At 38.6% G+C, this 115,343-nt stretch carries 113 protein-coding genes, 9 tRNA genes, 2 other RNA genes, 3 pseudogenes and 1 riboswitch (1 of these 128 cut by a window edge); of the genes and pseudogenes, 70 read left to right on the top strand and 57 right to left on the bottom strand.

Annotated features, from left to right (window positions below):
• The 5 genes from ACN19N_RS03550 to ACN19N_RS03570 form a co-directional block, all read left to right on the top strand.
• Positions 1 to 105: the end of an ABC transporter substrate-binding protein gene (locus ACN19N_RS03550; protein WP_420002353.1), read on the top strand. It extends 1,710 nt beyond the left edge of the window; 105 of the gene's 1,815 nt are visible here — the last part of the coding sequence; the start codon falls outside the window, past its left edge; the stop codon is at positions 103 to 105.
• A 67-nt stretch (positions 106 to 172) separates the two neighbouring features.
• Complete coding sequence (locus ACN19N_RS03555; protein ID WP_420001985.1) at positions 173 to 2,191, top strand: M3 family metallopeptidase; 2,019 nt, start codon at positions 173 to 175, stop codon at positions 2,189 to 2,191.
• Positions 2,192 to 2,203: 12 nt separating this feature from the next.
• Positions 2,204 to 3,142, top strand: a complete 939-nt coding sequence (locus ACN19N_RS03560) for an ABC transporter permease (protein WP_293735153.1) — start codon at positions 2,204 to 2,206, stop codon at positions 3,140 to 3,142.
• A gap of 10 nt (positions 3,143 to 3,152) precedes the next feature.
• Entirely contained in the window at positions 3,153 to 4,295 is a 1,143-nt protein-coding gene (locus ACN19N_RS03565; RefSeq protein WP_420001986.1) for an ABC transporter permease, read from the top strand.
• A gap of 13 nt (positions 4,296 to 4,308) precedes the next feature.
• On the top strand, positions 4,309 to 6,042 hold the full coding sequence (locus ACN19N_RS03570) for an ABC transporter ATP-binding protein (protein ID WP_269229735.1): 1,734 nt from the start codon (positions 4,309 to 4,311) through the stop codon (positions 6,040 to 6,042).
• Between the two features lie 57 nt (positions 6,043 to 6,099).
• On the opposite strand, the gene rluB is transcribed toward ACN19N_RS03570, so the two are convergent.
• The 3 genes from rluB to ACN19N_RS03585 are packed head-to-tail and all read right to left on the bottom strand — an operon-like array spanning position 6,100 to position 8,481.
• On the bottom strand, positions 6,100 to 7,050 hold the full coding sequence (gene rluB / locus ACN19N_RS03575; RefSeq protein ID WP_269229736.1) for a 23S rRNA pseudouridine(2605) synthase RluB: 951 nt from the start codon (positions 7,048 to 7,050) through the stop codon (positions 6,100 to 6,102).
• A 40-nt stretch (positions 7,051 to 7,090) separates the two neighbouring features.
• Positions 7,091 to 7,690 (bottom strand): SMC-Scp complex subunit ScpB, encoded by a 600-nt coding sequence (gene scpB, locus ACN19N_RS03580; protein WP_420001987.1) that lies wholly within the window; start codon positions 7,688 to 7,690, stop codon positions 7,091 to 7,093.
• Positions 7,687 to 8,481, bottom strand: coding sequence for a segregation and condensation protein A (locus ACN19N_RS03585; RefSeq protein ID WP_269229737.1), 795 nt, complete (start codon positions 8,479 to 8,481; stop codon positions 7,687 to 7,689). Before ACN19N_RS03585 ends, scpB begins: the two co-directional genes overlap by 4 nt.
• Positions 8,482 to 8,726: 245 nt before the next feature.
• On the opposite strand from ACN19N_RS03585, the gene ACN19N_RS03590 reads away from it, so the two are divergent.
• Positions 8,727 to 9,446 carry a GNAT family N-acetyltransferase gene (locus ACN19N_RS03590; protein ID WP_420001988.1) on the top strand — a complete coding sequence of 240 codons (720 nt, stop codon included), beginning with the start codon at positions 8,727 to 8,729 and terminating at the stop codon, positions 9,444 to 9,446.
• A 10-nt stretch (positions 9,447 to 9,456) separates the two neighbouring features.
• Here ACN19N_RS03590 and ACN19N_RS03595 read toward each other — a convergent pair whose 3' ends face one another.
• Positions 9,457 to 10,074: an L-threonylcarbamoyladenylate synthase gene (locus ACN19N_RS03595; protein ID WP_420001989.1), complete on the bottom strand. Its 618-nt coding sequence runs from the start codon at positions 10,072 to 10,074 to the stop codon at positions 9,457 to 9,459.
• A gap of 91 nt (positions 10,075 to 10,165) precedes the next feature.
• The gene (locus ACN19N_RS03600; RefSeq protein ID WP_269229740.1) at positions 10,166 to 10,828 is read right to left on the bottom strand and encodes an elongation factor P hydroxylase; all 663 of its coding nucleotides are present in this window, start codon (positions 10,826 to 10,828) and stop codon (positions 10,166 to 10,168) included.
• 95 nt (positions 10,829 to 10,923) lie between these two features.
• Here ACN19N_RS03600 and ACN19N_RS03605 point away from each other — a divergent pair, with 95 nt between their 5' ends.
• The 7 genes and pseudogenes from ACN19N_RS03605 to ACN19N_RS03635 all read left to right on the top strand — a co-directional run bounded on the left by ACN19N_RS03605 (position 10,924) and on the right by ACN19N_RS03635 (position 14,932).
• Positions 10,924 to 11,484 (top strand): YceD family protein, encoded by a 561-nt coding sequence (locus ACN19N_RS03605; protein ID WP_269239161.1) that lies wholly within the window; start codon positions 10,924 to 10,926, stop codon positions 11,482 to 11,484.
• A 79-nt stretch (positions 11,485 to 11,563) separates the two neighbouring features.
• Positions 11,564 to 11,749, top strand: coding sequence for a 50S ribosomal protein L32 (gene rpmF / locus ACN19N_RS03610; RefSeq protein WP_004638135.1), 186 nt, complete (start codon positions 11,564 to 11,566; stop codon positions 11,747 to 11,749).
• 197 nt (positions 11,750 to 11,946) lie between these two features.
• Entirely contained in the window at positions 11,947 to 12,939 is a 993-nt protein-coding gene (gene fabD, locus ACN19N_RS03615) for an ACP S-malonyltransferase (RefSeq protein WP_420001990.1), read from the top strand.
• Positions 12,936 to 13,670 (top strand): 3-oxoacyl-ACP reductase FabG, encoded by a 735-nt coding sequence (fabG, locus tag ACN19N_RS03620; RefSeq protein ID WP_269229742.1) that lies wholly within the window; start codon positions 12,936 to 12,938, stop codon positions 13,668 to 13,670. Before fabD ends, fabG begins: the two co-directional genes overlap by 4 nt.
• An 86-nt stretch (positions 13,671 to 13,756) precedes the next feature.
• Positions 13,757 to 13,993, top strand: coding sequence for an acyl carrier protein (gene acpP, locus ACN19N_RS03625; protein WP_004655272.1), 237 nt, complete (start codon positions 13,757 to 13,759; stop codon positions 13,991 to 13,993).
• A 185-nt stretch (positions 13,994 to 14,178) separates the two neighbouring features.
• Positions 14,179 to 14,322 (top strand): annotated as a pseudogene (locus ACN19N_RS03630) (acyl carrier protein); the annotation flags it as partial.
• A 367-nt stretch (positions 14,323 to 14,689) separates the two neighbouring features.
• The gene (locus ACN19N_RS03635; RefSeq protein WP_269229744.1) at positions 14,690 to 14,932 is read left to right on the top strand and encodes an acyl carrier protein; all 243 of its coding nucleotides are present in this window, start codon (positions 14,690 to 14,692) and stop codon (positions 14,930 to 14,932) included.
• 158 nt (positions 14,933 to 15,090) lie between these two features.
• Here ACN19N_RS03635 and ACN19N_RS03640 read toward each other — a convergent pair whose 3' ends face one another.
• Positions 15,091 to 15,639, bottom strand: a complete 549-nt coding sequence (locus ACN19N_RS03640; RefSeq protein ID WP_420001991.1) for a TetR/AcrR family transcriptional regulator — start codon at positions 15,637 to 15,639, stop codon at positions 15,091 to 15,093.
• A 76-nt stretch (positions 15,640 to 15,715) separates the two neighbouring features.
• Here ACN19N_RS03640 and ACN19N_RS03645 point away from each other — a divergent pair, with 76 nt between their 5' ends.
• Together ACN19N_RS03645 and ACN19N_RS03650 are read left to right on the top strand one after the other, a co-directional pair.
• A complete protein-coding gene (locus ACN19N_RS03645) occupies positions 15,716 to 16,312 on the top strand; it encodes a glutathione S-transferase family protein (RefSeq protein ID WP_420002354.1) in 597 nt (198 codons plus the stop codon).
• Positions 16,313 to 16,322: 10 nt separating this feature from the next.
• Positions 16,323 to 17,014: pseudogene (locus ACN19N_RS03650) on the top strand (SDR family oxidoreductase).
• Positions 17,015 to 17,071: 57 nt separating this feature from the next.
• Here ACN19N_RS03650 and ACN19N_RS03655 read toward each other — a convergent pair.
• A complete protein-coding gene (locus ACN19N_RS03655; protein WP_293745533.1) occupies positions 17,072 to 17,839 on the bottom strand; it encodes a hydroxymethylpyrimidine/phosphomethylpyrimidine kinase in 768 nt (255 codons plus the stop codon).
• A 93-nt stretch (positions 17,840 to 17,932) separates the two neighbouring features.
• On the opposite strand from ACN19N_RS03655, the gene ACN19N_RS03660 reads away from it, so the two are divergent.
• Positions 17,933 to 18,607 (top strand): HAD-IA family hydrolase, encoded by a 675-nt coding sequence (locus ACN19N_RS03660; RefSeq protein ID WP_269229747.1) that lies wholly within the window; start codon positions 17,933 to 17,935, stop codon positions 18,605 to 18,607.
• 50 nt (positions 18,608 to 18,657) lie between these two features.
• Here ACN19N_RS03660 and ribB read toward each other — a convergent pair whose 3' ends face one another.
• The 12 genes from ribB to ACN19N_RS03720 form a co-directional block, all read right to left on the bottom strand.
• A complete protein-coding gene (gene ribB, locus ACN19N_RS03665; RefSeq protein ID WP_420001992.1) occupies positions 18,658 to 19,317 on the bottom strand; it encodes a 3,4-dihydroxy-2-butanone-4-phosphate synthase in 660 nt (219 codons plus the stop codon).
• Between the two features lie 94 nt (positions 19,318 to 19,411).
• Positions 19,412 to 19,567: riboswitch (FMN riboswitch) on the bottom strand.
• A gap of 218 nt (positions 19,568 to 19,785) precedes the next feature.
• Entirely contained in the window at positions 19,786 to 20,166 is a 381-nt protein-coding gene (panD, locus tag ACN19N_RS03670; RefSeq protein WP_269229749.1) for an aspartate 1-decarboxylase, read from the bottom strand.
• A gap of 146 nt (positions 20,167 to 20,312) precedes the next feature.
• Positions 20,313 to 20,894 (bottom strand): aminoacyl-tRNA hydrolase, encoded by a 582-nt coding sequence (gene pth / locus ACN19N_RS03675; RefSeq protein WP_420001993.1) that lies wholly within the window; start codon positions 20,892 to 20,894, stop codon positions 20,313 to 20,315.
• Between the two features lie 19 nt (positions 20,895 to 20,913).
• The gene (gene rplY, locus ACN19N_RS03680; RefSeq protein WP_004663523.1) at positions 20,914 to 21,210 is read right to left on the bottom strand and encodes a 50S ribosomal protein L25; all 297 of its coding nucleotides are present in this window, start codon (positions 21,208 to 21,210) and stop codon (positions 20,914 to 20,916) included.
• A 97-nt stretch (positions 21,211 to 21,307) separates the two neighbouring features.
• Positions 21,308 to 22,261 (bottom strand): ribose-phosphate pyrophosphokinase, encoded by a 954-nt coding sequence (locus ACN19N_RS03685; RefSeq protein ID WP_004663520.1) that lies wholly within the window; start codon positions 22,259 to 22,261, stop codon positions 21,308 to 21,310.
• Between the two features lie 37 nt (positions 22,262 to 22,298).
• A tRNA-Gln gene (locus tag ACN19N_RS03690) sits at positions 22,299 to 22,373 on the bottom strand.
• 85 nt (positions 22,374 to 22,458) lie between these two features.
• A tRNA-Gln gene (locus ACN19N_RS03695) sits at positions 22,459 to 22,533 on the bottom strand.
• A gap of 17 nt (positions 22,534 to 22,550) precedes the next feature.
• Positions 22,551 to 22,625 (bottom strand) — tRNA-Gln (locus ACN19N_RS03700).
• Positions 22,626 to 22,654: 29 nt separating this feature from the next.
• Positions 22,655 to 22,729: transfer RNA gene (locus ACN19N_RS03705), tRNA-Gln, on the bottom strand.
• Positions 22,728 to 23,561, bottom strand: a complete 834-nt coding sequence (ispE, locus tag ACN19N_RS03710) for a 4-(cytidine 5'-diphospho)-2-C-methyl-D-erythritol kinase (RefSeq protein WP_269239166.1) — start codon at positions 23,559 to 23,561, stop codon at positions 22,728 to 22,730. Before ispE ends, ACN19N_RS03705 begins: the two co-directional genes overlap by 2 nt.
• 13 nt (positions 23,562 to 23,574) lie before the next feature.
• Positions 23,575 to 24,156, bottom strand: a complete 582-nt coding sequence (gene lolB / locus ACN19N_RS03715) for a lipoprotein insertase outer membrane protein LolB (RefSeq protein ID WP_269229751.1) — start codon at positions 24,154 to 24,156, stop codon at positions 23,575 to 23,577.
• Between the two features lie 4 nt (positions 24,157 to 24,160).
• Positions 24,161 to 25,879, bottom strand: a complete 1,719-nt coding sequence (locus ACN19N_RS03720; protein WP_269229752.1) for a tetratricopeptide repeat protein — start codon at positions 25,877 to 25,879, stop codon at positions 24,161 to 24,163.
• Between the two features lie 79 nt (positions 25,880 to 25,958).
• Between ACN19N_RS03720 and hemA the strand changes: the two genes are divergently transcribed.
• On the top strand, positions 25,959 to 27,242 hold the full coding sequence (gene hemA / locus ACN19N_RS03725; RefSeq protein ID WP_269229753.1) for a glutamyl-tRNA reductase: 1,284 nt from the start codon (positions 25,959 to 25,961) through the stop codon (positions 27,240 to 27,242).
• Between the two features lie 6 nt (positions 27,243 to 27,248).
• Here hemA and ACN19N_RS03730 read toward each other — a convergent pair whose 3' ends face one another.
• Positions 27,249 to 29,135 (bottom strand): DNA primase, encoded by a 1,887-nt coding sequence (locus tag ACN19N_RS03730; protein WP_420001994.1) that lies wholly within the window; start codon positions 29,133 to 29,135, stop codon positions 27,249 to 27,251.
• 129 nt (positions 29,136 to 29,264) lie between these two features.
• Complete coding sequence (locus tag ACN19N_RS03735; RefSeq protein WP_420001995.1) at positions 29,265 to 30,344, bottom strand: outer membrane protein assembly factor BamD; 1,080 nt, start codon at positions 30,342 to 30,344, stop codon at positions 29,265 to 29,267.
• Positions 30,345 to 30,415: 71 nt separating this feature from the next.
• Between ACN19N_RS03735 and rluD the strand changes: the two genes are divergently transcribed.
• From rluD to ACN19N_RS03750, 3 genes are all read left to right on the top strand, one after another.
• Complete coding sequence (rluD, locus tag ACN19N_RS03740; protein ID WP_004663505.1) at positions 30,416 to 31,465, top strand: 23S rRNA pseudouridine(1911/1915/1917) synthase RluD; 1,050 nt, start codon at positions 30,416 to 30,418, stop codon at positions 31,463 to 31,465.
• An 87-nt stretch (positions 31,466 to 31,552) separates the two neighbouring features.
• Complete coding sequence (pgeF, locus tag ACN19N_RS03745) at positions 31,553 to 32,293, top strand: peptidoglycan editing factor PgeF (protein WP_269239170.1); 741 nt, start codon at positions 31,553 to 31,555, stop codon at positions 32,291 to 32,293.
• A gap of 83 nt (positions 32,294 to 32,376) precedes the next feature.
• Positions 32,377 to 32,949, top strand: a complete 573-nt coding sequence (locus tag ACN19N_RS03750) for a flavodoxin family protein (protein ID WP_269239171.1) — start codon at positions 32,377 to 32,379, stop codon at positions 32,947 to 32,949.
• Positions 32,950 to 32,988: 39 nt separating this feature from the next.
• Here the strand turns inward: ACN19N_RS03750 and smpB are convergent, their stop codons facing one another.
• Positions 32,989 to 33,465 carry an SsrA-binding protein SmpB gene (smpB, locus tag ACN19N_RS03755; protein ID WP_269229759.1) on the bottom strand — a complete coding sequence of 159 codons (477 nt, stop codon included), beginning with the start codon at positions 33,463 to 33,465 and terminating at the stop codon, positions 32,989 to 32,991.
• A 128-nt stretch (positions 33,466 to 33,593) separates the two neighbouring features.
• Here smpB and coaD point away from each other — a divergent pair, with 128 nt between their 5' ends.
• The 5 genes from coaD (at position 33,594) to ACN19N_RS03780 (ending at position 35,141) form a co-directional block, all read left to right on the top strand.
• On the top strand, positions 33,594 to 34,085 hold the full coding sequence (coaD, locus tag ACN19N_RS03760; protein ID WP_004663488.1) for a pantetheine-phosphate adenylyltransferase: 492 nt from the start codon (positions 33,594 to 33,596) through the stop codon (positions 34,083 to 34,085).
• Positions 34,086 to 34,349, top strand: a complete 264-nt coding sequence (locus tag ACN19N_RS03765) for a YfhL family 4Fe-4S dicluster ferredoxin (protein WP_004663486.1) — start codon at positions 34,086 to 34,088, stop codon at positions 34,347 to 34,349.
• 26 nt (positions 34,350 to 34,375) lie between these two features.
• Positions 34,376 to 34,731, top strand: an RNA gene (gene rnpB / locus ACN19N_RS03770) — RNase P RNA component class A.
• 61 nt (positions 34,732 to 34,792) lie between these two features.
• Positions 34,793 to 34,869 (top strand) — tRNA-Met (locus ACN19N_RS03775).
• A 195-nt stretch (positions 34,870 to 35,064) separates the two neighbouring features.
• Positions 35,065 to 35,141, top strand: a tRNA-Met gene (locus tag ACN19N_RS03780).
• A 218-nt stretch (positions 35,142 to 35,359) separates the two neighbouring features.
• On the opposite strand, the gene ACN19N_RS03785 is transcribed toward ACN19N_RS03780, so the two are convergent.
• Both ACN19N_RS03785 and ACN19N_RS03790 read right to left on the bottom strand, forming a co-directional pair.
• Complete coding sequence (locus tag ACN19N_RS03785) at positions 35,360 to 36,391, bottom strand: hypothetical protein (RefSeq protein ID WP_420001996.1); 1,032 nt, start codon at positions 36,389 to 36,391, stop codon at positions 35,360 to 35,362.
• Positions 36,384 to 38,009 (bottom strand): NAD+ synthase, encoded by a 1,626-nt coding sequence (locus ACN19N_RS03790; protein WP_004663482.1) that lies wholly within the window; start codon positions 38,007 to 38,009, stop codon positions 36,384 to 36,386. Before ACN19N_RS03790 ends, ACN19N_RS03785 begins: the two co-directional genes overlap by 8 nt.
• A gap of 736 nt (positions 38,010 to 38,745) precedes the next feature.
• On the opposite strand from ACN19N_RS03790, the gene ACN19N_RS03795 reads away from it, so the two are divergent.
• A complete protein-coding gene (locus ACN19N_RS03795; protein WP_269229762.1) occupies positions 38,746 to 38,916 on the top strand; it encodes a hypothetical protein in 171 nt (56 codons plus the stop codon).
• A gap of 55 nt (positions 38,917 to 38,971) precedes the next feature.
• Here ACN19N_RS03795 and ACN19N_RS03800 read toward each other — a convergent pair whose 3' ends face one another.
• The 3 genes from ACN19N_RS03800 to ACN19N_RS03810 form a co-directional block, all read right to left on the bottom strand.
• Positions 38,972 to 39,490, bottom strand: coding sequence for a hypothetical protein (locus tag ACN19N_RS03800; protein WP_420001997.1), 519 nt, complete (start codon positions 39,488 to 39,490; stop codon positions 38,972 to 38,974).
• Between the two features lie 218 nt (positions 39,491 to 39,708).
• Entirely contained in the window at positions 39,709 to 40,161 is a 453-nt protein-coding gene (hemJ, locus tag ACN19N_RS03805) for a protoporphyrinogen oxidase HemJ (protein WP_269229764.1), read from the bottom strand.
• Positions 40,162 to 40,179: 18 nt separating this feature from the next.
• The gene (locus ACN19N_RS03810; RefSeq protein WP_269239187.1) at positions 40,180 to 41,409 is read right to left on the bottom strand and encodes a beta-ketoacyl synthase N-terminal-like domain-containing protein; all 1,230 of its coding nucleotides are present in this window, start codon (positions 41,407 to 41,409) and stop codon (positions 40,180 to 40,182) included.
• Positions 41,410 to 41,698: 289 nt separating this feature from the next.
• Here ACN19N_RS03810 and ACN19N_RS03815 point away from each other — a divergent pair, with 289 nt between their 5' ends.
• The 8 genes from ACN19N_RS03815 to rimI all read left to right on the top strand — a co-directional run bounded on the left by ACN19N_RS03815 (position 41,699) and on the right by rimI (position 50,571).
• Positions 41,699 to 43,048, top strand: coding sequence for an EcsC family protein (locus tag ACN19N_RS03815; RefSeq protein ID WP_269239188.1), 1,350 nt, complete (start codon positions 41,699 to 41,701; stop codon positions 43,046 to 43,048).
• 171 nt (positions 43,049 to 43,219) lie between these two features.
• Positions 43,220 to 43,594: a 30S ribosomal protein S12 gene (gene rpsL / locus ACN19N_RS03820; RefSeq protein ID WP_004638184.1), complete on the top strand. Its 375-nt coding sequence runs from the start codon at positions 43,220 to 43,222 to the stop codon at positions 43,592 to 43,594.
• A 160-nt stretch (positions 43,595 to 43,754) separates the two neighbouring features.
• Entirely contained in the window at positions 43,755 to 44,225 is a 471-nt protein-coding gene (rpsG, locus tag ACN19N_RS03825) for a 30S ribosomal protein S7 (RefSeq protein ID WP_005190966.1), read from the top strand.
• A gap of 177 nt (positions 44,226 to 44,402) precedes the next feature.
• Positions 44,403 to 46,541: an elongation factor G gene (gene fusA / locus ACN19N_RS03830; protein ID WP_050041360.1), complete on the top strand. Its 2,139-nt coding sequence runs from the start codon at positions 44,403 to 44,405 to the stop codon at positions 46,539 to 46,541.
• 93 nt (positions 46,542 to 46,634) lie between these two features.
• Positions 46,635 to 47,825, top strand: a complete 1,191-nt coding sequence (gene tuf, locus ACN19N_RS03835; protein ID WP_269229021.1) for an elongation factor Tu — start codon at positions 46,635 to 46,637, stop codon at positions 47,823 to 47,825.
• Positions 47,826 to 48,027: 202 nt separating this feature from the next.
• On the top strand, positions 48,028 to 48,909 hold the full coding sequence (locus tag ACN19N_RS03840; RefSeq protein ID WP_269239189.1) for a metal-dependent hydrolase: 882 nt from the start codon (positions 48,028 to 48,030) through the stop codon (positions 48,907 to 48,909).
• 222 nt (positions 48,910 to 49,131) lie between these two features.
• Positions 49,132 to 50,016: a metal-dependent hydrolase gene (locus ACN19N_RS03845; RefSeq protein WP_269239190.1), complete on the top strand. Its 885-nt coding sequence runs from the start codon at positions 49,132 to 49,134 to the stop codon at positions 50,014 to 50,016.
• A gap of 93 nt (positions 50,017 to 50,109) precedes the next feature.
• Positions 50,110 to 50,571 carry a ribosomal protein S18-alanine N-acetyltransferase gene (gene rimI, locus ACN19N_RS03850; protein ID WP_269239191.1) on the top strand — a complete coding sequence of 154 codons (462 nt, stop codon included), beginning with the start codon at positions 50,110 to 50,112 and terminating at the stop codon, positions 50,569 to 50,571.
• Here rimI and ACN19N_RS03855 read toward each other — a convergent pair.
• The 3 genes from ACN19N_RS03855 to trxB all read right to left on the bottom strand — a co-directional run bounded on the left by ACN19N_RS03855 (position 50,557) and on the right by trxB (position 53,174).
• Positions 50,557 to 51,372 (bottom strand): arginyltransferase, encoded by an 816-nt coding sequence (locus tag ACN19N_RS03855; RefSeq protein ID WP_269239192.1) that lies wholly within the window; start codon positions 51,370 to 51,372, stop codon positions 50,557 to 50,559. The genes rimI and ACN19N_RS03855 overlap by 15 nt on opposite strands.
• 26 nt (positions 51,373 to 51,398) lie before the next feature.
• Positions 51,399 to 52,130 carry a leucyl/phenylalanyl-tRNA--protein transferase gene (gene aat, locus ACN19N_RS03860; protein ID WP_269239665.1) on the bottom strand — a complete coding sequence of 244 codons (732 nt, stop codon included), beginning with the start codon at positions 52,128 to 52,130 and terminating at the stop codon, positions 51,399 to 51,401.
• Positions 52,131 to 52,223: 93 nt separating this feature from the next.
• The gene (gene trxB, locus ACN19N_RS03865) at positions 52,224 to 53,174 is read right to left on the bottom strand and encodes a thioredoxin-disulfide reductase (RefSeq protein WP_018679648.1); all 951 of its coding nucleotides are present in this window, start codon (positions 53,172 to 53,174) and stop codon (positions 52,224 to 52,226) included.
• 281 nt (positions 53,175 to 53,455) lie between these two features.
• On the opposite strand from trxB, the gene ACN19N_RS03870 reads away from it, so the two are divergent.
• Complete coding sequence (locus ACN19N_RS03870; RefSeq protein ID WP_269239193.1) at positions 53,456 to 56,542, top strand: DNA translocase FtsK 4TM domain-containing protein; 3,087 nt, start codon at positions 53,456 to 53,458, stop codon at positions 56,540 to 56,542.
• A gap of 128 nt (positions 56,543 to 56,670) precedes the next feature.
• On the top strand, positions 56,671 to 57,288 hold the full coding sequence (gene rhtC / locus ACN19N_RS03875; RefSeq protein ID WP_004663452.1) for a threonine export protein RhtC: 618 nt from the start codon (positions 56,671 to 56,673) through the stop codon (positions 57,286 to 57,288).
• Between the two features lie 43 nt (positions 57,289 to 57,331).
• On the opposite strand, the gene ACN19N_RS03880 is transcribed toward rhtC, so the two are convergent.
• From ACN19N_RS03880 to ACN19N_RS03905, 6 genes are all read right to left on the bottom strand, one after another.
• Entirely contained in the window at positions 57,332 to 57,619 is a 288-nt protein-coding gene (locus ACN19N_RS03880; RefSeq protein WP_005158274.1) for a PA4642 family protein, read from the bottom strand.
• A 125-nt stretch (positions 57,620 to 57,744) separates the two neighbouring features.
• Positions 57,745 to 58,017: a cell division topological specificity factor MinE gene (gene minE, locus ACN19N_RS03885; RefSeq protein ID WP_004663449.1), complete on the bottom strand. Its 273-nt coding sequence runs from the start codon at positions 58,015 to 58,017 to the stop codon at positions 57,745 to 57,747.
• A 2-nt stretch (positions 58,018 to 58,019) separates the two neighbouring features.
• Positions 58,020 to 58,832, bottom strand: coding sequence for a septum site-determining protein MinD (minD, locus tag ACN19N_RS03890; RefSeq protein WP_018679653.1), 813 nt, complete (start codon positions 58,830 to 58,832; stop codon positions 58,020 to 58,022).
• Between the two features lie 65 nt (positions 58,833 to 58,897).
• Positions 58,898 to 59,617 carry a septum site-determining protein MinC gene (gene minC, locus ACN19N_RS03895; protein ID WP_420001998.1) on the bottom strand — a complete coding sequence of 240 codons (720 nt, stop codon included), beginning with the start codon at positions 59,615 to 59,617 and terminating at the stop codon, positions 58,898 to 58,900.
• Between the two features lie 118 nt (positions 59,618 to 59,735).
• Positions 59,736 to 60,794 carry a preprotein translocase subunit SecA gene (locus ACN19N_RS03900; RefSeq protein WP_420001999.1) on the bottom strand — a complete coding sequence of 353 codons (1,059 nt, stop codon included), beginning with the start codon at positions 60,792 to 60,794 and terminating at the stop codon, positions 59,736 to 59,738.
• A gap of 24 nt (positions 60,795 to 60,818) precedes the next feature.
• Entirely contained in the window at positions 60,819 to 61,736 is a 918-nt protein-coding gene (locus ACN19N_RS03905; RefSeq protein ID WP_269229774.1) for an acyltransferase, read from the bottom strand.
• Between the two features lie 389 nt (positions 61,737 to 62,125).
• On the opposite strand from ACN19N_RS03905, the gene ACN19N_RS03910 reads away from it, so the two are divergent.
• The 10 genes from ACN19N_RS03910 (at position 62,126) to ACN19N_RS03955 (ending at position 72,396) form a co-directional block, all read left to right on the top strand.
• The gene (locus ACN19N_RS03910) at positions 62,126 to 62,788 is read left to right on the top strand and encodes an OmpA family protein (protein WP_269229775.1); all 663 of its coding nucleotides are present in this window, start codon (positions 62,126 to 62,128) and stop codon (positions 62,786 to 62,788) included.
• Positions 62,789 to 62,971: 183 nt separating this feature from the next.
• A complete protein-coding gene (gene rep, locus ACN19N_RS03915; protein ID WP_269239195.1) occupies positions 62,972 to 65,011 on the top strand; it encodes a DNA helicase Rep in 2,040 nt (679 codons plus the stop codon).
• A 23-nt stretch (positions 65,012 to 65,034) separates the two neighbouring features.
• On the top strand, positions 65,035 to 65,487 hold the full coding sequence (gene dut, locus ACN19N_RS03920) for a dUTP diphosphatase (RefSeq protein WP_269239196.1): 453 nt from the start codon (positions 65,035 to 65,037) through the stop codon (positions 65,485 to 65,487).
• A 193-nt stretch (positions 65,488 to 65,680) separates the two neighbouring features.
• On the top strand, positions 65,681 to 67,102 hold the full coding sequence (locus tag ACN19N_RS03925; RefSeq protein ID WP_269239197.1) for a phosphomannomutase/phosphoglucomutase: 1,422 nt from the start codon (positions 65,681 to 65,683) through the stop codon (positions 67,100 to 67,102).
• A 13-nt stretch (positions 67,103 to 67,115) separates the two neighbouring features.
• Positions 67,116 to 68,015 carry an acetylglutamate kinase gene (argB, locus tag ACN19N_RS03930; RefSeq protein ID WP_269229778.1) on the top strand — a complete coding sequence of 300 codons (900 nt, stop codon included), beginning with the start codon at positions 67,116 to 67,118 and terminating at the stop codon, positions 68,013 to 68,015.
• A 275-nt stretch (positions 68,016 to 68,290) separates the two neighbouring features.
• A complete protein-coding gene (locus ACN19N_RS03935) occupies positions 68,291 to 69,067 on the top strand; it encodes a GNAT family N-acetyltransferase (RefSeq protein ID WP_269229779.1) in 777 nt (258 codons plus the stop codon).
• Between the two features lie 97 nt (positions 69,068 to 69,164).
• Positions 69,165 to 70,013, top strand: a complete 849-nt coding sequence (locus ACN19N_RS03940) for a class II glutamine amidotransferase (protein ID WP_269229780.1) — start codon at positions 69,165 to 69,167, stop codon at positions 70,011 to 70,013.
• Positions 70,014 to 70,289: 276 nt separating this feature from the next.
• A complete protein-coding gene (locus ACN19N_RS03945) occupies positions 70,290 to 70,745 on the top strand; it encodes a bacteriohemerythrin (protein ID WP_269229781.1) in 456 nt (151 codons plus the stop codon).
• Between the two features lie 248 nt (positions 70,746 to 70,993).
• On the top strand, positions 70,994 to 72,076 hold the full coding sequence (locus tag ACN19N_RS03950; RefSeq protein WP_269239198.1) for a hypothetical protein: 1,083 nt from the start codon (positions 70,994 to 70,996) through the stop codon (positions 72,074 to 72,076).
• Complete coding sequence (locus ACN19N_RS03955; protein ID WP_269239199.1) at positions 72,076 to 72,396, top strand: RnfH family protein; 321 nt, start codon at positions 72,076 to 72,078, stop codon at positions 72,394 to 72,396. The genes ACN19N_RS03950 and ACN19N_RS03955 overlap by 1 nt, the downstream gene beginning before the upstream one ends.
• Before the next feature lie 58 nt (positions 72,397 to 72,454).
• Here ACN19N_RS03955 and ACN19N_RS03960 read toward each other — a convergent pair whose 3' ends face one another.
• Positions 72,455 to 72,853 carry an outer membrane protein assembly factor BamE gene (locus ACN19N_RS03960; RefSeq protein ID WP_269229784.1) on the bottom strand — a complete coding sequence of 133 codons (399 nt, stop codon included), beginning with the start codon at positions 72,851 to 72,853 and terminating at the stop codon, positions 72,455 to 72,457.
• A 111-nt stretch (positions 72,854 to 72,964) separates the two neighbouring features.
• On the opposite strand from ACN19N_RS03960, the gene fur reads away from it, so the two are divergent.
• Entirely contained in the window at positions 72,965 to 73,402 is a 438-nt protein-coding gene (fur, locus tag ACN19N_RS03965; RefSeq protein WP_004663428.1) for a ferric iron uptake transcriptional regulator, read from the top strand.
• Positions 73,403 to 73,496: 94 nt separating this feature from the next.
• Here the strand turns inward: fur and ACN19N_RS03970 are convergent, their stop codons facing one another.
• Both ACN19N_RS03970 and ACN19N_RS03975 read right to left on the bottom strand, forming a co-directional pair.
• Complete coding sequence (locus ACN19N_RS03970; RefSeq protein WP_004663427.1) at positions 73,497 to 74,615, bottom strand: PilT/PilU family type 4a pilus ATPase; 1,119 nt, start codon at positions 74,613 to 74,615, stop codon at positions 73,497 to 73,499.
• Between the two features lie 24 nt (positions 74,616 to 74,639).
• Positions 74,640 to 75,677 (bottom strand): type IV pilus twitching motility protein PilT, encoded by a 1,038-nt coding sequence (locus ACN19N_RS03975; protein ID WP_269229785.1) that lies wholly within the window; start codon positions 75,675 to 75,677, stop codon positions 74,640 to 74,642.
• A 124-nt stretch (positions 75,678 to 75,801) separates the two neighbouring features.
• Between ACN19N_RS03975 and ACN19N_RS03980 the strand changes: the two genes are divergently transcribed.
• Positions 75,802 to 76,494 (top strand): YggS family pyridoxal phosphate-dependent enzyme, encoded by a 693-nt coding sequence (locus ACN19N_RS03980; RefSeq protein WP_420002000.1) that lies wholly within the window; start codon positions 75,802 to 75,804, stop codon positions 76,492 to 76,494.
• A gap of 183 nt (positions 76,495 to 76,677) precedes the next feature.
• Positions 76,678 to 77,400 (top strand): hypothetical protein, encoded by a 723-nt coding sequence (locus tag ACN19N_RS03985; protein WP_420002001.1) that lies wholly within the window; start codon positions 76,678 to 76,680, stop codon positions 77,398 to 77,400.
• Between the two features lie 24 nt (positions 77,401 to 77,424).
• Here ACN19N_RS03985 and ACN19N_RS03990 read toward each other — a convergent pair whose 3' ends face one another.
• From ACN19N_RS03990 to ACN19N_RS04005, 4 genes are all read right to left on the bottom strand, one after another.
• Complete coding sequence (locus ACN19N_RS03990) at positions 77,425 to 77,997, bottom strand: hypothetical protein (protein WP_420002002.1); 573 nt, start codon at positions 77,995 to 77,997, stop codon at positions 77,425 to 77,427.
• Positions 77,998 to 78,235: 238 nt separating this feature from the next.
• A complete protein-coding gene (locus tag ACN19N_RS03995) occupies positions 78,236 to 78,445 on the bottom strand; it encodes a hypothetical protein (protein WP_420002003.1) in 210 nt (69 codons plus the stop codon).
• A 90-nt stretch (positions 78,446 to 78,535) separates the two neighbouring features.
• The gene (locus tag ACN19N_RS04000; protein WP_420002004.1) at positions 78,536 to 82,129 is read right to left on the bottom strand and encodes an AAA family ATPase; all 3,594 of its coding nucleotides are present in this window, start codon (positions 82,127 to 82,129) and stop codon (positions 78,536 to 78,538) included.
• Positions 82,130 to 82,138: 9 nt separating this feature from the next.
• Entirely contained in the window at positions 82,139 to 83,389 is a 1,251-nt protein-coding gene (locus ACN19N_RS04005; protein WP_420002005.1) for an exonuclease SbcCD subunit D, read from the bottom strand.
• Positions 83,390 to 83,552: 163 nt separating this feature from the next.
• Here ACN19N_RS04005 and ACN19N_RS04010 point away from each other — a divergent pair, with 163 nt between their 5' ends.
• A complete protein-coding gene (locus ACN19N_RS04010; RefSeq protein ID WP_420002006.1) occupies positions 83,553 to 84,335 on the top strand; it encodes a crotonase/enoyl-CoA hydratase family protein in 783 nt (260 codons plus the stop codon).
• A gap of 53 nt (positions 84,336 to 84,388) precedes the next feature.
• Here ACN19N_RS04010 and ACN19N_RS04015 read toward each other — a convergent pair whose 3' ends face one another.
• Complete coding sequence (locus ACN19N_RS04015; protein WP_420002007.1) at positions 84,389 to 84,775, bottom strand: SMI1/KNR4 family protein; 387 nt, start codon at positions 84,773 to 84,775, stop codon at positions 84,389 to 84,391.
• A gap of 6 nt (positions 84,776 to 84,781) precedes the next feature.
• Positions 84,782 to 85,435, bottom strand: coding sequence for a hypothetical protein (locus ACN19N_RS04020; protein WP_269239666.1), 654 nt, complete (start codon positions 85,433 to 85,435; stop codon positions 84,782 to 84,784).
• 613 nt (positions 85,436 to 86,048) lie between these two features.
• Between ACN19N_RS04020 and ACN19N_RS04025 the strand changes: the two genes are divergently transcribed.
• Complete coding sequence (locus ACN19N_RS04025) at positions 86,049 to 86,498, top strand: ABZJ_00895 family protein (RefSeq protein ID WP_269239205.1); 450 nt, start codon at positions 86,049 to 86,051, stop codon at positions 86,496 to 86,498.
• 72 nt (positions 86,499 to 86,570) lie between these two features.
• A complete protein-coding gene (locus ACN19N_RS04030) occupies positions 86,571 to 87,476 on the top strand; it encodes a TIGR01777 family oxidoreductase (protein WP_420002008.1) in 906 nt (301 codons plus the stop codon).
• Here the strand turns inward: ACN19N_RS04030 and thiO are convergent.
• Positions 87,462 to 88,583, bottom strand: a complete 1,122-nt coding sequence (gene thiO / locus ACN19N_RS04035; RefSeq protein WP_420002009.1) for a glycine oxidase ThiO — start codon at positions 88,581 to 88,583, stop codon at positions 87,462 to 87,464. The genes ACN19N_RS04030 and thiO overlap by 15 nt on opposite strands.
• A gap of 79 nt (positions 88,584 to 88,662) precedes the next feature.
• Positions 88,663 to 89,676 carry a porphobilinogen synthase gene (gene hemB / locus ACN19N_RS04040; protein WP_269229796.1) on the bottom strand — a complete coding sequence of 338 codons (1,014 nt, stop codon included), beginning with the start codon at positions 89,674 to 89,676 and terminating at the stop codon, positions 88,663 to 88,665.
• A 171-nt stretch (positions 89,677 to 89,847) separates the two neighbouring features.
• Here hemB and ACN19N_RS04045 point away from each other — a divergent pair, with 171 nt between their 5' ends.
• The 3 genes from ACN19N_RS04045 to ACN19N_RS04055 all read left to right on the top strand — a co-directional run bounded on the left by ACN19N_RS04045 (position 89,848) and on the right by ACN19N_RS04055 (position 93,294).
• Complete coding sequence (locus tag ACN19N_RS04045; RefSeq protein ID WP_004663409.1) at positions 89,848 to 90,345, top strand: thioesterase family protein; 498 nt, start codon at positions 89,848 to 89,850, stop codon at positions 90,343 to 90,345.
• A gap of 267 nt (positions 90,346 to 90,612) precedes the next feature.
• Entirely contained in the window at positions 90,613 to 91,761 is a 1,149-nt protein-coding gene (locus tag ACN19N_RS04050; RefSeq protein ID WP_420002010.1) for an HlyD family efflux transporter periplasmic adaptor subunit, read from the top strand.
• 6 nt (positions 91,762 to 91,767) lie between these two features.
• Positions 91,768 to 93,294 carry a DHA2 family efflux MFS transporter permease subunit gene (locus ACN19N_RS04055; protein ID WP_269229798.1) on the top strand — a complete coding sequence of 509 codons (1,527 nt, stop codon included), beginning with the start codon at positions 91,768 to 91,770 and terminating at the stop codon, positions 93,292 to 93,294.
• 374 nt (positions 93,295 to 93,668) lie between these two features.
• On the opposite strand, the gene ssrA is transcribed toward ACN19N_RS04055, so the two are convergent.
• Positions 93,669 to 94,028, bottom strand: a transfer-messenger RNA (tmRNA) gene (gene ssrA, locus ACN19N_RS04060).
• Between the two features lie 219 nt (positions 94,029 to 94,247).
• Positions 94,248 to 94,506, bottom strand: a pseudogene (locus ACN19N_RS04065) (RND transporter); the annotation flags it as partial.
• 528 nt (positions 94,507 to 95,034) lie between these two features.
• Between ACN19N_RS04065 and ACN19N_RS04070 the strand changes: the two are divergent.
• Together ACN19N_RS04070 and ACN19N_RS04075 are read left to right on the top strand one after the other, a co-directional pair.
• Entirely contained in the window at positions 95,035 to 95,658 is a 624-nt protein-coding gene (locus ACN19N_RS04070) for a MarC family protein (RefSeq protein WP_269229805.1), read from the top strand.
• Positions 95,659 to 95,878: 220 nt separating this feature from the next.
• Entirely contained in the window at positions 95,879 to 96,400 is a 522-nt protein-coding gene (locus ACN19N_RS04075; RefSeq protein ID WP_269230412.1) for an acyl-CoA thioesterase, read from the top strand.
• Positions 96,401 to 96,533: 133 nt separating this feature from the next.
• Here the strand turns inward: ACN19N_RS04075 and ACN19N_RS04080 are convergent, their stop codons facing one another.
• Positions 96,534 to 96,749 (bottom strand): hypothetical protein, encoded by a 216-nt coding sequence (locus ACN19N_RS04080; protein WP_004663393.1) that lies wholly within the window; start codon positions 96,747 to 96,749, stop codon positions 96,534 to 96,536.
• A gap of 477 nt (positions 96,750 to 97,226) precedes the next feature.
• Here ACN19N_RS04080 and ACN19N_RS04085 point away from each other — a divergent pair, with 477 nt between their 5' ends.
• The 7 genes from ACN19N_RS04085 (at position 97,227) to pgaD (ending at position 103,959) form a co-directional block, all read left to right on the top strand.
• Positions 97,227 to 98,240 (top strand): CobW family GTP-binding protein, encoded by a 1,014-nt coding sequence (locus ACN19N_RS04085; protein WP_269229807.1) that lies wholly within the window; start codon positions 97,227 to 97,229, stop codon positions 98,238 to 98,240.
• A 75-nt stretch (positions 98,241 to 98,315) separates the two neighbouring features.
• The gene (locus ACN19N_RS04090) at positions 98,316 to 98,846 is read left to right on the top strand and encodes a YaeQ family protein (RefSeq protein WP_004663390.1); all 531 of its coding nucleotides are present in this window, start codon (positions 98,316 to 98,318) and stop codon (positions 98,844 to 98,846) included.
• Positions 98,847 to 98,865: 19 nt separating this feature from the next.
• A complete protein-coding gene (locus ACN19N_RS04095; protein ID WP_005217778.1) occupies positions 98,866 to 99,207 on the top strand; it encodes an FKBP-type peptidyl-prolyl cis-trans isomerase in 342 nt (113 codons plus the stop codon).
• Between the two features lie 387 nt (positions 99,208 to 99,594).
• Positions 99,595 to 99,990, top strand: coding sequence for a hypothetical protein (locus ACN19N_RS04100; protein WP_269229808.1), 396 nt, complete (start codon positions 99,595 to 99,597; stop codon positions 99,988 to 99,990).
• 252 nt (positions 99,991 to 100,242) lie between these two features.
• On the top strand, positions 100,243 to 102,240 hold the full coding sequence (gene pgaB / locus ACN19N_RS04105) for a poly-beta-1,6-N-acetyl-D-glucosamine N-deacetylase PgaB (RefSeq protein ID WP_420002011.1): 1,998 nt from the start codon (positions 100,243 to 100,245) through the stop codon (positions 102,238 to 102,240).
• A 15-nt stretch (positions 102,241 to 102,255) separates the two neighbouring features.
• On the top strand, positions 102,256 to 103,512 hold the full coding sequence (gene pgaC, locus ACN19N_RS04110; protein WP_269239213.1) for a poly-beta-1,6-N-acetyl-D-glucosamine synthase: 1,257 nt from the start codon (positions 102,256 to 102,258) through the stop codon (positions 103,510 to 103,512).
• 30 nt (positions 103,513 to 103,542) lie between these two features.
• Complete coding sequence (gene pgaD / locus ACN19N_RS04115; protein WP_005158127.1) at positions 103,543 to 103,959, top strand: poly-beta-1,6-N-acetyl-D-glucosamine biosynthesis protein PgaD; 417 nt, start codon at positions 103,543 to 103,545, stop codon at positions 103,957 to 103,959.
• A gap of 133 nt (positions 103,960 to 104,092) precedes the next feature.
• Here pgaD and ACN19N_RS04120 read toward each other — a convergent pair.
• Positions 104,093 to 104,178, bottom strand: a tRNA-Leu gene (locus ACN19N_RS04120).
• 208 nt (positions 104,179 to 104,386) lie between these two features.
• Between ACN19N_RS04120 and ACN19N_RS04125 the strand changes: the two genes are divergently transcribed.
• Positions 104,387 to 106,168 (top strand): alkaline phosphatase D family protein, encoded by a 1,782-nt coding sequence (locus ACN19N_RS04125; RefSeq protein WP_420002012.1) that lies wholly within the window; start codon positions 104,387 to 104,389, stop codon positions 106,166 to 106,168.
• A gap of 118 nt (positions 106,169 to 106,286) precedes the next feature.
• On the opposite strand, the gene ACN19N_RS04130 is transcribed toward ACN19N_RS04125, so the two are convergent.
• Positions 106,287 to 106,372 (bottom strand) — tRNA-Leu (locus ACN19N_RS04130).
• Between the two features lie 14 nt (positions 106,373 to 106,386).
• Positions 106,387 to 106,460 (bottom strand) — tRNA-Cys (locus ACN19N_RS04135).
• A 152-nt stretch (positions 106,461 to 106,612) separates the two neighbouring features.
• On the opposite strand from ACN19N_RS04135, the gene folD reads away from it, so the two are divergent.
• Together folD and ACN19N_RS04145 are read left to right on the top strand one after the other, a co-directional pair.
• A complete protein-coding gene (folD, locus tag ACN19N_RS04140) occupies positions 106,613 to 107,461 on the top strand; it encodes a bifunctional methylenetetrahydrofolate dehydrogenase/methenyltetrahydrofolate cyclohydrolase FolD (protein WP_420002013.1) in 849 nt (282 codons plus the stop codon).
• Positions 107,462 to 107,514: 53 nt separating this feature from the next.
• The gene (locus ACN19N_RS04145) at positions 107,515 to 108,183 is read left to right on the top strand and encodes a class I SAM-dependent methyltransferase (protein WP_420002014.1); all 669 of its coding nucleotides are present in this window, start codon (positions 107,515 to 107,517) and stop codon (positions 108,181 to 108,183) included.
• A gap of 359 nt (positions 108,184 to 108,542) precedes the next feature.
• On the opposite strand, the gene ACN19N_RS04150 is transcribed toward ACN19N_RS04145, so the two are convergent.
• Complete coding sequence (locus ACN19N_RS04150; protein WP_293746227.1) at positions 108,543 to 108,965, bottom strand: hypothetical protein; 423 nt, start codon at positions 108,963 to 108,965, stop codon at positions 108,543 to 108,545.
• Positions 108,966 to 109,223: 258 nt separating this feature from the next.
• On the opposite strand from ACN19N_RS04150, the gene glpK reads away from it, so the two are divergent.
• From glpK to glpD, 3 genes are all read left to right on the top strand, one after another.
• The gene (gene glpK / locus ACN19N_RS04155; protein WP_420002015.1) at positions 109,224 to 110,738 is read left to right on the top strand and encodes a glycerol kinase GlpK; all 1,515 of its coding nucleotides are present in this window, start codon (positions 109,224 to 109,226) and stop codon (positions 110,736 to 110,738) included.
• Between the two features lie 50 nt (positions 110,739 to 110,788).
• Positions 110,789 to 111,547 carry a DeoR/GlpR family DNA-binding transcription regulator gene (locus ACN19N_RS04160; RefSeq protein WP_293746229.1) on the top strand — a complete coding sequence of 253 codons (759 nt, stop codon included), beginning with the start codon at positions 110,789 to 110,791 and terminating at the stop codon, positions 111,545 to 111,547.
• Positions 111,548 to 111,802: 255 nt separating this feature from the next.
• The gene (gene glpD, locus ACN19N_RS04165; RefSeq protein ID WP_420002016.1) at positions 111,803 to 113,323 is read left to right on the top strand and encodes a glycerol-3-phosphate dehydrogenase; all 1,521 of its coding nucleotides are present in this window, start codon (positions 111,803 to 111,805) and stop codon (positions 113,321 to 113,323) included.
• Between the two features lie 175 nt (positions 113,324 to 113,498).
• Here the strand turns inward: glpD and ACN19N_RS04170 are convergent, their stop codons facing one another.
• The 3 genes from ACN19N_RS04170 to ACN19N_RS04180 form a co-directional block, all read right to left on the bottom strand.
• A complete protein-coding gene (locus ACN19N_RS04170; protein WP_269229818.1) occupies positions 113,499 to 113,987 on the bottom strand; it encodes a DUF6985 domain-containing protein in 489 nt (162 codons plus the stop codon).
• Between the two features lie 142 nt (positions 113,988 to 114,129).
• Positions 114,130 to 114,636 carry a hypothetical protein gene (locus tag ACN19N_RS04175; protein WP_269239220.1) on the bottom strand — a complete coding sequence of 169 codons (507 nt, stop codon included), beginning with the start codon at positions 114,634 to 114,636 and terminating at the stop codon, positions 114,130 to 114,132.
• Between the two features lie 17 nt (positions 114,637 to 114,653).
• Complete coding sequence (locus ACN19N_RS04180) at positions 114,654 to 115,241, bottom strand: glutathione S-transferase family protein (protein WP_269229820.1); 588 nt, start codon at positions 115,239 to 115,241, stop codon at positions 114,654 to 114,656.
• Between the last annotated feature and the right edge of the window lie 102 nt (positions 115,242 to 115,343).

Genomic DNA, 115,343 nt, shown 5'->3' on the forward strand with positions numbered 1-115,343 from the left:
CGTTACCGTACTGTCGTAGCCCAACCTCGAGTGATTGGTTATAAAAAACACCCAATTCTGCCCGCAGAGTGGATGTACATCGATATTCAACAAAACAAACCATAGTGTCGAAAGAAGGTTCGTGAGAAACCTAAACAATATATGAATGAAATTAAATTGGAGAGAAATAATAATGGCGAAGAACATGTTGAAACAATCGACGCTGGGTCTGTTATCGCTGATGATTACGGGATTAAGCCAAGGTGTATGGGCAGAGAATACAACTGCGACTTTACCTATTTTTAAATTGAATGACAGTGCAGAATGGTGTGATGCGAATTTACAAAAGTTACAACAGCGTATTTCTCAATTAGAAAGCCAATTCATTCAACCGCAATCGACAGCTGCACCCGTTCTAGCTGAATGGGATCAATTGATGGCAAGTTTTGAGGACTTTTCTGGGCCAATTAGCTTATATAGCAACGTGGATCCCGATGCGAAATTTCGTAAGGCTGCTGATGATTGTGAAGTAAAAATCAATCAGTTGCAGACTGAAATTTATCAGAACCCAAAATTGTATCAACGGATTAAAAATACCCAAACGACAGATCCAATTGATCGTAAATATCGTCAAGATATTCTTGATCAATTTGAAGATACAGGCGTGCAGCTTGCACCTGAAAAAAGAACACGTTTAAAACATATATTGGATGAGCTCACCAAACTTTCGCAAGAGTTCTCTCGTAATGTCCGCGACAATCCTGAAAAATTAGAATTCACGCCAGTCGAATTAAAGGGACTACCTGAAAGTTATATTTCAGGCTTAAAGAAAAATGATAAAGGCAATTATTTATTGGGTTTTGAATATCCTGAATATCAACCTTTTATGGAACTTTCAGACAGTGATGATGCAAAAAAACGTTATCAAACGGCATTTACACGTCGTGGTACAGAAAAGAATTTAGTCCTCCTTAAACAGATTATCGACTTACGTTATGAATTGGCACAGCTATTTGGTCAGCCTAGCTATGCCGATTGGGCTTTAAAAAAACGCATGGCGAAAACACCAAAAACAGTGAATAACTTCTTAGCAGATATTCATAAAGTCGTGGCACCTTTAGAGCAAAAAGAGGTACAGGAGTTACGTACGTTTAAAGCAAAAACCTTAAATATTTCTTTGGATAAAGCTGAAATTAACCGTTGGAATGTCGGGTATTGGAGCGAAAAACTCCGTAAAGATAAGTACCAAATTGACCAAGAAAAACTGCGTGATTATTTCCCAACACTCGCCGCACAGAAATGGTTATTTGCAATTTCTGAGAATTTGTATGGTATTCAGTTTAAAGCCGCTAAAGTGGATACATGGCAACAAGAAGTCGAATATTACGATGTTGTAGACCAAAAAACAGGTGAGATATTGGGTAGCTTATATATGGATAAGTTCCCACGTGAAGGTAAATATGGTCATGCAGCAGTATGGGGCGTATATGGGGGCAGTACGCTGAGTAAACGTAAACCAATCTCAGTATTAGTGACCAATTTTAATCGTAAAGGTTTAAACAGCAATGAGCTTGAAACTTTTGTGCATGAGTTTGGTCATGCTTTACATGGAATTTTGTCAAAAACCCGCTATTCAGGTCAGTCAGGAACATCAGTAGAGCATGATTTTGTTGAAGCGCCATCGCAAATGTATGAAGAATGGGCGCGCCGTAAAGAGACTTTATCCAAAGTGGCTGACTACTGTGATCCTGCTTGTCCGAGAGTGGATGATGCACTGATTGCACGATTAAAAGCTGTGCATAATTATGGACGTGGATTAGGGTATGCACGCCAAACGCTTTATGCACAATATGATATGGCATTGCATGGCGCTGATGCACTCAAAGTACAGCCGATGGATGTCTGGAAAAAAATGGAATCCGCAACCGCTCTAGGCTATGTGCCGAATACTGAATTTCCTGGGCAGTTTGGACATCTGATGGGCTATCAAGCGGGCTATTATGGTTATATGTGGTCTGAAGTATTGGCTCTGGATATGTTGTCTGCTTTCGGTGATAACTTGAATAATCCAGAAGTGGGTCAGCGTTACCGCCAAACGATTTTATCTCAAGGCAGCCAAAAAAATGCAGCGCAATTGGTCAAAGACTTCTTAGGTAGAGAACCAGATAACAAAGCTTTCTTTAGTGAAATTACAGGTCAACGGGTCAAATAAGGATTTACCATTATGCTTGCTTATGTCGTGCGTAGACTATGGCAAATGATCCCGACCATGTTGGGTGTCATTTTGCTGATTTTCTTCTTGTTTAACTGGGTGGGGGGCGATCCTGCATATATTTTGGCAGGAAAAATGTCCAACCCCGAGCAAATTGAAAACATCCGTAAACAATTGGGCGTTGATCAGCCCTATTATGTGCAATTATGGATTTTTATTGAACAGATTCTGACTTTCGATTATGGTGCGAGCTGGAGTACGGGAGAGCCTGTATCACAGATTATTCTGACCCGTTTAGGGCCTTCACTGACTTTATTGATTCCACTGACGATTTTACAAACAGTGATTTCAATTATCCTTGCTTTAGCGGTTGCTTCAGTTCGTGGATCACTGACAGATCGCATGGTGATGATGTTATGTACCATCGGCATGTCGATCAGTATTTTAGTGTATATCATCGTGTTCCAGTATGTGTTGGCATACCAACTCAGTTGGTTCCCCGTACAGGGCTGGAGTGATCAGTTTAGTCAAAACTTATTCCAATATTCTTTGCTACCTATCTTAATCATGTTGGTGGTGAGCATTGCCCCAACACTACGTTTATATCGAAGCTTCGTCCTAGATGAAATTAACCAAGATTATGTGCGGACTGCGCGTGCCAAAGGTGTGGGGGAGTCTCGGGTACTGAGTGTGCATGTTTTGCGTAATGCATCGATTCCAATTGTCACTGAAGTAATGGCTAGTCTGCCTGCCTTATTGATTGGTGCTTTCTTGATTGAACGTTTCTTTGGTATTCCAGGCATCGGACGTGAAATTATTATTGCGGTTGAACGCAGTGATTTTCCTGTGATTAAAGCCATCACCGTATATATCGCTGCGGTCACCATGATTTTTAACTTGATCGCCGATCTGATTTATAAGCTCCTCGATCCTCGCGTACAGTTGAAATAGGAGGATGACAATGCTCAGTACAATTTTTAAAGGCAAATCCTCATCAAGTGAATCTCCTGCATCAGAAGGACTCTGGCATTTGGCCTTGAATCGATTGAAATCAGATCGAATCGCCGTGGTTTCTTTCTTGGTGGTGTTGTTTTATTTCATCTTGCTCGCATTATCGATGACAGGCGTAATTGCCTCAAATTGGAATAAAGAAGTGGCTGTCAGTTATGCGCCACCGACATTTTTAGGAGTGGATGCCGAGTCTGATCAAATTAAGGTAAATACTGAAAGCGCAGCAACTTTACCCGAAAATCCAGTCGATCCATTGAAAGATGTAATCCAACAGCTCAATGCGGAAATTCAGGCTGAGCAACAAAGCAGTTCTGCGATTGATCGCTATGGCATGATTGATCCTTTAGCAGAGGATATGCTGCAAATTGATCAACAGCTTGGTGGGCATCTACTCGATCAAAAACAAGAGTTAAAAACCACGTTGCCTTTTGGTGCAGATAAGTGGGGACAAGATGTTTTGCTCAAAACTATTAAAGGTGCTGAAACCTCAATTCTGGTCGGTTTGTTATCGGCTTTATTGGCGGTGGTGATTGGTACTTTTCTTGGCGCGATTGCAGGTTATTTTGGCGGTTGGATTGATGATGTACTGAACTGGTTCTATAACATTTTCACTTCGATTCCTTATCTGCTATTAGTGCTCGCGATCGCTGCGGTACTCCAACAAAAAGGAATTTTGTCAATTGTTTTGATTTTAGGTCTAACGGGTTGGACTGGGGTATTTCGTTTGGTTCGTGCTGAATATATGAAGCACAAATCGCGTGAATATGTGCTTGCCGCAAAAGCCATTGGTGTTAGCCATTTACGCCGTATGTTTGTGCATATTTTTCCGAATGTCAGTCATATCGCGTTGGTTCAAATTTCGATTCTGGTGGTGTCATTCATTAAATCTGAAGTGATTCTGAGCTTCCTTGGTTTTGGTGTTCCTGTTGGTGTGGTGTCATGGGGCAGTATGTTGAATGAAGCACAAAGTGAATTGATTTTAGGCAAATGGTGGCAACTGGCTGCTGCATCGATTGCAATGGCTATTCTGGTCACAGCATTCTCCATGTTTACTGATGCATTGCGTGATGCTTTAGATCCTAAGTTGAAATAGCGGAGAGAAAAATATGCAACATCAAAATGAAACACTGCTATTACAAGTAGACGATCTTCAGATCAGCTTTAAAGGCGAAAATAAACAATGGATCGAAACTGTTAAAGGCATTTCATTTTCAATTCCAAAAAATAAAACTGTGGCACTGGTTGGTGAGTCGGGCAGTGGTAAGTCTGTGACTTCATTGGCGGTGATGGGTTTATTACCGAAAGGACAAAGTCAAATTGCAGCGCAAAGTCGTATTACTTTTGAGGGTAAGGATTTACTGAATTTATCTGCAAAAGAAATTCGGAAAATCTGTGGTAAGGAAATTGCCATGATTTTCCAAGAGCCGATGTCCTCGTTGAATCCTGTCTTTACAGTGGGAGATCAAATTGCCGAAGTGCTGTGCATTCATTTGGGCATGGGACGCAAGCAAGCCAGAATACGAGTGCTTGAGTTACTTCGAGAAGTCGGTATCCCTGCACCTGAAACAAAAATAGATGCTTATCCAAGCCAGCTTTCTGGTGGTCAGCAGCAAAGGGTTATGATTGCGATGGCAATCGCCTGTGAACCAAAATTATTGATTGCGGATGAACCGACCACGGCATTAGATGTCACCATTCAAAAGCAGATCATTGATTTATTAGAATCCTTACGTCAACGTCATCAGATGTCGATGCTGTTTATTACCCATGATCTAGCACTGGTTGGCGAAATTGCTGATGAAGTGATCGTGATGCGTCATGGTGAAATCCGTGAATGTGGCGCTGTTGAACAAGTGCTGGAACAGCCGAAAGATGTGTATACCCGTGCTTTGTTGCATTGCCGACCACAACTTTCAACACGTCCATACCGTTTACCTGTGACCAGTGATTTTATGAAGCAGGACGAAAATGGACAACTGATTGAAGCAACCCATTTGTCCGAATTAAATCTGAAACAGCGTGTCCGTGGTTTGTCTGGTGATGAGCCGATTGTGCTTGATGTTAAAGATCTGAAAAAGTCGTTTTATAGCCGTAAAGGTTTATGGGGGCGAGAGGAATTTCAGGCCGTAAAAGGCGTGTCCTTCCAACTGGCTAAAGGCAAAACCCTTGGTCTCGTTGGCGAGTCAGGTTCAGGTAAAACCACGATTGGTTTATTGCTGATGCGTTTACATGAGGCGACAGGCGGACAAGCCTTGATTGGTGGAAAAGATATTCTTGCCATGACTGAGAAAGAATTTTCACGGTATCAGCGTAAGATTCAAATTATTTTCCAGAACCCTTATGCTTCACTCAATCCACGCTTTACCATCGGGCAGATTTTATTGGAGCCAATGCGAATTCATGGTATTGGTCAAAATGATGTCGAGCGTAAAAAGATGGCATTGGAACTGTTAGAACGAGTCAGTTTGCCTGCGCAAGCCTATGATCGTTATCCACATGAATTTTCAGGTGGTCAGCGACAACGGATTGCCATCGCACGCTGTCTGACTTTAAAACCTGAGATTTTGATCTGTGATGAATCCGTTTCTGCTTTGGATGTTTCGGTGCAGGCGCAAGTTTTGAATTTATTGCAGGACCTACAGGATGAATTTGGTTTGAGTTATATCTTTATTTCGCATGATTTATCTGTAGTGAAATATATTTCTGATCAGGTGATGGTGATGAATCATGGGGAATTGGTTGAAATTGCCAATTCAGATGAGTTGTATTTACATCCACAACATGAATATACCAAGAAACTGCTGAATGCCATTCCGCAGGGAGTAAGCCATCATCATTAAAATTCAAGCATAAAAAAACGCTCTAATCAGAGCGTTTTTTCATTTTAAAGCCAAGAATTAGAACTTCTTAAAGCCTTTATTAAAACCAATGGTTTTACGACCATTGTTATTGTTGCCATTACCGCTTGGACGTTGCTGTTGCTGTGATTGATTTTGCTCATCGTCACGGCGTTGTTGACGTAAATAACCACCACGACGTGCAGTCAATGGTTTTTCTGCCATTTTTTCAGTACGACGTTTTGCCATACCAAATAAGCCAGTACCTTGACGTGGTTTTAATTCCACTGATTTCGCTAAGTTGTCGATATCAGTTTTATCTAATTCCATCCAACGACCTGTACGTAATTCACGTGGCAAAATGACAGTGCCATAACGGGTACGTAACAAGCGACTTACTTTTAAGCTTTGTGATTCAAAGATACGACGTACTTCGCGATTACGACCTTCTTTAACCACAACTTGATACCAACGGTTGATACCTTCACCGCCAATTTCAGAGAATGATTCAAATTTCGCTGGACCATCTTCGAGTTCTACACCTTTCAGCATGTTATTGCGAATTTGTGGCGTGACTTCACCCATCACACGAACGGCATATTCACGCTCAACTTCATTTGAAGGATGCATCAAACGATTCGCAAGTTCACCATCATTCGTGAATAACAATAAACCAGTACTGTTAATATCCAGACGCCCTACCATCACCCAACGATCATTGGCGATTTGTGGTAAATGATCAAATACAGTTGGACGTTTCTCAGGATCATTGCGTGAGCAAATTTCACCCTCTGGTTTATAGTAAATGAGAACACGGCGGCGAATTTCATCTTCAATCTGAAACTGAACTTTACGACCATCGATACGGAGTTCATCTGTAGGTTCAATACGTTCACCCACTTGAGCAATTTTCCCATTGATACTAACGCGACCAGCAGCAATGACTTCCTCCATATAGCGACGTGAGCCTAACCCGACTCTCGCTAAAACCTTTTGTAATTTTTCACTCATGACAGCACAACCTTAGACATAATGATCAACAGTTCACCTCTCAAGACTTCGGTGCATGTGCATCGAGTGTCATGAATGCTTCCTTGGCGTTCTGCAGGGGAGGCAATTGACCTAGCGAAGCTAAACCAAATGCATTTAAAAATTGGGGCGTTGTGACTAACAACGCAGGTCTTCCAGGTAGATCTCTAAAACCAGATTCTTTGATCCAGTTCCAGTCAAATAAGTTTCTCAAGATCTGACTATTATTCGATACACCACGAATCTGTTCAATATCAGCACGTGTAACAGGCTGATGGTATGCAATCACTGCGACTGTTTCGAGTAGCGAGGGCGATAATTTAGTTGGGCGTTCTGGCCAAACCTGCGCAATAATATTGCGATACTTTGCTCGCACCTGAAAACGGAACCCTTGAGCCGTCTCAATTAACTCAATTGAACGGCCATGTTGCAACATCGCAAGTTGCTGCAAAAAATGACGTAATTGTTGTTTATTATATTGGTTTTGAAATGCTTCTTTTAGTCGTGCAAGTGAAACTGGTGAGTCACTAGCGAACAAAATTGCTTCAATCTGTAATAAGACATCGTGATGAATATCTTCAAGTGACATTTCTTCATTGGTGTCAAATGGATCTAAACTCATGCTGCAATGCCTTGAACTGTTAAAGGAGCTTCGACACCTGTATGGATGATTTGAATTTTTTGCTGGCGCGTGAGTTCAAGCACTGCCATAAAAGTCACCACCATGCCCATACGACCTTGCATAGGATTTAATAATTCTATAAAACTTAATGCTTGACCTGATGCAAGTTGGCTTTCAATAAATGCTATGCGTTCTTCGAGCAGTACTGGTTCCTGAGCAACAATATGTGTGATCGGTTCTGGACGATTAAACACACAAAATAGTGCATCACGTAAGGCATCAACATCATAACCTTCATAAATTGGAGCAATATGTCCAATACTTACATTGGCACTAAAAGTATCTCTTTCAAAGATTGGCATTTGCCCCAATCGTTCAGCTGCTTGCTTAATACGGAGGTATGTTTCTAAACGATCAATCAATTCTTGTTTAGGATCTTTTTCAAATTGATCCAAAACTTTTGGCTTGGGTAGAAGTAAGCGTGATTTTAAGTCAGCAAGTAATGCAGCCATCACCATATAATCCGCTGTTAACTCAATATTGAGTGATTTCATACTATCCATATAGGATAAATACTGGGTTGCAATTGGTGAAATATCTAACTGTAAAAGATCAAAGCCATTTTTCTGAATCAAATAAATCAGAAAGTCTAATGGTCCTTCAAATTGCTCCAGTAAAATTTCAAATGCAGCAGGTGGTATATATAAATCTTCAGGTATGACTTCTTGCCACTCGTCAAGCACACGAATGGAAGGAATTAATTCCAAGGTCGAAGGAAGAATTTGATTCATTACCGTTTATAAGCCACGCGAATTTTCAAAAGCATGAAAGGATGATTTTTTTGTGTTCAAGAAAGTGACACATGCTACAAGCAAGCCTATTCTAATCGAAATCCTTCATTTAATAAATTACTCACTTACAAAAACCTTAAAGTTCTCAGGGTATTTTCTATACTTATGCAAGCGAATATGGATGATATAAAAATCTTATGCTTAAATCTGCCATTAAACATCATATTTCTAAACTATAAGTCACCATGAAAAATTATTTAAAAACACAACAGAATCAGTTCGGACAAACGATAGGCTTTTCGCTTGAAGAAAATGTGACAACTTCACCCGTGCATGGAAAATTATTTGGGCAATACGTTCAGTTGATTGATGTAGCAGATGGAATTACGAATCAGGTCGCAGAACAGTTATGGGAAGCTGTATCCACAGAACCCGATGAGCAATGCTGGACTTATCTGCCATATTCTGCCCCACATAGCCAACATAGTTTAAAAGATTCATTAGACAACTTATTCGGCTTTAAAGATTCCACTCACTTTCTAATTCAAGTTGCTGAAGAGATACAAGGTTGGGTTGCTTTGTTAAATCCGAGGCTTGGGCATGGCGTGATTGAGATTGGTAATGTTTATTTTTCACATAAAATGAAAAAATCAAAGGCATCAACTGAAACAATTTTTTTACTGCTAGAACAATGTTTTGCACAAGGTTTTAGACGTATTGAATGGAAATGTGATGATTGTAATGCGCCTTCTAAAGCTGCTGCTTTACGCTTCGGTTTTCAGTATGAAGGCTTATTTCGCCAAGATCGGATCATAAAAGGACGAAATCGAAATACTGTATGGTTTTCAATTATTGATGAAGAATGGTTAGACTTGGAGAAAACCTATCAGCAATGGCTGAGTCCTGATAATTTTGATGCGCAGGGTTTTCAGAAACAACGTCTGTCAGAATTTTTTATCGACTAAAGATCAGTGCTTACTCAAAAGCACTGACATCACCCAAACCACGACGGACAACTACAGGATTTTCTCCTGATAAATCTACAATACTCGTAGTCGATAAAGTGCCAAAACCACTATCAATAAACACGTCAATTCGTTTGGCCAGTTGATTTTCAATATCATAAGGATCATCAAGCGGATCTTTTTGATCAGGCAAGATCAATGTACTGGTTAATAACGGTTCACCAAGTTCTTGTAATAAAGCTTGTGCAACAGGATTACTTGGAATGCGCAGACCAATTGTTTTTTTCTTTGGGTGCATTAAGCGCTTTGGCACTTCACTGGTGGCAGGTAAAATAAATGTAGTAATAGCAGGGGTATTGGCTTTTAACAGTCTGTACATCGCATTATCGACTTTTGCATAAGTTGCAATATCCGATAAATCACAACACATAATGGCATATTGATGTTTAGGACCTAAGCCACGAATTTGAGCTATTCGCTCCATCGCGCTTTTATTTCCGATTTGACAACCAATCGCATAGGCTGCATCAGTTGGATAAACCACCACATCACCCGCACGAATACGTTCAACGGCTTGTGTGATTAAGCGAGCCTGTGGATTTTCAGGATGAATATGTAAATGTAACATTATTATTGTAACTCCCTGATCTTTATGGCTGAATTAAGTATGAAACTTGTTCTAGTAAAGATGCAAGTCTTAGATGTGTTAATTTTGTCATTCAATCAAGTAATTCACGTTTAAATTCATTTAGTTGTAATGGTAAGCCATTACGGGTACAAACACAGATATAGTGAATAAAAAGTGCAGCATCTCGTGGTAAAGTGGCTTCACCTGAAAAATAACGTTGTACTTGAGCAAAAACATTATCTTTAAATTGTGTCCCATTGCCGCTATCACCCGTTAGGTTATCTAAAGAGACACGAAACTTTCGACCAAAGGCTGTTGCAAATAACCATTCAATGGCTTGAGGCTTAATTTCAACTTGTTCAAATAAAGCTTGCTGTTCTGCAGTACGACCATCGGGTGCATACCAATAACCTAAATCAGGTAAAAGGCGACGTTTTTCACCTGAAATACTCCAATGACTAATTTCATGTAAGGCACTGTTAAAGAAACCATGTGCAAATTGGATTTTTGCAGGTTGTTGATTTATCGCTGGGAAATATTCTGGTTCAAAATCACCTTTAACAAGCGTGACATTATGGTGGGAAAACCAATCATTAAAGTGTAAAATAAGCCAATCAACCTGTTCTGGTTCTGTTGTTAACTCTTGCCAAGATGAGCGTTGCACTTGATCTGGTGTTAACATAGGAGCATTGATTGAATGGGGGCTAACAAGTGATGAAGTTGTTACTTCAAGTTGCGGCTGCAACAGATGCATTGCTGTGTTACCACGAGTTCTGTCTAAAGAAGTGCAAAATTGTATCTTAATCTTTGACAGAGTACCGATGAATTTGTAGAATTGCCGCCTTAATTATGTCAGCAAATACTTTTCCAAGCCAAATCGAGCCATTTAAATGGGCTGAACAGGGCTATACATGGTCAGGAACACTGCCATTGTCTCGCTTTGCTCGTATTGCTCGAGAAGCTGTTGGTTCAATTGATGATCAATTGATCAACATAGACTGTAAGCTATCAATGGATGCCTATCATCGCATTGTATGGTTAGATGGACATATTGATACTAAAGTTCCAATGGAATGCCAACGTTGTTTGGGACCTGTTGAAATTGAATTAGTCTCAGAATTTCATTTAGCTTTAATTGATGATGAGTCACTGATAGAGCGATTGGATGAGGATGCTGATTTCATCGTTTTAGGTGAAAGTGAATCGTCGAAAAAAGGGAGTATTGATACACCTGCTTCGATTGATTTACTCGCATTACTAGAAGATGAATTGTTATTGTTGATGCCTTTGTCTCCCAAACATGATGTTTGTGAGCATAAACATCAACCTGTCGTTCAGGACGTTGTCGAAGAAAAACGGGATAATCCGTTTGATGTTTTGGCAAGTTTGAAAGGCAAACTTAACTCATAACACAAATTGTGTTATCCTGTTGAGTTAAGACAACTGAATTTGTTCTGATCCATTTTTTCGATCTTTGTAAGGAGCCATCATGGCCGTTCAGCAAAACCGTAAAAGTCGCTCTCGCCGTGACATGCGCCGTTCACATGACGCTTTAACCGAGAATGCATTATCTGTAGACCAAACTACTGGTGAAACTCATCGTCGTCACCACGTGACTAAAGACGGTATTTACCGTGGTCGTCAATTATTCGCTAAAGCAGCTGATGCTGAATAATTGAGTTATATGCATTAAGCGTTAGCTTAAAGTATAAAAAAAATGGGAGCGAAAGCTCCCTTTTTTGTTGTTTTTCGCAATTAAAAAACGATTTAATCAATGGTAAATTGCCGCATCGGAAAAGAGTCTGTTGTCATTCTTATGTAGAATCATGAGTGTTGATAAAACTGGCGATAGACCATTTTAAGGATTTTTATATGTCGATTAAGCGACTTGAGCAGGCTGCTCAAGCAACAAAAACAGCATTTGTTTTTCCTGGTCAGGGTTCACAAAAAGTAGGGATGCTGGCTGAGCTTGCAGAGCAGTTTAGTGTCGTTCGAGATACCTTTGCAGAAGCATCAGCAGCACTTGGTTTTGATCTTTGGCAGATTTCCCAAAGTGGTGAGGGTTTAGACCAAACTGAAAATACTCAACCAGTTTTGCTAACAGCAAGTATTGCCTTATGGCGTGTATGGTTAGAGTTAGGTGGTATAGCACCGAAATACTTGGCTGGACATTCTTTGGGAGAATATAGTGCGCTTGTTGCAGCAGAGGCAATGACTCTAGCTGACGCGGTTAAATTAGTCCATTTACGCGGAAAATTGATGCAGAGTGCTGTTCCTCAAGGTACAGGCGCAATGGCTGCAATTCTTGGTTTAGCCGATGAGAAAGTGATCGAGCTTTGCCAAAAAGTGAATGCAACTGCGGCTGGTCAAGGTTCGGTTGAAGCGGCGAATTATAATGCGCAAGGTCAGGTGGTGATTGCAGGCAGTATAGCTCTGGTTCAGCAAGTCATGGCTGAAGCAAAAGAGCAATCTGGTAAAGCGATTGCATTGCCTGTTTCTGTTCCGTCACATTGCACACTGATGAAACCAGCGGCTGAAAAGTTTGCTGAAGCTTTGGAACAAACTGCCATTGAGCTACCCCACCTTCCTGTAATACAAAATGTCAACGCGGAAATCGCGACAGATGTTGCTCAATTACGTCAGGCATTAACGGCTCAGTTATATCAGTCAGTTCAATGGACACGTACCATGCAATATCTTCAAGATGAAGGTGTGCAGTATGTGGTTGAATGTGGACCAGGCACAGTACTCAGCAATCTTGCCAAGCGATTACCCAACATAGAAAAAGCATTTGCGATTGATAGCAAAGCACGTATGGAAGATGCCCTAAACGCAGTGTTAGTGGCAGAAGGAAAAATTGCATGACACAACAACGAAAAGTTGCGTTAGTGACAGGAGCAAGCCGTGGTATTGGCGCAGCAATTGCACAGCAACTCATTCAAGACGGTTTTTTTGTAGTTGGTACCGCGACTTCTGAATCAGGCGCGCAAAAACTCACAGAAAGTTTTGCTGAACATGGAGCAGGTGCTGTACTCGATGTTCGTGATGGCACAGCGATTGATGCACTTGTCTCAGACATTGAGCAAAAATATGGTTCAGTGTTGGTATTGGTCAACAATGCAGGCATTACCAAAGATAATTTGCTACTTCGTATGTCTGAAGATGATTGGGATGATATTCTCAACATTCACCTCAAAGCCGTTTACCGCTTATCTAAGCGTGTATTGAAGGGCATGACCAAAGCACGTTTTGGCCGCATTATTAACATTAGTTCAGTGGTTGCACATTTTGCCAACCCTGGACAGGCGAACTACTCAGCAGCAAAAGCAGGGATTGAAGCATTCAGTCGTAGCTTAGCCAAAGAGATGGGGAGTCGTCAGATTACAGTGAACAGTGTTGCACCTGGTTTCATTGCCACTGAAATGACTGATCAGTTAAGCGAAGATATTCGTAAAAAAATGACTGATCAAGTAGCTTTAAGTCGTCTAGGTGAACCTCAAGATATTGCTGATGCAGTGAGTTTCTTGGCTAGTGATAAGGCTAGTTACATTACTGGTACAGTTTTACACGTAAATGGTGGGCTATACATGGCCTAACTGGCGATGTATAAACTTTTAAAAGTTTTTATATTCAATTAAACTAGTGGCAAATTAAAACGCCACAAGCAATGAGGAGAATTCCTGTGAGCGATATCGAACAACGCATCAAACAAGCCGTAGCTGAACAATTAGGTATGCGTGCCGAAGAGATTAAAAACGAAGCATCTTTTATGGATGACTTAGGTGCTGACTCTTTAGATTTGGTTGAACTTGTAATGTCTTTCGAAAATGATTTTGACATCACGATTCCAGACGAAGATTCTAATGAAATCACGACTGTTCAATCTGCAATTGATTATGTAACCAAAAAACTTGGTTAATCATATCGCATGATTAAAAGCCACCTTTTCGGTGGCTTTTTTATATGTTCAACTTTTCATATGAATAGATGTAAAAATATCTTACAAGAAAAATAAACGATAAATATGAGAATAATTTATTTAGATGTATAAAATTTACTCTATTTAAAATAACTTACTAAATCATAAAAACAAAAGGAAACTTTATGAATATAGACAACCGTATTAAACAAATCATCATTGAGCAGCTTGGTGAAGATGAAGATGAAGTTGTACCAAATGCAACTTTTATAGATGATTTAGGCGCTGACTCTTTGGGTGTTGTTGAGCTGATTATGGCTTTTGAAGAATATAGTCAAATCATTATAAAACTAATACAACTCAGTCGATGAGTGATTTCGAGTTTTTTTTCGAATCATGTATGAATAATAAAGTGGTTTGACTATAGTTTGGTATTGAGATTCCAGATGAAGAGGCAGAAAAAATTCTCTCAGTCCGTAATGCTATTGATTATGTGGCAGCTCATGTAGGAGAAGATAGTTAGATTTAAGCTAAGAAAAAGCTGATTTTTTAGATATTTAATTTTATGCTTGAAAGAATAAATACATATTTTTACAAGAAAAAATAAACTATTAATATGCAAATAATTTATTTGAGTGTATAAAGTTTATGCTATTAAAAATAATTTATTAGATCATAACAACAAAAGGGAATTTTATGGATATCGCAAAACGTATTAAAGAAATCATCATTGAAGAATTGCGTGTGGATGAAGATGAGGTTTTGCCTAACGCATCTTTTACAGAGGATTTAGGTGCTGATTCATTGGCTGTAGTTGAACTCATTATGGCTTTGGAAGGAGAGTTTGGTATTCAAATTCCATATGAAGAGGCAGAGAAAATTATCACAGTTCGATCTGCAATTGATTATATGGCGAATATTGTGGGAGAAGATGCGTAAATTGCATGATGCTTTGAGCTGATCGAAAGCAGCATGGAGTCATTTTTTGTGGTTCTCTATGAAGAATTAACTTAAAAATATACATAGATTTACAAGACGTACTTATGATGATAATTGCGTCAAGTCAAGAAGGCGCGCTATGCGCCTTTTTATAGAATTCAAATATGATTTAATAATTGTTTAGGAAGTTTATCCATTAATTGTAAAAAAGGCGTTGGGCTTTGTAATGCTCTAGATAAGATTAAAGCCCCTTGAATGCGTATCACGGAATCTTGTGCCCGTTCTAAAGCTTGATCCTCTGTCATTCCTGCATCTTGTAAAACGAGTGCAATGTTTTCAATCAATCTTAAAAAGACAGGTTGGATTTGAGGTAAGAAGATTTGGTGAGCTTCACTCAAGGTCAAAACTGCCAAAATGCATGCCACATGACCATTTTCGTACACCTGCTTCAATGAATTTGTTAAAGCTTCTAAGCGTTGAATGGGCGGGGTACTGCTTTGTAGATGAGTAAAAATATTGTCTTCGCGCCATTGTTCTAAATAGCTCAAAACCTCTTGTGCCATTTGTTGTTTTCCATTTGGAAAATGATGGTACAAACTGGCTTTACCTAAACCTGTACGTTCTGAGATTTTAGATAAAGATGCACCTTCATAGCCGTATTCTCTAAAAATACTTAACAAAGATCGAATCAATGTTGGTTTATCCATAAAAAATTACTCAGATCACTTGTTCTTGCACCGATCGTTCGGTACAGTAAAACTATAACCACAAAAGAAGATGACAATCAAACTTTATAATACTGTAATCTCAGGAAATTGTTACAAAATCAGATTGTTACTTTCATTTCTGAATTTAGACTACGAAAAAGTCTCTATAAATTTAGCTGACCAAGAGCAAAAGACAGAGCATTTTTTAAAACTGAATCCTTTAGGGCAGATTCCTGTGCTAGAAGATCAGGGGAGGCATATCCATGATTCACAGGCAATTTTATGCTATCTAGCCAAAACATATGATGCTCATCAGCTTTGGTTTCCACAAGAAACAATCGTAATGACGCATGTTTTAGAGTGGTTGTTTTTTGCTAACCAAAGAATTGCTTCTAGTTTATCGGCAGCTCGGGCATTTCATTTGATCAAGAAACCGAATATTGATATCGAGCATGTCACTGTGATGTCACATGCATCATTAGCAGTGGTGAATCAACATTTAAAAACAAGACATTGGTTGGTTGGTGAATCAGCTACGATTGCAGACATTGCCTGTTACCCCTACATCGCTTTAGCGCATCAAGGAAACATTGAATTAGATCAATATCCAGATGTTCAAGCTTGGCTAGCACGTTTCCAACAATTACCGCATTTTATTGAATTAGATGAATAATAGGTTGATGATGAAAAAAGTGGTTATCACTGGAGCAAGTCAAGGGATTGGGCAAGCAATTGCCCAGAAATTCTTAGATCAGCATTATGAAGTGCATAATATTTCTCGCCATGTACCACAATATTCACATCCTAATTTACATCATTGGCAAGCAGATATGCTGCATTATGATCAGCTTGAGAACGCAATTCAGCAGATTGGGCAGTTTGATATTCTGATTAATAATGCTGGTTATATGAATACACTTACAGCAAGTTCATATACATGGGAAGAAATGCAAAAATTATGAATGTAAATCTGATTCATACCATGCAGTTGAGTATTGATGTTGCTGAGAGTGTGTTTAAAACACAGCAATCTGGGCGCATCATTAGTATTGCATCAATTGCAGGGCAAATGGGACATCCTGATATTTGGTATGGAATTTCAAAAGCAGGGTTGATAAATGGGATGCGTAGTTTAGCTTGAAGTCATGCCCAGTATCATATTCAAACCTTTAGCCTCGCACCTGGTCCTGTTGAAACTCAGATGATGCAAAAGATTCCGATTGACAGACAGAAACGTTTAAAAGAAGCCACTTTGAATCAGCAGTTTTGCCAAGCACAAGAAATTGCAGATATGGCATTTTGGTTAGCGGATGCAGCACCCAATTGTTTAAGTGGTGAAGTTTTTGATTTGAATAATGGTGTGAACTATCGTTAGTGTATCTTGAGCAAATGAATAGAAACCTGCATATTTCTATTCATTGCCACTAAAGTATTAAAAGCGTTTTGGAATTTTTTGCCCATTCAATACGGGTGTTTCGGCATTTTTTAATACGCCAAACAACCATGTTTCGGCATGTTGGACAGCAATTTTAAGTGAATCACCTAAGGCTAAACGTCCTGCAATAAAACTTGCCAAAGAACAGCCAGAACCATGATATTGTCCGTCTAAACGTGGGCAATGGCTTTCAGCAATCATTTTGCCGTCAGCATAAAGTACATTACGAATATGATCAGGTGTATCTTCATGTCCACCTTTGACTAATACCGCTTTTGCACCCATTTCAAATAATTTTTGAGTGGCTTGCTCAATATCATCAATACCTGTTAAGGCTCTTAATTCAACGGTATTGGGGGTGATCACGGTTGCCAATGGAATTAATTCAACAAATGCTTTAACTAATGTTGCTTGATCACCGAGTGAACCTCCGCTATTTGCCACTAAAACTGGATCGAGTACATATAGATAATCTGGATGTTGACCTAAAAACTCAGCTAAGGCTGCGATATTATCGGTGGTACCCAGCATGCCTGATTTTACACATTTAATGGGTAAATCACCCACTACCGCATTTGCTTGAGCAAGTAGTAACTCTTTTGAAGTGGCTTCAAAACCAAACACTTGTTGCGAATTTTGAATGGTTAAAGCAGTACAAGCAATTGCTGCATGTGCGCCACTTTGCCCAATTGCTTCAATATCTGCTTGTAAGCCAGCACCACCCGATGGATCTAAACCTGAAAAACATAGTACGGTAGGACGCACAGCCATTTCCTTTTATTCTCTCATTTAGGCTAGTATATGGGAGTTTCGAGAAACTCTCGACTATGTTATGTAAGGCTTTAAGAGATTGAACGAATGACGATCAAAAATATTCTGATTGATTTAGATGGGACTTTAACTGACCCTAAAGCGGGTATTCATCGCTCAATTCGTTATGCTTTAGAAAAATTGGGTCATCCTTTAGCCGATGAGGTTGATTTGGATTGGACGATTGGACCTCCGTTGAAAGCCTCATTAGCGAAGTTATTAAATACTCAGGATGATGATTTTGCTGAACAAGCGTTACTTGCTTATCGCGAGCGTTTTTCAGTGACTGGCTTATTTGAAAATGAAGTTTATGCAACAGTGGTAGAAACGTTGCAACAGTTACAAGTACAAGGTTATCAATTATTTTTAGCGACAGCAAAACCGACTGTTTATGCGAAACGCATTTTGGCTCATTTTGAATTAGATCAATATTTTACTGAAATGTATGGTAGTGAATTAACCGGTGAGCGTACTAATAAAGCTGATTTGATTGCTTATATTCTGGAAAAAGAGCAGTTGGATGCACGGCAATGTATCATGGTGGGCGATCGCCAATATGATGTGATTGGTGCGCGTGCCAATGGTATTGAAACCATTGCTGTAAATTATGGTTATGGAACAGCAGAAGAACTCGTTCAGGCACAACCGATTGCCCAAATCTCACAATTCAGCCAATTGATCAGCAAAGTTGATGAACTTAATGTGGAACGAAAAGTTTCATAACCATTGAAGTAATGGAAAGCCTCGATGATTCGAGGCTTTTTATTCTTTGATTAGAGATTATGCTTCAAGCGATATTGAACTAATTCTTCAATACTAATGAGTGTTAAACCATGTGTTTGAGCATAAGCCAAAACTTGAATACCTGATGCCATAGAACCATCAGGATTAGTCAATTCACATAATACACCTGATGGTTTTAAGCCAGCCAAGCGAGCTAAATCAATGGTTCCTTCGGTATGTCCACGGCGAGTTAATACACCGCCATCACGTGCGCGTAATGGAAATACATGACCTGGGCGACTCAAGTCACTTGCAACAGCACCATCTTTAGTGGCAGCTAAAACTGTTGTTACGCGATCTTTAGCAGAAACACCTGTCGTAACGTCTTGAGCTGCTTCGATCGTTACCGTGAATGCTGTTTTAAATTGGCTAGAATTGTCGACCACCATTGGTGGGAGTTCTAAATGATCGGCTAGCTCTTCGGTTAAGCATAAACATACAATACCAGAGCCATCACGAATCATTCGTGCCATGGTTTCGACAGTGAGTGTTTCAGCAGCAATAATTAAGTCGGCTTCATTTTCGCGGTCAAAATCATCCATAACCAAGACGGGTTTGCCTTGGCGGATGTCTTCTAAAGCTTGTTGAATACGTTGTTCAGCAGGAGAAAGGGCTGAAAAGAAAAGTTCGGGTTGAATTAAACTCGACATAATGAAACGCTCTCGTAAATAGGATACGGTTGAACATTTCAGGACTGATGTAAAAATAAGCGCGCACCAAAACGAACCAAAGTTGTTCTGGTAATTTCGTCTTCTTTCATCCGGACTATACCGTCGGCTTTGGCATCTCACCAAATCTGCGAGTATATAAATATATACAGGCTCGTGGGCTGATTAGGTCGGTGATGATCAAAGCCTAACTTACCACCGGTGGGGAATTACACCCCGCCCTGAAGCGATGTGCTTTGATTATAGCTAGTTTTTTGAGAGGAAAGGGAACTATTTATGAAATGGATCGTTCTATTGAAATATGAATTTAAGCAAATGAAGTTTCGGTTTTGTCGTGGAGAAATCATTGTTTTTGAATTGTTTTGATGAGTTCCATTTAGCATTTGGTATTGACCCAGCCATAAAAAAAGCCAGTTCATATTGACTGGCTTTTTAGGAATTTTTTACTGCTTATGCAATTTGTACAGGAATACAGTTTGCTGTGTGATTGACTGTATTGTCTGGATTTGCATAAACCAAACGTGGTTTGTGGAGGTTTGCTTCTACTTCAGTGAAATCACCAAAAGTTGCAATAATGACTAAATCACCCACATCAGCTTGGTGCGCTGCGCCACCATTGACTGAAATGATACCAGAATCTTCTTCACCACGAATTGCATAAGTTGTGAAGCGTTTGCCGTTCGTTACGTTCCATACGTGGATTTCTTCGTATTCACGAATCCCTGCTAAGTCCATTAATACACCATCAATTGCACAAGAACCTTCGTAATGAAGTTCTGCATGAGTGACAACTGCACGGTGAATTTTACATTTTAATAAACGAGATAGCATGGCTAGCGTCTCCTGAGTAAGACCTAAGATGAATATCTTATTGGTTGACTTGTCACGTTTCCCGCTGGCGATAGGCGGTTTGATGCGCATTTTGCGCTTAAAAATGCAATATGGCAAGCGTGATTGATCAACAATTCAGTTTAAATTTAAGCGGGTTTGTATGCATTAATTTGATTCATGGCCTGTGAAACTTGTCCATCGACAAGCATTTTCACTTTTGATAAGGCATGATCAATCGCTGCATCTATTAAAGCTTGTTCACTGCTAGGAGCTTTGCCAAGCACATGACCAGAAACACGTTCTTTAGAACCAGGATGTCCAATTCCTATGCGTAAGCGATGGAAATTAGCACCAATATGTGGAACGATGTCGCGAAGACCATTATGTCCGCCATGTCCACCACCTGATTTTAAACGAATAATGCCAGGATCCATATCGAGTTCATCATGAGCAACAAGAATTGCTTCAGGTGCAACTTGATAAAATTTGGCAAATGGTACGACACTTTGACCAGAACGGTTCATGAAAGTGGTAGGTAAGAGTAAACGTACGTCATGACCATCAATTTGACCACGACCGCTGTATCCATGAAATTTTGGATCAGCCTTTAAAGAAATACCATAACGATCTGCAAGCTGTTCTACGAACCAGAAACCTGCATTATGGCGGGTTTGGGCATATTCCTTACCAGGATTACCCAAACCAACAATTAGCGAAATATTTGACACTAATTTACGCCTTTAACACTTATGCGCGTTTGAAGTCAGCGTGCATAGGTGTGTTTTTAGCTGGGTGACGTTGTAACGCTTGGATTTTAACGTTTTCAACTTTATCACCGATTTTGATTTCGATAACTTCTTCGAAGAAAGCGTTGTTTTCTAAAGCTTTAACGATTTCACGAAGCTCTAAAGTAACGGCTACAGGCTCAGCGCTACCACCATAGATGATTGCTGGGATTTGAGCAGCGTGGCGAAGGCGGCGGCTCGAACCTTTCCCTTGTTGTGCTACTTCACGTGCTTGAGCGTTTAATACGAAGTTTGCCATGGGCATATCCTCATTGAGTTTGAGTAACTAAACTTGCGACCAGTTTAGTGATAGAAAAACCCTAGCGAGCTAGGGTTTAAGAAAAAAAGCTGGGCTATTATAGATAACTATCGAACATAGCGCTAATAGATTCTTCGTTATTGATACGACGAATTGTTTCAGCAACCATGCTTGCAACAGAAACTTGGCGAATTTTACCTAGGTTCGCTGCTTCATCTGAAAGAGGAATCGTGTCAGTAACAACGAGTTCATCAATAACAGAGTTACGAAGGTTATCAATCGCTTTGCCTGATAAAACAGGGTGAGTCGCATAAGCAATTACTCGACGAGCACCAAATTGTTTCAGTGCATCCGCAGCTTTGCAAAGCGTACCTGCTGTATCTACCATGTCATCAACAATGACACAGTCACGATCTTTTACATCACCAATCAAATGCATCACTTGTGACTCATTTGCTTTTTGGCGACGTTTATCAATAATCGCTAAATCGATATCACCTAGCTGTTTTGCAACAGCACGTGCACGAACAACACCACCTACGTCAGGAGATACAACCATTAAGTTGTCATGTTGTTGTTGACGTAAATCAGCTAACAACGCTGGCGTACCATAGATGTTATCAACAGGGATATCGAAGAAACCTTGAATTTGGTCTGCGTGTAAGTCGATCATTACCACACGGTCAATACCTACAGTTGTCAGCATGTCTGCAACAACTTTTGCAGTAATTGGAACACGAGCAGAACGTGGACGACGATCTTGACGTGCATAACCGAAATACGGAATGACTGCAGTGATACGACCAGCACTTGCACGACGCAAAGCATCAGCCATGACCAAGATTTCCATCAGGTTATCGTTGGTAGGCGCACAAGTAGATTGAACGATAAAAACGTCTTTACCACGAACATTTTCAGTAATTTCAACTGAAATTTCACCATCAGAAAACTTGCTTACAGAAGCAGCACCGAGAGGGATATGTAAATGGCTTACGACTTTTTGGGCGAAATGTGGATGAGCACTTCCACTAAAAACGACAAGATTGGGCATGAAGCACCCTTGGCGGTTGGCTTATAATGAATTTGGATGGCAGGGGCGGCTGGATTCGAACCAACGGATGCCGAGATCAAAACCCGGTGCCTTACCACTTGGCGACGCCCCTAATGCGGCAGAACTTTAATCGTTTTGTATGATAATGTCAATATAATTGAGCAAGTATCGATATAAAACAAGTCTGTCTAAAGATATGGCAGGGGCGGCTGGATTCGAACCAACGGATGCCGAGATCAAAACCCGGTGCCTTACCACTTGGCGACGCCCCTAATTTGATAATATGTAATGGCAGGGGCGGCTGGATTCGAACCAACGGATGCCGAGATCAAAACCCGGTGCCTTACCACTTGGCGACGCCCCTATATATTACATATATCTACAGATGAAAATTGGCAGGGGCGGCTGGATTCGAACCAACGGATGCCGAGATCAAAACCCGGTGCCTTACCACTTGGCGACGCCCCTAACATGTAACTGAAAAATTTCTTAAAGGAGATTCTGCCAAACTATTGACCAAGTAAGCTTTACAAGGCGCATTTTGCAAAATTTTCTTTATATCCATTTCACTTGTTACTTCAATAAAAACACAAGCACCTGTACCTGTAAGCTTTGCTAGACCAAATTGATCTAAATATTGCATTGCTTCTTCTACTTCAGGATATAACTGTCGAGCCAAAGGTTCAAAGTTATTTCCAAAATTAAAAGGTTCTAACTGATAGGCGCAAAATGTAGTGATCTTAGAATCTCTTGTCAATGTTTTTTGTGAAAAAAGTGCTTGAGTGCTGATAAAACAGTCAGGTTTTAAAATTATGAATTGTTTTTGAGCTAAGTCTATGAATGATAAATGTTCACCTATGCCTTCTGCCCATGCATTTCGACCAAAAATAAAGATAGGCACATCTGCACCCAATTGCACACCATAATCAGCGAGTTGCTGTTCATTTAAACTGCATTGCCACAGTTGATTCAGTACGATGAGTGTGGTGGCAGCATTAGATGAACCGCCGCCAAGACCAGCACCCATAGGAATATTTTTCTCTATTTGAATATTTAACCCACATGGTTCTTTTGCATGGGGTTTGAGTAATTGGGCTGCACGATAGATTAAGTTTTGTTCAACAGCAACCTCGTTTAAGCCTTCAATATGAATCATTCCATCCGCAATTGGCTCAAAAGTCATCCAATCATATAAATCAATCAGTTGAAAAATAGTTTGTAATTCATGATAACCATTGTCTCTACGACCAGTGATATGCAGAAATAAATTCAATTTAGCAGGGGAAGGTACTCTAATCATAAAAGAATCTAATCTATCGGTTTTGAATCACCATTGTAATACGGTTTTCTTTATCGTCAGCAAGTGCTTGCTTCAACAAAAGTTTATTTGGAAGGATTTGCTTATCGTTATAGCTAAAATCAACAGTCCAGCCATCTTCAATGAGCTGTTTCAAGCGATTTTGTTCGTCTTTGCTCGCTTGAGCATTTTGCGTCGCAGGCTTCGCTTGTACCCAGTAGGCAAGGTGCATAATCGGTGCCTGCCAACCTGTCGCTTTTTCCAGTAATTCTTCAGGTGTAGCTGCCGTAATTAGACCTGTTTTGGCACTATTTAAGGTGACTTGACCTGGTTTTCCTTCAATTTGGGTTTTCCCAACACCTAAAATTCCAGTCAGTTCAATATCAAATTGATCTTGTTGTTGAACCCATGTAAAAAAAGCACTGCCAGACTGTTGTGGTGTACGTACACCTATTTTACCTTGTAAGCTAAAGTTATTTTCATCTTGCACTTGTGGTGAAGCAATTATCTTATTTGGTTGGCTTAGATGTTGGCAGCCTGTTAATACTAGAATACTACTGCTACATATCGCGACACATAATTTTGAAAACAAGTGCATGTATTTAACTCTTTTTTACAGTGATAGGTAAGATTAAGCTATCAAGTTGTTGTAATTGTGGGGTATTTGCATGTTTTTGTTTCAATTGCTGTAACACCTCACTAAATTGTGTGAGTGCGCCTTGCATATACAGCGCTTTAGCATAGCGAACGCCAATATTGATATTTTGGCTAATTGAATAGGCTTGTCCCAAGACTTTGGCTGCGGTATCAAAATCATTTTGTAGAAAAGCGATATAGCCTAATGTATCAAGAATAGAGGCTTGTTCAGGTGCAAAGTTGAGCGCTAGTTCTGCATATTTTCGTGCTTCTTTTAGGCGACGATTTTGCAATGCTAAGGTATACGCATAAGCGTTTAAATAGGTCGGGCTATTGGGTTCAATAATTAAAAGTTGCTTTAGGGTTTTATCTAATTTATCCCGATCGGTATAAGGATCCAGCAATAATACTTCTGCATAGATTAGTTCTGGGTCATCGGGTAAGCTCTTAATCGCTTCATCTAGCAATACCAAAGCTGCTTTTTTATTATCCGTTTTCTTTAAAATATCTGCTTGTGCTTGATATAAGAAACTTGCATGTTGTGGATAATTCACCCGTTCTTGTGTAAGAAAGCGTAAAGCATCATTTAATTGCCCTTGCTTTTCGAAAATAGTGACCATATTGCGTCGAGATACAATATATAAGCTGCCATCCACGAGTCGATAGTATGCTTTGGCAGTTTCATAATGTTGTTTGCGTTGCGCATTGATTGCAAGATAGTAATAAGCTTCATTCTGATATTTTGCTGAAGAACGCAATTCAACTAAATATTGTTCAGCTTTTTCGTATTGTTTTAAATCAATACTGGTTAAGCCAGCAATAAATAAAGCTTCTTCAGTTTTTGGATAATCTTTGATAATACTTTCAAGCTTATCTAATGCTTGCTGTTGTTGATTGATTTGAATGTAATAGCGAGCTTCAGCTAATCGTATATCAATATTGGTTTTATTTTTTCGACTGGCTTGTGCAAACCACTTTTGTGTTTCAGTATCGTCGCGTAACGCCATTAATAGATTGGCTTTCATCAAAATGAAACTGGTCGATTTTGAACGTTTACGTAAGGCTTTATTGATATTATTTAATGCTTGCTCATATAAGCCATCTTGCGCTTCTAATCCAGCGATTAAAGCTAAGATAGATGGGTTTTCACGTTCTTTACTGGTACGTAAGGCATTTAATAAAATTTCACGATCTTGTGCTTGTTCGGGTGCAATCCCTGCCAAAATTTGTTCGAGATCAGCAGTTGGGTCAATATTTAAGATTTTGTCTAATGTTTTTGCTGCCAATTCATATTCATGGGTTTTTAGGGCAATATGTGATAAGTAAAATAAAGCAGGAACATCTTTGGGTTCTTGTTCTACCCAATGTGTTGCAATATCTAACGCAGATTGAAAATCGTTATATTCTAAGGCGACATCTAAAGCACGCTGTTTGATGGTGGTTGAATTACTTTGAATAGCAAGCACAGTATAATTATGTAGAGCAGTTGCGATATCATCATAAGCAAGCGAAAATTCAGCCACCATACTTTGTTGTAATGCGCTGTCAAAACTTTTATCTGCATACATGTCGTGTATTGCTTGTGCAGAGACATACGAGCTCATGCTACCTAACAACAAGATTGTGGTAGAATACCGTCGAATCGTCTTGCCGCTAAAAAGGGTACGGCGATATAGCTGACGCAATTTTTATTGATCCAAAGTAATGCTTTTTATGACACCGATGTTGCACAATAACATAAATTTAGCGAAATGATGATCTGATATGTCTTTCTTTGCATTGGGTGTCAACCATCAAACAGCTTCTGTTGAACTTCGTGAACAAATCGCTTTCAATGCAGAGCGATTAGCTGCGCTATTACTTGAACAAAATAAACATTCACCTTTGAATGATTTAGTTGTTGTATCAACTTGTAATCGCACTGAAGTTTATGCCATGACAGAAGATGCTGATAGTGTTCTGACTTGGTTAGCCCAAGTGAATAATATTGATGTAAAACAGTTAATTCATCATGTTTATCGTTACGAAAATGCTCAAGCTGTTACACATTTGATGCGTGTTGCAAGTGGTTTAGACTCTTTGATGTTGGGTGAGCCGCAAATTTTAGGGCAAGTTAAAAGTGCTTTGGCTTTATCTAAAGACGCACAAACTGTGTCGCCTGAACTAAATAGTGTTTTTGAATATGCTTTTTATGCAGCGAAACGTGTTCGTTCAGAAACCTCTGTAGGTAGCCATGCTGTTTCAATGGGTTATGCAGTTGCTCAGTTAGCATTGCAAGTTTTTAGCCGCCCTGAAAAGTTAACGGTTATGGTGGTTGCCGCAGGTGAAATGAATAGTTTGGTTGCTAAGCATTTAGCGGAAATGGGGGTGGCAAAAATTTTAATTTGTAACCGTAGCCGCGAACGTGCGAATCTTTTGGCACAAGAAATTGCCCATCAAGTTGAGGTTGAAATTATTCCCTTTGCTGAGCTTGCACAAAACTTGCATAGAGCGGATGTGGTCTCTAGTTGTACAGGTAGTTTGTATCAAGTGATTGAATATTCAGACGTTAAAGCTGCATTGAAAAAGCGTCGCTATCAACAAATGTTGATGGTCGATTTGGCTGTTCCACGTGATATTGATCCGAAAGTCGAATCATTAGATAACGTATATTTATATGGCGTAGATGATTTACAAAGTGTGATTGATGAAAATTTAGCGCAACGTCGTCAGGCGGCTGTTGAGGCTGAAATTATGGTGAATCAATTGGCTACTCAATTGATGACCCAACAAAAAGTGAAAGAGGCGAGTAGCACTATTCAAGCTTATCGTCAGCACAGTGAAGAAGTCAGCCAAAAAGAGTTGGCACATGCATTAGAGTTACTGCAACATGGTCATGCAGCAGAACAGGTGATGCAGGAGTTTGCTCATCGCCTATCACAGAAACTTATGCACCCAACTTCTATTTTATTAAGAGAAGCTGCTAAAGCTGAAAATCCAGATTATTTTGAATGGTTACAGCAACATCTACAGGATGTGTTTGAGCATGAGCGTAAACCGAGACAGTAACTTAGCTTAGGACAATAACTTCAAGCTAATCTGTTTTGTTAATTCATTTAATTGTTGACGTAAATTGCGTGATTCGATGAGTGAGATAGGTGATCTCAATTTTAATTTTAAATATTTTTCTTGTAGATTTAATGAAAAGTCCTTAGCTAATTTATCAGCAATCTCAGGTGCTTGAGTTAATGACTCAATATTAGTTCTCTGCATAACATCGGCAATCTCATGACTATAACGACTACATGCACCAAGTACGTAATAGGTTGCTAATTCCTGATCATCCGGTAAATCATCAAATACAATATTGAGCACAGCTAAAACTTTAGCCAGCAGCTCAGTTTGGTCAATCACTGCAAGTAATTCTTCAAAATGAATATAGAGAAATGGGTGATGCATTAAAATTGCGATTGCAAAATCTTCATCTTTGGTTTGAATATTAAAAGATAAAGAGGCATCGTGGCTGATTTGAGGGGTAGAGCGTTTGCCTAGACCGAGTTTCTCACGGAAAGATTGACTCAGCAGATAACGGAATGAGCCATGTTTAGGTAATAACTCTGTTAATTCACGTAGTTCTCCCATGACTAAACTTTTACCTTCAGGCGTGCTAACGTCATGTTGCCCTGTTAAATGGGCAAACACAAAGTCAGATAAAAGCGGAGCTTGCTGCAATAACCTTTGGAAATTTTCTAAGCCTTCACGACGAATCAATGAGTCTGGATCATGTTCATTCGGAAGCACAAAGAATTTTAATTCACGACCATCATTGAGTAAGGGTAGCGCAATTTCTAAGGTGCGTCGTGCTGCTTTCTGTCCCGCAGCATCCCCGTCAAAGGCAATGGTAATACGAGAATTTTGTTTAAATAGGGTAGTTAAATGATCCGCATTACTGGCTGTTCCCAGTGTTGCGACAGCACCATTGATACCATATTGCTGCAATGCAATCACGTCCATATAGCCTTCGACCATTAACCAATCGTTGGCTTTGAGTTTACGACCCTCATACAAACCATAAAGCAATTGATTCTTGTGGAATACCTCTGAATCTGGTGAGTTAATATATTTAGGTTTAATTTCATCATTGAGCGCACGACCACCAAAACCAACCACGCGACCTTTATGATCACGGATCGGAAAAATCACCCGCTCACGTAATAAATCAAAATCTCGACCACTATCACTAGAGCGAATCAGACCCAGCTGTTTCAAACCTTCAATATCTTGTGGAAAGGCCTTTTCTAAATGCTGCCAATCCTCTGGTGCATAACCCAAACGCCAAAATTGAATCGTTTGTGCCGATAAGCCACGTTGCTTAAAATAATTTTGTGCTTTTTGACTCATTGGGAGTTGGCGTTCATAAAACTGAGCAACGTTTTCCAATAAGTCATAGAGATTACCTTCTTGAACTTGTTCATCCATATAAAAGGATGGATCAAATTGAGCAAAAGGATCATCCATAACGCGATCTATATCGACAAAATGCCCATCGATAAATTCGTCTGCTACAGATATAGGTGCTGGATTTTCAGCGACTGGCGTGTTTGTTGGTTGAGCCGCTGCAATTTGTTGAGGACTGCGTTTATAAGAAAGTTTTTTATTGTCGTGATTATCTTTCGGTAATTCGATGCCTGTCTGATTAGACAAGTCTTTCATCACATCGACAAAGTTACGACTATCAATGTCCATGAGGAAGCGAATCGCATTTCCATTAGCTTGACACCCAAAGCAATGATAATACTGCTTATCTCTATACACATGGAATGATGGAGATTTTTCCTGATGGAATGGACAACAGCCCGAGTAAGTACGCCCAGTCTTTTTTAACTTCACACGTTGACCGATTAAATCGACGATATCAGTTCGATCTAAGATTTGATCAATCGTATGTTGTGGAATTGCCATGTACATTTAACCATTTTGGACTGAGAGATAACATCTTCGTTGAAGTCAGTGTGTCAGAATTCATTGTTGCATAAAATGAAAAACAGGCAAGGGTAGACTTGCCTGTTTTGTGGTTTTGATGAGTGCAAATTAATTTGCAGCATCAGCCCCCGACGTTTCTTTGGTCTCAGGCTTATCTAATAGCCCGAAGCTTAAACGGTTCATCCAACTTGGTTTATCGGTTGGTTCGTCAATAGGAGCAGAATCGCTTTCTTCAGTTGTCGGTTTATCTAATAAACCAAGGCTCAAACGATTTGTTAAGCTGCGTTGCTCAGTTTCACCATTGCTTTGTTCTTTTACTTGTACCGTTTTAGATTCGCGGCCAAGCAAGCCTAAAGTGGCACGATTGACCCAACTACCTTCTTTACGAGCAGCACGAAGATTTACTTCACCATTTGCCTTAACTAAATTTGGATAGTTTAGTTTTAAGAGATCAATATATTGCTGAGACGTGGCTTGATCGCCTAATTTTTGGTAGCTATAAGCTAATGTTGCAAGTGCTTCTGGTGTTTGTGGTGTTTGAGGGTAGCGTTCAATGACCCATTGTGCGCGTTCAGCAGCAGCCAACCATGCTTTACGTTGAATATTGAAACGCGCCGCATTCATTTCACTTTCGGCCAATTCTTGACCGATAAATTTCATACGTTGTGCAGCATCTACTGAATATTGGCTACTTGGGAAACGACGAATCAAGTCTACAAAGTTTTGATAAGCGACTTTAACGTAGCTCACATCACGATGTGATTGTTGTAATGAAGTATAACGAATCAAACTGTCGTAATTCATTTCCATATTGGCTACACCCCGAACATAGTAGGCGTAATCAACATTTGGATGCTGTGGATTTAAACGAATGAAACGATCTGCCAGTGCAATCGTACCTTCATAATCTTTTTGTTTAAATTTGGCGTAGAGGAGTTCAAGTTGTGCTTGTTGCGTGTATTGTCCAGTTGGATAATACGTATCTATCGCTTCAAGTGATTTAACAGCATCAGTATATTGATTACGTTCAAGTGATTTTTGTGCTTTTTCAAAATAGACTTGTTCACTTGACTGTGGGCCTTTATCAACCACTTCTTTTTTGCTTGGATTACTGCTACAACCGACAAATACAGACGCTACGCCTAAAGATAAAGCCAATATGGTAATTTTATAATGGGGTAGCGACATAAAAATTCCTCTGCTTTTGGGACAATAAGCTACAATGGTGCTATTAAACCATTTTTGTATCGATCATCAAAATGACTTCAACACAATCTTCCAATTCAAACCTTTCCGAGACAGATTTCTTACTTGAAGATTCTGTCGATGCAGATAATCATAATTCTGATGCAACTGCAACACGTTTATCGTTGCAAATTCAACTCGATGAAGAGTATCTAGGTCAGCGTATTGATCAGGTTGCTGCATTGGTTTGGAGCGAGTTCTCTCGTGAAAAGCTTAAACAGTGGATGAAAGACGGGCATCTGTTGGTAAATGGTAACATTGTAAAACCTAAATATCGTTGCGAAGGCAATGAATTGCTTACGCTGAATGTTGAATTAGAAGCCCAAACATCGAGTCAACCTGAAAATATTCCTCTCAATATTGTCTATGAAGATGATGATATTATTGTGATTAATAAAGAAGTTGGCATGGTGGTTCATCCAGGTGCTGGTAATCCCACAGGTACTTTGGTCAATGCCTTGCTTTATCATGCACCGAAACTAGCTGAGCTTTCACGTGCAGGTTTGGTACATCGTATTGACAAAGACACCAGCGGTTTATTGGTTGTTGCAAAAACATTGGAAGCTCAATTTTCTCTCAGTAAACAACTTGCGAAAAAAACCGTTTATCGTGTTTATGATTTAGTTGCGTATGGCAATATCATTGCAGGTGGCACAATTGATGAACCGATTAAACGTCATCCTGTTGACCGTGTCAAAATGGCGATCTTACCTGGTGGGCGTGATGCAGTAACACATTACAATGTGAAAGAGCGTTTCCGTGACTTTACTCGTATTCAGGCTCAACTTGAAACAGGACGTACCCATCAAATTCGTGTGCATTTTAGTTATCTTGGACATGGTTTGGTAGGTGATCCTGTTTATGTTAATCGTGTTCGTTTTCCTGCTGGTGCATCAGAAGTCTTAATTGACATGTTACGCAGTTTTAAACGTCAAGCCTTACATGCAGCAAAATTAGGTTTAGTGCATCCGCGTACTGGTGAAGAAATGATGTTTGAAGCGCCATGGCCAGAGGATTTCACTCAATTGGTTGAAGTACTTCGCCAAGAGAATGAAGCTTATTAAAAAAAGTTCTCTTTAAATAAAGGGGGATGTGTTTAGCTTCTCCCGTTCAAAAGCTAAGGGATATATTCTGGTAAGAGGACAGATTTTATGGAATTTGTACAAGGGTTGCCCAAAGGAATATATGTTGGGCAAACAGGTATTCAGCATCCTCAAACGATTGCAACTCAAAATGAAAATCTATCAGGATTTAATCTGGCTTTGCACGTGAATGATGATGCACAACGTGTTCAGCAACATCGAATGCTATTGTTGAATGAGTTGTCTGCATTTGGTGTAGATAAAATCACGTGGATGACACAAACGCATAGCAGCATTTGTCATACGATTAACGAGCAAATTCCATTTATTGCACTTGAAGGTGATGGCTTAGTTACGCAAAAAGCAGGTCATGCCTTAATGATGATGACTGCTGATTGTTTGCCTATTGTTTTGGGTAATAACGAAGGTACAGAAGTCGCTAATCTGCACGCAGGTTGGCGTGGTTTGGCTAATGGAATTGTCGAAAATACCGTGACGGAAATGAAATCTCAGCCCACTTGGGCGTGGTTAGGTGCAGCGATTAGCCAACCTTGCTTTGAAGTCGGGACTGAAGTAAAAGCCATTTTCTGTGAGAAATATCCTGAATTAGCCGTTGCTTTTATTTCAGGTCAAACTGAAGGTAAATATCAGGCTGATTTGTATGCGATTGCCCGTTTTATTTTAAATCGCTTAGGTATAGAAACCGTTTTAGGTGGTGATCAATGCTCTTATCAGCAAGCAGAGGATTATTTTTCTTACCGACGTGATGCAAAAACGGGACGAATGGCAACATTTGTATTTATGCAATAAATCATATCCTTTGCGCTATTGATTCGCCTTGTATTCGTTAAAAATGTTAAACTTGATTCAATTCATTGGTTTTTAAATTATCCATGTCTGTTATTGAGCAAATTACTCCCCAAGTTAAAGTTTGTGTGATTTATCACAGTCCTTATGGGCATACGGCCAAAGTTGCGCAATACATTGCTCAGGGTGCGGAGCAGGCAGGTGCTGACGTGCATCTACTTTCTGTGGCTGCACCGCAATGGGATTTATTAGATCAAGCAGATGTAATCGTGATGGGGTGTCCAACCTATATGGGGAGTCTTACATCAGCATTGAAACAGTTCATGGAGGATTCTTCTAAACGCTGGTTGGCACGTACATGGCAAGGGAAATTGGCTGCGGGTTTTACCAATGGTGGTGGACTTAGTGGCGATAAGCTCGCCGTATTACAGCAAATTAATTTATTTGCGATGCAGCATGGCATGTTATGGGCTGGTTTGCCATTTATGCCAACAGGAAGAAGCCCATTGGATATTAATCGGATGTCGAGCTTTCTGGGTTTAATGACGCAGTCCGATAATGCTAGCGTTGAAATTACACCGCCCGAAGGGGATTTAGAAACTGCACGCAAGTTCGGTAAATATTTGGCTGAACTGCGACTAAAGCATGTAGTGATTTAATACTTCATAATAAAAAACCTCCAATTCGGAGGTTTTTTATTATTTATGCAACATTCGTGCTTTATCACGTTGCCAATCACGGTCTTTTTCAGTTGCACGTTTGTCGTGTAATTGCTTACCTTTAACAAGTGCGATTTCTAGCTTCACCAAATGACCTTTCCAATAACATGCTAAAGGTACACATGAATAGCCTTTTTGATTAACGGCACCTAAAAGTTTTTCTAGTTCGCGGCGAGAAAGTAATAACTTACGTGTTCGTGTAGATTCAGGAACCACATGCGTTGATGCCGATAATAACGGCTGAATTTGCGAACCGAATAAGAAGGCTTCACCATTTTTAAAAATGACATAACTTTCGGACAGAGTCATACGACCTGCACGTAAAGACTTAACCTCCCAACCTAGGAGGGACATGCCTGCTTCAAATTTTTCTTCGATAAAGTAATCGTGACGCGCTCTTTTATTCTGAGCAATCGTGCCACCATTATGTTTTTTTACTACTGTTGCTTGCGCCATAATTCAAACTTCCACAATTACATCTATTGTGCCGTAAAATGCAATCTTTTTCCATCGTTTAGCAATTTCGCGTTTAGAGCTAAATTTGTTAAAATATGTACCTTATCTCATTAACTAGAGTACAACGCATGTCTAAAACACGTGTGATTTATCCGGGGACTTTCGATCCAATTACCAACGGGCACGTTGATTTGGTTGCAAGAGCATCAAAAATGTTTGATGAAGTGGTTGTTGCAATTGCAATTGGTCATCATAAAAATCCAGTGTTTAGTTTAGAAGAGCGTGTAGAATTAGCAAAAGCTTCATTAAGCCATTTGTCTAATGTAGAGTTTGTTGGTTTTGATGGTTTATTGGTCAATTTCTTTCGTGAACAACGTGCAACTGCGGTACTGCGTGGTTTAAGAGCGATTTCAGATTTTGAATATGAATTTCAATTGGCGAATATGAACCGTCAACTTGATCCTCATTTTGAATCAGTTTTTTTAACCCCATCAGAGCAATATTCATTTATTTCATCAACATTGGTAAGAGAAATTGCTCGATTGAAAGGTGATGTGAATAAGTTTGTGCCCGCTGTTGTTGTTGAGGCATTTGAACGCAAACATCAGCAAGGTTGGTAGATGTCTCTTTATATTACTGATGAATGCATTAACTGTGATGTTTGTGAGCCAGTATGCCCCAATGAAGCCATTTATATGGGGGAATTGATTTATGAAATTAACCCTGCACTTTGTACAGAGTGCATTGGGCATCATGATCAGCCACAGTGTCAGTTATTTTGTCCAGTTGATTGTATTCCGCTTGATCCTCAGCATGTCGAGTCACAAGATGAGTTGATGGCAAAATATAAAAAATTAACTGCACAAAAAAATGCGAGCAATTAATTTCTAACTTTGATAATATGCGCCACGAAGTGGGCTGGACGGTCGCTGCTGTGGAGGTCTCCGTGACTGAAACAGGGGAGGAAAGTCCGGGCTTCATAGGGCAAGGTGCCAGGTAACGCCTGGGCGGCGAAAGTCGACGGCAAGTGCAGCAGAGAGTAGACCGCCTCATTCGTGAGGTAAGGGTGAAAGGGTGCGGTAAGAGCGCACCGCGTGTCTGGTAACAGTTCACGGCAAGGTAAACCCCACCAGAAGCAAGACCAAATAGGAATCCTGAGGCACGGCCCGTGCTGGATTCGGGTAGGTCGCTTGAGCGTATGAGTGATTGTACGCCTAGAGGAATGATCGTCCTCGACAGAACCCGGCTTATAGGCCCACTTCTCAAAATTTTTGAAATTGTGCTTGACGTGTGTATTGAAAGTTAAGATAATGCGCCCACAGTTTTCGGCTATGTAGCTCAGTTGGTTAGAGCACCGCACTCATAATGCGGGGGTCACAAGTTCAAGTCTCGTCATAGCCACCATTTTATAGACCACGCTCCTGCGTGGTCTTTTTTTATTTGAACTTTTTTTAATTAATTTTTTTGTTTGAGAGAAGATTTGTTGAAAAGTAATCAAATAAAAATTAAAAGCACAAAAACTGTTCATATGTTTCATGTTTTCAATGTCATACACTTGACCTGTCGTATAGAACACTAGATAATGCGCACACAGTTTACGGCTATGTAGCTCAGTTGGTTAGAGCACCGCACTCATAATGCGGGGGTCACAAGTTCAAGTCTCGTCATAGCCACCATTTTATAGACCACGCTCCTGCGTGGTTTTTTTTATGCGCTTTTATTAGCTACCCAACTTATCAGGTATCAACTGAATATTATTTATGGATTTAAGGTAAAAAAGAATAGCCATCAGGTTTTCTGATGGCTTTAGTTAATTAGTTTTAATGTGATTGAATTAGAAAATTAAAGAGATATATTGATTTAGTCTCAATATATCTCAGCAGAAAAATAATAATTATAAATGCTTTTCAATCGTCGCTAGAGTTTGATGACTTTCATAAAAAGGTTTTACGATCATAGTGATAATAGGTTCTAATACACCATGTTCATCTAAAGCGACAACGACTTTAGGATAAAAACGTACAGCTTCATTTTGAAGATCTGATTCTTCAATCCCAATCGCAGCAAATACATCCTCTAAACTTTCGTCTTCATAAAAATCATAAAAGACTTTTACGCCGTATAAGATCAGATCTTGAATAAAGGAAGACTGACGTAGTTCTTTCCAGTATTCATAAATCATTACAAAGAATTCTTCAACATCCAAAGGTGTGACTTGTTTGGTGTATTCAGATAAAGGTTTAGCTTTATTATCTTCCCAGATATTACGTGCCAAGCTCTCTAAGTCATCGTTTGAAAGTAAGCTTAAATCGGCAAGTTGTTCTTGGATAAAGCGAGCAATACTTTCTTCGATTTTCTGTTCAATGCGTTGTTGTTGACGATGTGAAAAAGTCTTTAGTTTCTGCTGCCACTGATATTTGCTTTCAGAAATTTGTTCTTCATCAGATTGTGAAAATAATTTTGGTAATTTATTTTGTAAAGTTGTGGTTGCAATATATTGGCATAATTGCTGAATTGAAGGGCTTTCTTTCAAGAAGTGGTTTAAATAATGTCGAATATTTTCTAATTCGAGAAATTTAGATAACCACATTTCAAATTGGTGATCTGAAAAAACATCTTCTAAATGTGCTGAAGACTGTAAAGAAAAAACATGCAAGCGTTGAGCAATTTCACCAATAAACTCTAATAGCCCAGCACCAAGCTGCATTTCAAAGGCATAACGCTTAACAACGGCTTGGATTTGTTCAAGCTCTATCACTTCTTTCAGTTTGATATTTGGTGCATGTTGTAGAAACAACTGAATAAACTGCTGAAAGAACTCAGGAGAAAGCTGTGTAGTAAGCTGATTTTTATAAAATGCCACTTGCTCAAGCATAAGTGCTTGAGCAAGTAATTGTGACTTTTCAGAAACAATTTTTTCAGTCATTCGCGGTCCATCCATTGACGATAGGGTAGCGTCGTTCGCGACTGAAAGCACGTGAACTAATACGTGGGCCAATTGCACCCTGACGACGCTTGTATTCATTACGATCAACTAAGCGTATTACTTTTTCAACCACTTCAGCTTCGTAGCCTTTTGCAATAATGTCTGCTTGGCTAAGATCTTCTTCGATATAAGCGTACAGAATTGCATCAAGTACATCATAAGCAGGTAAAGAGTCTTGGTCTGTTTGATCAGGACGCAGCTCTGCTGAAGGTGGGCGAGTAATGACACGCTCAGGGATGACAGGTGTTTCACTTAATGTATTACGGTATTTTGCTAATTCGAAGACGATAGTTTTATAGACATCTTTTAATACAGAAAAGCCACCGACCATATCACCATACAGTGTGCAATAACCGACTGAAATTTCAGACTTGTTACCTGTTGAAAGTACAAGATTTCCAAATTTATTAGACAAGCCCATGAGTAAAGTACCACGGGTACGTGCCTGTAAATTTTCTTCAGTTGCGTCAGCAGGTGTATTTCCAAAGAATGGGAATAGGGTCTGCATGAAGCTATTTACGATTGGATGAATCTCTGCAATACCGAAAGTTACGCCCATGCGACGTGCTTGTTCTGTTGCATCTTCTACACTCATTTGAGAGGTGTAAGTATAAGGCATCATCACGGCTTGTACTTTATCAGCACCAATCGCATCAACAGCAATAGCAAGTGTCAAGGCTGAATCGATTCCACCCGATAAGCCCAAGATCACACCTGGGAATCCTGAGCGTTGTACGTAGTCACGTGTTGCCATGACCAATGCTTGATAGATTTCGGCAAAAGTATCTAAAGTTGGAATTGCATTAGCAGTTTTAAACTGTTTTTGCTCTGCATCATATTCAGTCACATAAACAGATTCTTGAAAACTAGGTGCTTGTAATGCAAGTTCGCCATTTTTGTTACTGACAAAACTTGAACCATCAAAAATAAGATCGTCCTGTCCACCCACTTGATTGACATAAACAATATTCAGATTCAGTTGTTTTGCGAGTTCATTTAATGTTTGGATGCGATGCTGTGGTTTGCCAACTTCATACGGAGAAGCATTTAAGACAAGCACAGTTTCAACATTCAGTTGGCTAAGTTGTTTGACGGTATTCAGTGACCAAACATCTTCACAAATCAGTACACCAAACTTATGACCTAAATACTCAAAAACGAGATGTTGATGACCATCTTGGAAATAACGTTTTTCATCAAAGACGCCATAATTTGGTAAGTTCTGTTTGTTGTATATTCCTAAAACTTGCCCATCTTTAATCACTGCGGCTGAGTTGTAACGGTGACCATCTTCTGTTTGGTGAACAAAACCAAACACCATAACGATATCTTTCACTTCACTTAATTGAGCGAACGCTTTTTGAGTGCGTTTTTGTAAATTCGGGCGAAGTAATAAATCTTCAGCTGGGTAACCTAGCGTAGAAAGTTCAGGGAAGATGATCAGATCAGCCTGTTGTTGTTTCGCTAAATTTGCTTGCTCAACCATCTTTTGAGTATTTGCGTCAATATTGCCAATATGCGGAGAAAATTGAGCAAGGGCAATTTTAAAATTTTTCATTCAAACCTAATCCTAAGTCTTAACAAGTGCTGATATACAAGATTTTGATTTATATAAGTATAGTTTTAAAAACATTTGTATATCATGGTGCTAAACATTCTGCATCTTAAAGAAAAATGACAAGTTTACTAATATATACTAAATGCACATTTTTCTGCGTAAAAATAACAAGTTTTTCTGTATAAAATACGAAGATCTATTGATCAATCTGTGTATTTGAAGTTATCCATATCAATCTATTGGGCAAAAATTTCAAAATTTAGTGCTTTTGTATAATTTTTCATTTCATCTTTTCATACTCTGGTGACAGATTAATTACAGCAAATACAGATTTTTAAATACGCTAGACCTATTCAATCACCGATAGAATTCGCAAAAAAGATTAATTTATTGAGTGGTTTATTATTTTTAAAATAAATAAATTCAATGTCTTATGTCTTTGTGATTGTTTTTTATACCATTCGTCGGGTAAATCTATTTATTGCTTGAGTGTACATTTGTGCACTGCTATTATCCTAATCAATGTGAACATTTGTACACTGTAATTTAAATCAAGTATGTGAGTAACATACAAAAAGAGGTAACGAATATGTCAATTTTATTATTTCCTGTGGTTGCATTTGGCTTGGCAGTTGTTGTTGGTCGTATTGGTACAGTGATGTTTCAAGAGCAAGACAAATAAACTTTAGATTTAATCAGTCAGTTAAGAATTTCCTATATTCAAGAGGTTAGAGTGATGATGATTTCAACCATTTTATTTCCAGTAATTGCCTTTGGATTGGCAATTGGTGTGGGGCGTATTGGTACAATTATCATGGATGATATACGCAAAGATACGGATTTTACGACGAATATGGACAGCCGCCATGAACTTAAATCTAAAATGCGCAAAGGTTCTGTTGCATAAAGCAGATTGCGAATTTCTAACTTAAAAGCCCTGTCATTTATTTCACAGGGCTTTTTTATTGGTTCAAAATAATATTTGGAATCTTCTTTAAAAAAATATCTCGTGCAATATCACCTTGTTGTTCAATGTTGTAACTGGTGAAAGTCTTGGTTTGAATAAAGTGATAATGATAGGGATTATACTTTTTAAAACTAAGATAGTAGCCTGTCTGTAACAACATTCCTTTTAAGATGACATTGGTTTTTTGCTGAAATTGCAAGATGTGGGCCAATTCATGAATAAAAATTGCCTGAAGATCTAATGAACATTTTGAGTAATCTTGGTAAAAATGTTGTTTATGTACAAATAGATTGCCGTTTGGCGCCATAAAAATATTCAATGGCTGCCACGGTAAATAAGGAATATTAAAGATTTTTACTGCATGATAATCAATCAGATCACCGAATACAGATTGAGCGAGTGCAACTTCGCCATCAGTTAAGCCACGCCATTTAAATTCATTCATGTTAAGAAAAACAATCAGAAATGATATGAGCTGAGAGGGAATAGCGTGCAATGATTCGAATAATTTCATCTGATTCAAATTCAATTCATAATTTGTTTAATACCATAGCAAATAGTTTAATTAGAAAACCAATTTTTGATTGCGCTTAGTTTTGTAATTGTTGCGATGCGATTCAATTTTTTGATTTTAGTTCATTAAAAGTTAAATAGTTTTAAATCTCATACATAATCTTAATTTGATTCTAATTTTATAAAATTTGATGACCCATTAAAAAGCAAAAACCCCAATTAGAACTGGGGTTTTACAACAACAAGGATGACGACTGTAAATAGGATGAGAGTCGGCATTTCATTAAAAAAACGCCAAAACTTGTGTGACTTATAATGAGCGTTACCAATCAATTTCTTGCGATAATAACCGCAAATAAAGTGGTATATGACCAATAAACCCACCAGACCGACTTTAAGATAGAACCATAAAGCTTCATGGTAGTGTCGGGTTGCATCACCCCAATCGACAAGGAAGTGGGCAGTAATGAGTGTGGCAATCATAGATGGCCACATAATACCGCGATACAACTTGCGTTCCATCACCTCAAAGCGTTGATGACTAACGGCATCTTCACTCATAGCATGGTAGACATAAAGCCGGGGTAAGTAGAACAATGCAGCGAACCAGCAAACCACGGCAATAATATGTAATGCTTTTACCCATAAGAAAGCATCAGAAGGTGCATCCATCGATAATCCTAGGTGGGATTATGCATCCCACTTCTTGAAAATAAGGCAGGCGTTTACGCCGCCAAAGCCAAAACTGTTACTCATCACAGTATTCAGTTTTGTATCACGTTTTTCAAGTACAATATCGAAACCTTGTGCGCCTTCATCAAGCTCAGTCACGTTGATGTTTGGAGCAATAAAGTCATTTTGCATCATCAATATAGAATAAATCGCTTCTTGAACACCTGCAGCACCTAAGCTGTGACCCGTCATTGATTTGGTTGAACTAAGTGGTGGAACTTGTCCTTCACCAAATGCACGCTCCATTGCTTTAAGCTCAGTCACGTCACCCGCTGGTGTTGATGTACCATGTGTGTTGACATAATCGATTTGTTCTACACCGTGTTGTTTTGCTTCATCTAATGCCATGATGATACAACGTGTCGCACCTTCACCACTTGGTGCAACCATATCTGCACCGTCGCTGTTCGCTGCATAAGCAACAACTTCAGCTAAGATGTTCGCACCACGTGCTTGTGCATGTTCAAGTGATTCAAGAATAATGAAACCACCACCACCAGCGATGACAAAACCATCACGATCCGCTGAGTAAGGGCGAGATGCAGATTCGGGAGTATCATTATATTTAGAACACAATGCACCCATTGCATCAAAAAGTAAGCTTTGAGACCAGTGATCTTCTTCACCACCACCCGCAAGCATTAGGTCTTGTTTACCCAATTGAATCAGGTTGTAGGCATAACCAATTGCATCAGCAGAAGTTGCACATGCACTGGTAATTGAATGCGCAACGCCTTGTAGTTTCAATGCTACACCGACATTGGCAGTAATTGTGTTACTCATATTACGGGGAACAAAGAAAGGACCAATTTTACGTGCGCCTTTTTCTTCTAATAGCTTAACCATCTCTGCAACTGATGCAGTTGAGTTACCGCCGCTACCACCTGCAATACCATAACGAGGGTTATTTGCTAGATCCTCTTGTTTTAGACCCGCATGTTCTACTGCTGCAATCGCTGCGTTATAAGCATACATCGCACATACACCCATAAAACGCTTGATTTTACGGTCAATACCATCAAAATCTTGTTCAGCAGCAGCGCTGACATGACTTTTAAAATTTAATTCGGCATAAGTTGGATTAAAACGTGTTCCTGAGATTCCATTTTTTAAAGAATGAGTGACATCTTCTAAAGAGTTACCGATACATGAGTTAATGCCCATACCAGTGATTACAACACGTTTCATTTACAGATCCCTTTTATGGTAATACGAAGCCTTATGCATATCGCTATAAGTACAAATCAGGAGAAAATAACGATTTAAATGGCTTATGAGTGAATGACACCATCATAGCAGAAAGGTTTTTTATTTCTTATGGCAAATTTTATGCCTATTTCTAGTTGTGTAAATATTCGTAAATATAAATGCAGTTGAGACAAAAGGTAATGAAAGAACACAGATAAAAGTTGAGATAAATTTGCATTCAACCTAGTATTTACCTAGAGATGCACAAATTATAGAACAGAGGTACTTGATGACAAAATCTAAAAACAAGCAATCTTCAGGTTTATTTACCCAAGCCTTTGGAGTGGCTAAAAAGCTCAGTTCAGAAATACAAAAACTTCAAACTGCCCCTAAAACATTAGCAGATGGATCTACAGATTCATCTAATGTGATCGAAGGGAAGGCGCGTTTTAAAAGCCCATTTGAGATTGAGCAATACGAAAGCCCACAACATATGTTACGTCAACAGTTACCTAAATTGTCACATCAACTTTTGGGTCGCCATTACACAAAAGTAAATAATGTTGCATCTTTCATTTCACCTGACATGGGCGAAAAAGTTTCTGATTATTTATTTCAGTGGTTGAATGAATTTAGTTCCAATACTTCACTTACAGAAAAGATTCTGGAAGAGGCAGGTGTAAAAGATATTACCGAACTCACTCAAGATACTGGGCGTTCTCAACGTTTAAGTCAGGCATTAATCGAACAAAATAAATTATTAGCCGCTGCGCAAGGCGTTATCACGGGAGCGACAGGAGTTTGGGGTGCAGCCGTTGATATTCCTGCCTCGATTGTTCTAGCACTAAGAACAATTTATCAAACGGGTCGCTCTCATGGGTTTGATTTGGCTGATGAGACAGATCAAGAAGTGGTTGCCTTTATTTTTAAAGAAATTGATTTGGGTATTATTGCTGAAAAACAAACATTATTGATTGCATTAAAAGCTTTGAAGTCGATGTTAGAAACCCATGACTTACAACAGTTTCAGCAGTTGCTTGGATCGAGCAACGATATTGAGCTTGTAAAGAAATGGTTTGTTGATGAGGAAGGACAGTTTAAATGGGGGTGGTTGAATCATATCCCTCAAGCATCTGTGATTGGTAAATTAACACCAGTTGCTGGTGCTGCTTTAGGTGGCTTTTATAGTTGGCGTTTACTCGAAGATGTAGGACACAAGGCACAATCTGTTTTCGGGGCAGCCCGTTTTTATTTGAATGAATATCCGAATGAAGATCTTTCACCCTTAGAAGCCTATTACAAAGCGGAAGCATTATTAAGAAAGCCGAATTCACAATTGTTAAATGCAACAGAGACTACGACAAATGCATTAAGTAGTGTTGATGAAAGCAAAAATGATGTGATTACCAATGTTTCAGTGCAATCTAAAGATCATGCTGCTAAAGAAATTCAGACGAATGAAAACGTTGAGCAGAGTATTCAACAGCTTGCATCAGAGCATGTGGTCAAGCACGAACATACTGAACAGCAATCTGCTTTGAAAGAGCAATCAAATGAATTACTCACTTCTGATGAATCGGAACTATCTACAGAACCAAAAACAATCGATATAGAGCCTGCATCAACAAAACACAGTTAATTATTTTGTTGGTGTGATTTAGACATCAATAAAACAACAAAATTATAGAAATGGTCAGCACTTGCTTTGTCTTGCAATGTTGACCATTTTTACTTCTTGGCTTACAATTATGTGCCCTTAAAAAGAGGTGTTTTTCTTTTTAAGGTTGTTTAATAACGGGAGAATTGCCAAATGGCAACAACAAATCAGTTGATCCGTAAGGGTCGTACAACTTTGATTGAAAAATCAAAAGTTCCTGCGTTGAAGGCTTGTCCACAACGTCGTGGTGTATGTACACGTGTATATACGACTACTCCTAAAAAACCTAACTCAGCAATGCGTAAGGTTTGCCGTGTTCGCTTAACTTCTGGTTTTGAAGTATCAAGCTATATCGGTGGTGAAGGTCATAACTTACAAGAGCACAGTGTTGTGCTTATCCGTGGTGGTCGTGTTAAAGACTTACCAGGTGTACGTTACCATACCGTTCGTGGTTCTTTAGACTGTGCTGGCGTTAAAGATCGTAACCAGTCACGTTCTAAATACGGTGCTAAGCGTCCTAAGAAGTAATTCTAGGAAACTAGCCCAAACAACCCTTTAGCGTTTCGCTTGTTTGAATTCTTCATAGATTTGTAATTCAAGCGACGTATAGTAAGGCCAGCGTAGCGTACATGACACTTGTACAAACTGCTGGATTATCCTGAAGTGTCATATTATTAGGTGTATTAAAATGCCAAGACGTCGCGTAGTCGCTGCTCGTGAGATCCTTCCAGATCCAAAATTTAGCAGCCAAACAATCGCTAAATTCATGAACCACGTAATGCAAGATGGTAAAAAATCTATTGCTGAAAGTATCGTTTACGGTGCTTTAGACCGCGTTCAAGAAAAAAACAAAGTTGACCCAGTTGAATTTTTCGAGACTACTCTTGAAAAAGTTCGTCCTATGGTCGAAGTAAAAGCACGCCGTGTTGGTGGTGCTACTTATCAAGTACCTATGGAAGTGCGCCCATCCCGTCGTACTGCCTTGGCTATGCGTTGGTTAGTAGATGCTGCTGCTAAGCGTTCTGAAAAAACGATGGCTTTACGTCTTGCTGGTGAGTTGCTTGATGCAGCTGAAGGTAAAGGTTCTGCGATCAAAAAACGTGAAGACGTGCATCGTATGGCTGAAGCCAACAAAGCCTTCTCTCACTACCGTTTCTAAGCGGATAAAACAGTCCCTAATCAGGAGAATATTCATGCGTACAGCAGCTAGATTCAACATTGCTTTCTATCAAAGTGGGAGCTTTGCGGGTATTTAAGTTGCCTGCTTGAATATTTGTACGCATCAATTTAATTGATGCGTCCTGTTTTAAATATAACATTTAGGAATGTAGACATCATGGCTCGCCAAACTCCAATTAGTAATTACCGTAACATCGGTATCTCTGCGCACATTGACGCAGGTAAAACAACTACAACTGAACGTATTTTGTTCTACACAGGTGTATCTCACAAGATTGGTGAAGTACATGACGGTGCAGCAACAATGGACTGGATGGAACAAGAACAAGAGCGTGGTATTACAATTACCTCTGCTGCGACAACTTGTTTCTGGTCTGGTATGGGTAACCAATTTCAACAACACCGTATCAACGTAATTGATACACCGGGACACGTAGACTTCACGATCGAAGTTGAACGTTCTATGCGTGTTCTTGATGGTGCGTGCATGGTTTACTGTGCTGTAGGTGGTGTACAACCTCAGTCTGAAACTGTATGGCGTCAAGCAAACAAATATAAAGTGCCTCGTTTAGCATTCGTGAACAAGATGGACCGTACAGGTGCAAACTTCTTCCGTGCTGTTGAGCAAGTTAAAACTCGTTTAGGTGGTAATCCTGTACCTATCGTTGTGCCAATCGGTGCTGAAGATACGTTTGCAGGTGTTGTTGACCTGATCGAGATGAAAGCGATTATCTGGGATGAAGCATCTCAAGGTATGAAGTTTGAATACGGCGATATTCCAGCTGACCTCGTTGATACTGCTGAAGAATGGCGTACCAAGATGGTTGAAGCTGCTGCTGAAGCTTCAGAAGAATTAATGGACAAGTACTTAGAAGAAGGTGATCTTTCTAAAGAAGAAATCATTGCTGGTCTTCGTGCTCGTACATTAGCATCTGAAATTCAAGTAATGCTTTGTGGTTCTGCGTTCAAAAACAAAGGTGTTCAACGTATGTTGGATGCTGTAATTGAATTCTTACCATCGCCTACAGAAGTTAAAGCAATCGAAGGTATTCTTGACGATAAAGATGAAACTAAAGCATCTCGTGAAGCATCTGACGAAGCACCGTTCTCTGCACTTGCGTTCAAAATCATGAACGATAAGTTCGTAGGTAACTTAACTTTCGTACGTGTTTATTCTGGTGTTCTTAAACAAGGTGATCCGGTTTATAACCCAGTTAAATCTAAGCGTGAGCGTATCGGTCGTATCGTACAAATGCACGCGAACGAGCGTCAAGATCTTGAAGAAATCCGTGCAGGTGATATCGCAGCGTGTGTAGGTCTTAAAGACGTTACGACGGGTGATACATTATGTGATGAGAAGAACATTATTACTCTTGAACGTATGGAATTCCCAGAGCCAGTAATTTCATTGGCTGTTGAACCAAAAACTAAAGCTGACCAAGAAAAAATGTCTATCGCTTTAGGTCGTTTGGCTAAAGAAGATCCATCGTTCCGCGTTCGTACAGATGAAGAATCTGGTCAAACAATTATTGCTGGTATGGGTGAACTTCACCTTGACATCATCGTTGACCGTATGAAGCGTGAATTCGGTGTTGAAGCGAACATTGGTAAACCAATGGTTGCTTACCGTGAAACGATCAAAAAGTCTGTTGAACAAGAAGGTAAGTTTGTTCGTCAAACAGGTGGTAAAGGTAAATTCGGTCATGTATATGTTCGTTTAGAACCTATGGATGTTGAAGAAGCTGGTAAAGAATACCAATTCGCTGAAGAAGTTGTCGGCGGTACAGTACCTAAAGAATTCTTTGGTGCGGTTGATAAAGGTATTCAAGAACGTATGAAGAATGGTGTATTGGCTGGTTACCCTGTTGTGGGTATCAAAGCGACATTATTCGACGGTTCTTACCACGATGTCGACTCTGACGAATTGTCGTTCAAAATGGCAGGTTCTTACGCATTCCGTGATGGTTTCATGAAAGCAGATCCTATCTTGCTTGAACCAATCATGAAAGTTGAAGTAGAAACTCCAGAAGACTACATGGGCGATATCATGGGTGACTTAAACCGTCGTCGTGGTATGGTTCAAGGTATGGACGATCTTCCTGGTGGAACTAAAGCAATTAAAGCAGAAGTTCCATTGGCTGAGATGTTTGGTTACGCGACTCAAATGCGTTCTATGTCTCAAGGTCGTGCGACTTACTCTATGGAATTTGCTAAATATGCTGAAACTCCACGTAACGTGGCTGAAGGCATCATCGCTAAGTTCCAAGCTGGCGGTAAAAAAGGTGACGACGAGTAATCTTTCGATTACTATATTACCCAACTAAAATTTAGTTAAAAAACCAAGTGCTCATGGGCGACCCTCATGAGCAGTTTATAAAGGAAGATCATCATGGCTAAAGCCAAGTTTGAACGTAATAAACCACACGTAAACGTGGGTACAATTGGTCACGTTGACCATGGTAAAACAACTTTAACTGCTGCGATTGCAACTATCTGTGCAAAAACTTACGGCGGTGAAGCGAAAGATTACTCACAAATCGACTCAGCTCCTGAAGAAAAAGCACGTGGTATTACAATTAATACTTCACACGTAGAATACGATTCTCCAATCCGTCACTACGCTCACGTAGACTGCCCGGGCCACGCCGATTATGTTAAAAACATGATTACTGGTGCTGCTCAGATGGATGGCGCGATCCTTGTATGTGCTGCGACTGATGGTCCAATGCCACAAACTCGTGAACACATCCTTCTTTCACGTCAGGTTGGTGTACCATTTATTCTTGTATTCCTTAACAAGTGTGACCTTGTTGATGATGAAGAATTACTTGAATTAGTAGAAATGGAAGTTCGTGAACTTCTTTCTACTTATGACTTCCCAGGTGATGATACTCCAATCATCCGTGGTTCAGCGCTTCAAGCATTAAACGGTAATGACGGTCCTTACGGTGAAGCATCAGTTCTTGCACTTGTTGAAGCGCTTGATTCTTACATCCCAGAACCAGAACGTGCAATCGACAAAGCATTCTTAATGCCAATCGAAGACGTATTCTCTATTTCTGGCCGTGGTACTGTTGTAACAGGTCGTGTTGAGTCTGGTATCGTTAAAGTTGGCGAAACAGTTGAAATCGTTGGTATCCGTGACACAGTTGTAACGACTGTAACTGGCGTAGAAATGTTCCGTAAACTTCTTGACGAAGGTCGTGCGGGCGAGAACTGTGGTGTTCTTCTACGTGGTACTAAGCGTGAAGACGTACAACGTGGTCAAGTACTTGCTAAACCAGGTACAATCAAGCCACACACTAAATTCGATGCGGAAGTATATGTACTTTCTAAAGAAGAAGGTGGTCGTCATACTCCATTCCTTAACGGTTACCGTCCACAGTTCTACTTCCGTACAACTGACGTAACTGGCGCAATCAAGTTACAAGAAGGCGTAGAAATGGTTATGCCTGGTGACAACGTTGAGATGTCAGTAGAGTTAATCCACCCGATCGCAATGGACCCAGGTCTACGTTTTGCGATCCGTGAAGGTGGTCGTACTGTAGGTGCTGGTGTTGTTGCTAAAGTAACTGCATAATCGCTTAGAGTAATAAAAAAACACCCCTTTGGGGTGTTTTTTTATGTCTATTGTTCGACAATCTATCTTTAATAGTGTCCTAAACTGATACCTTGCTGTCCTAAACTGCACTTAATTCATCGCAATAAAACCGTAATATAAAACACAAGAAAATGAACAAAAGTACTAAATGGAAATTTTCCATTTAAAAGGAGTCAGAAGCATGAATGCTAAAGTAAATATTTCAAATCGTGCAGGTGCAAGTTTTCCAGTACGTCGTATGAATTTTGATTTTGATCAAGTGCCAGAATATTGGATGGATGGTTCGGCTGGCTTAACTCATTTCATGACTGGTTTGTCTGCATTATTCCCAGATGGCGAGAAATTATTTATTGATGCTGTACGTGCTGTACGTTATCACCCAACTATTAAAGATAATGCAGAACTACAAAAAGAAATCAGTGCTTTTATTGGTCAAGAAGCAATGCACACTCAAGAGCATGTAAATTTTAATGCTTCTGCACAAAAGTATGGTCATGATGTTAGATCTTTAGAGCAGATTACAGGACGTTATATCCAATTTGCGCTTAAGAATTTTTCAAAAATCGTTAAACCGTTTGGTATGACAAGAGAAATGGTTGATCTAACGGCAACTACAGCGCTAGAACATTTTACTGCAACGATTGCTTCTGAATTGTTACGCAATAAACACATTCAAGATTTAATGACAGATGAGACCATGTCATATATGTGGTTCTGGCATGCAGTTGAAGAAAATGAACATAAAGCAGTGGCTTACGATGTATATGAGTCAGTATTTGGAACTGGATTGAAGGCATATAGTTTACGTACTACAGCACTTGTATTTGCTATGGTTTTAATCTTTATTCTTCAATCTTATTTTACTTTACGTCTACTTCAACAAGATAAAAAACTAAATCTGAAAGAATTAGGCATGATTTACAAATATGCTTATAGTCCATCAAAAGGGATTATTACAGGTATGGCGGGTGAAATGTTGGCTTACTTTAGACCACGTTTTCATCCAAATAATTTAGATACCGTAAAATTACTTAAAGATTGGAAGGCGAAATTAGGTTTTTAAATTAAAACATCCATTAGCTAAACCTATGTAAAAAGAGCAATAAAATTGCTCTTTTTTTATTTTGAATATTACATTGAATAAACTTTTTTAAATCATACTGACATGTCCTAAGATGATGCTTTTCTGACCTTATCTGCACTTATTTAACGCGTTCAAAGAAGCGTATAAATAAAGCATAGATAATTTTTAATCAAATATATCCATTGGGTAGGAGAATAAGGTATGAATGCTAAGGTCAATATTTCAAACCGCGCTGGCGCTAGTTTTCCTGTACGCCGAATGGATTTTGAATTTGGTGAAGTGCCGCGCTATTGGGCAAATGGTGATGCTGCTTTAACTCATTTTATGACTGCACTTTCAGCACTGTTCCCAGAGGGTGAACAATTTTTTGTGAATAGTACCCGTGCAGTTAGAAATGATCCAAAACTTGCTGATCCTCGATTACAAAAAGAAATTAGTGCTTTTATTGGTCAGGAAGCGATGCATTCTAAAGAGCATTTGGCATTCAATGCAGCTGCTCAAGCTTATGGTTATGATGTGCGTAAATTGGAAGCACAAACGGGTAAAGTCATTCAATATGGAGTTGCTATAATTACTAAATTATTAAAACCATTTGGTTTTACAAAAGAGATGATTGGTTTAACGGGTACTTGTGCCTTGGAGCATTTTACATCAACGATTGCTGAAGAATTATTGTCTAACCCAGATATTCAATCCATGTTTATGGATGAGACCATGTACCATTTATGGATGTGGCATGCAGTTGAAGAAAATGAACATAAAGCGGTAGCATTTGACGTTTATGAAGCGATGTATGGGCAAGGATTTAAAGCTTATTTTATGCGTTCATTAGCTTTAGTGATTGCAATGGGTTTAATTTTTATTACCCAGTCATATTTCACTGCGACTCTTTTAAAAACTGATGGCAAACTTACATGGCGAGATACCAAATATATGCTCAAGTTCATGTATGGCTACAAAGGTTTTATGACACGTCAAATTCCAACGTTATTGGCATTTTTAAGACCAAAATTTCATCCGAATGATGATGATACAACAGCTTTATTGAATAAATGGCGTGCTGAATTAGGCTTTAATATGAGTTAATGAAAATGGGCAATTAAAATTGCCCATTTTTTTATTCAAATTTATGATCAAATTGCTGATAATCTGCGTCAATATTTTATAGAGTGATAGATCGTGATTCGATTGATGCAAGAGAGCGATGTAGACAGTGTTGTTGCAATTGAGCGCTTAGTACAAACACATCCTTGGTCGAAACAACAATTTCAAGAATCTTTAGCTTCGTATCAGTGCACGGTCTATGAGCAGTCGAATCAGGTCGTTGGCTTCTGTATTTTGCAGCCTGTTCTAGATGAGGCCAATTTATTACTGATGGCTATTCATCCAAGCCAACAGGGCAAAGGTCTTGGATACGAGTTGTTAGGTTATTCAATTCAACTTTTAAAAAATAATCCGATTCAAATTTTTTTAGAAGTACGTGAAAGCAATCTTGCTGCAATTCGTTTGTATGAAAAAACGGATTTTCATCAAATAGACTTACGCAAAAATTATTATCCCAATTTAGATGGTACAAAAGAGCATGCTGTGATTATGGTCAAAACATGCACTGATGATTTTGCCGCTTTATTTAATAATTAAGTTATCCCACTCCGATGGTAGTGTCGTCATTAATGAATTTCCAAGTTGATGAATCTCTTTTTCTGAGAGTGGGCGGTTAAGGCGGCGCCATTGCCCATCTAATAATAATTCCAGTGGCGTATATTGTGATTTATAGTTCATTTTAGCTGAGTGAGGCACCCAATACCCTAAATATAGGTAATCTAAATTTAAAGTGCTGACATATTCAATTTGTTTAAGAATCGCAAAAACACCAAGTGAACGACGTTGTTCTTGAGGATCAAAAAAAGTATATACAGCAGAGAGACCATCATCCATTAAGTCACAAGTAGAAACGGCAATAAGTTTCTGATCATCCCAAAGTTCGATAAAGAAACTTTCTGTACAACTGTGAACGAGGAATTTTTCAAACTGATCTAATGTCGCTGGATACATATCGCCATCTGCATGACGCTCGTTAATATAACGTTCATACAAATTATAATGCTGTTGAGTGGCTTGCGAGGTTGGCAAGATACTCATTGTTAAATCTTGATTACGCTTCCATGCCTTTTTCTGGCTGCTATTCATTTTAAATTCTTGAATTGGAACGCGGCAAGATAAACATTGGCGACATAAGTTGCATTCTGGTCGATAGACAAAATCACCACTACGCCGAAAACCGACACGTGAAAGTTCAGACAATGTCACCACATCAATACGGTGAATTGGATCTAAAAATACCATTCGAGCTGATTTGTTATCAAGATAACTACAGTCGTGTGGCGGTGTTATATAGTACTGTAAGTCATTTAAAAGGGACTTGGGTTGGTATGATTTCATTAATCTCCCTCCAAGGTGTTAATCCATTAACCGTTTAATTTTGCAAAAACTGCTATTGTTTTACTTGAAAATACACGTTCTTGATAACTTTTCCAATTGATAGAGGGGGCAATAATTACATCTTGTAACGATTTTAGGTAGACTTGGCGAGAAAGTGTACGCGCACCTAAGCTTAAAAGATGGTCATTGACCAGTTGGCAATCAATCCAAGGAAGCTGATTTTCTTGACCGATCAACATGAGTGTATAGAAAGCCATTTTAGAAACGTCGGTTTCAGTACTAAACATGGACTCACCAAAACAACCTTTTCCAATCGTTACACCATATAGACCACCAACCAATTTTTCTTGGTGCCAGACCTCAATGCTATAGGCATAACCCGCTTTAAATAGAGAACAATAGCCTTCGATTATATCTTCACTAATCCATGTTTCATTTGCATAGCTGCGGGGGAGTGAACATGAGCGTATTACATCTTCAAAAGCATGATTCACTGTAATCCGATAATCATGTTTTTTCATATTTCGAATTAATGATTTACTTGGTTTATATGCATGAGGCTCAATAATGCAACGTGGCTCTGGACTCCACCAACAAATCGGTTCATCTTCGTTAAACCAAGGGAATAGACCGTGTGTATATGCTTCAAATAAGGTAGAAGGGGAAAGATCTGCACCTATGCAAATAAAGCCATGTCCTTCTGGATCGGCTTCAATAGGATCTGGGAAAATATATTGTGATAAAGGCAGCGCTTGCATAGTTGCTAAAGTGAATAAGAATGATTCTAAATTAACGCAACTAGAGCGCGTTGACAATCTATTCTAAATTGTCAACGCAAGAGAATGTGGAGATTAGTTTAAATTATCGAGATATTTTTCAGCATCTAGTGCTGCCATACAGCCTGATCCTGCTGAAGTGATCGCTTGACGATAGATACTATCTGCTACATCACCAGCTGCAAATACACCTTCAATAGAAGCGGCTGTTGCATTGCCTGAAGTACCACTTTGAACTTGAATATATCCATCACGCAAGTTCAATTGGTTTTCAAACATGCTGGTATTTGGCTTGTGTCCAATTGCAACAAAGAGACCTTGAACTTGAATATCTTGAGTGCTTGCATCTTGTGTGGACTGAATTCGAACAGCAGTTACACCCGTTTTATCACCCAAAACTTCATCGACTTGATGATTCCAAATAATACTGATCTTACCTTCTTTCTCTTTTGCAAAAAGATGATCTTGTAAAATCTTTTCAGAACGCAAACTATCGCGACGGTGTACTAATGTGACGTGAGCAGCGATATTGGAAAGATACAGTGCTTCTTCAACGGCAGTATTACCACCACCAACCACCATGACATTTTGGTTTTTATAGAAGAAACCATCACAGGTTGCACAAGCACTTACACCTTGACCCATAAATGCAGTTTCAGATTCAAGACCTAAATATTGCGCAGTTGCCCCTGTTGCAATAATAAGAGCATCACACGTGTATTCTTCCATATCGCCTTTTAAGACAAATGGACGAGTTTTAAGATCTACTTCGTTGATGTGATCATAGACAATTTCTGTACCGAAACGTTCTGCATGAGCTTGCATACGCTCCATTAACACAGGACCAGTTAATCCTTCAGGGTCACCAGGCCAGTTATCAACTTCAGTGGTCGTTGTTAATTGACCACCTAATTGCAAGCCTGCAATCAGTGTCGGTTTAAGGTTGGCGCGCGCTGCATAAACTGCCGCGCTATAACCTGCAGGACCAGAACCCAAAATAATTAACCGTGAGTGACGAGCGCTCATTAAAGAACATCCTTTTTATATTGAAACTGTTAAAATTATACGTTAATCCACATCAAAGTGGGGTGGATAATATTGATAAACCTAATCGAATTGAGCTATATCATGGAGAGCATTTACTGATATTTCATCAATGTTTGCAACAACAATGGATGTTAACAACAACAGTAAACAATCGTGCATCTTTTTTGTAAGAACGAGTGCATAATATAAAACTTATTGATCAAGGTCAGTTAGACCTTAATCGATACCTACAAATAACAAATTGGGTTACAGGACTGTATATGGCTGCGGTGTCAAGTGTTTATGCACAACGCTTTTTAATGACATTATTTTTGATTTCTTTTGGCATTTATCTATTTCTTGCCACAGTAACCTACACACCTTTTGATCCAGGTTGGATGCATATTTCAAGTGATACGCAACAGGTCTCAAATGCAAGTGGTGTTGCAGGTGCTTGGATTGCAGATTTGTTATTCGGTTTTTTAGGGTGGGCAAGTTTGTTCATTCCTTTATTTCTATTTATCGAAGCAATTCAAGTATGGTGGCCTAGAAGTTTTTTAAATCGCCCATTCCGTTATGCAGCACAGTTCTTCTTGATTCTGTCCATTTCTAGTTTGTTGTATCTACATTGGAATGTCCCAGCAGATACTTTAGAAAATGCGGCAGGTGGTATCATTGGTTATGAGTTGGGTCAGAGCCTTTCTCAGCTTTTAACCATCTATGGCGCAACATTTTTTTTACTCACTTTTAGTATTTTATTATTCACTTTAGCTTTTGGTATTCAATGGAATAAAACTTGGGCAACATTAAAAAATACGCCAGCATATTTACAAGATTTGTTTTATAAAAATATACCTCAACACGAATCTGCTTATGATTTGACTGAACAATTAGTCCCAACAGAAACACCAACTATAAAGCAAAAAGCTCCACTCCAAGCGGCTGATTCAAATATTGTAGAGGCGAATGATGCATCCCAAAATACACAGCACAGCATTGCAGCTAAAACAGCATCGACAGACAATTCACATCATCAATTATTAGCCGAAAAACTATTTGCTGATGTTGTTGCCAAAGAGCAGCAAAGTGTTCAATCACAAGAAGTATTATCAACAGAAGATTTTGAGCAAACTTTAAAACAAGCACATCAACTTGCAGCCGATAGTCAGCGCTTAATTCAAACAGGTGAAGTATGGCGTGCATTACAACATGATGATGTGAGTCATAAACAAGAAATTGATGCACTTTTGCGAGCGGCAGATGATGCTATAAATCCTTCATCTCAATATGTACACTCAGCAACGGAAGTTTCTTCTGTAGCAGTGCAACGTCCTCATCAGAGTCCAGTCGATTGGAATGATGACCAAATATTCGATGAATTATTGGCTGCTGTTCCTAATAGTAAAACGGCTACGGATGTACATAAGCCATTTATTCAAGAACCGCGATCAACGGCTAGAAATGAAAGTGATGAAATTGACTATGATATTGAGTTAGATTCAATAGAAGTTCAATCTGTACCGCAAGCAACGGCAGTTCAGTCGCATCATACGATCAAAAACATGATCTCTGACGATAAGCAAAGTATTTTGGATGAAGGCTTTGATGAATTTGAAGATTTGTTAATTGAAGACAAACAACAGCAATCTGTATTGCAAACTCCGAGCTACGCGCAGTCTTCGGCTTTTGTAAAAGCACCTATTGAGATTGAAACGCCTAAAGAAAGTTTATCAAAAGAAGCATTTATTGAAGCATGGCAAGAAACTGCGGGTAAAATTGAAGAAAATTTTGATATCGAAGATGATTTTGATTTAGATGCGCCGTTAACAGATTCATTTGGTCGTCCAATGTCTCGTGCGATGCAAGTGGCTCAAAAACGTCGTGATTTACCAACTTTGCCAGGTTTAGAATTATTGGACAAGGTAGATCCGAATAAAAAGGTGAACTTTACAGCTGAACAATTAGCTCGTTTGTCTGAACTTCTAGAAATTAAATTACAAGAGTTTAACGTCAAAGCTCAAGTGATGGAGGCTCAACCTGGGCCTGTCGTGACACGTTTTGAACTAGATCTTGCACCGGGTGTAAAAGCATCTAAAGTGACCAATATTTCACGTGACTTAGCACGTTCAATGTCAATGGCATCTGTTCGTGTGGTTGAAGTGATTGCTGGAAAACCTTATATCGGCATTGAAGTCCCAAATAGCAGCCGTGAAATGGTTCGACTGATTGAGTTGTTAAAGACACCTGCATTTGAAGACCCAGCGGGTTTACTTTCGATGGCGATGGGGAAAGACATTTCAGGTAATCCTGTGATTACTGATTTGGGCAAAGCACCGCATATGTTAGTTGCGGGAACAACTGGTTCTGGTAAGTCAGTAGCTGTTAACTCAATGATTTTATCGATGTTGTTAAAATACACGCCTGATCAATTGCGTTTAATTCTAATCGACCCAAAACAGCTTGAATTAGCTAACTACAATGATATTCCACATTTATTAACACCTGTTGTTACAGATATGAAAGATGCTGTAAGCGCATTGAATTGGTGTGTCAATGAAATGGAGCGTCGTTATAAGCTAATGTCTTTTCTAAAAATTCGTAAATTGGCTGACTATAACCGCAAAGTGGAAGAAGCGATTGCCAATGGCGACGATTTGATTGATCCAACTTGGAAAGCCAGTGATTCAGTTGTAGGGGAGCGTGCACCACGATTAGCTCCTTTACCATCGATTGTGATTGTTGCTGATGAATTCGCTGACATGATTATGCAGGTTGGTAAAAAAGCTGAGGAGATGATTACTCGGCTTGCGCAGAAATCTCGTGCGGCAGGTATTCATTTACTACTTGCAACACAACGTCCATCAGTTGACGTCATCACAGGCTTGATTAAAGCGAATATCCCAACACGTGTTGCATTACGTGTAAACAGTAAGATTGACTCTCGAACGATTCTCGATGCAGGTGGAGCAGAAGACTTATTGGGGCATGGTGACATGCTATTCTTAGGGCCGGGTAAAATCGAGCCTGAGCGTGTGCATGGTGCTTTTATTAGTGATGATGAGGTGAACCGCATCTGTGACGCTTGGCGTGAACGTGGTGAACCAGATTATGTCGATGAAATCTTAACCCCATTTGATGAAGAACCAACTTCACGTGGTTTTGAAGATGGTGATGGTGACCCAAGTCGTGATGCACTTTATGATCAATGTGTTTCTTTTGTTTTAGAGACACGTAAGGCTTCAACTTCATCGTTACAACGTAAATTTAGTCTTGGCTATAACCGTGCGGCGCGTATCATTGATCAGATGGAAGAAAATGGGATCGTGAGCTCGATGGGAGCAAACGGTAAGCGCGATATTCTCGTTTAATAAGAATATTCCACTAATAAAGCCCCTCTTTAGGGGCTTTATTGTTATAGGTTTATCAATTTTATATAGTAATAATCACGTTTTTTATTTAAGCTTATTGTTTAAAAATTCAAGCTAAAGGGTGAGCCATGTTTGTTGCATTATGTACACTCATTTTTATTCATTTTTGTGCGCTTATCACTCCAGGACCTGATTTCTTCTTAGTTTCTCAAACCGCTGTCAGCCGTTCTCGTAAGGATGCGGTATTGGTTGCATTTGGTATCTGCTTGGGGGCGATGGTCTGGTCACTTTTAGCCTTGATGGGACTGAATATTATTTTTGAAAAGATGGCTTGGCTAAAACAAGGCCTTTTAGTCGCTGGTGGTTTATATTTATGTTGGTTGGGATACCAAATGCTTCGTTCAGCTTTTTCAAAAGGTGAGCAAAGTATCAAACAGATAGTATTACCTCAGTCGCCTTATTTGTTTTTTATGAAAGGTTTACTCACTAACTTATCGAATCCTAAAGCAGTGATTTATTTTGGTAGTGTATTTTCATTATTCTTAGCCAATCCTTTATTTGATCAGCATCACTCTTTGCTTTTTATTATTATTGCGATAGAAACCTTGCTATGGTTCTTAGTGGTAGCCTTTGTATTCTCATTACCTACATTTAGAACAGCATATCAAAATTTTGCAAAATGGATTGATGGTATTTCTGGTGGGATTTTTACCTTACTGGGCGTTTATTTGATTGGTAGTCGATAAAATAAAGAGATAAAAAAGCCTGCTTTAAGCAGGCTTTTTTATCTTAAGCAAATTTTGCTAAGACTTCTAAGAAACCATCTTTCTGACGTGGAAATTGAGCTATCACGTCATGAATACGCTGTCCTTCAGGATTAGTCGCATTTAAATCGCGACCATCAGCTAAAAATTTGGTAATCAAGCGCTCATAGTCGAAAGGGCGCATATGTTTGAACGCATGATAGAGTACATGGAAGTCAGCATTAACATCTGCTGGTGGAAGTTGGTTGAGGTAGGCAAAAACACGCTCATCTGACCATTCTTCATTGAAAGTTGCTGGCTGTGATAATGCCATGACAATCTCCTCAGTCTTAAAATAATAAAGGCAAAATACGGGACTGAATAATTAACAAAGCATGGCTTTGTTCAGTCGCAATGTATTTTGCCTTTATTTGCGAAAAATCGCTAATGAAAAAACTTCTATCGATCTTCAGGTAAATTGATATTCATTTCTAACATTTCGATATTTGCTTCTGAACGAACTTGCATTTGAATATGCTGTTCATCTACGCCACGAACGTAACGACTGACCACTTGCATGATTTCTTTTTTCATTTGGTCAATTTTGTCTTGGCTTAAGCGGCGGCCTAAACCTTGTTCAGATGCAACAATAACTTTTAAGCGATCTTTGGCAGTTTGTGCACTTGATGGTTTTTCATCACTGCTAAAAAGTTTACTCCAGAATCCTGCCATAATTACGCTCCAAATAGTCTAGCTAACCAACCTTTTGGCTGTACTGCAATGTGTCGATAAGGACGATCTTCGCCTAGGAAACGAGCGACTAAATCATCATAGGCTTGCCCAGCTTTAGTTTCATCATAAAGAATTACGGGTTTACCTTCGTTAGATGCTTGTAGTACGCTTGGACACTCAGGAATAACACCCAAAGTCGGCACACGTAAAATATCTTTAGAAATATCATCAATCGTTAACATTTCTTGTTTGTCAGCACGTTCAGGGTTGAAACGTGTGATACAGAGATGTTTACGGATACGGCCTTCGTTGTGTTCAACTTTTTTAGTTTTACTATCAAGCATACCAATAATACGATCTGAGTCACGCACTGATGAAATCTCAGGGTTTGTCACAATGATTGCTTCATCAGCATGGTACATTGCTAAAATTGCACCACGTTCAATACCTGCTGGTGAGTCACAGATGATGTAATCAAACTCTTGAGCAAGCTCATCAATCACACGAGCAACGCCTTCATCACTCAAAGCATCTTTATCACGTGTTTGTGATGCAGGGAGAATGTACAAGTTTTCGATTTCTTTATCACGAATCAATGCTTGTTGTAAGCGAGCTTCATTATTGATGACATTGACAAAGTCATAAACGACACGGCGTTCACAGCCCATGATCAAATCGAGATTACGTAAACCTACATCGAAATCAATCACAACAGTTTTATGACCACGTAGGGCTAAACCTGTTGCAAAAGATGCGCTTGTTGTAGTTTTACCTACACCACCTTTGCCTGACGTTACGACAACAATTTTGGCCACCGAATCCACTCCTATTTATGGTCATACGGCCCTAAAAGGGCTTTTTGGGTGTTTAATAAGTTAAATTAAAACTGTAAGGCTTCAAATTCAAGCTCTTGCTTGTTATTTAAATAAATATGTACGGGTTTTTTGATCATATCTTTAGGAATATCATCTGCGACACAATATGTCCCTGCGATCGAGATTAACTCTGCTTCTAGTGAATGACAAAAAATTCGAGCTGAAGTGTGCCCACCTGCACCTGCAATGACTCTACCACGAGCATTGCCATAAATGTGAATATTTCCAGACGCAATGACTTCAGAGCCACTATTCATGCCCGCATTCAAGATAATATCACCTTGATCCTGTACCAAACATTGTCCAGTACGCAAAATCTCATCATGATATGAGGTGATATGCGTAGTCGGTGTTTGTTTTTGTGGTGTTTGTATTTCTGGAGTTTCAGTATTGTTTTCAGGTGCTTGAGCAACGACTTGCTCTTTCGATGCTTTGATACGCTGTAATGGTTGATCAGCAGGTAGGACAGGGAATTGAATGGCACGAGCCTCGTCACCCAAGAGACCATCAATCACCGCCATTGGTTGTAAACCAAGATCGATGAGTAGTTGAATTAATGCAATCAGCTCTTGTTCAACGGTACTGTCAATAATGACTAAAGTTCCAAGATAGGAACCTTCATTGAGGGTGCTTGTAAGTTGCTGGCGGATCGCATTATGGTCATTTGTGTCGAATGTTAATCGACTAAAATTCACCATTCTGCCCGTAATCCGTATATCAGCCATAATTTATCCTTAAGGGCTTTTTTAAGCACTCTATTGTGTTAAAGCATGTTGTAAATAAAAGCAAATGCTAGAACAAATTACAGGAATTCTCTAGCTAGATTGGTAAATTTTCTTGTAATCATTCTGCTTTTTTATCCAATTGATCATATTCATGCAAGGTTTGCTGCCATTGCTTGATTTTTACTTGTTTTCGTATGGCTGCGAGGCTCTCAAATACAACTGATTCAACCAATTCTTCTAAGTAGTGATTATCAATATTTAGCTCACTGATTTTTTCTGCGATCAATTGATAATTCTCATTTGGGTTGTGTGCAGAGCCTGCTGTAAAAGGTTCAATCAAACCAATACTAATATTTTCACCTAAACGTTGCCCAATAGTTTGAATCTGTTGTTCAATTCTTCCACCAACAAGAGGAATTAAACGTAATAACTGGGTCAGTTCAGGCGTATCTTCAATCGCTTGATTGACAATAATGCCTACTTTTTTCGTAATCATTGGTTGTTGTTCTTGCAATGTTTTTGCTAAGGATTCTTGTAGTAAAGAAGATAGCGCCACAGTAAACAATTGACGATGATGATCAACGAGATCATGAATAATTTTTTTATGACTCGAACTGGTTTCAAGTTCTTGTCGAACGCCATCTATGACCGAAATGACAACGCGATCAGAGAGTTCTTCCATGATGACACTATAGTAAAACGCTGCTTTAATACGAATGTTATCAGGTACAACCTTATACCCAAGTTCATGTAGGCGATAGGCAATGATACCTGCGCGGAATAAACGTAGAAAACGTAAATGGGGAATAATCGCTAAGATTTCATACCAATGAATAAATGGAAAAAACCACCAACGAGCATGGTGTTTATTCACAATCGCAATTGCCCATCGCACGGCAAGTTCAGTGATTAAAAAAATAATAAACCATGCTTCGGTGATAATCACCCAAGGGTGTAAGTAACTACGATAAAACTCAAGCACATTAGGTAAATGGATTGTGTTAAAAAACCATTCGCCAATATTACTCATTAAAAAAAAGTTCATGCCTAAGCAGAACAAATTAAAAACAATAATAAACACCATGAAAATGTCATAAACAAGAAACAGTTTAAAAAACTTACTGTTTGGATTTACAAGGCTATATTTAGAGTTTTGTTTTGAGTCCTGCTGAGTCATGTGGTGAGTCAATTCCTAATGAGACTATTGATAATATTTAGATTTCATTTGTGAAATCAATTGGTCTTTTTCTGTCCAGATTTGATCGACCCATTGCTGAAAACGTTCGCGGTAGATTGGATCATCTTCATAATTTCCACCAAGCACCCAATCTGGAATTTCTATTTTACGCAAATCTACAGCAATACGTGAGACATCACCTAACCAAAAATCACCATAATCTGGTGCACCATCAGGATAGACAATGGTCATATCAACCAAAGCATCAATCTTATCGCCTAAGATGTTTAAAGCCAATGCCAAGCCACCTGCTTTTGGCTTAAGTAAGTTTTGATAGGGTGATTGCTGTTTTGCTTGTTTTTCGGCAGTAAAGCGAGTGCCTTCAAGATAATTGAGTAGTGTAAAAGGCTGACTTAATAATTGTTCACAGGCTTTACGTGCTTCTAACATATCGCGATGTTTCAGTTCTGGGTTTTTAGCCACTTGTTCCTTTGAGTGACGTTTCATCATTGGGAAACCCAAAATCTTAAAGGCTTGCCCAACAAAAGGAATAAAGATGAGTTCCCACTTGGTAAAGAAGCGGGTGAGTGGCATACGTGTGAGACCAAAATATTGATTTACTGTGGTGTCCACCCAACTTTGATGATTACAAATCATCATATAACGACCTTGTAAATTCAGATCGAGCTTTTCATCAATACTAATTTCCCATTTAAGATTTGGTAAGACTTTTTCAATCAGTTGATTATTTATGCCAATCCAACTATTCGCCAACTGAATATTGGTTTCATCTACCTTTTTTGATTTTTTGAATAGCTTGGTGATACCTAATGTCAGGATAGGGGGCCCATGTAAAAAAGTACTTCCTGTGATCACAGAACCAACAGTAAGTCCTTTACTTACCCTTTCTAATAACGATGCTTTTTTATTTGTGGTAGACATAAATCAAACCTTGAGTGCTAATTTTCGATAAAACAATTCTTTTAACTATAAACAACAGATATTTAAATACAACTGTATATTTTTAAATGTTCACAATTTTCATATATTCCAGTACTTATAGATACAAAATCTGGGAAATTAAAATTTTTACCATAGAAGACTTAGATGATTACTTAATTTTTAATAATGTGATATATATCTCATAAGTGTGATTTTATGCAAAATAATAAACAGTGGAGAAAATGTGAGTATAAGATCAAGAAAAGTGCATCAAAATATTACAAAAATATAAATAAACTGTTTATTATTAACAAAATATCAATGGTCTGGCTTGATTTTATCATTCATTATTTGTTCAGACAACAAAATACATAGACAGGAGCTACGCAATGCGTGCATTAGTAATTTCAACATTAGTAGGGGCTGGATTGGTACTTTCTGGTTGCCAAACAATGAGTGGCCAAGGTAACGATATTGGTGGTGTTTCATACGACAAAGCTGCTTTAGGTGCTTTAATTGGTGCTGCTGCGGGTTATGGTGTATCTAAAGGTAATGCTAACTCATCATCTCAAAACAACCGTGCAATTGCAATTGGTGCGATTCTTGGTGGTGCAAGTGGTTTATATCTCGATAACAAAGAGAAAAAATTACGTGAGCAAATGGCAGGTACAGGTGTTGATGTAGGTCGTAATCCAGATGGTTCTGTTCAATTGATCATGCCGGGTAGCATTACATTTGATACCAATAAATCAAATATTAAACCTAACTTCTACGGCACTTTAAACAAAGTTGCACAAGTGTTGGCTGAAGATAACAAGAGTGCGATTCTTGTAACAGGTTATACAGATAATACAGGTAATGATTCAATCAACATTCCATTATCTCAAGCACGCGCTCAGTCAGTTAAAAATTATTTAGCTGGTCAAGGTGTTTCAGGTGGCCGTATTGATGCGCAAGGTTTAGGTTCTTCTAATCCAATCGCTTCAAATGCAACTGCTGCTGGTAAAGAACAAAACCGCCGTGTAGAAATTAGTATTTATGCAAAACAGTAATTATTACTGATTTAAAAGAACCACCTTCGGGTGGTTTTTTTATTGTGTCGAACAGCTTGCGACAAGCTATGGCGTGTTATTTGTATAAGGCATCATAATTTATACATATCCCAAGATTTACTATTGGGATTCTAAAACAGAGATGTCTATAATCATGCTCGAAAACGTGAGAGGTATTCCAAGATGTCATCTGCCAGTCAACTCAATGACAAGCAACTTGAAGCGATGAAATATGTTCAAGGGCCATTGTTGGTGCTTGCAGGTGCAGGTTCAGGTAAAACCTCCGTAATTACTCGAAAAGTTGCTTTCCTCGTACAGCAATGTGGTATTCCAGCACATCGTATTACTGCTATGACCTTTACCAATAAAGCTGCACGTGAGATGAAGGAGCGTGTCGGTAAATTATTGTCTCGTGAAGAAGCTAAAGGACTCTCAGTTTCGACTTTCCATACTTTTGGTCTGAATTTATTACGTTTAGAATTAAAAAACTTACCTCTTAAAGCCAACTTCTCGATTTTAGATGCAGACGACTGCAAACGAATTCTGATGGACTTAATGCAACGTGACAATTTATCAGGTGCAGAGAGTAAAGAACTCATCGCAAAAGCAATGAAAAAAATTTCAGATTGGAAAAATGATCTAGTCTTACCTGAGCAAGCCCATTCAACTTGTGAAACTGTTGATGATGTACAGTTGGCGCATTTGTATCAACTTTATGAACGTAACCTACGTGCCTATAATGCAGTCGATTTCGATGATTTGATTGTAATGCCTGCTCGCTTACTTCAAGAAAATGCTGAAGTCAGAGATAAATGGCAAAACCGTGTTCGCTATTTACTGGTAGATGAATATCAAGATACCAATACTGCACAATATACACTTGTAAAACTTCTCGTTGGTGTGATGGGGCAATTCACCGCAGTAGGTGATGATGATCAATCTATTTATGCATGGCGTGGTGCAAAGCCTGAGAATATGGCTTTATTAAAAGAAGATTTTCATAATTTAAAAGTCATCAAACTTGAGCAAAACTACCGTTCAACCAGCCGTATTCTAAAAGCAGCAAATGCTGTGATTGAAAACAATCCGCATATTTTCGATAAGAAATTGTGGAGTGACAAAGGGCATGGCGAAAATATTCGTGTGATCACGTGCCTAAATGATGATGATGAAGCTGAACGTGTTGTTAAAGATCTCATCACGCATAAATTGATGAATGGTAAAAATTGGAAAGACTATGCCATTTTATATCGTGGTAATTTCCAAGCACGTGTATTAGAAACGCAGCTACGTCAAATGCAAATCCCATATAAATTATCGGGTGGGCAATCGTTCTTTGCTCGTGCTGAGATTAAAGATGTGATGAGCTATTTACGCCTCATTATTAATCCTGAAGATGATAGTGCTTTCTTACGAATTATTAATACACCGAAGCGTGCAATTGGGCCTGTCACTTTAGAGAAACTCGGTTTATTCGCACAAGAGAATACCTTATCTTTGCTGACAGCATCTTCAGATCAGCGTTTGGCAATGGTCTTGCCGAAGAAGGCATCAACTCAATTGCATGAGTTTGCTGAATTTATCGCGACATTTACACGTGAATTACTCGACGATGATGAGCCAATGCCAAAGGTTCGTCAGATGATTAACGAAGCAGGTTATATCGATTATATCCGTGAACAGGCAGCGACGCCTGCTCAGGAAAAAACCAAGCTTGACAGTATTGAAAGCCTTTATAGCAGCATTCAAAATTTATTGAATCGCACTGATGATGTCGATGAGAAGAATATTGAAAGTGTGATTCGTAAACTGGTATTGCTCGATATGTTAGAGCAGCAGCAAGAAGAAGAAGACACGGATAAAGTGAACTTATTGACGCTACATGCTGCAAAAGGATTGGAATTTCCTTATGTGTATATGATTGGCTTGGAAGAAGAGCTATTACCACATAAAAACTCGATTGCTTCAGAAACCATTGAAGAAGAACGCCGTTTAATGTATGTGGGTATTACCCGTGCTCGACAAGGGCTTACCTTGACACTTGCTGAGCAGCGCAAAAACGGTGGTCAAATGCGTCAAATGACACCAAGCCGTTTCTTAGACGAATTACCACAAGATGATCTAGAGTGGCATGGTCGTAAAAAGAAACTCGCACCGAATGTTGATCCGAAAGAGCAAGCTCAGCAATATCTCGCGAATTTAAAAGCATTATTGAAACGTTAAGAAATAGTCAGTAGGAAGTTGTAATGAAAGTCCAAGTTAAAGTATTAGATGCTCGTTTAGGTCAAGAATGGGCATTGCCTTCATATGCCACAACGGGTTCAGCAGGTTTAGATTTACGTGCCTGTTTAGATACTGCAATTGATATTGCGGCTGGTGAAACGGTCTTAGTCAAAACAGGTCTAGCAATCTATATCGAAGATCCAAACTTTGCAGGTTTAATTTTACCGCGTTCAGGTCTTGGTCATAAACATGGTATTGTATTAGGAAACTTAGTCGGTTTAATTGATTCTGACTATCAAGGCGAGTTGATGATTTCGGTTTGGAATCGTGGGCAGAATACCTTCCATTTAGAGCCAGGTGAGCGTTTGGCTCAATACGTTTTAGTTCCTGTGGTACAAGCTGAATTTGAACAAGTGCAAGAATTTGTTGCGACTGAACGTGGTGCAGGTGGTTTTGGACATACAGGCCAACACTAATACTGCCTCCATTATCAATTTAAATGCAATGCTTTACTGAAAAGCGTTGCATTTGTCATATTGATTGTTCCCTAGATTTGTATTAAAAAGCAGCTGATGAATTACTTTAATTTTTCTGAACAAGGGTTAATTAATTTTTTAATAGTTCTGTTTTTTTTGAGTCAGCTAGTGATTATAAAAATAGGGGTTTACTGTGGATATAAAACATACATTTCCTCTGAATGTTTTTCGCGCTTATGATATCCGTGGAAAACTGAGCAACTTAACGCCTCATGTGATTCATTCAATTGCCTATGCTTTAGCACAACAATATAAAAATGCAGGACAAGATCGCGTTGTAATTGGCTATGATGCACGTCTAACCAGTCCGACTTATGCCAATATTATTCAACAAATTTTTCAAACACAGGGTTTAACAGTCACCAACATTGGATGTTGCTCATCGCCCATGATGTACTATATCGCGCGTGATTTTGGTGGGAACGGAATTATGGTGACTGCAAGCCATAACCCTAAATCAGATAATGGTATTAAATGGATTTTAAATGGTGAACCCCCAACGCCAGACGTGATTCAACAGGTTGGACAACTTGCACAAATTTCTTTGCCAAATGTTCAGCAAATGATTGATTCTGATCATGTGCTACATCAAATTGTGCCTTTGTATTGTTTGCAGTATCAGCAATCCTTATTAGATGATATTCAATTATCACGCCCTTTAAAAATTGTATTGGATGGTTTGCATGGATCAGCAGGTCGATGTGCAAAACTGGTTTTAGAAAAGTTAGGTTGTCAGGTCATTGCTTTACGTTGTGAAGCCAATGGGGATTTTCCTGATCATGCCCCAGATCCCTCACATGCTGAGCATTTAACAGATTTACAAGCAGCCATTATTTTAGAAAAAGCTGATCTAGGCATTGCTTTAGATGGTGATGGTGATCGCTTGGTGTTAGTCGATGAGCATGCCCATATTATTAGCCCAGACCGCTTATTGTCTTTATTCGCACAAATCTGTTTACAACAGCATCCACGTAAAGAAATTGTATTTGATGTGAAATGTTCTCAAATGGTGGCTGATACCGTACAACGTTTGAATGGACAAGCTAAAATGATTCGTACAGGAAGTAGTTTCTTGCGAACATATTTATCTCAGTCCAAAGGCAATGCGGTATTTGGTGGTGAATATGCAGGTCACTATGTCTTTAATGATGGTCGCGGTTTTGGTTATGACGATGGTCTATATGCAGCGCTAAGAGTCATGGAATACCTGACTCAATCAGACAAAGCAAACCTTTCTGCTTTATTAGCAATTTACCCTGAACGTTATTGTACTGAAGATACCTATATCAGCACCCATGATATAAACCCTAAACAAGTTTTAAATGATATTGAAATTCTAAGTCATCGTTTAGGCGCTCGTTTAAGTAAAATAGATGGGGTAAGGCTTGATTTTGACGATGGTTTTGGCATTATTCGAGCATCTAATACAGGTGAGTATTTCACGGTTCGTTTTGATGCAGATAATCCAAATCGATTACGTGAAATTCGCCAAGAATTTGTTTCTATGATGCAAGGTCAATATCCGCAAATTGCACAAGAACTCGCACAGGCTTAATAAGGAGAGGCGCATGTCACACGAGCATATCGGCATTGATAAAGCAAAAATTTTGATTGAAGCTTTGCCGTATATTCAACGTTTTGCAGGTAAAACGTTGGTTGTAAAATATGGTGGCAATGCAATGACTGATCCAGAGCTAGAAAGCTCTTTTGCTCGCGATATCGTGTTATTAAAAACAGTAGGTTTAAATCCAATCGTCGTACATGGTGGTGGTCCACAAGTTGATTCACTGCTTAAACGTTTAGGGCAAGAGTCTGATCGTATTGATGGGATGCGCGTCACCGATCAAGCCACGATGGAAGTGGTTGAAATGGTTCTCGGTGGTAGTGTTAATAAATCGATTGTCAATCTGATTAACCAACACGGCGGTCGTGCGATTGGTTTGACAGGTAAAGATGGTAATTTACTTCGTGCCCGTAAACTGCTTATGGAAAAACAAGAAGCTGATGGTTCAATTTCTCAAATTGATTTGGGTATGGTCGGTGAAGTGACTGGTGTTAAAACCGATGTACTGGAAATGTTTACTCAAGGGGATTTTATTCCTGTGATCGCACCATTAGGTGTGGATGAAGAAGGGAATACTTATAATATCAATGCTGATCTCGTCGCTGGAAAAGTTGCAGAAGCATTAGGCGCTGAGAAATTGATTCTTTTGACTAATATCACAGGCGTATTAGACGAAAATAAAAACTTATTAACTGGATTGAGTACACAAGAAGTAGATCGTTTAATTGAAACGGGTGTGATCTATGGCGGTATGATTCCTAAAGTCGGTTGTGCATTAGACGCGGTCAAAGGTGGTGTCGTGAGTGCACATATTGTAGATGGTCGTGTACCTCATGCAACATTATTAGAGATATTTACTGACCATGGCGTTGGTACATTGATTACCAATCGTGCGAAGCATTAATTTTTGAAAAGTTTGCACAACCTCATGGAATGTGTAAGATCACATATCTTGTGTATAGGTGTTTCTTTACTTTTCAAGGATGAATAGTAACAAAAATCTTTTGTTTGACTGACGGCACGTCCTTGATACCGCAGTCAAACGGGCTGCATCCATGCCGCCTCCGCGATAGTTAATAGATGTTGATATTGAATTTAAGTCATGATCTGTTCATCTTTTATTCATTGAAGTGTCATTGAAGCGATTTAAGGTAACTCTAGACATAAGGAGCTTTCATTATGCTAGAAAAATTAAATCATTATCGCCAGACATTAACTTCACCTTTACGTCAAAAGCCGTCACAAAACCAATTCCGTTTTGGGTGGGTGGATAATCTAAAAGAATTACAAGAAGTACAACGTTTTAGAGCAAATCAATTCTCTCATCAATTTGGTATCTCTTTTGAAGATGGGCTAGATCAAGATCTCTATGATTTTGGTTGTGAACATGCGGTGTTACGTGAAAAATGGACGGGTGAAATTGTTGCCTATACACGTCTTAAATTGTTTCAAGGTCATGAAATTGGGCAAAGTTATAGTGCTAAAGAGTTTGATGTCGTTCCAAACTTTTCACATTTGCCAAGTATCTTGGAAATAGGGCGGACGTGTGTACATCCGCAATTCCGTTCTGGAAAAGCTTTATCAATGCTATGGTTAAATTTAGTGCCAAAGGTACTATGGTCTATGCGTGCGAAGTATGTGATGGGATGCGTGAGTATTCATCTTGAAGATAACTTGGCGCGAGCTTATTACACCCATCGTCAAATTCAGCAATTGGCTGAGCATCAAATTATTGATATCCGTTCAAAACGTGCATTTGAACCTGAGAGACCAGAATATAGTTTCCCACAAGATGAACGGATGCCAAAATTATTTGATACATATCTAGGTATGCAATCTAAGCTCTCTAAACAAGCATTTTATGATGAAGATTTTAAATGTTTGGATTATTTTGTTTTCTTAGAAATTAACAAAATTGCCACTTCTTTTGTGATGAATAAAATGGTGCAGAGATAGTTATATCATTGTTAGGCTAATACTGAGCACATATTGAGATTTACAAGATGTCTGTACCTCATGCACAATAGACACAGATGTTAGATAGTTAGAAGATATGTGCCAGCTATTAGGAATGAATTGCGCGACTCCGACGGATATTACCTTTTCCTTTCGTGGATTTTCTCAACGAGCAGGGGTCACGTCTGATCATTGTGATGGCTTTGGTATCGCATTTTTTGAAGACAAAGCATGTCGTTTGTTTGTTGATAATCAATCTGCGGTTGAATCACCAATTGCAGATTTAGTTCGTAATTATCCTATTAAATCTCGTAATGTGATTGCACATATCCGAAAAGCAACACAAGGCAAAATTACGCTAGAAAATTCACATCCATTTCTACGTGAGTTATGGGGGCGACATTGGATTTTTGCGCATAACGGTGATCTACACGATTTTAATCCTCAGCTTAGTGGTCGCTTTGAACCTGTCGGTAATACAGACAGCGAACGTGCTTTTTGTTATTTATTAGATCAAATGGTTGAAGCATTCGGATATACAGAACCGTGTATAGAGAAAGTTTTTTCTCTATTAGAACGGATTTCACCTGAAATTGCTGAGCATGGTACGTTTAATTTTTGCCTATCCAATGGGCAAGCATTATTTAGTTATGCGACAACTAAACTGCATTGGTTAGTAAGAGAATATCCATTTCAACCTGCGCATTTAATTGATTTAGACGTCAAAGTAGATTTTAGCGAGGTAACAACACCTGAAGATCGTGTTGCTGTTATCACGACGGAACCACTCACACATAATGAATCATGGACTGCATATCAGCCAGGCGAAATGATTTTATTTCAGCACGGGAAACCCATTAAATATGCACTCACACGTGTTAAACGTCTCATTCGAGAAGCAGAAAATCCAAACCTAAAACGCGTGACGAGAGCGGATCAATATTAATAAGTATAATAAAAATTAATAGATGCTATATCATTTATTTATAGTATCTATTCTTAACTATTTATATTTTAATGAAATTATAATTATTTTTCTCGAATTGGTTAAAAAATACTTGAGTGTTTTAATCGGTTAAAATATTTAATTAAATATAAAACAACAGGTTAATTTATTTTATTGAAAATATTTGAAATCTGACAAAAATACTGTGTTTTTATTTAATTGTTTAGCCGATATTATGTCCTTATTCAATAAATCACATTGGTTTTAGGAATCGATATGGGCATGAAATGGTCTACCGAATATAATACAGGAATAGAGGTAATCGATGATCAACATCGACGTATTCTGGATTATATTAATGAAATCGCTGATTTAAAATATTCCCATGATCGTGTCAAAATGAAGAGTGTATTAGACAATATTATTGATTATACACAGTCGCATTTTACCTTTGAAGAAAGCTTGCAAGAAGAAGCAAATTATAAATATCGTGTGCCACATAAACGTGTGCATGATTTATTTATCAAAAAGATAGAGACTTATCGTGAACGTTTTGAATTAGGGCATGAAATTGATAAAGAATTGCATGAAGCACTTTCAAAATGGTTAATCAATCATATTCGGCATGATGATGCTGATTATGTAGGTGCTGTTAGAGAAAATATGGTTGGCATTATTAAAGAAAATGAAAAGAAAAAAGGCAAGAATTGGTTTTCTCGGTTCTTTGCTTGACAATAAAATAATAACAATAAGACCTCTTATGGTAGAAAAATAATAAGGTGAAGATGAGTAAAAAATAAGAGGTCAGATTTACATAATAATAACTAGGCGCGGCAAGTCATCTTTATGGTGATTTGCCTTTTTCTTTGGGTATCTTTTGTTTTGATTTTCAGACGTGACAAAGGCAAAATAGATTGAATATTTCATTGTAAGCTCCATAAAGAAGCACAATGAGTTCAAAGCTTTTTAAGGAATGCAGTATGCAGGACACAACTCTGTCACGCTGGCTTACACCAGTGATGGCGTTTTGCTTATCTTTTGTCATGATTGGCACATTAGCACCAACTGTGGGTATTCAAATTGATCGTCAATTTGATTTTTGGTTATTGTGGCTAGGAACCATGCTTTTATTAGCATTACCGATTGGTTTTCTTGAAATTGCCTTAGCGAAACGTTCACAGATGACCGCGTTACAAGCACTTTCTACTTTAACGCGTGATGCTGATGCTTCCCCGAAATGGCGTTTAGTAGGTTGGTTCGCTGTTGTTTTTGTTCCTTTCTTTGCAGGCAGTATGATAAATACCTCTGCTCACATTGTGACTGAGCAGCTTGCATTAAATCTTCCTGTTCAAATCCTTTTCGCTGTTTTTGCCGTTATAGCGCTTGGTTTATCTTTTATACCGCGCCAATTTTTAATTGGACTTACAACAATTGGAGTCATTGCTGCTTTTATTGGTGCAAATGTGATGGGAACTCAGTTAACGACTTGGCACTGGACAGGTATTGAGTTTAAAGAGTGGGGCAATGCTACAGTGCTTGCTTTAGTCGCAAGTGGTCTAGGTCTAGGATTGTATTGGCAAAGTAGTTTAGCGACAGTGAAGAAACAACAAGCGGTCACAAGTTCAGTCTTTCCGATCTGGGTCGCGCAGCTTATTGCTGTCATTGCATTTGGTTTCTTCTCTACCCAAGCGCAACTTCCAGCATTAGCGTGGGTTTTTGCTGCGATAATGTCTGCTGCATTATTGATCCAATTTGCTAAAGAGCAGTTAGCACAACGCCAACTTGCAATCATTATTCAATGGGGCATTATTCTCGCGGCAATTGCAGTTTGGGCTGTGCCACAAGTTGACCAAGTTTTTAATACTCTATTGATGATTTGGGGACTAGTGATTTGTTTGATTTATGCAGTTTTTGCAGGCTGGATTATGAAGATTAGCCATCTTCGTAAAGCTATGGGTTTTAGTAATGAATTATTTTATAACGTATGGCGTATTGCGGTACGTTTAGTTTTACCGCTTTCAATTTTGATTGCGATTGTCGCAGTTATTGGGCAAGTTTTATAATGGAACAGAAACAAGTTTGGGTTGCATTTGCGACACCTGAACAGCAATTTATGATTGCCGTTCCATTCAATGAAGGAATGACTGCACAACAAGCGATTGATGCAAGTGGTTTAGCAGAGCAGATAAAACTTCCAGAGATTTTAAATCTTGGGGTATTTGGTAGTAAGATTGAGATAGATACTGTTTTGCAAGTGGGTGATCGAGTAGAGATTTATCGTCCATTGACGATTAATCCTAAAGATATTCGACGCAAGCGTGCCGCAAAGAACCCTGTTGGGCGTTTTATTAAGGGTAATCGTTTTAGACCATCAACTTCATAAATAAAACCCCTCATGAATGATTCGGTGAGGGGTTTCTTTTTTGGAAACTATTTATAGTTTATAGTGGTGGCGCAGTCAGAATCGCTTCTTTTGATGCTGGTAAACCAGGTTGTGATTCGGGAATCGTATCTAAACCTTCTAGACGTTCTACATTACCATTCGCATCGAAATAAACTTTTAAGTGTTGACCACGCACTGCTGGTATTTTTGCTTTTTTCGCATAAGTCCCTGGGGTGTAGTTGTAGATATAGTCCCAACGTTGTGGATTTAATGGATCTGTAACAGTTGGACTACCCAGTAAGAAACGGACTTGCTGAAAGCTCATGCCGACTTGTACTTGTGATGCTTGTGCTTTAGTTAATGGTGTTCCCTGTGGAATATCGACTTTATAAACACCAAAGACTGAACAACCGCTAAGTACTGAAGTGACGAATAACGCCAGCATGATTTTTTGCATTTTGCTACACTATCCTGATAAATGATGATGCATTTGGTTCAAGGATAGATCATACTGCATCTAAACTCTATTGCCTATTCCAACTTAAGATTTGTTGAGAGACCTTTTTAAATGCCTATTTCCAATCAAGACTTACGCAAAGCTGGACTTAAAGTCACCCTTCCTCGTATTAAGATTTTGGAATTGTTAGAAAATTCAAAACAACATCATTTAAGTGCTGAAGATATTTATAAAACTTTGCTTGAACAAGGTGAAGATGTTGGTTTAGCAACCGTTTACCGAGTGTTAACACAATTTGAAGCGGCTGGCATTATCCAACGTCATCATTTTGAAAATAATCATTCAGTTTTTGAAATCATGCAAGAAGATCATCATGATCACCTTGTTTGCTTAAATTGCAACAAAGTTGTTGAATTTACGAATGATATTATTGAGAAAGAGCAGCATGCTGTTGCAGATCAGCATAATTTTGCCTTAACAGGTCATTCATTAAACTTATACGGTTATTGTAGTGATTCTGAATGCCAAGATGCTTATCGTAAAAAATGAGTTTGATTTAGTTAAAGCTTAGTACTTTACTAAAATTAAACAAATAAAAAGGAAGGTTCTAAAAAACCTTCCTTTTTTAATGTCTTAATTCGAATTATTGACCATCAAAGGTAATATTTCGGCTCGCACTCAATAACTGATCTGTACCTTCTTCTGAAAGTTTAATTGTGAGACGTAAGTCATTTGGCGAGTCAGCATGCTTCAGTGCATCTTTATACGTAATTTCACCTGCTTTGTATAAATCAAATAATGCTTGGTCAAAAGTCTGCATCCCCAATTCTCGAGAACGCTTCATGAGATCTTTGATTTCGTGTACTTCACCTTTGCGTATGTAGTCTGCCAAAAGTGGTGTATTAATCAGAATCTCAATTGCTGCGCGACGTGAATTACCATCTGGCGTTGGGATCAACTGTTGAGCAACCATCGCCTTGAGATTGAGTGATAAATCCATATGCAATTGAGGATGACGATCTGCTTCAAAGAAGTGAATAATACGATCAAGTGCTTGGTTCGCGTTGTTTGCGTGTAGTGTTGCGAGCACTAAGTGACCAGTTTCAGCAAAAGCAATTGCATAGTCCATGGTTTCACGAGAACGAATCTCACCAATTAAGATCACATCAGGTGCTTGGCGAAGCGTATTTTTTAATGCGACTTCAAATGAATCTGTATCAATCCCAACTTCACGTTGAGTGACAATACAACCCGCATGTTGATGTACAAATTCAATCGGGTCTTCAATGGTAATGATATGACCCTTTGAGTTTTGGTTACGGTAACCAATCATCGAAGCTAATGAGGTTGATTTACCTGTACCAGTTGCGCCTACAAAAATAATAATGCCACGTTTGGTCATGGCAAGTTCTTTCAGCACGCTAGGGAGCTTGAGTTCATCCATGGTTGGAATGACAGTCTCAATACGACGTAAAACCATCCCAGGCATATCACGCTGTTGAAAAGCACTCACACGGAAACGTGCCGTTTTTTCACGATTGACAATCGCAAAGTTGCATTCACGTGTTTCAGCAAATTCTTTACGCTGCTTATCTGACATAATTGAATGAAGTAACTGACCAACGACTTCACCTGAGAGTTTAGATTTTGAAACAGGCACAATTTGACCGTTGATCTTCATTGAGGGTTCAACATCTGCAGTGACAAATAAATCAGATGCACTTTGTTGAATCATTAAATTGAGTAAATCATTAAAGTCCATGATATTTCTCTAATCCGTTTATTATTATAGGAATGACTCAGGTTGTTTTGCTGCAGTACGTGCAACTTGAGGGCTAATAACGCCTTTTGAAACTAAGGTCTTAAGACTTTGGTCAAGTGTAGTCATACCGTAGTTTGCACCCGTTTGGATGGCAGAATACATCTGAGCTACTTTATTTTCACGTACAAGGTTACGAATGGCTGGAATTCCAATCATGATTTCATGCGCTGCAACACGACCACCACCATTTTTCTTCAATAATGTTTGAGAAATAACGGCTTGTAGTGATTCAGAAAGCATGGCACGAACCATATCTTTTTCTTCGGCAGGGAATACGTCGATGACACGGTCAATGGTTTTAGCTGCAGAGGTGGTATGTAGGGTACCAAAAACCAAGTGACCTGTTTCAGCCGCAGTTAACGCAAGTCGAATGGTTTCTAAGTCACGCATCTCACCGACAAGTATGATGTCTGGGTCTTCACGAAGCGCAGAACGAAGTGCGGCATTAAAACCATGAGTATCACGATGCACTTCACGTTGGTTAATCAAACATTTTTTAGATTGGTGTACAAATTCAATCGGGTCTTCAACTGTTAAAATATGGTCATAACGGTTTTCATTAATATAATCAATCATCGCAGCGAGCGTCGTTGATTTACCAGAACCCGTAGGTCCTGTAACCAAAACGATACCACGTGGATAATCACAAATTTCTTTAAAAATTGAACCTAAACCAAGGTCTTCCATGGTTAAAACTTTAGATGGAATGGTACGGAATACTGCGCCAGCGCCACGGTTTTGGTTGAATGCGTTCACACGGAAACGTGCAATATTAGGCACTTCAAATGAAAAATCAGTTTCGAGATCTTCTTCATAATCACGACGTTGTTTATCATTCATGATGTCATACACTAAGCGGTGTACATCTTTATGTTCTAGTGCTGGTAAATTAATACGACGAACTTCACCATCGACACGAATCATTGGTGGCATACCTGATGAAAGATGTAAGTCTGAAGCACCGTTTTTAACTGCAAATGCTAATAATTCTGTAATATCCATGATTTCCCCGAAACAATCAAAATGCCTCATTCTTTTATAGAATAATATACGGCTTTCACTCTGTGTTACCAACATATTATAGAATGTGAGAGAAAAAAAGATTTTGTAAGTGAGAACTGTGTCAATGAATAAATCTGAGCAATTCCGTCAATCTGTTTTAAATCAAATAGAGCAAGCCTGCCAGCTGGTAAAACGTGATCCTTCTACTGTGCAATTGTTGGCTGTTTCAAAGACTCATCCGAGCCAAACCTTACGAGAAATGTATGCTGTTGGTCAGCGTTGTTTTGGTGAAAATTATTTGCAAGAAGCCTTGAATAAAATTGATGAGTTACAAGACTTAGATATTGAATGGCATTTTATTGGTCATGTACAACGCAATAAAACCAAGCATTTAGCAGAAACATTTGATTGGGTGCATGGAGTTGATCGTTTGATTATTGCAGAACGTTTATCCAACCAACGTTTAGAAAATCAAAAACCATTAAATATCTGTATTCAGGTAAATATTGATGGGCAAAATTCTAAAGATGGTTGCCAACCAAATGAGGTTTTAGAATTGGTTCATCAAATCAGTCAGCTTCCAAATATCCGTTTACGTGGATTGATGGTGATTCCTGCACCTGAAAATTATGCTGCGTTTATCGATGCCAAAGCCTTATTTGATGAAGTTAAGTCTCAGCATGCACAGCCGCAAGACTGGGATACATTGAGTATGGGCATGTCTGCCGATCTTGAAGCTGCGATTGCAGCAGGTTCAACTATGGTCAGAGTAGGAACAGCATTGTTTGGTGCACGGGATTATTCAAATATTTCATAATGAGTTAATTACTTCTTTAGTTCAGAGAATAGAGAAGTAATTACAATTATATAAGATTTATACACTGTTGAAAAAAATGGCTTAATTTAGAATAATTCGTTGATCACTTATATGATGCTCATATTAAGCGATTAAAAATTATTTGCTCATAATGATAAGAACTCAATTTAGGGTTAATTTAAAATGAAAAAAATCTATTTCTTAATCTCATTTATTTTATGTTTATTTTTAGCTGCTTGCAGTAAAAAAGAAAGTGAAATCGTTACTGAGCAGAATGCTCAAGTTGCGGCAGATGAAAAACTGGGTACAAAATGGGGAGATGAAGTCACTTCACATGTGACTGAGGTGAATTTGACGCGTTTATCTGAACAGCCGATTGCTGAATCACAAGTCCGTTATGCTAATAAGCAATACCAAGGCAAAATGGTGAATAGTATTTCTTTGGCAGCAGGGAAAATTAGTTTTTCTGTTGTTAATGATAATAATCAAGAGCTTCCCTTATATAGAGATGGTCAAAATTATTATCTTTCAGGTAAAAATGGCCAGAGCTATCAATTAAAATATGAAAATCATACCGACAACACTTATGAAGTGGTTGCAAGTGTAGATGGTATGGATGTACTAAATGGAAGTACTGCTTCACGCAATAATTCTGGTTATGTATTACATCCGCACAGCGCAATTCAGATAGAAGGTTTCCGTAAGAGCGACTCCGCAGTGGCATCTTTTACTTTTAGTCAGCCTGAAGATGCTTATGCTGCAAATTCGGATCATGGTTCAATTCAAAATACAGGCATTATTGGAACAGCAATTTATCAACTTGAATCTCCTGATTCAAAAGATGACATAAAAGATTCATCTCAATATGCACCGCCACCTAAAGCCTTTCCTGCGGACAAAGAATAATTTAATTTCAATAATGCCTTGTTCCTACAAGGCATTAATTTGTTGGTTGATTGGACGTTCAAAATCAAGAAATAGTGTAGTTTTCAATTTTTCACTGTCAATAAAATGAATCAAGTTTTCATTAATGTCTGGTAAGCGATATTTTAAAAAATAAATCAAAGAATCCACTTGGCGATAAATTGTAGGTGTAGCGGAAAAATTTGGAACTTCAAATGGGTTTTTAAGACAGAAATGATATTTTTTTTCAGTTTGGACATCAAAAAAATCATAGGTTCTTAGATAAAAATCAGTTGTAAAATAAGTCCGGCTGATTTCATCTCCTTTATTTTTTTTATTCCAATAATAATCTATCGTAGCTCCTATATATAAATGAATATTGAAATATCGTTTTAAGCGAGGCTGAAAATAAGAAAATTCAATCCGAAAACGTACAATCACAGGGATATGAGTACCTTGGTTTTGCTTGGAACATATGGCAGCTTGATAAATTTGTTCTTTTAATATTTCTGGATGAAGAATCGTGAAAGGGTGTTTTTTGCCAACTTGTTCAGTAAAAAAATGACTAGCTTCCTCATCACTCAGCTTAATTGCAGCCATAAAAATTCTCATATTGAATTGATGTTTTTTGATAAAATAGTCAATATTATGAGAAATAACAATCTCTTTCTAAGTGAATACGACATGAGATGTCGTTTTTAAAAATAATAATTAAAGTAATTCATTGCTAATGCTATTAGTTGAGTTTATGAGGGGAAATAATAACTTTTCGCTGAATCGGTTAGTATATTTATGAATATGTGAAGTAAAACTAATTTTTGTTATTTGATTAGAATAATTAGCTGAAATCTAAATCATGTTGCTCAATCGCTTTTTGAATTGAAGAAAACCATTTACAACGAGATTTAGGCGATTCCTCAAGTAGTAACTCAATGGTTGGTTTTTTAAAATAAGCATGATCATCATTTGAATAAGTAGAATTATAAAAATTAGTGCATAGCACAGCATATTGTTTTGTGTCTAAGCGATATAGACAAACGTATTCCACAAGTTACTGATCGGAAATACGTTTGAATATTGGTATAAGTTGAAAGAGATCATTTTGTTCCATTTTTTATTTCCATAAGCATGATTATATTTATCCCACCACCTCAATCCGACTTGAACCTGATCCAATCGGTTGCACCTGAATCTGCACAGGAATACGCTCATGCATTTCTTGAATATGGGAAATTAAAATGACTTTACGCCCTTGGCTTTGCAGTTGGTCTAAGGCATTCATCACCATATGCAACGAAGAGGCATCCAGACTCCCAAAACCTTCATCAATAAACAGGGATTCGATTTTCATAGAACCAGAGGCCATATTGGCAATCGCCAAAGAAATCGCAAGGGCAGTCAGGAAAGACTCACCGCCAGACAGAGAGGCCACTGAACGAGTTTCTCCATCCATATCGTGGTCGATAATCGCCAAACTAAGTGAGTTATCCAAACGTTTTAAAGTATAACGCTGTGACAACATGCTGAGTTGTTGGTTGGCATATTCAAGCAGAATATCCAGATTATATTGCTGGGCTAAATCACGGAAATCCTTACCTTTGGAATCGCCAATTAAACTAGAAATCTTATTCCAACGGTGTTCCTGCTGCTGAATCTGTTGGATTTGATCTGCAAATTGTTTTTGTTTCGCTAAGTTTTGCTGATGCAATTCGATTTGAACTTTATATTGATCTCGTTGTTCAGCCAAAGTTTGCATATTTTCAATAAGTGTAGTGAGCTTAGAAATTAATATTTCAAATGCAATTTCAGGTTGATGTTCAAGGTGTTGTTTGAGTTGTTCTTGAACGGTTCTCATCCCTGCTTGTAGATCCGCATAAGTACGTTCAACTTTTAAAATATCTTGTTTTAATTGTTGTTCTTGCTCGTGAGAAATCGTACTTAGTTGTTCTAACATTGCATACGTAAAATCAGTATTTTGGTTTAACCAGTGCTGAATATGGGTAGTCGCTTGCTCAGCTTGTTTTTGCAGTTGAGAGTTATGAGCAAGACACTCTTTTAATCCATTATTTTTAATTTCAAAATCTTGTCGGATTTGATCAAAACTTTGACGTGCATTTTTAAATTGCTTTTGTAGATGTTGTTGGTTTTGATCAAAATCGTCTAACCATTCATGTGGCTTTTCAACGGTATTTTGCGTGATTTCAAAAATAACTTGGATTGCAATATCGCTATTTTTTTTGCCTTCAATGGTTAAATTTTCAATATGCTTTGCAGCTGAATGAATTTTTTCCTGACCAAATTTAATTTGCTGTACACATTGTTGATGTTGTTGAGTGGTTTGATCGAGTTGTTTGTTCAGATCATTTCGCTGTTTTAATGTGAGCTGACGTTGTTGCAAGCAGTTTGAAACGTGTTCTGCGGCATTTAATATAGATTGCATCCACATTTGTTTTTCTGTGTCATTCAACAAACTTACGATATGCTGAATATTTGATTCGGCTTGTTGAACATTCGATAAATGCTGCGTGGTTTGTTGAATCGATTGTACAAGCTCATGACGTCGCTTTTGAGCATTTCCATGTGAAGTTAAACAGTCTTCAAGCTGTTTTTGAGTTTGTTGAGTATGCTCTTTTTGAGCCTGAATGATTTGAGTTAACACATCATGATTTTTTGAAAAATCAAAGGTGATATGAAGCGTTATAAGTTGCTGTTCAAGCTCAGATTGAAGCTGTAGTCGTTGAGCTGTGAGAGTAGCCAGTTGTTTTGAATTGGCATCCATTGATGCTGTTTGCTGAGTGAATGTTGTTTGTAACTTTTGCCAAGTTTCAAACGCCACTTTTTCAAACTCAAGTGCTTGATGCTCTTGTTGTTCTTGTAGTTTCAATAACTCATCAGAAAAAGCTTCCTTTTCAGCATATGGGTGATGTTTGCTGCCACAAACTAAACAAGGTTCACCATCGACCAAATCCGCTCTCAGTTTTTCAATATTTTTAGTATTCAGTAAACGTTGCTGTTGCAAGATTTTTTGCAGTTGTTCACGTGCATTTTTTTGTTCTTGGTAATTCGTTTCGGCAGTTTTGAATTCAGTTTGAGTCTGTATAATTTGCTGATTTAGCGTATTTTCCCAGCTCGTTAATTTGCAATTTTCAGCATCAATCTGTTGAAAATTGTGCCATTGATGTTGAATCACATTGAATTGATTTAACTTTTGTACAAGCTGATCACGCTCGATGCCTAATGTTGTAATTTTTTGATTAAGTGCATCATCTTGACCGAATTGTATTGTTATTTCTTCAAGTTGTTTCTGTTTTGCCAAAAGTTGCTGATTGGCATGTTGCACATCACCATAATTTTTTTCAAATAGAGCGTAACTTTGAATAAAGCGTTGAATTTGAGAGATGTGTGCTGAAAGGGAATCATCCAAAGAACCAAAATGATTGGATGTTTCTAACTGCGCCGTATGTTGAGAAATACTGAGTTGTAATTGTTTAAGCTGATTTTGAACTAATTGTTCCTGATCAAGATGGGGAATCTGTTGATTCTCTAACTCTTTAATATCACTTTGAGCTTTACGAAGTTGCTCACCCAAAAGACGACGGTCAGCAATACGATCGCGTACCAATTTAATTTTGTCTTGATGTTGAGTCTCAAATTGTTGTAGTTGATTGTGCTCAGTATCTATTTTTTCAAAGGCAAATTTTTCAGTATTGTATTTCTGTTCAACTGTATTGAAATCTTGCTGTGCTTTGAGCAATTGAGGTTGTAATTTGCCAAGATCAGCATTGAAATTCTTATGTTGAATGAAATATGGATGAATAGAAGCAAAGCGTTCAAGTTGGTGTAATTGTGCTTTTTGCGGGGCGAATGCCTCAATATGTTGTTGTTGAAGGTGCAATTTTTGCTGACGATCTTGAATATCAGCTTCTAGTTTTTGTTTTTGCTCGAACCACTGTTGTTGTTGATTGAGCTGAACTTTGTCGGCTTCCAACTGTTGAACCTGTTGTTGTACCTGCTGGAACTGACTTTGTAATTCGGCAATTTCTTCATCAGAACGGATTTCAATATGACCGAGCACATTTTCCAGTTGCTTGCGTTGATCAGCTATTTCTTTGGTCTTCGCATAAGCCAGTTGTCCAATTTTGGCAAAAATACTGGAATTGGTCAGATATTCGAGTAATTCACCACGTTCATTATCACGTGCCTTTAAAAAAGCGGTGACTTCAGACTGCGCCAACAGTACAGCACGAGTAAATTGCTCAAAACTCAGTTGAGTAATCTGTTGAATATGCGCTTCAACTGCTTTGGTTTTATCTGCAATCACCACGCCATCGGTCAGGCATTTGAGTGAGCGTTGTACACTTTGCAATTTGCCACTGGCATTTTCACGGGCACGTTTAATTTCCCAACGTGCGAGGTAGTGTTTCTGATCTTGTGCCACAAAACACAGTTCGGCAAAACCATGTCCTGTGCCACGGCGTAGAACCGTTAAAGGGGAGTTTGTGAGTAGTTCAGAACCATCGACATCTAACAGCTTGCCGTCACTTTCTTTAAGGCGGGGAATTTTATTAAATAACGCCAGACACATGGCATCTAAAATTGTAGATTTACCTGCACCCGTTTTTCCGACAATGGCAATCAGTCCTGCATTTGCTAAAGGCTCAGTTTCAAAATCAATAAAATGTTCACCTGCAAGCGATGCCAAATTTTTAAGTCGAATTGATAAAATTTTCACGGCAAATCCTTAAGCAGTTTGGTCATCTTCAAGTTTTTTCTGTGCTTCAGCAACGAGACTTAAAAAGTCTTTGGTCACTTCATCATCAGCGTGATAGCCCTTTTTCTCCCAAATTTGCTGAAATAGTTTTTCGGGTGTCGGAGGTTCTAAGCTAATACTCTGCTTGCTCTCTGCATTGCTTTCATTGGATAGATATTGTCTGGAAATGCGAACCAGTCGATAGCGATCTTTGGGCAATGCATCTTCAAATTGTTGTCGTAAATTAGGCTGTGGTGGCGTCGTGGTGTGATATTCAATATCCACATATTCACGTTGCTCAAGATTTTCGATCGGTTCATTTGGTAGATTGCGCAGACGTTGCATGACTACACTGAGTTCATCTTTAATTTTATGCAGTTGAATACTTCGGGGTATTGGCAAAGCTTCAAAGTTAAATGAATTTTCACTTTTTGTATGATCAATGGTGACTTCAACCACTTGATGTTTATAGTTGATTTCACTAAATGAAAGTGGAATGGGTGAGCCGCTATAACGAATATGGGGATGTTGTACTTTTTGTGGTTTATGCAGATGTCCAAGCGCTACATAATCAATACTGTCATCAAACAGCGTAGTCGAAAGCGCTTCTTGATTGCCAATAATAATGGGGCGTTCAGAATCCGAAGTTTCTCCACCTTGCATGTGGGCATGTGACATCAGGATTAGGGCTTGATCATCGGTTTTACGACGTTTGGCTTCCTCTATTAATTGTTGGTGTAGGTAGGCAATCGCATTTTGGCTATTGGTGGTGTGTTCATTAAAACCTGTGATTTCAGCTGAACGCAGGAATGGCAGGGCAATACACCATGCCACAATCTGTTTTTGTTGATCATAAATCGGCAAAATGAGACGTTCTAAATTAAGCGTTTTATCTTTGTTCCAACGAATCACACCGACTGTTTTGGCATTATATTTTTCTAATAAAGGTTCAACTTGTTCAATGCGATAACCTGAGTCATGATTGCCAGCAATCATTAAGGTTTGCATCTGTGGGGCAAGCTCATGTGCATCAGCAAGAAATTGATAGAGTTGTTTTTGTGCCTGTGAGCTCGGGTTGATTACATCAAAAACATCACCTGCGATGAATAATGCATGCGGCTGTTTGGCTTTGATCTGCTCAAGTAACCATGCCAGAAATTGTTCATGTTCGTAATGACGAGAATGGTTATAAAAAAATTGTCCCAAATGCCAGTCAGACGTATGAAAAAAACGCACGGTCATAAATGAATCTAATGATGAAATGAATGAGAATAAGGTAGCACGGATTCAATCAAAAAGCAGAGCTTCGCTAAGTAGAAAATACCTACAAGATATGCCTTGATCATTCTTAAACGATCAACTAGTTTGGTATCAAAGACATCATTATAAAATGAGGAAATAGAAAATGAGCTTAGGAAAAGTCAGCCGCGAAATTATTGATCATATTATGTTGATTGGCTTAAACCGAGTGGCAAAACGAAATGCCTTTGATAGTCATATGATTGCAGATTTATCTTTAGCTTTAACCGAATATGAAAATAATCCTAAACTACGTTGTGCTGTGATTTTTGCACATGGTGATCATTTCACGGCGGGTTTAGACCTTGTTGAATTACAACCCAAAATCCCTCAAGGAATTTTTAGTTTCGAAGAAGGTCAAATTAACCCTTGGGGTGTCGGTGGTCGGCATCGAACTAAACCTGTGATCGTAGCTGTGCAAGGGATTTGTTATACCGCTGGGGTCGAATTGATGTTGAATGCAGATGTCGTCGTCGCTAGCGAAGACACGATTTTTGGTCAGCTTGAAGTGCTACGTGGAATTATGCCTTTTGGTGGCGCAACCGTACGTTTTGTGCAGGCAGCAGGGTGGCAAAAAGCCATGCCATATTTATTGACAGGGAAAACCTTTGATACTCAGAAAGCCAATGAATTGAATCTCGTATCTGAAATTGTTGAAAAAGGTAAGCAGCTTGATCGCGCTATTGAGATTGCACAAGAAATTTGTATTGCTGCGCCACTTGCATTGCAAGCATTGTTGGCTTCAGCAACTGATGCGGTCACTCAGGGAGAGGTTTTTGCATTTCAGAATATGGACAGTTACCTTAAGCCATTATTTGCATCGCAAGATGCTCAAGAAGGCGTACGTGCCATGCTTGAGAAACGTCCACCACAGTTTAAAGGTCAATAAAAATAAACCGACAATTCATGTCATTGTGAATTGTCGGTAAATATTTCTAAAAATCAGAAGAAAGAAGTCGTGATCTGTTCCACTTCATTTGTTTCGTGAAACCAAATGAAAATGGATTCTGCCAATACATTTTGATTGAAAGCTTCTGGAAGAAAAATCAAATAATCACCGCAGCCATTGTGAGCGAAAGCAACTGCTTGTTCAGGGAAGCCATGCCATGTTCTTGCAAGTTTGGTTTCATGAACAATATGGTTGCATGCACGCATTTTTCTTTTTTGATCAGACTCATCAAAGAATGGAAAAAGTTGCCAATCATCTTCTGCAAGAAATAATTCACCACCATTTTCAATCATCATTTTATTTTTAAACGATGTAGGAAAAGTAAGATTCAATACTTGTTCAGCCGCAGTTATATACTGTTTGTCTATTGGGAATGGCATAACGATTTATCTTCGCTCAGGTTTATATTGTGATTGTATTCTTTTCAATGCATGAAATAGGTAGTGGTGTCTTTCTGGAGAGAGTCCAAGACCAAATGTGATAGGCTGATTTGCCTCAATGACAATTTGAGCTTGCTGTTTATTGGATGAGTTCGTTGAACGGTTTTCTCTAATTCGACTAACGTCATGCCAATTAAAGTATTTTGATTTTCCTATTCTGCCAATTCCAGTAAAAACACGTCCACCTTGTTGATTAATGGTGAGCTCGATTTTACCGAATAGCATCATCAGTGTAAGTGAACCAAAAATGATGGTTCCAATCAGAAAGGGGATACCAAATAAACTTTGTAAAAGGCTAAATTGTTGTTTTGCGATTTGAGTACCATAAATGCCACCCAATGAGCCACCAGACCAAATCAACATAAAGGGTACTAAAAAGAAGGCAATCGGGCTTCTTAGTGTTGCACCCAATTTTATTTCTTGCAGATTGTTTTTATACCAAGTACCACGTGGTGGTTGATTGATATCAAACGCATATGTTGGCGTATCAAAATTTTCAGAAACACGAAAAATATGATTGCAAACTTGGCATTTCCCCATATCCGTTTGGATATTGATATTTTCATTTACAACGTCAACCTGACAGTTTGGACATTTCATTTTTATAGTGCTTAACTTGCTTAATTTTATGAATTTTAGTATAGCATTGTCATTTTGCATTCTCATCAATTTCATATCGAGCAAAGACGTGATGATCTAAATTCAGGAAATAGCTTTGCCAATAACAGTTACAGCACCCAGTGGATGGTATGGCATCGGGCATTGCAATATACTGTCGTGAACACTTTTGTTTTAATAGGATAATATTCAATTGAAAGATTTTCTATTTTCCTAATAGTCTTAACTGAACACAGATGTGGATCGCATTGTGAACTTGAAAATTGAATTTCAATAGATATGACATGGTTTATATTCTGATTCTTTTATTTTTGAGCATTATAAAAAATAAAAACCGACGATTCGAGTGATGATAAATCGTCGGTCAAAATCTTTTTCAACGGCTTTGGCTGCTAACAAAGCCATTGTTAAAGATGGAGAGTCATAATGAAAGGTCACCGAAAAATATTGCGGATGCCGTGCAATGAACATTCGGTTGCTGCGACCTTGTACCCTATATAACGCTGCTAGGTGTGGATTGGTTGACATAAAAATGAAAAAAAAGTGAAAAAAATTTATAATTATTTTTGAAGTAGATTAGATTTGGTTTATTTACATGATTTCATTGCGTTTGTATTACCTTTGGTTTTTTATTGTGTGCTTGATTTCTAGCCTAATCGCTGGAGTCATCGCTGCAATTTTACCTAATAGCATTGGAGGAGTGCTTACAGCTATTCCTTATTTAATTGCAATGATTTTTGTTTTATTCAAATTTCTAAAAAAACAACATCGCGCACCAACCCTCTCGGAAAAGAAACGATTAAGCCTTGGATTTAGCCTCATTTTTTGGGGTTACAATGCATGTGGCTTACTTTTAGGATTGTTTATTTTTGCACGTAAAGATCCCGACGTTTGGCAAAATTTTATTTTATATTTCAAGCAACCCATGTTTTTAATTACTGTCGTTGCAATTTGGTTGATGATTGCAGCACCGTTATTTTTAATTACATATTGGTTTTATGGCGCACAAGCACAACGGATGGCGAACAAGATGTTTAAGGTATGAGTAAAGTTCACTTGTAATTCACCTGTATTCTGCTAAAACTTTTAATAAGATTCATTTTTGATAGATCAATCCATGAAAAAAATGACGGTATTGGTGACAGGTGCAAGTGGGTTTATTGGTTCTCATCTTTTACCTTTTCTATTGAAAAATAATTTTCAAGTGATTGCACTGACACGACAAAAAAATAAAGCTTCTTATGATTCAGATTTAACATGGGTGAATGATTTAGATGAAATCAAAGTCATTGAAATTAATTATGTGATCAATTTGGCTGGTGAAAATATTGGTCAAAAACGCTGGACTAATCAAAGAAAAAAACAACTGATACAAAGCCGAGTTGATATGACTGAACAGCTTTATCAATGGTTACAGCAAAAAAGTATTTTCCCCCAATGTATTATTTCTGGCTCAGCAATTGGCTATTATGGTATTGATCCTCAAGAGCATTGGGTGGATGTTTGTGATGAAAATACGCCTCCGCAAGCAATTTTTATGTCTGAACTTTGCCAAGCTTGGGAGCAAACTGCATTAAAATTTAATCAACAAAATACTAAAATTATCCGTTTAGGTGTTGTGTTTGGTAATGGTGGTATTTTGCCGCAGATGTTATTACCCATCAAATTAAATGTGATTGCCAAGATTGGATCAGGTCAGCAACCTATTGTTTGGATTCATATTCAAGATGTTTTAAGAGCAATCATTTTTTTACTTCAATTACAGGCTGATCAAAAAGTTTACAATTTAGTTGCTCCAGAACAAATCAATCAACAAGGTTTTGCTGATATTGCCGCACGAGTTTTGAAACGTAAACCTTTCATTACGATGCCTAAATGTGTGTTTGAATTAGCATTAGGCGAACAATCACAATTAATTTTAAATGGTCAATATGTAACGCCTCAGGCATTATGCAGTCATGGTTTTAAATTTCAGTATCCAAATTTAGAGCAAGCCTTAACTGAAATATTATTGGATCACTAAATTTTTTTTCTTCAAACGACTTGGTGAATATGCACTTGGGTCAACAATTGGTGCTTGTTTTAAAATGAGTTGGCGTAACAATTGCGCTGAACCAGCCCCCATACATAGACCATTGCGAAAATGTCCGAAATTTGCCCATAAGTTGGCTATATCAGGCATTTCACCAATATAAGGAATGCCCTGAGGTGAACTAGGACGTAAACCTGCCCAGCGGCTCACGATGGGGAATTGTTTTAACTCAGGCACCATGTCTAAACATGCATTTAAAATATTTTGCTGTGTTTGCTTATCCACAGCCGTACTAAAACCACAGTCAGCCATACTCGAACCACAGACAATATGACCATCTTGACGTGGAATGAGATACATCACACGGTTCATACACATGGTAGGCAACCAGTTTTCAGGTGTTTTGAACAGCAGCATTTGCCCCTGTATGGGATACACAGGAATTTTTCGATGTATGTGTTCTTCCCAATATTGACTCCATGCACCCGAGGTCAGAACAACATGATCAGCATGAAAAACTTGACCGTTTTGGGTTTGTATCCCGTGTACTATTTTATTTTTAACAATCAGTTGATCAATTGGGCAGTGTTCAAAAAAACGAGCTAAGGGGTGCTGTTTAAGATAGCTGATGAGAGATTGTAATAAACGAGGATTACGTACATTCGACAGTTGTGGGAAATGAATGGCTTGTTGGAATTTTTCTGAAATATGAGGATTTACTGCTTCAAGTTGTTTCCGATCTAACAAATCACACTGCTGCATTGGCTCATGATGAGTTGATGCGTAATTGAGTCCAACTTCAAAATCTTCTTGATCAAAAATCAACATACCTGTGTCGTGGATTTGAAAATCAATTCCCGTGATAGGCAGAAGTTTTTCATTCCACATTTGATACAGCGATTTACCGTATTGTGCAAGTTGGTTGACTTCTGGTGCATATCGCCACGGGTACATCGGGGAAAGAATTCCACCGCCTGCCCATGAGGCAGCCTGACCTGCTTGTTGTTGATCAAAAATATCAACAGAGCAACCTTGTTCAGCAAGTTCTAACGCTGACATCAAGCCGCTAATACCCGCACCAATAATGGCAATATGCATAAAAAATTAAACCAATTTAAAAATTCACCTCTTTGATATTAAAGAGGTGAGGAGTGTTTTAGCTCAGCAAGGGAGATTGCTATCTCATCTCTTTGAGTTTACGCGCTGCTTCTTCGGCAAAATAGGTCCAAATACCATCTGCACCCGCACGACGGCAGCACATCAATGACTCTAAAATCACGCTTTCAGATAACCAACCATTTTGAATCGCTGCTGCAAGCATGGCGTATTCACCGCTGACTTGGTAGACAAAAGTCGGCACGCCGAAGGTATCTTTCACTTCACGAACGACATCCAGATAAGGCATGCCCGGTTTTACAATCACCATATCTGCACCTTCCTGAATATCAAGTGCAATTTCATGTAATGCTTCGGCACGATTGCCGATATCCATTTGATAATTATATTTATTTGCACCTTTTAAATTACTTGCTGAACCCACTGCATCACGAAAAGGACCATAGAAGCTTGAAGCATATTTTGCTGAATACGCCATGATATTGGTATAGATAAAACCATTTTGTTCAAGTGCTTGGCGAATCGCACCAATGCGTCCATCCATCATGTCACTAGGAGCAACAACATCAGCACCTGCTTGCGCATGACTTAAGGCTTGTTTGACTAGGCATTCAACCGTTTCATCATTTAAAACATAACCCGTTTCATCAATAATACCGTCTTGACCATGTGTGGTATAAGGGTCAAGTGCGCCATCGGTAATCAATACCATTTCTGGTAATTCTTTTTTCAGTAAGCGACAAGTGGCTTGAACCAAACCATTTTCATGCCATGCAGCTTCCGCCGTTAAACTTTTGTCTTCTTGTGGCGTTACTGGAAATAAAGCAAGCTTTGAAACACCGAGTTCGAGCAAATTTTCTGCTTTTTTGAGTAATAAATCAGCAGATAGACGCTGCACATTTGGCATGCTTGGAATATCTTGAGTTTGTTGTTGTCCCGGTAATACAAATACTGGATAAATCAAATGATTAGCTGTGAGTTGTGTTTCACTGACCATGGCACGAAGTTGGTCATTTTTACGGATACGGCGCATGCGAGTCGCGGGAAAAGCGGGACGATTGAACGTATAAGTCATAACAATCTCGATGTTCAGTATTACACTATAGGAATAATTGAAATATTTAAGTCATGCTAGGGAGAGCTTAGCGGCTAAGTTCAATTAAATATCCTCGCTATTGTAGCCCCATAATTTTAGATTTGTACAAAATAATGGGATGTTTATCGTTCCTTTGGATTTAGACAGCGTATGAATGATGTAAAGAAAAACTGGACAGGCAATATTCAGTTAGGTGCTAAAGCCGATCATGACGTGGTATTAAAGCAGCTTTGTAAAGCATTTAATTCTTCACCATTTTTTAAGCATTGTGGCATGAGCATGCGCGTTGTTGATGATCAAATTGAAGGTTATATCGAGATGCAGCCTGAGTTGGTCGGTAATGTAGCCTTCCAAATTTTGCATGGTGGTGTTGCTGCGACATTGCTGGATAGTATTGGTGGCGTGGTTGCAATGGAACAACTTTATCGCCGTGCAACCCCTGAAGATTTACCTGACACGATTAAGAAAGTATCGCGTTTAGCAACTGTAGATATGCGTGTTGATTATCTTGCTCCGGGTCGTGGTCAGTTTTTTACTGCGCGTGCGGAAACATTACGCTTAGGACGTAAAGGCTGTACCATGCGTATGACGATGCTCAATGATGAAGCTAAACCAATTGCAACGGCAATCGCTTCTTACGCCTTTTAAGTATAGTGTTCGATATGAAAGCGTCTTTTGACGCTTTTTTATTGTTTAAATGAAAGTGAAGTAAAAATAATTATCAAAATATAAGAATTGAACGCATCAGTTATTTTTTTTATTCTCGTCATATGATTTTTTATCGTTAAAATGCGATTTAAATTTTTGTTTGTATTTTGATCTTAGGTTTTAACAATTGGTTAAGTTAAAAAAACTAGACTGATCGGCTGATTAAACCAAAAGTTAAAAATCCCTTTAATTTTTCAGGAATAACATATGACTGACGCCCAAGCTAATCAACAAGATATTGCTGCTAATTCGGCATCAGATGATGCAATGAAAGCAAAACGTAAAAAGTTTTTAGGATTTTTCGCACTTATTCTTATCCTTGCAGCAATTTTGTATGCTATTTGGGCGTTGTTCTTTAACCATGCTGTTAGTACCGATAATGCCTATGTTGGGGCGGAAACGGCACAAATTACCTCAATGGTCAGTGGGCAAGTCGCTGAAGTTTTGGTGAAAGATACCCAACAAGTTAAAAAGGGTGATGTTCTCGTTCGTGTAGATGAGCGTGACGCCAAAATCCAGTTGGCACAAGCACAAGCTGAATTGGCAAAAGCGCAACGCCAATACAAACAAAGCCAAGCGAATAGTAGCTCATTGAATTCTCAAGTTGTGGTTCGCAATGATGAAATTAATAGTGCACAAGCACAACTAAGTAAAGCGCAAGCAGATTTTGATAAAGTTAACTTAGAATTAAAGCGTCGTAATGAACTTGCTGCTTCAGGAGCGATTTCTAAAGAGGAATTGAGCAAAGCGCAAAGTGCTGTATCGACAGCACAAGCAAGCTTAGATTTAGCCCAAGCGGGTTTGGCGCAAGCAACTTCAAGCCGTAAAGCCGCAGAAAGTACACTTGCTGCAAATGAAGCATTGATTCAAGGGGCAAATGAAGCATCAACACCTGATGTTTTGGTTGCAAAGGCCCATGTTGAGCAAGCAACGCTTGATTTAGAGCGTACCGTTATTCGGGCGCCTGTTGATGGTGTGGTGACACGCAAGAATATTCAAATTGGACAACGTGTTGCACCAGGTACTGTGATGATGTCAGTGGTGCCTGTATCTGCGCTGTATGTCGACGCAAACTATAAAGAAAGTCAGCTTGCTAAAGTGAAAGCAGGGCAGAAAGTAACGCTTCATTCAGACCTGTATGGTGATGATGTGGTTTATCATGGGACTGTGCAGGGCTTCTCTGGCGGGACAGGTGCGGCATTTGCCTTGATTCCAGCACAGAATGCGACAGGAAACTGGATTAAAGTGGTACAGCGTTTACCTGTACGTATTACACTTGATCCAAAAGAACTTGCAGAACATCCATTGCGTGTAGGGTTGTCGATGCAAGCGGACATTGATCTCGCATCGAAGTAATCAGCCATGAAAACGCAGAATCCTTTTGCAGAACTTAGCGGCGGGCGGTTACTGCTCGCCGCATTTGTCATTGCACTTTCCAACTTTATGGTGGTGCTTGATACCACCATTGCCAATGTTTCAGTCCCGCATATTACTGGTAACTTAGCCGTTTCCAGCTCTCAAGGGACTTGGGTAATTACCTCTTATGCCGTTGCCGAAGCAATCTGCGTTCCACTCACAGGTTGGTTAGCAGGACGTTTTGGCACTGTCAGAGTGTTTGTGTTTGGACTGATCGGCTTTACCATCTTTTCATTTTTATGTGGTTTAGCAACCTCATTAGAAATGTTGGTATTTTTCCGTATTGGTCAAGGACTTTGTGGTGGTCCACTCATGCCACTCAGCCAAACCTTGTTAATGCGAATTTTCCCACCAGAAAAACATGCACAGGCAATGGGACTTTGGGCGATGACAACCGTCATTGGACCGATCTTAGGACCAATTTTAGGCGGACTCATTAGTGATAATCTGTCATGGCATTGGATTTTCTTTATTAATATCCCTGTGGGAATTTTTTGTGTATTGGCAGCCATCCGCTTGCTGTCTGTAGCAGAAACTAAAACTGAGAAATTACGAATTGATGCAGTTGGTTTAGGTTTGTTAGTGCTTTGGATTGGTGCTTTACAATTGATGCTAGACCTTGGGCATGAACGAGATTGGTTTAACAGTGCTAGTATTATTGTTTTGGCATTGACAGCAGTTGTTGGCTTTATTGTTTTCATGATTTGGGAACTCACAGAAAAGCATCCTGTGGTTAACCTGTATGTATTCCGTCATCGAGGTTTTGCCGTTTCTGTTTCAGCATTGGCATTTGGCTTCGGTGCATTCTTTGGCAGTATCGTTTTAATTCCGCAATGGTTGCAAATCAATTTGGGTTATACCGCCACGTGGGCAGGATATCTGACTGCAACTATGGGTTTTGGTAGTTTGACGATGTCGCCAATTGTTGCGAAGTTATCAACCAAATATGACCCAAGAGCATTGGCTAGTTTTGGATTAGCATTGTTGGGTGTGGTTACGGTCATGCGAGCTTTTTGGGTTACAGATGCAGACTTTATGTCGTTAGCATGGCCACAAATTTTGCAAGGTTTTGCAGTGCCATTTTTCTTTATTCCACTGTCAAATATTGCGATGGGTTCTGTCTTAGCTCAAGAAATGGCTTCTGCCGCAGGTCTAATGAATTTCTTGAGAACAATGGCAGGGGCGATTGGCGCTTCAATTGCAGTGACAATTTGGGATGATCACACGAAAGTAGCTCGTAGTGAAATGGTGAATAATTTGCACCCACAAGAAGTTCAAAATACCTTGTTGCAAAATGGTTTTTCACCCGATGCAACACTCGCCACGATTGCAAATTTAGTCGATAAAGAAGCGATTACGATTTCAGCTAATCATGTGTTTATGTTATTAGCAATTGTATTTATTTTTGCGAGTGCATTAATTTGGATGAGTCCAAAACCTAAAGCAATTACGGGTGGACCTGCACCACATTAATTTTGATAGATAATCAATTTTTCTTTAAAAAACTCGGATTGATTCATCCGAGTTTTTTATTTAAATCTGATGTGAGTGTTTATACCGTCCAGTGGCTTTGTTGCACAAAGATTTGAAATGCAAAGCGTCCCTAATTGAGCCAAATTTAAGGCGTAACTTGGGTAAGGGGCGGCGTTTTATTTCTTCTCTTTTCATTTCTTTGTATCCCTGCGGTTTCAATTTTTCTTCAAGGATACACGTAGGGATACACGGCGAGCAATATTATATAAAGTTATGATCAGTTATATATAGGCAAGAAAAAAGGCTTAAACCATTATAGTTCAAGCCTTTTAGTCTTATATATCCCCATATTCGGGCATATAAATTTAAGTATTTGGTGGAGATGGCGGGAGTTGAACCCGCGTCCGCCAGCACTACACTCGAGAATACTACATGCTTAGATATCGTCTATTGTTTTAACACCAAGCGACCCGACGAACAGGGTACAAGGTGCGATCCTCTAAGTTTGGTATAAAGCCCCGAGGCTTGACCTTATACGGACTTGTGTGCGTGCGCTTCGGTCGGGTTCACTGACCACAAGTATTCAGTGAAGCGGACAAGCTGCCCTTAGGCAGCTAGAGCGTAAGTTTCGTCGTTTGCGACTATTAAAATGCAAATTTTATTTACGAGAGAAAATGCGCTCTCGGCATGCATCTATGAGCTTCATCACCAGCGTCGAAGCCAATAACATCCCCATATATGAACGAACATCATAGCATAAATATTGAAAATTTAAATCTAAATTTACAGGCTTTGAGGTTTGTGGTTGAAAACTAATCTAATTGAAATCATAAATTAATAGCATATCTTTAAAGAATTAGCTTTTTAAGGTTTAGTTAAATTGGAACTTCAAAGACGGAATATGCATTTATATCCCTTCATTAAAACAATTGCATATCACTCGGCAGCTTAGGTTAATGCCATCCACCACCTAAAGCCCGAATAATATCTACACTGGCAATCATTCGACTACCATGAAGCTGTGCAGCGAGTTGCTCTTGCTGCAAGATATTCCGATCCGATCCGATCCGATCCGATCCGAATCAATCACATCCAGATAGTTGATACTGCCTTCAAAATAACACAAATGTGAAAGCTGATTGGCATGTCGGGATGAACAAGTGCTTGACCATGTGCCTGTATGTACTGATACAGAATACATTGATCAGGCAGTTCATATACTGATTAAATCCTTATTTTACATTTTAAACTGTTTGGCGGTTTTGATTTGGGTGAGGGTGATACTGAAAGTCCTACTTTCGGCGGTTTTGGTTTAGGTGATGAACCTTAAAAGAATGTCTTTTCACTCTTAATGTATTTTTATGAAATAGAAAGCGATAAGTATTTTTATCGCCTTTTTACATTTTCAATACTAGTTATATACAGCGCTACAAATTTAAAGAAATATGAATATGCGAACATATTCAAACTGCTTAGTTTTGAGGATTTTACGGTTCATAAAAATTTTTATCAGTTTTTAGCTGTTTATTTTATCGGACTTTTGCCTGTATCACTTATGAGTTTTTTAAAATTAACTAATTTAAGATATGTGGATTCAAGCGATGATACTGTTTTTTAAGTGTTGAATTGCAGTATATGCATTCTTTGTTTGATCAACCAGTTGGAATCGTTTTGAAATTCTATTCTCAGTTACTTTAAGTAGAACAAAGTTTAGGTATTCATCGTAATAACGGGAGTTTTATGTTTTCACCCTATATCCATGCATTTGCATTGTTTTTTTCATTATTGAATCCGTTCCTGATGAGTGTCTACATGGTCGGGATGATTCGGAATACCGATGTAAAAGTATTTAATAAAGCATTGATTCAAGGGAGCTTAATCGCTTTTGCTGTTTTTGCATTATTCGCATGGGGGGGCGAGAATATTTTTAGTCGCTATCTAAATGTAAGATTTGAATCTTTCCAAATATTTGGTGGATTAATTTTTCTTGTAATTGGTTATCGTTATGTGTTTCAGGGTGCAGAAACAATCGGTGAAATGCGTGGCGCTCCTGAGCATTTGGCAGGTACGATTGCTATGCCTTTTATGATTGGACCGGGAACAATTAGTGCTGCGGTTGTCACAGGCGTGAGTGTTCCATTTGGAGGAGCAATTGCTGTGATTGCCCTCACATTGGCGTTAACTTGCAGTATTCTTATCGCGATGAAATACGGACACGATCATTTACGCTACAAGCATGCTAAGTATATTGATCGTTACTTTGACATTATGGGGCGTTTATCTGCCTTACTGATCGGTACAATTGCTGTCGATATGATCGTTAATGGTGTGATGGGACTCATTCGATCTACAAATTTAAATTAAATTATCAGATATAAAATTTTGTATGATCAGTATTTATTTGGTTGATAACATATTGTTAATTTTAGATAAAATCTAATAAAAAGGGGTTGTATGTAATCCTACTGAAATAATGTTTCGATCTGTCATAAAAATAGTTGATGATGTTTTATACATTTATACGTATTTTTACGTTGAGGAATGAACGATAATACACATGTTGTATTCTCCTATGAGTTCTCCTATGTATCCATTAGATCAATTGAACCAAGCACCTGATGATCAGTCAGAGCTTACAATGTCAGTTTTAATGACACCTGATATGGCAAACTTTTCAGGTAATGTTCATGGTGGAGCAATTTTAAAACTGCTTGACCAAGTTGCTTATGCTTGTGCAAGCCGTTATTCAGGCAGTTATGTTGTGACATTGTCTGTTGATAAAGTTAATTTTAAAGAGCCAATTTACGTTGGTGAATTAGTCACATTTTTAGCGAGTGTTAATCATGTAGGGCGTACTTCTATGGAAGTCGGCATTCGTGTAGAAGCACAAAATATTCAAAAGCGTACAATCAGACATACCAATACATGCTATTTCACCATGGTTGCTGTAGATGAGGAGCGTAAACCTAAAGTTGTTCCGATATTAAAATTAGATACGGATTGGAAGCGTTGTCGTTTCGAAGCTGCAGAACAGCGTAAGGACCTACGTTTACAAGAAGTACAGCAACCTTCTTGCAGTATTTTCAAGAAATCTAGCCAGTGTTGATTTATTCATTACATTCCTAGTGATCTAAAAAAAGATCGAACCGCAGCATGGTTCGATCTTTTTTTATTTGTAAAGATGAGTCAGATCATTACAAATGTTGTTCTAAAGGGTCTGGAGGAACCTGAAGATCAAATTATTTACTAGCGGTCGGAGCAGCCGTTGTTGCTGCATCACTTGCTGTTGTGTCTGTCGTAGCTGGATTTAGAGTTTCAGGTTGCTCCTGAGTTGATACCACGACTTTCTCTTCTGTGGTTTTGGTGCTATGTGATTTGTCATGAGCCGAAGCCGCAAATGTTGTTGCCGCTGTTAAAGCAAATGTTGTCGCAATTAAAGTCTTAATGAGTTTCATGTTTGGCATCCATATTTGAACTTAATTAAAAAATTACAGCTTCAATTCGAGAGATGAATCAGAACAAATCTTGAATTTCTGCATGAGGTTTATGCTAAGTGCCTAAGTTTTTTACAGCAATATTCTTAACAATCTTTTACGCCAAGCTTAACAATAGCGCATCATAAAACGCAGTTTTGTGATGTGCTTGTAAATTTAAATGCCTGAACCTATCAATAAAATGTATATAAATATGTATTTTTGATTAAAAAATAATCTACAATTTTACGTGTTCTAAACAAGATCTTTCTTTTGCAAAGAGTTTAATAATTGGATAAAACATTTAAATTTTAGTTTTAAATAGTATTTTTAGATTAATTTTGTGATTAAATTATCTTTATTTTTGTTTTAATTGAATTATTTCGTAAATTTAATTCTTTATTTTATTTCGCATATTTTTCACTTTAGAATGAAATAAATTTTTAATGCGAGTAAATCGTGAAGTTCATTGCTCCCAAAATTGTTCCTACTCACATTATTTCTGGTTTTTTAGGTGCAGGTAAAACAACGCTATTGCAGCATTTATTAACCCAAAAGCCTGAAAACGAAGTTTGGGCTGTTCTAATGAATGAGTTTGGGCAAATAGGTGTTGATCAACAACTGATTACCCAACAACAAGGCTATGCTGTCAAAGAACTACTTGGTGGATGCTTGTGCTGTAGCAGTCAACTTCCTATGCAAATTGCACTGGCTCGCTTACTCAGTGAAAGTAAACCTGATCGTTTATTTATCGAACCAACGGGGTTAGGTCATCCTGCACAATTACTGGAACAACTGACCGAGCCGCATTGGCAAAGCAGTTTAAATATGCGTGCTTTGGTAATCGTTGTGGATGGAAGTCGTCTACATGATGAAGATTGGGTTAAACAGAACTTATATACCGATCAACTGAAATCTGCACAAATCGTAGTCCTCTCACATATTGATTGTATGTCAGTAGCAGATCATCAAGCCTATGCAGCTTTAAAACAAGAATATGACACTTATGTCCAGCATTGGATTGAAGTTGAGTGTGGCAAAATTGAATTATCTCAGATTGATATTGTGCAACAACCTGTACAACGTAAGATCCAACCTTTACTCAAGCTACAACAAACACAGGCTATCGAGCCTCTGTTAGAAATAAAACAACTTCCATATCATTATGTAGAAACGGCTCAAGGTTATACCGTTGCAGGTTGGAAATTGCCTAAACGCTGGCAATTTAAATTTTTTGAACTCTTAGATTTGTTGTGTACGCAACAAAATTGGATTCGCATCAAAGGCATATTTAATACGGATCAAGGTTGGAAAAGTTTTAATTTTAATCCTCAACAATTTAACTATAAGTCTGCCGAAGAGAGTATTGATAATCGAATTGAAATTATTTGCCAATCCGAACAAGATTGGTTGGTGTTTGAAACACAATTAATAAATTGTCGTCTTGATCTAACTGATGCTCAAAATGATTAAAGCCAACATTTTTTGTAATAAAATAGAGTATGCTTAGCGCCAAATTTGAGTACACCGTATTTAAGAGTATTTTTTATGGCGCTAAAAGCAACAATATATAAGGCAGATCTGAATATTGCCAATATGGATCAGCATATCTATGCAGATTATCAGCTAACACTTGCCTTACATCCGTCAGAGACTATTGAACGTTTGATGGTTCGTATTCTTGCTTATGCACGTTATGCCGATGAGCGATTAGAATTCACCAAAGATTTGTTTGAAACGGATGAGCCCGCGTTATGGCAAAAAGATTTAACAGGGCTTTTAGAAAATTGGATTGAAGTCGGTTGTCCATCTGAAGATAAAGTGAAAAAAGCCAGTGCTCGCTGTAAAAAAGTGGCTGTGATTACCTATGGCTCACAAGCTGCTGATTGGTGGCAAAAAAATACCAAGATTAAGACGTTGAGTAATGTGGAGGTCTGGCAATTAGCACCTCAGACTACACAGGCACTTGAAGGCTTATGTGAACGCACGATGCAATTACAGCTTAATATTATGGATGGAGAGTGGACTTTGTTGAGCGATAAAGGTCAAGTCGATATTCAATGGTTACAATTGCAATAAATCAGGTTGGGAGTAAAAAATGAGCGCTGAATTACAAATTATTGATTTAAAAGTAGGTGAAGGTAAAGAAGCTGTTAAAGGTGCTTTAATCACAACACACTACACGGGGTGGTTAGAAGATGGTACTCAGTTCGATTCTTCAATTGACCGTGGGAATTATTTTGAGACTGTGATCGGTACAGGGCGAGTAATCAAAGGTTGGGATCAAGGCATCATGGGAATGCGCGTTGGTGGGAAACGTAAGTTAATCGTACCTGCACATTTAGCTTATGGTGAACGCAAAATGGGAAAAATTATTCCAGCAAATTCAAATCTGACTTTTGAAATTGAATTATTTGATGTTAAAACGCGCGACGAGTGATTTAGTCTCAATGATGCAAAGCATGATGGTATTGATTTGATTGCTTAATTCATGCTTTGCAAAAAGAAGTACAAAAACAATACAAATCAAAAAAAATGATTTAATTCTAATATATTGATTTTTAATATTTTTATTTTAATCTGCTTTTTGAAATAATCTGCTTAAAATGATTGATTCTGTAGACGGTTCTGTATATCTTTTAAAGAAAGGGCAATGTATTCTGAATCAAAGTTTTTATAAAAAATGTGATGTTAATTTACCTTTTGGAAAAAATTGCTTTTAATGTTGCCATCCATGATCAGCAGATTCATAAACATGGCGAGGTAAATTATAAAAAATCTATGCTTGTGTTAACGAGCATCAAAAAATTGAGTGAGTGAGGCAGCTATGAATGATTATTTGGATATTACCGCTTCTGAGCTATTAAAAGAATTACATAATTTTTTCTTGATTAATACTTATAATGGCGCTGAAAATGGTTTTTGGGTCAATGAAAAAGCATTGATTGATAAAGATTATTGGATGGATGGAGAGAACAAGGTCGAGATTCTCCGAGAGTTGAGTCCTTCACATCAGCATTCACATCCTGACTATCGAATTACCTTATTATCTCCATTAGAAGGGAATGTCGTCTTGCTACAATACGATGGCGTGAATAAAAAAATTCAGACATTCCGTCGTGGTGAATGGGTAAACCGCTTATATAAATATTTTTATCAAAAAGAACGTTATTATCTACAACAACTTTCTGAGCATCCAAATTTTCAGCTCATTGAATATTAAGCTTATATATTTAGCTCATTAGGTTCTTAATACGTATCGTGTTAGGAACCTAATCACATATGGCTAAAATATTGATGTATATTGCGATAAAATTTATAAAATATTTTTTTAAGATTATTTTCAGTTTTTAAAATTATAAATACAATCCTTGCTCCCAGCTGACTCGCTAAAAATCTTATTTGTCCACAAATTGTAAGATGATTCATGCATGATTCGCGCTCAGCCATTTTCGAATATTGAGAAGATATCTCTATGACAACACGTTTAGTGTCTCCGACCTTAAAAACATTTTTAGGTCTAATGATTGCTTTAGTTGCGACTACAGCAACTTTTGCAGAAAATTCCAAAATTGATGCGACAACGTTAACCGTCATTGGTTATCATGAAATTACCGACCATAAAGATGCACTCATCCCAAGTTATGCAGTAACAGCACAACAATTCAGCGAGCACATCGATTGGTTACAAAATAATGGTTATCACTTTATTAATGTCGATCAACTGATTAAAGCACATCAGGGCAAATACACTTTACCAACTAAACCTGTGTTATTGACAGTAGATGATGGTTATCAGTCTTTTTATCAAAATGCCTATCCAATTGTACGTGCGAAAAAAATTCCAGTTGTATTAGCAGTTGTCGGTTCTTGGTTAGAACCAAAAGCTAATCAGAAAGTGGACTTTGGTGGGGAAGAGATTACGCGCAATAAAATTTTGAGTTGGAATGAACTCAAAGAAATGCAAAATAGTGGCTTAGTTGAGATTGCAAGTCATAGCTACCATTTGCATCGAGGAGTAAACGCAAACCCTCAAGGTAATTCAGAACCAGCAGCGATTACTCGAATTTATGATTCAAATACGAAAACTTATGAAAGTGATGCAAATTATCAAGCACGTGTTTATCAAGATTTAAAGAAAAATAATGAATTATTGCAGGCACACGGTTTACGTTCACCACGTGTCATGGTTTGGCCTTATGGTCGTTATAATATGCAATTAGTTCAAATTTCTAAACAATTGGGTATGCCGATTACCATTACTTTGGATGATGGTGCTGATCATGCCAAACAATCGATCCAAAATATGGGGCGTATTTTAATTCAAGGAAATATGTCAACCAATGCCTTGGCACAAGAAATAAAGAACCGCGAACTGAATTTGAACGATAATAATCGTCCGCAAAAGATCATGCATGTGGATTTAGATTACATCTATGATCCAGACCCACAACAACAAGAGCGTAATTTAGGTAATCTTTTAGATCGTATTAACGGAATGGGTATAAAAACCGTTTATTTACAAGCATTTTCTGATCCTGATGCTAATGGCTCTGCGGATATGGTGTATTTCCCAAATCGCCATATTCCAATGCGTGCGGATTTATTTAACCGAGTAGCTTGGCAAATTCAAACACGTACGCCAGTACAGCGTTTGTATGCTTGGATGCCTTTACTTGCATGGGAATTACCTAAATCAGATCCAGTGTCAAAGGATTTAGTTGTCACGCAACAAGCAAAAGCGGGCGAGCATTTGAATATGGGATATATCCGCTTAAGCCCATATTCACCAAAAGCAAGACAAACCATTAAAGAGATTTATCAAGATCTTGCAAAATCAACGCCATTTGATGGTCTGTTATTTCATGATGATGTGACATTATCTGATTATGAAGATGCAAGTCCTCAAGCACTAGCAGCCTATGCGAAACAAGGTTTGCCAACGGATCTGGCTAAAATACGAAATAATGACGACAAGTTACAGAAATGGACTGCTTATAAAACGCGTACCCTAGATGATTTTGCAATGGAGCTAGCGGGTGAGGTGCGTCGATATCAGCCTTATTTGATGACTGCACGTAATTTGTATGCGCAAGTTGCCCTTAACCCGTATGCCGAAAATTGGTACGCACAATCTTTGGAAGAGTCATTAAAACGCTATGATTTCACTGCAATAATGGCAATGCCTTATATGGAGCAATCAGATAATCCCGAAAAATTTTATACGGATATTATGAATCGAGTGAAACAGTATCCTAATGGGATTAAAAAGACGGTCATGGAGTTACAAGCAATTAATTGGCGTAATGATCAGAAGATCCCTTCAGAAGAAATGGCTGCAACGATTAAATCACTTTATCAACAAGGTGCGATGCACATTGCATATTATCCTGACGATCCGATTAAAGAACACCCAGATGTAGAAACGATGCGTAAGGCTTTTGCTTTAAAATCATCACAATTAGTACCATAACGGAGTAATGTGTCGATGAGTATAATTGCTTTATTATGGGCTTATGCCATTAAGTTTGTGTTTTATTATCCATTATTTATGTCTTATTTATGGATGGTAGGGGCAATTATTTTCTACTGGAAAGAGCGCCAAGATCCTCCATATCAGCAGCCAGAAACTTTGCCTGAATATCCTAAAGTTGCTGTACTCGTTCCTTGTTTTAACGAGGGTGATAATGCAGAAGAAACCATTAGTCATGCTTTGCAATTAGATTATCCAAACTTTGAAGTGATTGCGATTAATGATGGTAGTTCTGATAACACGGGCGAAGTGCTGGATCGTCTCGCGGCGCAGCATGAAAAATTACGTGTTGTGCATCTCGCTCAAAACCAAGGTAAAGCCATGGGACTGCAAGCGGGTAGTTTAATGACGGATGCTGAGTTCTTGATTGGTATTGATGGTGATGCGTTACTAGATCCTCATGCAGCACAGTGGATGATGCGCCATTTCCTCGAAGATCCAACTGTGGCAGCCGTAACAGGGAATCCACGTATTCGTACACGTTCAACATTATTGGGACGAATTCAGGTTGGTGAGTTTTCTTCGATTGTTGGCATGATTAAACGAGCGCAACGTACTTTTGGTCGTTTATTCACTGTCTCTGGTGTGATTACAGCCTTTCGTAAAAGTGCTGTACATCAAGTTGATTATTGGTCTCCCAATATGTTGACTGAGGATATTGATATCACTTGGAAATTACAACGTGCTGGTTGGGATGTTCGTTTTGAGCCAAATGCTTTGGTTTGGATTTTGATGCCTGAGACTTTCAATGGTTTGTGGAAACAACGTTTACGTTGGGCGATGGGTGGGGCACAAGTTCTGATAAAGAATATTGATGTGTTCTTTAAACCAAAACTTAATTTTCTCTGGCCATTAATGTTAGAGCTTTGCTTAACATTAGTATGGTCATATTTGATGCTGATTATGGCTGTCATGTGGTTGTTACATTTCGTATTTACAATACCAGCCCTTGCTATCGTCAGTTCACCTTTTTTACCATATGGTAGCGGAATTTTATTAGGTGCGACTTGCTTAATTCAGTTTGCTTTAAGCAAATGGATGGATAGTCGTTATGAACCAAGCTTAGGGAAAAATTATTATTGGATGATTTGGTACCCATTTGTGTTTTGGTTAATTACGATTACTGCTACAATCGTCGCCTTTCCAAAAGTGCTATTTCGCGCTGAAGAAAAACGCGCTCGTTGGATTAGCCCAGATCGTGGAATTCGCTGAGTCGCAAGATTCATTTTGCTGAGACTAGAAATGAAAGCAAATAGTTTGATTATCGATGTACGTCGCCAACTCCCATGGCATAAGCGTTATTTTTCTACGACCACAACAGCAATGATGTGGGCAGGTTGGCTGCTATTATGGCGACCATTTATTTTGGTTTGGGTGTTAATTGAACTGCAAAAAACGCATCTTGCACAACGTTTAATGGCTGCATTCAGTCAAGGTCTTGAGCACGGAATTACAGCACTTTTCATGTGTGCGGTAGCATTATTATTATGGGGGCTTTTACCTTCAAAACGCGTACATAAAAAACATGCAATTGAAAAAGCACTACCTGATTATGCACGTTATTTTGAGTTGCCTGAACAAGAAATTCAAGCTGGTCGCCAACAAAAAGTAACCACGCTGCATCATGATGAAAATGGTAAGATTATTCGAGTTGAGTGAAATTTATTCGATTGAGAAGTATAAATGCCTTAATTTTAATTAAGGCATTTTTCTATGCTTGTCTTAAATTTTAGACATAAAAAAACCAGCTTACGCTGGATTTTATTTGCACCATGTTTCATTAGTTGAAAAATGGTGCCCGAGGCCAGACTCGAACTGGCACGCTTTGTGGGCGGGGGATTTTAAATCCCCTGTGTCTACCGATTTCACCACTCGGGCATGTCCGCAATAATAGAGGAGACTTTAAAACTTGGCAAGAGTAAAAAGCATTAATTGCTTTCTTTTCAATCAATTCATGTGTTTATCAGATAAAAATTAAGCATTGTCATATAATTTTCATGATTATTTCATCAAACTGAGATCAAACTTTCATTTATACAACTTAGTTTTAATTACTCAAAGTAATAAAATTAAGGTAGCTATCCAAATGACAGCAAAAATTTCACGACGGGAACTCATTCAAAAAAGTTTATTCGGTTTTGGGGCATTGTCTTTATCTGCGGGATTTACAGGATGTAATGACAGTTCAGATCAAGAAACAGCGACATTACAAGTTAATTTTGAACATGGCGTTGCCAGCGGTGATCCACTACAGGATCGCGTGATTTTGTGGACACGCTTAACACCAAGTGATAGCAGTGCACGGTTGCAAGTCACTTGGGAAATTGCGTTAGATCAGCAATTCAAGCAAATCATTAAAACCGATAAAGTCACTACCGCTGCTGCACAAGACTTTACTGTAAAGGTAGATGCAATTGGATTAAAACCAAATCAAAGCTATTTTTATCGTTTTAGTTTTGGCGATAAGATTTCACCTATTGGGCAAACCAAGACTTTGCCAACCAGTACATCTAAAGTCAGTTTTGCAGTGTGTTCATGTTCGAATTATCCAGCAGGATATTTCTATGTTTACCGTGAAATGGCAAAACAAAATGTAGATGTAGTGATTCATCTAGGCGACTATATTTATGAGTATGGTGCTGATGGTTATGCGACAGAAGATGCAACGAAATTAGGGCGTACGCTTCCTGCGGATAATAATAAAGAAATTATTAAATTAGATGATTATCGCAAACGCTATGCTTTATATCGTAAAGATAAAGACTTACAAGCTTTACATCATCGCCATCCTTTTATTGTGATCTGGGATGACCACGAGTTAGCCAATGATACTTGGAGAGAGGGTGCTGACAATCATACTGAAGAAACAGCAAATGCAAAGAATGAAGGCAAATTCTCTGAAAGAAAATTAGCAGCATTACAAGCTTATTTTGAATGGATGCCAATTCGCCCAATTGATGATCAGCATATCAAGATTTATCGACAATTTGATTTTGGTAATCTCGTTCAGCTCACCATGTTGGATACACGCATTATCGCGCGTGATAAGCAATTAGATTATGCAGATTATATGACCGCAAATGGTTTGTTGAATGCTGCAAAATTCCAAGCGGACTTAACCAACCCTGCACGTACTTTGATGGGATATACCCAACGGGATTGGCTACTCGGAAAACTTCAACAATCTAATGCGACATGGAATGTTTTGGGTCAACAGATTCTGATGACTAAAATGCTGGTACCTGCTGAGTTACTGTTTGCGTTGGCAGAAATTACTGCGGGACATCCGAGTGATGAAACTTTGGAAAAAATGAATGCACAGATTACAGAGCTGATTACGCTGAAATTCCGTTTGCAAAAAGGTGATCCAACCTTAACCCCACAAGAAAAAGCGCGTGTCCAGACGGTTGCACCTTATAACTTAGATGCATGGGATGGTTATTTTGTTGAGCGTGAAATTTTATACGGCACTTTGGCACAATTAAATAAAAAAGTTGTGGTGTTGGCAGGAGATACCCATAATGCATGGTCGTCTAATTTATATAGTAAAGATGGCGCATTTGTGGGGGTGGAATTGGCAACCAGTTCAGTATCTTCACCGGGCTTGGAAAAGTATTTGGATATTCCACTAGCACAGTTACAACAGTTTGAATTTGCCTTCACCACATTGATTGATGATTTGAATTATTGCAACCTGAATCAACGTGGTTACTTAATTGTTCAATTTGATGAAACTCAGGTTCAGTCACAATGGATTTATGTCGATTCAATTAAGAAAGCTGAATATGTTGTTGATACAGCTAGACAATATCAGCTCAGTTTTGATAAGAATTTGTTGCCAGTAAAAACGGCACAGCAAGTTGCGTAAACGATTGATACATCGAGCCAAACATTAATGTTTGGCTTTTTTTATTTATTAAATTACAGACATAAAAAAACCAGCTTAGGCTGGATTTTATTTGCACCATGTTTCATTAGTTGAAAAATGGTGCCCGAGGCCAGACTCGAACTGGCACGCTTTGTGGGCGGGGGATTTTAAATCCCCTGTGTCTACCGATTTCACCACTCGGGCTTTAAAACCAAATTTGGAGGCGGGGGTCGGAATCGAACCGGCGTACACGGAGTTGCAGTCCGCTGCATGACCATTCTGCCACCCCGCCATCATTTGGTGATGCACATATTAGCAACCTTTAGAAAAAAAACAATAGTGTTTGCCGTGAATATGCACATAAAAACAACATCTAAAAGAATATTGGTCAAATTATCATGTATTATTTACGCAATTGATTCATACCCACTTTGGAGATGCGCTGTGGCATTGGTTTTAGACGGTCGTGCGTTGGCAACACAAATCGAAGCTGATTTGTTGGTTCGTGTAGAAGCATTAAAAGCAAAAACGGGACGTACCCCAATTTTGGCAACAATTTTGGTTGGTGATGATGGTGCATCGGCAACGTATGTGCGTATGAAGGGTAATGCATGTCGCCGTGTCGGTATGGATTCACTGAAAGTTGAGCTTCCAAAAGAAACAACAACAGAGCAATTATTGGCTGAGATTGAAAAATTAAATGCTAATCCAGATGTACACGGTATTTTGTTGCAGCATCCAGTGCCTGAACAAATTGATGAAAGAGCATGCTTTGATGCGATTTCATTGGCGAAAGATGTTGATGGTGTAACTTGTCTTGGTTTTGGTCGTATGGCAATGGGTGAGGCAGCTTATGGTTCTGCAACTCCAGCAGGCATCATGACGATTTTAAAAGAAAACAAGATCGAAATCGCAGGTAAACATGCCGTAGTTGTTGGTCGCTCAGCGATTTTAGGCAAACCAATGGCAATGATGTTGTTACAAGCCAATGCAACAGTAACAATCTGCCATTCACGTACTCAGAATTTAGCTGAATTAGTCAAACAAGCAGATATTATTGTCGGTGCGGTGGGTAAAGCTGAGTTGATTCAAAAAGATTGGATCAAGCAAGGCGCAGTTGTTGTTGATGCTGGTTTCCATCCACGTGATGGTGGTGGTGTCGGTGATATTCAATTGGTGGGTATTGAAGAGGTTGCGTCTGCTTATACTCCCGTTCCAGGTGGTGTAGGGCCGATGACGATTACGACTTTAATTCGCCAAACTGTAGAAGCCGCTGAAAAAGCCTTAGGTTAAATATCCACTTTAAGCCCTTCTGAATAGAGGGGTTTTTTAAGAATTAAAGAAATATGAGTTGTACATTTCAATTTGCGAAAGCACCTGAACAATTGCTTAAAGCCCTACATGACGTTATTCCAAACACAGAATTACTGGCTCAGCAACTGCCCGAAACTCCAATTTCATTGTGGCTCATTCCACCTGTTTTTCCAACTGATCGTTTGGATGATGAGGTGATTCGTCGTATTTGGAATGAGACGCCATATTGGATTTTCTGTTGGGCATCTGGTTTAGCGATGGCACAGTGGCTACTCGCTGAACCACATCATGTTAAAGATAAAGTGGTCTTAGATTTTGGTGCAGGTTCGGGTGTAGTTGCAATTGCTGCAAAAATGGCAGGTGCTAAGCGTGTGATCTGTTGTGATATTGATCCAGTAAGTCTTGCGTCATGTCGTGAAAATGCATTGTTAAATCATGTCGAACTTGAGTACTTGGATGATTTATATAAAGCCGAGCAAGTGGATATATTGCTTGCTGCGGACGTGCTGTATGACCAATGCAATCGTTTCTTCTTAGATGAGTTTCTTAAGTTCGCACCTGAAGTTTGGGTTGCCGATAGCCGAGTTAAAAACTTTAGTCACCCTCAATATATGAAAATTGATGAACGCAGTGCAACGACTTGGCCTGACTTAGATGAATCCAAAGAGTTTAGAAATGTGAGTTTTTATAAAACGCTGTGATTACAGCGTTTTTTTTAAGCATCAAAAATGATTAAACCAAAATTTTTGATTTTGAGCATTTGATAAATTAGGTTTTATGATAATGACTCTTTGCGATGATGATATGAGCATACCAGTCTACTTTTGGCGAAGATTTTTTCCGCTGTAGATCAGAATAAACTGGTGGGGACTCTGAGTGTACTGAACTGAAAGGAATTCAGTCTTAGTTTGAATAAACTGTATTTATCCATCTTTAGACAGATCTGAAGATGTTTGCTGATAATAAGATAAAGCAATCTTTTAAATGAAAGACATGGTAATGAATAATCTATTGTAATCAAATACCATATTACAGATATGGTATTTGATCTTTGATTTTGTTAAGAACAAGTATAGCGAATGACTTTAAGTGTAGTCGGGCGAGTTTCAAGTGCTTGACGTGTTGCATAGCCTTCACTGTTATTGAAATCAGGTGAGTTTGAAAGCCCAAAAGTTGCACGGCTGTTCCCGAGTTTTACACCATATTGTTCTTGTTGGGCGGTATTTATAATTTCATTGACGCTGAGTATTGAAATTTTATAAGTTTTTCCTACGCCTAAAACTTGGTTGCATGCATGTTGTAATTTCTTTTGATCTAAATCTTGATTGGTACGTGCTGCAAGGGTGTAAGCAATCGTGGCTGAAGTTGTTGTTTTATTTTCTATTTGATAGCCCGTCACGCCGTTAAATTTGTGTGGTGTACTTTGACATGCAGTGATAACAAGTGCACTTGTAACGATAATGAATAAATTGGTTTTTTTCATATCTATGATCCTATTATTTCCATAATTAGTATGGCATAAAATAAGGTTGTTATTGTGAGTAATCTTTGAAATTGGCGCTATTCATCGTATTGAGGTTCAAAGTTAAAGAAAGAATTTTCGTTTTCGAACAATTTTGCATATAATCTGCCAAGTTTTTTATTTAATACAGAAGTCGTTGCTTTATTGCAGTATTTTTGCCCGTTTTAACGGGCATTTAGTTTATTGGTCTGCTATAAGGCAAGTCTGGATAGGTGTGTCATGATCTCTACAGATAGTCAAAAAAAATATGTGGTTGCGTTTGACCAAGGTACAACAAGTTCACGAGCAATCGTGTTGGATCATGATGCAAATGTTATCAGTATTGCTCAGCGTGAATTTACGCAAATTTACCCACAACCAGGTTGGGTTGAGCATGATCCTATGGAAATATGGGCAACTCAAAGTGCAGTTTGGGTTGAAGCGCTAGCACAAGCTGGTATTTCAAGTGACCAAATTGCTGGAATCGGGATTACTAACCAACGTGAAACCACGATCATTTGGGACAAGAAAACTGGTAAGCCGATTTATAATGCTATTGTTTGGCAAAGCCGTCAAAGTAATGAAATTTGTAATCAATTACATCAAGATGGTTGGGATGATTATGTTCGAAAAGTAACGGGTCTAGTGATTGATCCATATTTTTCAGCAACAAAAATTAAATGGATTCTTGATCGTGTTGAAGGAAGTCGTGAGCGTGCGGAGCGCGGTGAGCTTTTATTTGGTACGGTGGATACGTGGTTGATTTGGAAATTGACCAATGGTCAAGTTCATGTGACTGACTATACCAATGCTTCACGTACAATGTTGTTTAATATAGAAACATTGGAATGGGATGACAAACTTTTAGAAGCCTTAAATATTCCTAAAGTCATGTTACCTGAGGTTCGTGGTTCTTCTGAAGTGTATGGATACACACATACCATTAGCGGTCAAGAAGTTGGAATCCCAATTGCAGGTATTGCGGGGGATCAACAAGCGGCATTATTTGGACAAATGTGTGTAGAGGTTGGGCAGGCTAAAAATACCTATGGGACGGGTTGTTTCTTATTGATGAACACAGGGAAGCGTATTGTTCAATCTGAACATGGTTTACTGACGACGATTGCATGTGGTGCAAAAGGTGAAGTGAACTACGCTCTAGAAGGTGCTGTGTTTAATGGTGGATCATGTGTGCAATGGCTGCGCGACGAGCTTAAAGCAATCAATGATTCTTATGATTCTGAGTATTACGCAACCAAAGTAAAAGACAGTAATGGCGTGTATGTTGTTCCTGCCTTTACAGGTTTAGGTGCGCCATATTGGGATCCAACTGCTCGTGGTGCAATTCTTGGAATCACACGTGGTGTGAGTATTGAACATATTATTCGTGCGACACTAGAGTCGATTGCTTATCAAACACGTGATGTATTAGATGCAATGCAACAAGATTCTGGCGAAAAGTTGCGGACACTACGCGTAGATGGTGGTGTAACAGCGAATAACTTCTTGATGCAATTCCAAGCGGATATTCTTTCGACTTCAGTTGAACGTCCAGCAATGAAAGAAACCACGGGAATGGGAGCTGCCTTTTTGGCTGGTTTAGCTGTCGGTTTTTGGTCGGATTTAAACGAGTTGAAGAGTAGGATGTCAATCGAACGAACCTTTACACCAGAGTGCAGTCATGATCAAACTGAAAAACTGTACAAAGGTTGGCTAAAAGCTGTCGGACGTACTCGAGATTGGGCAGAAGATTAAGCTAAAATAGTCGGATATAATATGCCGTAAATAACACAGGATTGATGAGCATGAGCTTGATACTACGCCAACAAAAAACCATCGAATTAGTACGAGAGCGTGGTTATATTAGTATTGAAGAACTTGCTCAACATTTCGATGTTACACCTCAAACTATTCGTCGTGATATCAATCAATTGGCAGATGAAGGGCTATTACGGCGTTATCATGGCGGCGCTGCGCATGATTCGAGTGTTGAAAATACTGAATATACAATGCGTGTTGGGCATATGCTTGAGCAAAAAAGAACAATTGCTGAAGCTGTTGCTGCTGCTGTTCCAGATCATGCTTCATTATTTATTAATATTGGTACAACAACTGAGGCAATTGCACATGCCTTACTCAATCACACGGGCTTAAAAGTTATTACTAATAACCTGAATGTTGCAAAAATCCTCAGTACCAAAGAAGACTTTGAAGTGTTGATTGCCAGTGGTCGTGTGCGTCCAGATGGTGGCGTCATTGGTCAAGCAACCGCTGATTTTTTCAAACAGTTTAAAGCCGATTATGCCCTTATCGGGATTAGTGGAATTGAAGAAGATGGCACATTGCTTGATTTTGACTTTCAGGAAGTGTGTGTCTCTCAAGAAATTCTTTCAAGTGCACGCCAAGTTTTTTTAGCTGCGGATAGCAGTAAATTTGGGCGTAATGCGATGATTCGACTAGGCTCACTTAAGCAAGTGGATTGTATTTTTACGGATCAACAGCCAAATGAGCAATTTATAAAAACCATCCGAGACTTAGATGTTGGTTTGATTGTTGCTAAATAAATCTTCATTTTCGAAAAATTGTTACTTCTCTTGAGTTAATCAATTTAACTCAAGATTTATTCAATAAAAATTATATTTTTCTTATAAATAAATGCGATTACTGTGTTTCTGAACTTTTAGTCTCTCCACTGAATTTTACCATTTATCTAAAAATGTCGATAGATTGGCATTTTTTGATCTATTCTTCATTGTTTATTTTCGATTTATATGTTTAAATTTTCATTATCGAAAAATAATGAAAATTTGCGGTGATTTATGCAAACTTCTCCTCAGACAAACGAAAGAATTTATGACCTTGCTGTGATTGGTGGTGGTATCAATGGTGTTGGTATTGCGGCTGATGCATCAGGGCGTGGTTTGTCGGTATTCTTGTGTGAAAAAGACGATTTAGCCAGTCATACTTCGTCTGCAAGCAGTAAGCTTATTCATGGTGGTTTACGTTATTTAGAGCACAAAGAATTCCGTTTAGTGCGTGAAGCATTAGCTGAACGTGAAGTGCTATTGGCTAAAGCTCCACACATTATTCGCCCAATGCGTTTTATTATGCCGCATCGCCCACATCTTCGCCCTGCATGGTTGATTCGTACGGGTCTATTCTTTTATGATCACTTAGGTAAGCGTGAAAAATTATTGGGTTCGAACAATGTCTATTTTAAAGAAGACAGCCCTTTAAATTCTGCGATAACACGTGGTTTTGAATATTCAGACTGTGCTGTTGATGATGCTCGTTTGGTCGTGCTCAATGCGATGCATGCCCGTGAAAAGGGTGCTGATATTGTAACTCGTACTCGTTGTTTGTCTGCACGAAGAGATGGGCAGTATTGGGTTGTTGATTTAGAAAATGAACATGGTCAATTCCAAATTAAAGCAAAGGTATTGGTCAATGCTGCTGGACCTTGGGTCGCACAATTCATCAAACAAGATTTAGAGCTCAAATCACCTTACGGTATTCGCTTGATTCAAGGTAGTCATATTATTGTGCCGAAACTGTATGAAGGCGACAAAGCATTTATTATGCAAAATGATGACCGCCGTATTGTGTTCGCAATTCCGTATTTAGATCAATACACCATGATTGGAACTACAGATCGTGAATATCAAGGTGATCCTACGCAAGTACAAATTACTCAAGCAGAAACAGACTATTTGCTTGAAGTGAGCAATGCACATTTCAAAAAACAACTTACTCAAGCGGATGTTATTTGGACATTTGCTGGGGTACGTCCACTTTGTGATGATGAATCGGATAATCCTTCTGCAATTACGCGTGACTATACTTTAGCTTTATCTCAAGAGAACGATGAACAAGCGCCATTGCTTTCAGTATTTGGTGGAAAGTTAACGACTTATCGAAAATTAGCTGAGTCGGCTATGCAGCAGTTAAAAGCATTCTTCCCTGAAATGAAGGGGAGTTGGACTGCAACAGAAGCTTTACCTGGTGGCGAAAATATGGAGTCTGTTGAACAGTTGATGCGAGAAATTCGTGCACAAGTCACTGATGCATCAGAAGCTTTAGTTAAGCGTTGGGCATCAGCTTATGGCTCACGTATTTGGAATATTCTAGGCGAGAAAAGTTCTGTTGAGCAACTTGGACAGCACTTTGGGCAAGGTTTGTATGCACGTGAAGTGGATTATTTATGTACTGCTGAATGGGTAACTACCAGTCAGGATGTATTGTGGAGACGTTCTAAACTAGGACTTAATTTCACGCAAAAAGAAACAGAAGCTTTGGATGCCTATCTGATTGTAAAAACACATAACAACGAAGCGGCTTAAAATCGTATAACAGTACCAAAGCCCTGTCTTTAAAAAGCCCTTTATCCAAATAACTTGAGTTCGGCGAACTCAGGTTATTTACTGATAGAAGTACAGGGTTGTTTTTTGGAGTGCGAATGTTGCATGCAATTAGCGCTCCGTTAAATAGACACTAGGCATTCATTTAACGCCTGAGTTAGGTGCTCTTAAGTGCATAGTTCCCATCATTTGTGGAAATATCTCCATAGCTGTTAGCTGGGTAATAAAGGAACGATCCTAAATAGCAAAGCTCGTTTCCGTTCTTAATAACTAGCTCATAAGAATGCCCATCTTTCCACTTTCCAGATGCTTCTAGTACTAAATAAGTATCTTCTTGAGCAATTGAAGTTTCGTCAATTTTCATTCCATAGAAATTGATATATTTCCATATATCAGACTTTGATTCCAATAAAGGTTCAATCAAACCAACAGCATGCTTAAAGCTTTCACAAGCAAGGAAAAATGCAGATTCGATCTTAGACTTAAGATCTTCATTGAAGTTTAACGACTCAATTAGATTTAAGTGTTGATGATTGATTTCCCGGAAGTCATCAATATGTAATCCTATGTATTCATTTGTTAGGGGAAACCATACTTCTCCTTCCAGAGAATAATCACTCATTTTCAAATTTTTTACGGTTTCCATAGATTCCTCCTTGTCCACCTAACTTAAAATTAACTGGCACGTCCCCACAGCAAACTCAAACCTGAGACGTACCTCAGAACGATAAAAAAAGACACTGTAATTGGTTGGGTACTTGTCGCTGTTGATGCAGAAGTTAGTTTTGTTAGCGGTTATTTGAAATTTTTTTCTCAAGATATTCAATTCCTTTTAGAATTTCATTTCTATTTTTTGATAATTTTAACCATTTCGGCAGCCTACTTTCTAAATTAGCAGTAGACCAACCAGTCTGTTGATTTTCTTGCCTCTCTCTTAGTGATGCGCCTATATAAGATTTCAGCCAAGATAGATGTTCAAGATTGTAAGCCCACAACTCCTCGCCACAACAAGCTACATTAAGCCACAAAGGAAAGTGAAAACACCAATCTGTGTTTGCTCCTATCCCTAAAACTCCTTTCTTATAGTTTTCAGCATTATTAGAAAACATCCTTACATCAGCTTGAGTGCAAGACCAGTCTTTAACATATCCACAATTCGAGCAACTAATCCTTGTTATTGTTTCATCTGGCGATGCTGCAACTATCGCCATTTTTTGACATTTTGGACAATGCACAAAGAAATGAGTAGCAAAACTCTCTAAGAAAGTTGAACCATCCTTGAATCTATTATTCATAAAAATCTAACGCCGAGTTATGCTAAACTTTTCATTTCAATGGGAAATGAAGACCGCTTTTCAAGATTTTTTAAATACTCCAATACCGATTCTGGCAACATTAAACCATGCGATTGCGCCCAAGTAAAAACATGATACGCATAAATATCAGCGATAGTAAAACATGAGCATATATACCCAGAGCTAGAGATTTGCGAATACAAAGGCTTTATATTGTTAGTTACGCGCAGAATTGATTCAGCATAAGTGCCTTCTGGCCAAGTATAAAAAGCCTTTAAAGAAGATGCTTGCTGAGCAACCCAAAGATATGACTCAACTTCTGAAAGTAAGTAGTAGATAAAATTACGAAACCTATAGATTTCCTTTGCATCAAAAGGAATAAGATCAGCTCTTGAAGCAAGAGAAACAAGGTACTCCATGATTGCTAGTGATTCTGTGTAAAGCTCGCCGTTGTGTTCAATAGCAGGAACTTTCCCCAATGGATTAAACTTTTTTATTTCCCTTGGTGTAATACGAATAACTTGGTGCTCTAAACCAAGTTCATTCAAAAGCCAAAGAATGCGCTCCGCTCTTGATCGAAATGTATAAGCATATAAAGTTAACAATTAAATCTGTTCTCTATTCGTGGTAAGCATAACGTTGAGTTAGGTGAAGGTCGCCATAGACAACAGGGCAGGGTCAACCACATAGTCGCCGTTGGTAATTCA

Origin of the sequence: Acinetobacter sp. LF10 (assembly GCF_048585715.1) — a bacterium.
In the GTDB taxonomy this organism is placed as follows: domain Bacteria; phylum Pseudomonadota; class Gammaproteobacteria; order Pseudomonadales; family Moraxellaceae; genus Acinetobacter.

What these genes read in the sequence shown, in the direction of transcription:
- hemJ (WP_269229764.1), bottom strand. Translation starts at nt 40,161, where the DNA reads ATGGATGCACCTTCTGATGCTTTCTTATGGGTAAAAGCATTACATATT.
- ACN19N_RS03735 (WP_420001995.1), bottom strand. Translation starts at nt 30,344, where the DNA reads ATGTCGCTACCCCATTATAAAATTACCATATTGGCTTTATCTTTAGGC.
- ACN19N_RS04090 (WP_004663390.1), top strand. Translation starts at nt 98,316, where the DNA reads ATGGCGCTAAAAGCAACAATATATAAGGCAGATCTGAATATTGCCAAT.
- fusA (WP_050041360.1), top strand. Translation starts at nt 44,403, where the DNA reads ATGGCTCGCCAAACTCCAATTAGTAATTACCGTAACATCGGTATCTCT.
- ACN19N_RS03970 (WP_004663427.1), bottom strand. Translation starts at nt 74,615, where the DNA reads ATGGACTTTAATGATTTACTCAATTTAATGATTCAACAAAGTGCATCT.
- ACN19N_RS04030 (WP_420002008.1), top strand. Translation starts at nt 86,571, where the DNA reads ATGAAAAAAATGACGGTATTGGTGACAGGTGCAAGTGGGTTTATTGGT.
- ACN19N_RS03935 (WP_269229779.1), top strand. Translation starts at nt 68,291, where the DNA reads ATGCTAGAAAAATTAAATCATTATCGCCAGACATTAACTTCACCTTTA.
- rluB (WP_269229736.1), bottom strand. Translation starts at nt 7,050, where the DNA reads ATGAGTGAAAAATTACAAAAGGTTTTAGCGAGAGTCGGGTTAGGCTCA.
- rpsL (WP_004638184.1), top strand. Translation starts at nt 43,220, where the DNA reads ATGGCAACAACAAATCAGTTGATCCGTAAGGGTCGTACAACTTTGATT.
- dut (WP_269239196.1), top strand. Translation starts at nt 65,035, where the DNA reads ATGAAAGTCCAAGTTAAAGTATTAGATGCTCGTTTAGGTCAAGAATGG.
- ACN19N_RS03555 (WP_420001985.1), top strand. Translation starts at nt 173, where the DNA reads ATGGCGAAGAACATGTTGAAACAATCGACGCTGGGTCTGTTATCGCTG.
- pgaC (WP_269239213.1), top strand. Translation starts at nt 102,256, where the DNA reads ATGAGTATAATTGCTTTATTATGGGCTTATGCCATTAAGTTTGTGTTT.
- ACN19N_RS03570 (WP_269229735.1), top strand. Translation starts at nt 4,309, where the DNA reads ATGCAACATCAAAATGAAACACTGCTATTACAAGTAGACGATCTTCAG.
- glpK (WP_420002015.1), top strand. Translation starts at nt 109,224, where the DNA reads ATGATCTCTACAGATAGTCAAAAAAAATATGTGGTTGCGTTTGACCAA.
- ACN19N_RS04005 (WP_420002005.1), bottom strand. Translation starts at nt 83,389, where the DNA reads ATGACCGTGCGTTTTTTTCATACGTCTGACTGGCATTTGGGACAATTT.
- aat (WP_269239665.1), bottom strand. Translation starts at nt 52,130, where the DNA reads ATGCAAGCGCTGCCTTTATCACAATATATTTTCCCAGATCCTATTGAA.
- ACN19N_RS04145 (WP_420002014.1), top strand. Translation starts at nt 107,515, where the DNA reads ATGAGTTGTACATTTCAATTTGCGAAAGCACCTGAACAATTGCTTAAA.
- rhtC (WP_004663452.1), top strand. Translation starts at nt 56,671, where the DNA reads ATGTTTGTTGCATTATGTACACTCATTTTTATTCATTTTTGTGCGCTT.
- ACN19N_RS04125 (WP_420002012.1), top strand. Translation starts at nt 104,387, where the DNA reads ATGACAGCAAAAATTTCACGACGGGAACTCATTCAAAAAAGTTTATTC.
- ACN19N_RS03815 (WP_269239188.1), top strand. Translation starts at nt 41,699, where the DNA reads ATGACAAAATCTAAAAACAAGCAATCTTCAGGTTTATTTACCCAAGCC.
- ACN19N_RS04175 (WP_269239220.1), bottom strand. Translation starts at nt 114,636, where the DNA reads ATGAATAATAGATTCAAGGATGGTTCAACTTTCTTAGAGAGTTTTGCT.
- ACN19N_RS04045 (WP_004663409.1), top strand. Translation starts at nt 89,848, where the DNA reads ATGAATGATGTAAAGAAAAACTGGACAGGCAATATTCAGTTAGGTGCT.
- fabG (WP_269229742.1), top strand. Translation starts at nt 12,936, where the DNA reads ATGACACAACAACGAAAAGTTGCGTTAGTGACAGGAGCAAGCCGTGGT.
- ACN19N_RS03750 (WP_269239171.1), top strand. Translation starts at nt 32,377, where the DNA reads ATGTCTGTTATTGAGCAAATTACTCCCCAAGTTAAAGTTTGTGTGATT.
- ACN19N_RS04070 (WP_269229805.1), top strand. Translation starts at nt 95,035, where the DNA reads ATGTTTTCACCCTATATCCATGCATTTGCATTGTTTTTTTCATTATTG.
- ACN19N_RS04075 (WP_269230412.1), top strand. Translation starts at nt 95,879, where the DNA reads ATGTATCCATTAGATCAATTGAACCAAGCACCTGATGATCAGTCAGAG.
- trxB (WP_018679648.1), bottom strand. Translation starts at nt 53,174, where the DNA reads ATGAGCGCTCGTCACTCACGGTTAATTATTTTGGGTTCTGGTCCTGCA.
- ACN19N_RS03900 (WP_420001999.1), bottom strand. Translation starts at nt 60,794, where the DNA reads ATGACTCAGCAGGACTCAAAACAAAACTCTAAATATAGCCTTGTAAAT.
- glpD (WP_420002016.1), top strand. Translation starts at nt 111,803, where the DNA reads ATGCAAACTTCTCCTCAGACAAACGAAAGAATTTATGACCTTGCTGTG.
- ACN19N_RS04015 (WP_420002007.1), bottom strand. Translation starts at nt 84,775, where the DNA reads ATGCCATTCCCAATAGACAAACAGTATATAACTGCGGCTGAACAAGTA.
- ACN19N_RS03840 (WP_269239189.1), top strand. Translation starts at nt 48,028, where the DNA reads ATGAATGCTAAAGTAAATATTTCAAATCGTGCAGGTGCAAGTTTTCCA.
- ACN19N_RS03960 (WP_269229784.1), bottom strand. Translation starts at nt 72,853, where the DNA reads ATGCAAAAAATCATGCTGGCGTTATTCGTCACTTCAGTACTTAGCGGT.
- coaD (WP_004663488.1), top strand. Translation starts at nt 33,594, where the DNA reads ATGTCTAAAACACGTGTGATTTATCCGGGGACTTTCGATCCAATTACC.
- panD (WP_269229749.1), bottom strand. Translation starts at nt 20,166, where the DNA reads ATGCTATCTCGTTTATTAAAATGTAAAATTCACCGTGCAGTTGTCACT.
- ribB (WP_420001992.1), bottom strand. Translation starts at nt 19,317, where the DNA reads ATGTCGAGTTTAATTCAACCCGAACTTTTCTTTTCAGCCCTTTCTCCT.
- pgaB (WP_420002011.1), top strand. Translation starts at nt 100,243, where the DNA reads ATGACAACACGTTTAGTGTCTCCGACCTTAAAAACATTTTTAGGTCTA.
- ACN19N_RS04050 (WP_420002010.1), top strand. Translation starts at nt 90,613, where the DNA reads ATGACTGACGCCCAAGCTAATCAACAAGATATTGCTGCTAATTCGGCA.
- ACN19N_RS03945 (WP_269229781.1), top strand. Translation starts at nt 70,290, where the DNA reads ATGGGCATGAAATGGTCTACCGAATATAATACAGGAATAGAGGTAATC.
- rpsG (WP_005190966.1), top strand. Translation starts at nt 43,755, where the DNA reads ATGCCAAGACGTCGCGTAGTCGCTGCTCGTGAGATCCTTCCAGATCCA.
- ACN19N_RS03640 (WP_420001991.1), bottom strand. Translation starts at nt 15,639, where the DNA reads ATGGATAAACCAACATTGATTCGATCTTTGTTAAGTATTTTTAGAGAA.
- ACN19N_RS03980 (WP_420002000.1), top strand. Translation starts at nt 75,802, where the DNA reads ATGAATAAATCTGAGCAATTCCGTCAATCTGTTTTAAATCAAATAGAG.
- ACN19N_RS03985 (WP_420002001.1), top strand. Translation starts at nt 76,678, where the DNA reads ATGAAAAAAATCTATTTCTTAATCTCATTTATTTTATGTTTATTTTTA.
- rep (WP_269239195.1), top strand. Translation starts at nt 62,972, where the DNA reads ATGTCATCTGCCAGTCAACTCAATGACAAGCAACTTGAAGCGATGAAA.
- minE (WP_004663449.1), bottom strand. Translation starts at nt 58,017, where the DNA reads ATGGCAGGATTCTGGAGTAAACTTTTTAGCAGTGATGAAAAACCATCA.
- argB (WP_269229778.1), top strand. Translation starts at nt 67,116, where the DNA reads ATGTCACACGAGCATATCGGCATTGATAAAGCAAAAATTTTGATTGAA.
- ACN19N_RS03560 (WP_293735153.1), top strand. Translation starts at nt 2,204, where the DNA reads ATGCTTGCTTATGTCGTGCGTAGACTATGGCAAATGATCCCGACCATG.
- ACN19N_RS03565 (WP_420001986.1), top strand. Translation starts at nt 3,153, where the DNA reads ATGCTCAGTACAATTTTTAAAGGCAAATCCTCATCAAGTGAATCTCCT.
- ACN19N_RS03590 (WP_420001988.1), top strand. Translation starts at nt 8,727, where the DNA reads ATGAAAAATTATTTAAAAACACAACAGAATCAGTTCGGACAAACGATA.
- ACN19N_RS04160 (WP_293746229.1), top strand. Translation starts at nt 110,789, where the DNA reads ATGAGCTTGATACTACGCCAACAAAAAACCATCGAATTAGTACGAGAG.
- ACN19N_RS03870 (WP_269239193.1), top strand. Translation starts at nt 53,456, where the DNA reads ATGGCTGCGGTGTCAAGTGTTTATGCACAACGCTTTTTAATGACATTA.
- ACN19N_RS04055 (WP_269229798.1), top strand. Translation starts at nt 91,768, where the DNA reads ATGAAAACGCAGAATCCTTTTGCAGAACTTAGCGGCGGGCGGTTACTG.
- ispE (WP_269239166.1), bottom strand. Translation starts at nt 23,561, where the DNA reads ATGATTAGAGTACCTTCCCCTGCTAAATTGAATTTATTTCTGCATATC.
- ACN19N_RS04150 (WP_293746227.1), bottom strand. Translation starts at nt 108,965, where the DNA reads ATGAAAAAAACCAATTTATTCATTATCGTTACAAGTGCACTTGTTATC.
- fabD (WP_420001990.1), top strand. Translation starts at nt 11,947, where the DNA reads ATGTCGATTAAGCGACTTGAGCAGGCTGCTCAAGCAACAAAAACAGCA.
- ACN19N_RS04010 (WP_420002006.1), top strand. Translation starts at nt 83,553, where the DNA reads ATGAGCTTAGGAAAAGTCAGCCGCGAAATTATTGATCATATTATGTTG.
- lolB (WP_269229751.1), bottom strand. Translation starts at nt 24,156, where the DNA reads ATGCACTTGTTTTCAAAATTATGTGTCGCGATATGTAGCAGTAGTATT.
- ACN19N_RS03765 (WP_004663486.1), top strand. Translation starts at nt 34,086, where the DNA reads ATGTCTCTTTATATTACTGATGAATGCATTAACTGTGATGTTTGTGAG.
- ACN19N_RS03810 (WP_269239187.1), bottom strand. Translation starts at nt 41,409, where the DNA reads ATGAAACGTGTTGTAATCACTGGTATGGGCATTAACTCATGTATCGGT.
- ACN19N_RS03940 (WP_269229780.1), top strand. Translation starts at nt 69,165, where the DNA reads ATGTGCCAGCTATTAGGAATGAATTGCGCGACTCCGACGGATATTACC.
- ACN19N_RS04025 (WP_269239205.1), top strand. Translation starts at nt 86,049, where the DNA reads ATGATTTCATTGCGTTTGTATTACCTTTGGTTTTTTATTGTGTGCTTG.
- ACN19N_RS03975 (WP_269229785.1), bottom strand. Translation starts at nt 75,677, where the DNA reads ATGGATATTACAGAATTATTAGCATTTGCAGTTAAAAACGGTGCTTCA.
- ACN19N_RS03660 (WP_269229747.1), top strand. Translation starts at nt 17,933, where the DNA reads ATGACGATCAAAAATATTCTGATTGATTTAGATGGGACTTTAACTGAC.
- ACN19N_RS03880 (WP_005158274.1), bottom strand. Translation starts at nt 57,619, where the DNA reads ATGGCATTATCACAGCCAGCAACTTTCAATGAAGAATGGTCAGATGAG.
- smpB (WP_269229759.1), bottom strand. Translation starts at nt 33,465, where the DNA reads ATGGCGCAAGCAACAGTAGTAAAAAAACATAATGGTGGCACGATTGCT.
- ACN19N_RS03845 (WP_269239190.1), top strand. Translation starts at nt 49,132, where the DNA reads ATGAATGCTAAGGTCAATATTTCAAACCGCGCTGGCGCTAGTTTTCCT.
- hemB (WP_269229796.1), bottom strand. Translation starts at nt 89,676, where the DNA reads ATGACTTATACGTTCAATCGTCCCGCTTTTCCCGCGACTCGCATGCGC.
- pgaD (WP_005158127.1), top strand. Translation starts at nt 103,543, where the DNA reads ATGAAAGCAAATAGTTTGATTATCGATGTACGTCGCCAACTCCCATGG.
- rplY (WP_004663523.1), bottom strand. Translation starts at nt 21,210, where the DNA reads ATGGCAAACTTCGTATTAAACGCTCAAGCACGTGAAGTAGCACAACAA.
- fur (WP_004663428.1), top strand. Translation starts at nt 72,965, where the DNA reads ATGCCTATTTCCAATCAAGACTTACGCAAAGCTGGACTTAAAGTCACC.
- ACN19N_RS03800 (WP_420001997.1), bottom strand. Translation starts at nt 39,490, where the DNA reads ATGAAATTATTCGAATCATTGCACGCTATTCCCTCTCAGCTCATATCA.
- minC (WP_420001998.1), bottom strand. Translation starts at nt 59,617, where the DNA reads ATGGCTGATATACGGATTACGGGCAGAATGGTGAATTTTAGTCGATTA.
- hemA (WP_269229753.1), top strand. Translation starts at nt 25,959, where the DNA reads ATGTCTTTCTTTGCATTGGGTGTCAACCATCAAACAGCTTCTGTTGAA.
- ACN19N_RS04095 (WP_005217778.1), top strand. Translation starts at nt 98,866, where the DNA reads ATGAGCGCTGAATTACAAATTATTGATTTAAAAGTAGGTGAAGGTAAA.
- ACN19N_RS04100 (WP_269229808.1), top strand. Translation starts at nt 99,595, where the DNA reads ATGAATGATTATTTGGATATTACCGCTTCTGAGCTATTAAAAGAATTA.
- ACN19N_RS03605 (WP_269239161.1), top strand. Translation starts at nt 10,924, where the DNA reads ATGTCAGCAAATACTTTTCCAAGCCAAATCGAGCCATTTAAATGGGCT.
- ACN19N_RS03955 (WP_269239199.1), top strand. Translation starts at nt 72,076, where the DNA reads ATGGAACAGAAACAAGTTTGGGTTGCATTTGCGACACCTGAACAGCAA.
- ACN19N_RS03905 (WP_269229774.1), bottom strand. Translation starts at nt 61,736, where the DNA reads ATGTCTACCACAAATAAAAAAGCATCGTTATTAGAAAGGGTAAGTAAA.
- ACN19N_RS03600 (WP_269229740.1), bottom strand. Translation starts at nt 10,828, where the DNA reads ATGCATCTGTTGCAGCCGCAACTTGAAGTAACAACTTCATCACTTGTT.
- rpmF (WP_004638135.1), top strand. Translation starts at nt 11,564, where the DNA reads ATGGCCGTTCAGCAAAACCGTAAAAGTCGCTCTCGCCGTGACATGCGC.
- ACN19N_RS03635 (WP_269229744.1), top strand. Translation starts at nt 14,690, where the DNA reads ATGGATATCGCAAAACGTATTAAAGAAATCATCATTGAAGAATTGCGT.
- ACN19N_RS03685 (WP_004663520.1), bottom strand. Translation starts at nt 22,261, where the DNA reads ATGCCCAATCTTGTCGTTTTTAGTGGAAGTGCTCATCCACATTTCGCC.
- ACN19N_RS03795 (WP_269229762.1), top strand. Translation starts at nt 38,746, where the DNA reads ATGATGATTTCAACCATTTTATTTCCAGTAATTGCCTTTGGATTGGCA.
- ACN19N_RS04020 (WP_269239666.1), bottom strand. Translation starts at nt 85,435, where the DNA reads ATGAAATGTCCAAACTGTCAGGTTGACGTTGTAAATGAAAATATCAAT.
- rluD (WP_004663505.1), top strand. Translation starts at nt 30,416, where the DNA reads ATGACTTCAACACAATCTTCCAATTCAAACCTTTCCGAGACAGATTTC.
- ACN19N_RS03585 (WP_269229737.1), bottom strand. Translation starts at nt 8,481, where the DNA reads ATGAATCAAATTCTTCCTTCGACCTTGGAATTAATTCCTTCCATTCGT.
- ACN19N_RS03990 (WP_420002002.1), bottom strand. Translation starts at nt 77,997, where the DNA reads ATGGCTGCAATTAAGCTGAGTGATGAGGAAGCTAGTCATTTTTTTACT.
- ACN19N_RS03790 (WP_004663482.1), bottom strand. Translation starts at nt 38,009, where the DNA reads ATGAAAAATTTTAAAATTGCCCTTGCTCAATTTTCTCCGCATATTGGC.
- ACN19N_RS03595 (WP_420001989.1), bottom strand. Translation starts at nt 10,074, where the DNA reads ATGTTACATTTACATATTCATCCTGAAAATCCACAGGCTCGCTTAATC.
- thiO (WP_420002009.1), bottom strand. Translation starts at nt 88,583, where the DNA reads ATGCATATTGCCATTATTGGTGCGGGTATTAGCGGCTTGATGTCAGCG.
- scpB (WP_420001987.1), bottom strand. Translation starts at nt 7,690, where the DNA reads ATGAGTTTAGATCCATTTGACACCAATGAAGAAATGTCACTTGAAGAT.
- ACN19N_RS03785 (WP_420001996.1), bottom strand. Translation starts at nt 36,391, where the DNA reads ATGACTGAAAAAATTGTTTCTGAAAAGTCACAATTACTTGCTCAAGCA.
- ACN19N_RS03730 (WP_420001994.1), bottom strand. Translation starts at nt 29,135, where the DNA reads ATGGCAATTCCACAACATACGATTGATCAAATCTTAGATCGAACTGAT.
- ACN19N_RS03910 (WP_269229775.1), top strand. Translation starts at nt 62,126, where the DNA reads ATGCGTGCATTAGTAATTTCAACATTAGTAGGGGCTGGATTGGTACTT.
- ACN19N_RS04170 (WP_269229818.1), bottom strand. Translation starts at nt 113,987, where the DNA reads ATGGAAACCGTAAAAAATTTGAAAATGAGTGATTATTCTCTGGAAGGA.
- ACN19N_RS03950 (WP_269239198.1), top strand. Translation starts at nt 70,994, where the DNA reads ATGCAGGACACAACTCTGTCACGCTGGCTTACACCAGTGATGGCGTTT.
- ACN19N_RS03855 (WP_269239192.1), bottom strand. Translation starts at nt 51,372, where the DNA reads ATGAAATCATACCAACCCAAGTCCCTTTTAAATGACTTACAGTACTAT.
- ACN19N_RS04080 (WP_004663393.1), bottom strand. Translation starts at nt 96,749, where the DNA reads ATGAAACTCATTAAGACTTTAATTGCGACAACATTTGCTTTAACAGCG.
- tuf (WP_269229021.1), top strand. Translation starts at nt 46,635, where the DNA reads ATGGCTAAAGCCAAGTTTGAACGTAATAAACCACACGTAAACGTGGGT.
- pgeF (WP_269239170.1), top strand. Translation starts at nt 31,553, where the DNA reads ATGGAATTTGTACAAGGGTTGCCCAAAGGAATATATGTTGGGCAAACA.